Annotated in this window: 88 protein-coding genes, 1 tRNA gene and 1 pseudogene (1 of these 90 running past the window's edge); 48 read left to right on the top strand and 42 right to left on the bottom strand. The window is 62.7% G+C overall.

Going from position 1 to position 115,343, the window contains the following annotated elements:
* Window positions 1-1,223, bottom strand: the 5' portion of a protein-coding gene (locus JSS27_14050; GenBank protein ID MBS0210066.1) for a DUF1553 domain-containing protein. The gene continues 1,114 nt to the left of window position 1, outside the view; only the first 1,223 of its 2,337 coding nucleotides appear in the window; the start codon lies at window positions 1,221-1,223; its stop codon lies off the left edge, out of view.
* Window positions 1,224-1,273: 50 nt separating this feature from the next.
* On the bottom strand, window positions 1,274-2,440 hold the full coding sequence (locus tag JSS27_14045) for a GntR family transcriptional regulator (protein MBS0210065.1): 1,167 nt from the start codon (window positions 2,438-2,440) through the stop codon (window positions 1,274-1,276).
* A 189-nt stretch (window positions 2,441-2,629) separates the two neighbouring features.
* Here JSS27_14045 and JSS27_14040 point away from each other — a divergent pair.
* A pseudogene (locus JSS27_14040) lies at window positions 2,630-2,974 on the top strand (ATP-binding cassette domain-containing protein).
* A 521-nt stretch (window positions 2,975-3,495) separates the two neighbouring features.
* Window positions 3,496-4,911: a DUF1080 domain-containing protein gene (locus tag JSS27_14035; protein ID MBS0210064.1), complete on the top strand. Its 1,416-nt coding sequence runs from the start codon at window positions 3,496-3,498 to the stop codon at window positions 4,909-4,911.
* Between the two features lie 140 nt (window positions 4,912-5,051).
* On the opposite strand, the gene JSS27_14030 is transcribed toward JSS27_14035, so the two are convergent.
* Together JSS27_14030 and JSS27_14025 are read right to left on the bottom strand one after the other, a co-directional pair.
* Window positions 5,052-6,743, bottom strand: coding sequence for a S53 family peptidase (locus JSS27_14030; GenBank protein ID MBS0210063.1), 1,692 nt, complete (start codon window positions 6,741-6,743; stop codon window positions 5,052-5,054).
* Between the two features lie 161 nt (window positions 6,744-6,904).
* Complete coding sequence (locus JSS27_14025; protein MBS0210062.1) at window positions 6,905-8,185, bottom strand: acetylxylan esterase; 1,281 nt, start codon at window positions 8,183-8,185, stop codon at window positions 6,905-6,907.
* 161 nt (window positions 8,186-8,346) lie between these two features.
* Here JSS27_14025 and JSS27_14020 point away from each other — a divergent pair, with 161 nt between their 5' ends.
* The 5 genes from JSS27_14020 to JSS27_14000 all read left to right on the top strand — a co-directional run bounded on the left by JSS27_14020 (window position 8,347) and on the right by JSS27_14000 (window position 15,821).
* Window positions 8,347-9,183: a phytanoyl-CoA dioxygenase family protein gene (locus JSS27_14020; GenBank protein MBS0210061.1), complete on the top strand. Its 837-nt coding sequence runs from the start codon at window positions 8,347-8,349 to the stop codon at window positions 9,181-9,183.
* An 11-nt stretch (window positions 9,184-9,194) separates the two neighbouring features.
* Window positions 9,195-9,683 (top strand): GAF domain-containing protein, encoded by a 489-nt coding sequence (locus tag JSS27_14015; protein MBS0210060.1) that lies wholly within the window; start codon window positions 9,195-9,197, stop codon window positions 9,681-9,683.
* 30 nt (window positions 9,684-9,713) lie between these two features.
* Complete coding sequence (locus tag JSS27_14010; protein MBS0210059.1) at window positions 9,714-12,104, top strand: LamG domain-containing protein; 2,391 nt, start codon at window positions 9,714-9,716, stop codon at window positions 12,102-12,104.
* A gap of 267 nt (window positions 12,105-12,371) precedes the next feature.
* Window positions 12,372-15,272: an amidohydrolase family protein gene (locus JSS27_14005; GenBank protein ID MBS0210058.1), complete on the top strand. Its 2,901-nt coding sequence runs from the start codon at window positions 12,372-12,374 to the stop codon at window positions 15,270-15,272.
* A 45-nt stretch (window positions 15,273-15,317) separates the two neighbouring features.
* Entirely contained in the window at window positions 15,318-15,821 is a 504-nt protein-coding gene (locus JSS27_14000; GenBank protein MBS0210057.1) for a hypothetical protein, read from the top strand.
* 90 nt (window positions 15,822-15,911) lie between these two features.
* Here the strand turns inward: JSS27_14000 and JSS27_13995 are convergent, their stop codons facing one another.
* The 3 genes from JSS27_13995 to JSS27_13985 form a co-directional block, all read right to left on the bottom strand.
* Entirely contained in the window at window positions 15,912-16,862 is a 951-nt protein-coding gene (locus tag JSS27_13995; protein ID MBS0210056.1) for a cyanophycinase, read from the bottom strand.
* A 113-nt stretch (window positions 16,863-16,975) separates the two neighbouring features.
* A complete protein-coding gene (locus tag JSS27_13990) occupies window positions 16,976-18,799 on the bottom strand; it encodes an ABC transporter ATP-binding protein (GenBank protein ID MBS0210055.1) in 1,824 nt (607 codons plus the stop codon).
* A complete protein-coding gene (locus tag JSS27_13985) occupies window positions 18,796-20,613 on the bottom strand; it encodes an ABC transporter ATP-binding protein (protein ID MBS0210054.1) in 1,818 nt (605 codons plus the stop codon). The genes JSS27_13990 and JSS27_13985 overlap by 4 nt, the downstream gene beginning before the upstream one ends.
* Window positions 20,614-20,885: 272 nt before the next feature.
* Between JSS27_13985 and JSS27_13980 the strand changes: the two genes are divergently transcribed.
* The 4 genes from JSS27_13980 (at window position 20,886) to JSS27_13965 (ending at window position 24,627) form a co-directional block, all read left to right on the top strand.
* Window positions 20,886-21,212 (top strand): thioredoxin family protein, encoded by a 327-nt coding sequence (locus JSS27_13980; GenBank protein MBS0210053.1) that lies wholly within the window; start codon window positions 20,886-20,888, stop codon window positions 21,210-21,212.
* 61 nt (window positions 21,213-21,273) lie between these two features.
* On the top strand, window positions 21,274-22,137 hold the full coding sequence (locus JSS27_13975) for a class I SAM-dependent methyltransferase (protein ID MBS0210052.1): 864 nt from the start codon (window positions 21,274-21,276) through the stop codon (window positions 22,135-22,137).
* Between the two features lie 128 nt (window positions 22,138-22,265).
* Window positions 22,266-24,077 (top strand): hypothetical protein, encoded by a 1,812-nt coding sequence (locus tag JSS27_13970; GenBank protein MBS0210051.1) that lies wholly within the window; start codon window positions 22,266-22,268, stop codon window positions 24,075-24,077.
* Between the two features lie 22 nt (window positions 24,078-24,099).
* Entirely contained in the window at window positions 24,100-24,627 is a 528-nt protein-coding gene (locus JSS27_13965; protein MBS0210050.1) for a TlpA family protein disulfide reductase, read from the top strand.
* A 90-nt stretch (window positions 24,628-24,717) separates the two neighbouring features.
* Here JSS27_13965 and JSS27_13960 read toward each other — a convergent pair whose 3' ends face one another.
* Entirely contained in the window at window positions 24,718-25,290 is a 573-nt protein-coding gene (locus JSS27_13960; GenBank protein MBS0210049.1) for a hypothetical protein, read from the bottom strand.
* Between the two features lie 394 nt (window positions 25,291-25,684).
* Entirely contained in the window at window positions 25,685-26,233 is a 549-nt protein-coding gene (locus JSS27_13955) for a HupE/UreJ family protein (GenBank protein ID MBS0210048.1), read from the bottom strand.
* A 358-nt stretch (window positions 26,234-26,591) separates the two neighbouring features.
* On the opposite strand from JSS27_13955, the gene JSS27_13950 reads away from it, so the two are divergent.
* From JSS27_13950 to JSS27_13925, 6 genes are all read left to right on the top strand, one after another.
* On the top strand, window positions 26,592-27,158 hold the full coding sequence (locus tag JSS27_13950; GenBank protein ID MBS0210047.1) for a hypothetical protein: 567 nt from the start codon (window positions 26,592-26,594) through the stop codon (window positions 27,156-27,158).
* Window positions 27,159-27,178: 20 nt separating this feature from the next.
* Window positions 27,179-28,594, top strand: coding sequence for a c-type cytochrome (locus JSS27_13945; GenBank protein MBS0210046.1), 1,416 nt, complete (start codon window positions 27,179-27,181; stop codon window positions 28,592-28,594).
* 167 nt (window positions 28,595-28,761) lie between these two features.
* Window positions 28,762-29,439, top strand: a complete 678-nt coding sequence (locus JSS27_13940; protein MBS0210045.1) for a YceI family protein — start codon at window positions 28,762-28,764, stop codon at window positions 29,437-29,439.
* A 205-nt stretch (window positions 29,440-29,644) separates the two neighbouring features.
* Window positions 29,645-29,944: a hypothetical protein gene (locus tag JSS27_13935; protein MBS0210044.1), complete on the top strand. Its 300-nt coding sequence runs from the start codon at window positions 29,645-29,647 to the stop codon at window positions 29,942-29,944.
* A 296-nt stretch (window positions 29,945-30,240) separates the two neighbouring features.
* Window positions 30,241-32,583 (top strand): hypothetical protein, encoded by a 2,343-nt coding sequence (locus JSS27_13930; protein MBS0210043.1) that lies wholly within the window; start codon window positions 30,241-30,243, stop codon window positions 32,581-32,583.
* Between the two features lie 92 nt (window positions 32,584-32,675).
* Window positions 32,676-33,839, top strand: a complete 1,164-nt coding sequence (locus tag JSS27_13925) for a caspase family protein (GenBank protein ID MBS0210042.1) — start codon at window positions 32,676-32,678, stop codon at window positions 33,837-33,839.
* Window positions 33,840-33,899: 60 nt separating this feature from the next.
* On the opposite strand, the gene JSS27_13920 is transcribed toward JSS27_13925, so the two are convergent.
* Complete coding sequence (locus JSS27_13920; GenBank protein ID MBS0210041.1) at window positions 33,900-34,067, bottom strand: hypothetical protein; 168 nt, start codon at window positions 34,065-34,067, stop codon at window positions 33,900-33,902.
* 542 nt (window positions 34,068-34,609) lie between these two features.
* On the opposite strand from JSS27_13920, the gene JSS27_13915 reads away from it, so the two are divergent.
* The gene (locus JSS27_13915) at window positions 34,610-36,025 is read left to right on the top strand and encodes a DUF1501 domain-containing protein (GenBank protein ID MBS0210040.1); all 1,416 of its coding nucleotides are present in this window, start codon (window positions 34,610-34,612) and stop codon (window positions 36,023-36,025) included.
* A gap of 18 nt (window positions 36,026-36,043) precedes the next feature.
* Here the strand turns inward: JSS27_13915 and JSS27_13910 are convergent, their stop codons facing one another.
* Window positions 36,044-36,334 (bottom strand): hypothetical protein, encoded by a 291-nt coding sequence (locus tag JSS27_13910; protein MBS0210039.1) that lies wholly within the window; start codon window positions 36,332-36,334, stop codon window positions 36,044-36,046.
* A gap of 199 nt (window positions 36,335-36,533) precedes the next feature.
* Window positions 36,534-36,857 carry a hypothetical protein gene (locus tag JSS27_13905; protein ID MBS0210038.1) on the bottom strand — a complete coding sequence of 108 codons (324 nt, stop codon included), beginning with the start codon at window positions 36,855-36,857 and terminating at the stop codon, window positions 36,534-36,536.
* 287 nt (window positions 36,858-37,144) lie between these two features.
* On the opposite strand from JSS27_13905, the gene JSS27_13900 reads away from it, so the two are divergent.
* From JSS27_13900 to tsaE, 4 genes are all read left to right on the top strand, one after another.
* Window positions 37,145-37,606 (top strand): hypothetical protein, encoded by a 462-nt coding sequence (locus tag JSS27_13900; protein MBS0210037.1) that lies wholly within the window; start codon window positions 37,145-37,147, stop codon window positions 37,604-37,606.
* 317 nt (window positions 37,607-37,923) lie between these two features.
* Window positions 37,924-39,282: a trypsin-like peptidase domain-containing protein gene (locus JSS27_13895; GenBank protein MBS0210036.1), complete on the top strand. Its 1,359-nt coding sequence runs from the start codon at window positions 37,924-37,926 to the stop codon at window positions 39,280-39,282.
* 95 nt (window positions 39,283-39,377) lie between these two features.
* The gene (locus tag JSS27_13890; GenBank protein ID MBS0210035.1) at window positions 39,378-40,289 is read left to right on the top strand and encodes a thiamine-monophosphate kinase; all 912 of its coding nucleotides are present in this window, start codon (window positions 39,378-39,380) and stop codon (window positions 40,287-40,289) included.
* Between the two features lie 4 nt (window positions 40,290-40,293).
* Complete coding sequence (tsaE, locus tag JSS27_13885; protein MBS0210034.1) at window positions 40,294-40,773, top strand: tRNA (adenosine(37)-N6)-threonylcarbamoyltransferase complex ATPase subunit type 1 TsaE; 480 nt, start codon at window positions 40,294-40,296, stop codon at window positions 40,771-40,773.
* A gap of 129 nt (window positions 40,774-40,902) precedes the next feature.
* Here tsaE and JSS27_13880 read toward each other — a convergent pair.
* Window positions 40,903-40,976, bottom strand: a tRNA-Arg gene (locus JSS27_13880).
* Between the two features lie 216 nt (window positions 40,977-41,192).
* Between JSS27_13880 and JSS27_13875 the strand changes: the two genes are divergently transcribed.
* Both JSS27_13875 and JSS27_13870 read left to right on the top strand, forming a co-directional pair.
* Entirely contained in the window at window positions 41,193-41,579 is a 387-nt protein-coding gene (locus tag JSS27_13875; protein ID MBS0210033.1) for a hypothetical protein, read from the top strand.
* Between the two features lie 211 nt (window positions 41,580-41,790).
* Entirely contained in the window at window positions 41,791-42,426 is a 636-nt protein-coding gene (locus JSS27_13870) for a tetratricopeptide repeat protein (protein MBS0210032.1), read from the top strand.
* 50 nt (window positions 42,427-42,476) lie between these two features.
* On the opposite strand, the gene JSS27_13865 is transcribed toward JSS27_13870, so the two are convergent.
* The gene (locus tag JSS27_13865; protein MBS0210031.1) at window positions 42,477-43,082 is read right to left on the bottom strand and encodes a hypothetical protein; all 606 of its coding nucleotides are present in this window, start codon (window positions 43,080-43,082) and stop codon (window positions 42,477-42,479) included.
* Between the two features lie 155 nt (window positions 43,083-43,237).
* Here JSS27_13865 and JSS27_13860 point away from each other — a divergent pair, with 155 nt between their 5' ends.
* A complete protein-coding gene (locus tag JSS27_13860) occupies window positions 43,238-44,329 on the top strand; it encodes a hypothetical protein (protein MBS0210030.1) in 1,092 nt (363 codons plus the stop codon).
* 39 nt (window positions 44,330-44,368) lie between these two features.
* Here the strand turns inward: JSS27_13860 and gluQRS are convergent, their stop codons facing one another.
* A complete protein-coding gene (gene gluQRS / locus JSS27_13855) occupies window positions 44,369-45,325 on the bottom strand; it encodes a tRNA glutamyl-Q(34) synthetase GluQRS (GenBank protein MBS0210029.1) in 957 nt (318 codons plus the stop codon).
* Between the two features lie 272 nt (window positions 45,326-45,597).
* Between gluQRS and JSS27_13850 the strand changes: the two genes are divergently transcribed.
* Window positions 45,598-45,798 carry a hypothetical protein gene (locus JSS27_13850; protein MBS0210028.1) on the top strand — a complete coding sequence of 67 codons (201 nt, stop codon included), beginning with the start codon at window positions 45,598-45,600 and terminating at the stop codon, window positions 45,796-45,798.
* On the opposite strand, the gene JSS27_13845 is transcribed toward JSS27_13850, so the two are convergent.
* On the bottom strand, window positions 45,795-47,462 hold the full coding sequence (locus JSS27_13845) for an AarF/ABC1/UbiB kinase family protein (protein MBS0210027.1): 1,668 nt from the start codon (window positions 47,460-47,462) through the stop codon (window positions 45,795-45,797). The genes JSS27_13850 and JSS27_13845 overlap by 4 nt on opposite strands.
* Before the next feature lie 115 nt (window positions 47,463-47,577).
* Here JSS27_13845 and JSS27_13840 point away from each other — a divergent pair, with 115 nt between their 5' ends.
* The 4 genes from JSS27_13840 to JSS27_13825 are packed head-to-tail and all read left to right on the top strand — an operon-like array spanning window position 47,578 to window position 52,438.
* Window positions 47,578-48,801 (top strand): efflux RND transporter periplasmic adaptor subunit, encoded by a 1,224-nt coding sequence (locus tag JSS27_13840; protein MBS0210026.1) that lies wholly within the window; start codon window positions 47,578-47,580, stop codon window positions 48,799-48,801.
* A 22-nt stretch (window positions 48,802-48,823) separates the two neighbouring features.
* A complete protein-coding gene (locus JSS27_13835; GenBank protein MBS0210025.1) occupies window positions 48,824-50,041 on the top strand; it encodes an FtsX-like permease family protein in 1,218 nt (405 codons plus the stop codon).
* Between the two features lie 19 nt (window positions 50,042-50,060).
* Entirely contained in the window at window positions 50,061-51,287 is a 1,227-nt protein-coding gene (locus tag JSS27_13830; GenBank protein ID MBS0210024.1) for an FtsX-like permease family protein, read from the top strand.
* Window positions 51,284-52,438, top strand: a complete 1,155-nt coding sequence (locus JSS27_13825; protein MBS0210023.1) for an ATP-binding cassette domain-containing protein — start codon at window positions 51,284-51,286, stop codon at window positions 52,436-52,438. The genes JSS27_13830 and JSS27_13825 overlap by 4 nt, the downstream gene beginning before the upstream one ends.
* Before the next feature lie 34 nt (window positions 52,439-52,472).
* On the opposite strand, the gene JSS27_13820 is transcribed toward JSS27_13825, so the two are convergent.
* The 7 genes from JSS27_13820 to JSS27_13790 all read right to left on the bottom strand — a co-directional run bounded on the left by JSS27_13820 (window position 52,473) and on the right by JSS27_13790 (window position 62,397).
* The gene (locus tag JSS27_13820) at window positions 52,473-53,951 is read right to left on the bottom strand and encodes a TolC family protein (protein ID MBS0210022.1); all 1,479 of its coding nucleotides are present in this window, start codon (window positions 53,949-53,951) and stop codon (window positions 52,473-52,475) included.
* A 184-nt stretch (window positions 53,952-54,135) separates the two neighbouring features.
* A complete protein-coding gene (locus JSS27_13815; GenBank protein MBS0210021.1) occupies window positions 54,136-55,125 on the bottom strand; it encodes an NAD-dependent epimerase/dehydratase family protein in 990 nt (329 codons plus the stop codon).
* Window positions 55,126-55,214: 89 nt separating this feature from the next.
* Entirely contained in the window at window positions 55,215-56,861 is a 1,647-nt protein-coding gene (locus tag JSS27_13810) for a glycosyltransferase family 39 protein (GenBank protein MBS0210020.1), read from the bottom strand.
* Window positions 56,862-56,868: 7 nt separating this feature from the next.
* On the bottom strand, window positions 56,869-58,035 hold the full coding sequence (locus JSS27_13805; GenBank protein ID MBS0210019.1) for a UDP-N-acetylglucosamine--N-acetylmuramyl-(pentapeptide) pyrophosphoryl-undecaprenol N-acetylglucosamine transferase: 1,167 nt from the start codon (window positions 58,033-58,035) through the stop codon (window positions 56,869-56,871).
* 18 nt (window positions 58,036-58,053) lie between these two features.
* Entirely contained in the window at window positions 58,054-59,106 is a 1,053-nt protein-coding gene (gene mraY, locus JSS27_13800) for a phospho-N-acetylmuramoyl-pentapeptide-transferase (GenBank protein ID MBS0210018.1), read from the bottom strand.
* Window positions 59,107-59,441: 335 nt separating this feature from the next.
* Window positions 59,442-60,860 (bottom strand): UDP-N-acetylmuramoyl-tripeptide--D-alanyl-D-alanine ligase, encoded by a 1,419-nt coding sequence (locus JSS27_13795; GenBank protein MBS0210017.1) that lies wholly within the window; start codon window positions 60,858-60,860, stop codon window positions 59,442-59,444.
* 40 nt (window positions 60,861-60,900) lie between these two features.
* Window positions 60,901-62,397 (bottom strand): UDP-N-acetylmuramoyl-L-alanyl-D-glutamate--2,6-diaminopimelate ligase, encoded by a 1,497-nt coding sequence (locus tag JSS27_13790; protein MBS0210016.1) that lies wholly within the window; start codon window positions 62,395-62,397, stop codon window positions 60,901-60,903.
* A 243-nt stretch (window positions 62,398-62,640) separates the two neighbouring features.
* Between JSS27_13790 and JSS27_13785 the strand changes: the two genes are divergently transcribed.
* Window positions 62,641-63,348 (top strand): PTS sugar transporter subunit IIA, encoded by a 708-nt coding sequence (locus JSS27_13785; GenBank protein MBS0210015.1) that lies wholly within the window; start codon window positions 62,641-62,643, stop codon window positions 63,346-63,348.
* Window positions 63,349-63,379: 31 nt separating this feature from the next.
* Window positions 63,380-64,240, top strand: a complete 861-nt coding sequence (locus JSS27_13780; protein MBS0210014.1) for a response regulator — start codon at window positions 63,380-63,382, stop codon at window positions 64,238-64,240.
* On the opposite strand, the gene JSS27_13775 is transcribed toward JSS27_13780, so the two are convergent.
* Window positions 64,226-65,014, bottom strand: coding sequence for an ImmA/IrrE family metallo-endopeptidase (locus tag JSS27_13775; protein MBS0210013.1), 789 nt, complete (start codon window positions 65,012-65,014; stop codon window positions 64,226-64,228). The genes JSS27_13780 and JSS27_13775 overlap by 15 nt on opposite strands.
* Before the next feature lie 204 nt (window positions 65,015-65,218).
* Here JSS27_13775 and rimO point away from each other — a divergent pair, with 204 nt between their 5' ends.
* The 3 genes from rimO (at window position 65,219) to JSS27_13760 (ending at window position 68,178) form a co-directional block, all read left to right on the top strand.
* A complete protein-coding gene (gene rimO, locus JSS27_13770; GenBank protein ID MBS0210012.1) occupies window positions 65,219-66,631 on the top strand; it encodes a 30S ribosomal protein S12 methylthiotransferase RimO in 1,413 nt (470 codons plus the stop codon).
* 82 nt (window positions 66,632-66,713) lie between these two features.
* Window positions 66,714-67,343 (top strand): CDP-diacylglycerol--glycerol-3-phosphate 3-phosphatidyltransferase, encoded by a 630-nt coding sequence (pgsA, locus tag JSS27_13765; GenBank protein MBS0210011.1) that lies wholly within the window; start codon window positions 66,714-66,716, stop codon window positions 67,341-67,343.
* Window positions 67,336-68,178 carry a CPBP family intramembrane metalloprotease gene (locus JSS27_13760; protein ID MBS0210010.1) on the top strand — a complete coding sequence of 281 codons (843 nt, stop codon included), beginning with the start codon at window positions 67,336-67,338 and terminating at the stop codon, window positions 68,176-68,178. Before pgsA ends, JSS27_13760 begins: the two co-directional genes overlap by 8 nt.
* Window positions 68,179-68,329: 151 nt before the next feature.
* On the opposite strand, the gene JSS27_13755 is transcribed toward JSS27_13760, so the two are convergent.
* Entirely contained in the window at window positions 68,330-69,181 is an 852-nt protein-coding gene (locus JSS27_13755; protein MBS0210009.1) for a hypothetical protein, read from the bottom strand.
* A gap of 370 nt (window positions 69,182-69,551) precedes the next feature.
* A complete protein-coding gene (locus JSS27_13750; GenBank protein MBS0210008.1) occupies window positions 69,552-70,415 on the bottom strand; it encodes a hypothetical protein in 864 nt (287 codons plus the stop codon).
* Between the two features lie 272 nt (window positions 70,416-70,687).
* Here JSS27_13750 and JSS27_13745 point away from each other — a divergent pair, with 272 nt between their 5' ends.
* Window positions 70,688-71,869, top strand: a complete 1,182-nt coding sequence (locus tag JSS27_13745; GenBank protein ID MBS0210007.1) for a HEAT repeat domain-containing protein — start codon at window positions 70,688-70,690, stop codon at window positions 71,867-71,869.
* Window positions 71,870-71,947: 78 nt separating this feature from the next.
* Here the strand turns inward: JSS27_13745 and JSS27_13740 are convergent, their stop codons facing one another.
* Complete coding sequence (locus JSS27_13740) at window positions 71,948-73,207, bottom strand: SH3 domain-containing protein (GenBank protein ID MBS0210006.1); 1,260 nt, start codon at window positions 73,205-73,207, stop codon at window positions 71,948-71,950.
* A gap of 345 nt (window positions 73,208-73,552) precedes the next feature.
* Between JSS27_13740 and JSS27_13735 the strand changes: the two genes are divergently transcribed.
* The 3 genes from JSS27_13735 (at window position 73,553) to JSS27_13725 (ending at window position 78,604) form a co-directional block, all read left to right on the top strand.
* A complete protein-coding gene (locus JSS27_13735; GenBank protein ID MBS0210005.1) occupies window positions 73,553-76,228 on the top strand; it encodes a leucine--tRNA ligase in 2,676 nt (891 codons plus the stop codon).
* Between the two features lie 324 nt (window positions 76,229-76,552).
* Complete coding sequence (locus JSS27_13730) at window positions 76,553-78,112, top strand: trypsin-like peptidase domain-containing protein (protein ID MBS0210004.1); 1,560 nt, start codon at window positions 76,553-76,555, stop codon at window positions 78,110-78,112.
* Window positions 78,113-78,262: 150 nt separating this feature from the next.
* Entirely contained in the window at window positions 78,263-78,604 is a 342-nt protein-coding gene (locus tag JSS27_13725) for an endonuclease domain-containing protein (GenBank protein MBS0210003.1), read from the top strand.
* Between the two features lie 63 nt (window positions 78,605-78,667).
* On the opposite strand, the gene JSS27_13720 is transcribed toward JSS27_13725, so the two are convergent.
* Both JSS27_13720 and truB read right to left on the bottom strand, forming a co-directional pair.
* Entirely contained in the window at window positions 78,668-81,301 is a 2,634-nt protein-coding gene (locus JSS27_13720; protein ID MBS0210002.1) for a DNA translocase FtsK, read from the bottom strand.
* A gap of 386 nt (window positions 81,302-81,687) precedes the next feature.
* Entirely contained in the window at window positions 81,688-82,566 is an 879-nt protein-coding gene (truB, locus tag JSS27_13715) for a tRNA pseudouridine(55) synthase TruB (protein ID MBS0210001.1), read from the bottom strand.
* Window positions 82,567-82,609: 43 nt separating this feature from the next.
* On the opposite strand from truB, the gene JSS27_13710 reads away from it, so the two are divergent.
* Both JSS27_13710 and JSS27_13705 read left to right on the top strand, forming a co-directional pair.
* The gene (locus tag JSS27_13710; protein ID MBS0210000.1) at window positions 82,610-84,256 is read left to right on the top strand and encodes a hypothetical protein; all 1,647 of its coding nucleotides are present in this window, start codon (window positions 82,610-82,612) and stop codon (window positions 84,254-84,256) included.
* A gap of 223 nt (window positions 84,257-84,479) precedes the next feature.
* Complete coding sequence (locus tag JSS27_13705) at window positions 84,480-89,564, top strand: DUF1080 domain-containing protein (protein MBS0209999.1); 5,085 nt, start codon at window positions 84,480-84,482, stop codon at window positions 89,562-89,564.
* A 37-nt stretch (window positions 89,565-89,601) separates the two neighbouring features.
* Here JSS27_13705 and JSS27_13700 read toward each other — a convergent pair whose 3' ends face one another.
* The gene (locus JSS27_13700; protein MBS0209998.1) at window positions 89,602-90,345 is read right to left on the bottom strand and encodes a hypothetical protein; all 744 of its coding nucleotides are present in this window, start codon (window positions 90,343-90,345) and stop codon (window positions 89,602-89,604) included.
* 491 nt (window positions 90,346-90,836) lie between these two features.
* A complete protein-coding gene (speA, locus tag JSS27_13695) occupies window positions 90,837-92,750 on the bottom strand; it encodes a biosynthetic arginine decarboxylase (GenBank protein MBS0209997.1) in 1,914 nt (637 codons plus the stop codon).
* Window positions 92,751-92,937: 187 nt separating this feature from the next.
* Between speA and JSS27_13690 the strand changes: the two genes are divergently transcribed.
* Window positions 92,938-93,831: a hypothetical protein gene (locus JSS27_13690; protein ID MBS0209996.1), complete on the top strand. Its 894-nt coding sequence runs from the start codon at window positions 92,938-92,940 to the stop codon at window positions 93,829-93,831.
* Window positions 93,828-94,556, top strand: coding sequence for a (Fe-S)-binding protein (locus tag JSS27_13685; protein ID MBS0209995.1), 729 nt, complete (start codon window positions 93,828-93,830; stop codon window positions 94,554-94,556). Before JSS27_13690 ends, JSS27_13685 begins: the two co-directional genes overlap by 4 nt.
* 231 nt (window positions 94,557-94,787) lie before the next feature.
* On the opposite strand, the gene JSS27_13680 is transcribed toward JSS27_13685, so the two are convergent.
* The 10 genes from JSS27_13680 to JSS27_13635 all read right to left on the bottom strand — a co-directional run bounded on the left by JSS27_13680 (window position 94,788) and on the right by JSS27_13635 (window position 107,875).
* The gene (locus tag JSS27_13680; GenBank protein MBS0209994.1) at window positions 94,788-95,144 is read right to left on the bottom strand and encodes a hypothetical protein; all 357 of its coding nucleotides are present in this window, start codon (window positions 95,142-95,144) and stop codon (window positions 94,788-94,790) included.
* A gap of 301 nt (window positions 95,145-95,445) precedes the next feature.
* The gene (locus tag JSS27_13675) at window positions 95,446-95,796 is read right to left on the bottom strand and encodes a hypothetical protein (GenBank protein ID MBS0209993.1); all 351 of its coding nucleotides are present in this window, start codon (window positions 95,794-95,796) and stop codon (window positions 95,446-95,448) included.
* Window positions 95,797-96,303: 507 nt separating this feature from the next.
* Window positions 96,304-96,963, bottom strand: coding sequence for a phosphate signaling complex protein PhoU (phoU, locus tag JSS27_13670; GenBank protein MBS0209992.1), 660 nt, complete (start codon window positions 96,961-96,963; stop codon window positions 96,304-96,306).
* Window positions 96,964-97,066: 103 nt separating this feature from the next.
* A complete protein-coding gene (pstB, locus tag JSS27_13665; protein MBS0209991.1) occupies window positions 97,067-97,930 on the bottom strand; it encodes a phosphate ABC transporter ATP-binding protein in 864 nt (287 codons plus the stop codon).
* 159 nt (window positions 97,931-98,089) lie between these two features.
* Complete coding sequence (pstA, locus tag JSS27_13660; GenBank protein MBS0209990.1) at window positions 98,090-99,877, bottom strand: phosphate ABC transporter permease PstA; 1,788 nt, start codon at window positions 99,875-99,877, stop codon at window positions 98,090-98,092.
* On the bottom strand, window positions 99,867-100,691 hold the full coding sequence (locus JSS27_13655) for an ABC transporter permease subunit (GenBank protein MBS0209989.1): 825 nt from the start codon (window positions 100,689-100,691) through the stop codon (window positions 99,867-99,869). The genes pstA and JSS27_13655 overlap by 11 nt, the downstream gene beginning before the upstream one ends.
* A gap of 2,019 nt (window positions 100,692-102,710) precedes the next feature.
* Window positions 102,711-103,691 (bottom strand): PstS family phosphate ABC transporter substrate-binding protein, encoded by a 981-nt coding sequence (locus tag JSS27_13650; protein ID MBS0209988.1) that lies wholly within the window; start codon window positions 103,689-103,691, stop codon window positions 102,711-102,713.
* Window positions 103,692-103,833: 142 nt separating this feature from the next.
* Window positions 103,834-105,621 (bottom strand): HAMP domain-containing protein, encoded by a 1,788-nt coding sequence (locus JSS27_13645; GenBank protein ID MBS0209987.1) that lies wholly within the window; start codon window positions 105,619-105,621, stop codon window positions 103,834-103,836.
* Window positions 105,622-105,624: 3 nt separating this feature from the next.
* A complete protein-coding gene (locus tag JSS27_13640; GenBank protein ID MBS0209986.1) occupies window positions 105,625-106,311 on the bottom strand; it encodes a response regulator in 687 nt (228 codons plus the stop codon).
* A gap of 247 nt (window positions 106,312-106,558) precedes the next feature.
* Window positions 106,559-107,875, bottom strand: a complete 1,317-nt coding sequence (locus tag JSS27_13635) for a 6-phosphofructokinase (protein MBS0209985.1) — start codon at window positions 107,873-107,875, stop codon at window positions 106,559-106,561.
* Window positions 107,876-108,193: 318 nt separating this feature from the next.
* On the opposite strand from JSS27_13635, the gene JSS27_13630 reads away from it, so the two are divergent.
* From JSS27_13630 to aroH, 5 genes are all read left to right on the top strand, one after another.
* Window positions 108,194-108,742, top strand: coding sequence for a hypothetical protein (locus JSS27_13630; GenBank protein ID MBS0209984.1), 549 nt, complete (start codon window positions 108,194-108,196; stop codon window positions 108,740-108,742).
* Between the two features lie 147 nt (window positions 108,743-108,889).
* A complete protein-coding gene (locus JSS27_13625) occupies window positions 108,890-109,108 on the top strand; it encodes a hypothetical protein (GenBank protein MBS0209983.1) in 219 nt (72 codons plus the stop codon).
* Between the two features lie 476 nt (window positions 109,109-109,584).
* Window positions 109,585-111,552 carry a DUF1080 domain-containing protein gene (locus JSS27_13620; protein ID MBS0209982.1) on the top strand — a complete coding sequence of 656 codons (1,968 nt, stop codon included), beginning with the start codon at window positions 109,585-109,587 and terminating at the stop codon, window positions 111,550-111,552.
* A 55-nt stretch (window positions 111,553-111,607) separates the two neighbouring features.
* Entirely contained in the window at window positions 111,608-112,822 is a 1,215-nt protein-coding gene (locus tag JSS27_13615; protein MBS0209981.1) for a VCBS repeat-containing protein, read from the top strand.
* Window positions 112,823-112,913: 91 nt separating this feature from the next.
* Window positions 112,914-113,354, top strand: a complete 441-nt coding sequence (gene aroH / locus JSS27_13610; protein ID MBS0209980.1) for a chorismate mutase — start codon at window positions 112,914-112,916, stop codon at window positions 113,352-113,354.
* 216 nt (window positions 113,355-113,570) lie between these two features.
* Here the strand turns inward: aroH and JSS27_13605 are convergent, their stop codons facing one another.
* Window positions 113,571-115,082: an MmgE/PrpD family protein gene (locus JSS27_13605; GenBank protein ID MBS0209979.1), complete on the bottom strand. Its 1,512-nt coding sequence runs from the start codon at window positions 115,080-115,082 to the stop codon at window positions 113,571-113,573.
* Window positions 115,083-115,343 lie beyond the last annotated feature (261 nt).

The following is a 115,343-nucleotide window of genomic DNA, read 5'->3' as shown; positions in this document are numbered from 1 at the left end:
CGATCGATCTCGGCCTGGGCCGCGTCGAACGCCTTGACAACCTCGGGGGGTGCGAGCGGGTAGTCGAAGCTCTTCGTATTGTTGAACACGCCAGCCAGCGAGTAGTAATCGAGCTGCGGGTAGGGATCGAAGCGGTGATCGTGGCAGCGCGAACAAGCGACCGTGGCGGCCATCAGCGCGCGGCAGACCGTGTCGACCCGATCGTCCAGGGTTTCGGACTTGGCCTGGGCAATCGCGTCGGGGTCGCCACCGTCCGAGATGTACGTCGGGCCCAGAGCCAAGAAGCCCGTCGCCACGGCGTGCTTCTCGGCGTCGATCTGATCGCCGGCCAGTTGCAATCGCACGAACTCGTCGTACGGCATGTCATTGTTCAACGCGTTGACGACCCAATCGCGGTAGCGCCAGGCCTGGGGCGAAGGTTGATTGTCCAAAAAGCCGCCATAGCCGTCGTTGTAGCGCGCCACATCGAGCCAGAATCGTCCCCAGCGTTCACCATATTGCGGCATGGCCAGCAGCCGATCGACCAGATCAGCAATCGCCTTGGTGCGACCTTTCTGGCACGCACTCTCGAAGGCCGCCACTTCGTCGGGCGTGGGTGGCAAGCCGATCAGGTCGAAGTAAATCCGCCGCACCAGCACCCGGGGCGTGGCCGGCGGCGAGGGCTGCAACCCGGCGGCTTCCAACTGCCCCAGAACGAAGAAGTCGATGCCGTTCCGCGTCCAGCCGGTTTGCTTGACGGCAGGTAACTCGGGACGCACGACGGGCCGCCACGCCCAATGGCCCGCGCGCAGCGTCGGCCAGTCGTAACTCTTTTCGGTGATCGTCGCAGCCGGCTCACCATCCCCCGGCCAGGGCGCGCCGAGTTCGACCCATTTCACCAGCGCCGCGACTTCGTCGCCGGTAAGCTTGCCCGACGGGGGCATTTCAAACGTCTGCCAACGGACGGCTTGGATCAGACTGCTGTTGTTGGGATTGCCCGGCACGATTGCTTCGCCCGAGTCGCCCCCCTTCAGCGCGTGGGCCCGGGTATCGAGCCGCAGGTTTCCTTTGAGCGCTTTCGATTGCTCGCTGTGGCACTCGTAGCACTTCTCGACCAAGAGCGGGCGAATCTTCTTCTCGAAGAACTCGGCCTGCTCGGCCGGAATCTCAATGGCCTGCGCCGCGTGCGCACCGAGCAAGGCGGCAACGATCACCAATCCGTAGGCAAGTCGTGAATGTCGCATGGCAGGTAAGGCAGGAGTTCGGGCAGGCAAGGACAATGCAACGCGAGCGACTAACGCTTCGCGCCGCACGACTGGCGGACAATCAACTCGGGCTCGAGCACAATGGCTCGCGGCGGCAAGGTCCGATCGGCAATTCGTTCGCACATCGCCCGCACCGCCACGCGCCCCAAGTCGGCGCAAGGCTGGCGCACCGTCGTCAACGGCACGGCCAACAGTCGGGCGTATTTCACGTCGTCAAAGCCGACGACGGCAATGTCTTGTGGGACGCGGCGGCCCAATTGGAACAGCGATTGCATCAGCGCTGCCGCCGTAATGTCGTTGGCGCAGACAATCGCGTCGGGCTTGCGTCGCTCGAGCACATTGCGCACAAACGGCAGGTCCAACGGATCGCCGTAGCAGACGTCGGCCGGACTGACGCTCAATCCCGATTGCGCCAGCGCTTCGCGGTAGCCTGCGACGCGGCGCTCGGCGGTCGGCGCCGAGTGGGGCCGCAGCATAAAGCAAATCCGCTGGCGCCCTTGCGCAGTCAGGTGACGCGTCAGCATGAAGCCGCCGTGGACGTTGTCGATGGCAATCAGATCGTATTGGCTGCGCTCGGGGAAAGCGACCACGTCGCGATCCAAGAGGACGACCGGAATCTGGGCCGCGTCGAGGTCGCGCAGGATACTGGCGTTGACACCTTGTCCCACGACGGTGTGCTCGACCGGGGCGAAGAAGACACCGGCGACGTGTTGCTGGATGAACGTGCGACAGGCGCGCTCGGCCCGCGCGATCCGTTCTTCGTTGGGCCGCTCGCCATTTGATAACGTCCGCGCGTGGCCTGCGCCGGTGGCGCCGCCGAAGTCGCCCCATACCAGGGCGTGGCCTTGATCTTGCGCCTCGCGCGCGATCTGGCCGCAGATGGGCTCAAAGATTTCCGTTTGCCCTAATTCGGGGATTAACAGGCCGAACAGTTGACGATCGACCGCGGTTGCCGGGCGACGCGCCTTCTGCGCGCTGACAAACGTGCCCGAGCCGGCGCGACGCTCGATCAGTCCGAGCATCTGCAAATCACGTAGTGCGCGAGCCACCGTGGGTCGCGACGCCTGGAACCGCTCGACCAGTTGCGCTTCGCTGGGCAAACGGTCGCCGTCGCGATACTGGCCCGACGCGATCAAGCGCTCGACGTACTCGCGGGTTTCAACGTGCTTCGGTTTGCGATTCGAGATGGTGGCCATGCGCTGAGAGACCTACTCGGAGGTAAGCTGGCTTTACAAGTGAGGCGGGCGGGACAGGCGAGCTGACAAGCGGCCCGCAGGCGGGCCTTTCCAGCGATGTTAGTGGCAATCATCGAAAATCGCAAGTATTCTCGGGCGACTGGCTTGGTTACGCTTAACTACTTGTATTTACAGCTTGGCGACTGGCGGGTTTCCCTGTCGGGTGGCCAGCAGCAACGGTTGTGCATTGCCAGGGCCATCGCCACCGAGCCCGAGGTGCTGCTGATGGACGAGCCTTGCTCGGCGCTCGACCCGATTGCCACTCGCCGCATCGAAGAACTGATGAAGGAGTTGAAGGAACGGTTCACGATCGCCATCGTGAACCACAACCTGCAACAAGCCAAGCGCGTGGCCGACCACACGGCCTTCATGTACGTCGACACGACCAAGGGTGGCCGAACCGGCTACCTGGTCGAACACCGGGCGACGGAAGAACTGTTCGAAGACCCGCGTGAAAAGCACACGCAGGACTATTTGCGCGGCGAGTTCAGCTAAGCAAATCTCGCCTCTCGTCTCTCGCGCGACCACACTCCCAAGCTACGCCCCGCGCGCGATAAACACCCCTCCCTTTCAGGGAGGGGCTGGGGGAGGGTAAACGCGTTCCTTGCCAGGCCAGATTTGCAGTACGACAGTTCACCGATCGCGGTATCGCTTGGCTTGCGACGTCTTTACCCTCACCAGCATCGCTGCGCTCGCGACCTCTCCCTGAAAGGGCGAGGTGTTGCGGCGTTGCCGCAAGCGCGGCTGGATGAGATAGTATCTTCTCACTCCGTCGCCTGTTGCTAAACAACAATCTTCCCCGCCCGGCCAAGGCTGCGCCGGGTAGTAGCGCGGACGTCTGCAAGAAACGACGACGGTTCAGCGTCATGGCAACCCCCGATCCTGATGAAATGTTCGGCGAGCGACCCGAGTTCCCTCGTGACAGGCGGTCATTGTACGATCAGAATGGTGCCACGACGAACAGTTTCGCCCGGCCCCCTGCCCCACACACTCTCGTCCTCTAACGACTAAATCGAATGATGAACCCGCTGCAGTTTCACATCTGCACGCTCGCGCTACTTTTGCTCAGCGCAAGCACCCTCTCGGCCGCCGAACCATTTTCCGGCAAGGCGACCGATTACCACGGCTACCAGCGGTACGATATGACCGTCGGGGGCTGCAAAGCCTGGGTCGTCGCCCCCAAGCAGCCGGCCGGGGGCAACCCCTGGATTTGGCGGGCCGAGTTCTTTGATCACGCGCCGCAGGTCGATCTGGCCCTGCTCGCGCGGGGCTATCACCTGGCGTTCATCACCGTGGGGAACACGTTCGGCTGCCCCGACGCCATGAAGCACTGGGACGCCTTCTACGAGGTGCTGACCACACGGCACGGCCTGGCCGCCGATCCAGTACTCGAAGGGCTCAGCCGCGGCGGGCTGTATGTCTGCAACTGGGCCAGCGCGCATCCTTACTCGGTCGGCTGCATCCTATTGGACAACGCCGTGCTCGACTTCAAAAGCTGGCCCGGCGGCAAAGGGGCCGGCCCTGGCAGCAAGCGCGACTGGGAAAAGCTGCTCGGCGATTATCACTTCCGCGACGAGGCCGAGGCGTTGGCCTACCAGCTGAATCCGATCGACAACCTCGCTCCCCTGGCCGCGGCCCGGGTCCCGATTTACTTCCTGTACGGCGACGCCGACGAGGTCGTCCCCTTTCCCGAGAACGGTCAACTTGGCTTTGCTCGTTACGAAAAACTTGGTGGGCCGGCCAAGCTGCATTTGAAGCCCGGCGGCAAGCACCATCCGCACGGCCTCGACGACCCGACGCCGTCCGTGGCGTACGTCATGGCGGCCACCGGTCAGGACGAAACTGGCTTCGTGCCACTACTGCCCAGCGACGATCTGGCCGGTTGGGTCGAGGACCAGCACGACTTTTACAAGCGCGACCACCCCAATACCAAAACCTGGCGCTTGGCCGACGGAGTTCTCACTTGCGACGGCTCGACGGGCAATTGCGGATTCTTGCGCTATCAGGAGAAGCTCGGCAACTTCACGTTGCGCTGCGAGTACCAACTTTCCGCGGGGGGCAACAGCGGCGTCGGGCTGTTGGCCCCGGTGCCGTACACGACCTTGAATCCGAACACGCTGCCGTCGAACGTGGGGCTGGAATTGCAATTGTTCGACGACCAGGCCAGCACGCCATCGGAACAAGGAAACGGCTCCTTCTACAACAAGCTTGCGCCACGCGAGAAAATCGCCCAGCCCGCCGGCAGGTGGCACGCGCTGGAGATCGAGTTCGCCTGGCCGCGGTTGCGCGCGCGGATCGATCGTCACATCGTCCAGGACGTGAATCTCGAGACCGAAGCGATACTGGCCAGTCGCTCGCGCGAAGGGTATCTGTCCCTGCAGAACCACGGCCACGACATTCAGTTCCGCCGCCTACGGATCAAGCGCGATTAGAGCGGCGATCAAAACTTTATAGCGAGGGTGGCACGTCCCAAGCGCAGCGCAGGGCGTGGGGAAACACCCATCAAATACCGAGGCTGATACATGCTTCCCCACGCCCGAAGGACGGGCGTGCCACCCATATACTGGGAGGGCTAAAGAAGCGACGTCGCTCGCAGCCCGGCGAACCGGCCGCCGTTGGCGCGGCCCAGTTGGGCGAACATGGCGTCAACGTCCGCGAAGGTTTCATTGACGCTCGCCAGGCCAGCGCTCACAAACTCGCCGCGCGACGCTAGCAAGGCCGCCGCAATCGCCGGCGTGAACGACGCGCGAGTGTTCGATGCGTCGTCGCTGGTCGTCAAGAAATGAGGCGTGGCATCGAAACCACCGACCGAGGCACCGACGCCGGCGAAGCTGTCGTCCGGCAGATCGATTGCCCCGTTCGCGGCGTCGCCGGCCGACACCAACTCGACCATCGCGTTGATGCTGCTCGGCTCGTCGAACTTGAGGATGCCCCTCAGGCTGCCGAGCAGCAGGCTCAACAAGCTGAGCAGTGAATTAGTCGGCACGGATCCCTGGGTGAAACTGGTGCTGCCGCCAAACGCGACCAGGTCGCGCACCACGGCATTGGCAATGGGCGAGCCGCGCCCCGTGACCAGATCGTAGCCCGACCCGGCGAAGTAGCCGTTGTAGCCGGTGGTGACGTCGTGGAAATCAGCGCTCGACAAGCTGTAGATTGCGGTCTGGGCGTTGCCCAAGGTGGCTTTTCCCGCCAGCACGCGTCCCTGATCGGCAATCGCCACCAGCGCCGCCCACTGGGGCGCGCCGGCGCTGGTGCCGCCGACACGGAACCAGCCGGCGCCGCCGTAGGTGTCGTACATCGCCACGCCGGTCAACGGGTTGGCGTCGTACGACACGTCGGGCGTACCGCGGTAAAAGCCGCTCTGGCTCTCGCCGTTTTGATAGCTTGGCCTGGTTTCATAGCGACTCGGGCCGCCGCCGCTGCCGGCCCAGGATGTCTCACCAATGTAAGTCCCGGCCGTATTCGCCGACAAGGTCGTGCCACCGACCGACAACACGTTCGGCGACGACGAGGGGTATTGGGCCGGCGCACCGCTGTCGCCCGACGAGACGACGAACGTCACCGGATTGTGACCGGCCGGCGTGACGAAATAGCTGTCGTACGATTTCTCGGTCGAGAACTCGCTGGCCCCCCAGCTCATCGAGACGACGCTCACGCCCGCTGCGCTGCGGGCATAGTTCACCGCCGCCATCAGATTGGTCAGGCTGGCCGAGCTGGCTTCGACCAGCAAGATGTTCGCCGCCGGTGCAATGGCGTGGGCCCATTCGACGTCGAGCGCGATTTCGATGGCCCAGCTACGATTGCCCACGGGAAGCAACGAGCCGCCGTTCTGATTCACCACGCTGAACTTCGGCGGTGCGGCAAGGTTGTACATCTTGTCGAACGCCGCCAGGTCCGCGACGATGTTCGGATTGCTGTAGGCGTCAACGATGGCGATTGTCTGCCCGGCGCCGGTCCCCTTGATGCCACCCGCGAAGGTGATGTTGCCAAAGCCGTAGGCGCTGATGATCTGGGCCGGCGAGTAGCCAGGCGGCAAGGCCGACGAGGCGTTCGACGTGGTGTCAGTCGCGGCGTCGGCGAGGATTTCCAGATTGGGCGTCGCCTGCGGGCCGTCGTCGGCAGCGACGTCGACCGTGTCGCTGGTCGTGGTGTCCGTCGTGGCCGCGCCAAGGAGGAGCAACTCATCGGTCGCGCTCATCAAGCAGCGACCGTCGAGCGATTCGACCATGGCGCGGTAGCTGCGAACGATTGCACGGCGACGCATCGGCTCGGCCCTCAGTGGAACCTGGGCAGCCGCTTGAGCGAGCCGCCGGAAGAGCCGGCGCGATCAGAAGAGTTTACCCAGCCGGCAGATTCCATCTTAGTTAATGGAAAACGGCCTGCAACGGGGCGGGAAGGCGCGATGATCTGCGGTGCGTCAAATTATCAGCCTTTTTTCGGCGTAATCACCACTGGGCTGCTGACGATTGCTTCGCGAGCGTCCTTGATGGTAAAGAACCAAGCGGTTATTTCGGCGGGCAATTCTTCGCATGACAACGTGTTGCAGGACTTCTTGGCCGGCACGGTCTTCCACGTGCGCTTGTTGATCGGCCCGTCGTCGACCGTGTAATGCAGTTCGGCAGAGCGCCCTGAGAGAGCTCCTGCGGCGCTCAAGCTGGCCGAGACGCCGCCGTCGACTAGCTTCGGTCGCTCGATCATCGGCAAAGGCTTCCCGCCGCGCAAATGCTGATCGACGAACAACCCGATCTCCGGTGGCGCCCAACCTGGCTGGTGACCGTGCGGCATGTTCACCGTCACGCGAATCTGCTTGGTTTGAACCCCGTCGCTGCCCCCCGGCACCGCATTATAGCTTTTCATGTAGCTATCCAGCGGGTACGCAAAGTCGTTCGTGCCGTTGACGAAAAAGATCGGCATCGACATCGCCGGCAGATACTTGCTCGGATCCCACAGCGAGACCCAGCGCCCGCGCTGCTCGCTGGTCATGCGATCAAACCGCGCCAGCCAGGCGCTGTTCTCATCCAAAAAGCCACAGCCGTAGACCGGCACGGCGGCTTTGAACCGGCTGTCAACGCCGGCCACGATACAGGTCAGGTAGCCCCCCCAACTGATTCCGGTGACCGCCGTTCGCTCGGCATCGACCTCGGGAAAGCTGCGCACCAGCGAATGGGCGCGGAGCGCGGCCGCCACGGCATGATACGACCATTGCTCGGTCGGCTCCTTGTCGACGCTGCCGAACTTTTCGTCATCCCCTTGGTTCGGGCCGCCGTCGGGTAGCCGCTCGCGATTCTCGGGACGGTGCGCGTTCTTCCCTTCGATCGGCCGCGCGCCGGCGAGATCCATGGCGATGGCCGCGTAGCCGCGCTTGGCCCACAATTCGGTCCACTCGCGGAAGGCCGTTCCTCCGCCGCCATGCAACAGAACCACGGCCGGGAACTTCTCGCCTTCCCGATCACTCTTGGGTACGGCGTAATATGCGAACACGCGCGTCGGCTTCCCCTGATAAGGTTCGCCGGCGTAATACAGCTCGCGCGCCCCGCCACTTGGCTCGCCCCACTCGACCTTCGGCGGCTCGCTGAGAGCTTCCAGGTTCCACGGCGTAGTCGCCGGCAAGTTCGGCGAACGCTTGATCGGCTCGGCGGCCGTAGCCTTGGCCGCGGCCATCAACAACGTCGCCAACAAAACGAAACGGTGCAGCACGGTGCGCATCATCAAACACTCTCCGCGGTATTCGTCGGGGCAGGCATTGTTTTGCGTCTTGAAGCCTGAGCGGGTAAATTTAGATGCTGCCAGCGCGCGACGCAAACGCGCCAACCTCGCAGCTCTCGCACAGCATCGAACACCAACCCACTCGGCGGAGCGAATCGTCCATGTCCCAGGCCATGAACTTCAAGTCGACGCCCGATCAGGCGGAACTCGACCAGATGGAGCGCGACCTGCGCTTTCATCCCAGCACCAATCCCGCGCCCAAAGTGCTTAGCCAGTCACAGCTCGAAGACTTCAACCGGGACGGCTGCCTAAAGGGCTTCGCCATTTTCGACCAGGCCGAAGCCGAGCGCGTGCGGGCTTACTTCGACGACTTGCTGGCCCGCGTGTTGGCGACCGGCGCGAACAGCTATTCGATTTCGAGCGCCCATCTGAAATATGGTCCGGTCTACGATCTGTTGACCAACGCGAAGATCGTGGCCTACGTGAAGGATCTGCTCGGCGAGAATGTCGTCGCCTGGGGCTCGCACTTCTTTTGCAAGCTGCCGCGCGACGGCAAGGCGGTGGCCTGGCATCAGGACGCCAGCTACTGGCCGCTCACCCCGAGCAAGGCCGTCACCGTCTGGCTGGCGATCGATGACGCCGATGCCGAGAACGGCTGCATGAACTTTCTGGCGGGCTCGCACCACTACGGTCATTTGACTTATCGCCCCAGCGACAGCCACGAACACAACGTGCTGAACCAGACGATCGACAACGCCGAACAGTACGGCCGCTTTGTCCAGGACGAACTGAAAGCCGGACAGATTTCCTTGCACAGCGATCTGCTGCTGCATGGCTCGGAGGCGAACGATTCGGACCGCCGCCGCTGCGGGCTGACGCTCCGATATTGCGCCGCCGACGTGCGGGCCGGGCTAAGCTGGAACGCCAAGGGAGTGTGGGTGGCCGGCAGCGATCCCTCGGGCCATTGGGCAAACCAGCCGCGGCCGAGCGCCGAGTAGTGCGTGGCACGATGAAGGGTGCGACTAAGGCCGAACAATACGAGCAACTCGTCAGCGAGTTGCGGGGGCTCGTGGCCGACGAGCGAGACTGGCTGGCCAACCTGGCCAATGCCGCGGCCCTGCTCGGGTTGCGACTGCCCGACTTGAATTGGGCCGGGTTCTATCTGCTCCGCGCCGGGCGCTTGACGGTCGGGCCGTTTCAAGGGAAGCCGGCATGCGTGCATATCGAGCTGAGCCGCGGGGTCTGTGGCGCGTCGGCCTCGCGGCGTGAGACGATCGTCGTGCCCGACGTGCATCAGTTCCCCGGACACATCGCCTGTGATGAGGCCTCGCAATCCGAGATCGTCGTGCCGTTGGTTACCGCGGATGGGCGATTGCTCGGCGTGCTCGATTTGGATAGCCCCAAGCTGGCACGATTCGACGAGGCCGACGCCCGCGGGCTCGAGCAATTCGGTGCCGTCTTGACCGCCGCGACCGATTGGCCCGCCGAGATTCCTTAACCTTCCGCTCACTCCCCGCCAGCCCAAGCCATGAGCAAATCGACGCGTCGCAGCTTTGTGCAACAGACATCGAGCCTGCTGGCCGGCGGCGCGCTGCTCGGCTCGTCGGCGACGGCGGCCAGTCCGACGCACGTGGCATCGCCCTTGCCGCCACATCGCGCAGTTCCGCTCGAAGGCGTACACCTATACACCGATCGAATCAGTGTCGCGGCGGGTGAGCCGTTACAGATTTACACGAGTGCTACCGAGCCGTTCGAGTTGCAATTCGTCAGGCTCGGCCCCGACGTCGATGGCCCCGACAGCGATGCGGTCATCAAGACCTGGCACGTCGATCAGCCGCTGGCGCAACCGATTCATCCCGGCTCGTACATCCACGTCGCCAAGGGCTTGCCGGCCGAAGCCCACGGCTCGATCACGATCGAACTGTGGGTGCGACTGTGGAATGCCGACGAGTCGCAGGCAATCATTTCGCAATTGAACGACAACCAGGGCTGGGCGTTGATCGTCGAGCCCGACGCCACGCTGACGTTCTTCACGGGCGAAACCGAGACGTGGGCCGAGTCGCCACATCGTACCCAGGCCAAGCTGAGCCGGCCGGGCAAGAAGGTCGACTACCACTTTCCACCGGCCGCGTGGCATCACGTCGTGGCGACGTTTGCCGGCGGGCGCAAAGCGATCTGGCTCGATGGGCGACTGGTCGGCAATTGGACCATTTCATCGCCCACCAAGGTTGCCAACGTGCCGCTGCGCATTGGGGCCTTGGGCATCGACGGGCGCGCCGGCCAGTTTCTCGACGCCGACATCGCGCAACCGGCGATCTACGGCCGCGAGTTGAACGCCGATGAGATTCACGATCACTATGTTTTGCGCGCTCGCACTGTTTACAGCGAACCGGGACTGCTGGCCTGTTGGCCCTTGGACGAAGATCGCGGGTGCGCCGTTCACGACAGCGGCCCACACGGCCGCGATGGCCAGATCGTCAACCACGCCACTTGGATGATCGGCGGGCCGGCGTTCTTGCCGGCAGTGGCGCGGTACGATCGCTACGAGCCGGCGCTCGATCCGCGGCGCGGTCACGGCTTGCGCCTGGCGTGCGATGACTTGTACGATTGCGCTTGGCAAGCAACACACCAGGTCGAGGTGCCAGCCAGCGCCAAAAGCGGCCTCTATGCGGTGCGAGCCCGATTCACTAGCGACGGCAAGACGTTCCTGCGCCAGGCGTCCGTCGTGGTCAAGCCGGCGGCGCGGGCCAAGAAAGCCCCGATCGCGTTTCTGTTCGCAACCAACACGTGGAAGGCGTATTCGGCCGGGCCGTTCTGCCCGGCTTGGCCCGTGGGGTCGATGACCGTCAACACCGGCGGGCACGCCAGTCCGCCCAATGACGTTCGCGCGGCCTACTCATTCTATCGCCACCACCGCGGCGGTCAGCCGGCGTATCAAATGGGCTGGCACGTTCCCTGGCCGGTCAGCGATCCGCACCTGCGGTACCTGAAACCTGAGGTTGGCTACAGCCACTTGGCCCGCGCCGATCGGCACACCCAAGTTTGGCTCGAACGCGAAGGCTATCGGTACGACGCTTACGCCGACATCGATTTGCATCGCCAGCCCGAGTTGTTGGCCGATTACCGTGTGCTGTTCATCGTGGGGCACAGCGAGTATTGGACCAGCGAGGCGATGGCCGCGGTACGAGCGTTCTTGGATCGGGGCGGCCACGTCGTTTGTCTGTCGGGCAATACCATGTACTGGCGTGTCAGCTACGACGAGGCCGGCTCGGTGATCGAATGTCGCAAGAGCGACGCTTGGGGCGCGCAGCTTGGCCCCGCTTCGCGCGGCGAGTGCTGGCACGAACACGACCAGCGCCGTGGCGGCGTGCCGCGCGACGACAACCAGCCCGGATGGCGGACGTTGGGCGTGGAATTCGCGACGAACAATCTGCTGGGCGTGCCCGGCGCGGGACCGTTTCGCGTTGTGGCCCCCGATCACTTTCTGTTTCACACGCCGCATGAGCTTGGCCTGAAGACGGGGGAGCAGTTCGGCGCCGATCCAAACGATCCGCTGCGGCAGCCGATCGGCCACGAAGCGGACATTCGGGTATCGACGCTGATGTCGATGAGCCTGCAAGAACCGCCGACCGGCGCGCCGACCGATCTGGTCGACCCGCCGGGAATTACCTTACTGGCCGAGGGGATTGTCACCGCGCCGATGAAGCTGACGGCGCGCGACTATTACCACCGGATCGTGCCGCCCCCCAAGCGCGACGGCGCGCAGATCGCGTGCGAGGTGATCCACTGGCAACGCCCCGGCGGTGGCCAGGTGTTCGCCGCTCCCAGCATCGCGGCCGGTTGGACGCTGGCCGTCGATCGCCGTTGGGCAGGGCTGATGAAGAACGTGCTGCATCACTTCGGCGTCGAGCCCGGGTGACTGTCAGATCGCTGCGCTGCGGTGATTTGGAAAGTGGGGTAGCCCCGGTTGCTCGTCAACCGGGGTTGCGCAGCAACAAGAGGCATCGAGCGCCCTGGCACTGATGAAACATGTCACTCTGGGGCATGTTTCACGCGACGGCAGAGCAAGGCGGGATTGCCGGAGCATACGCCCCGAATCTCGACGCATCAATGGTTGCCGATGGAAATACGGCGTACGATAATCCGGTCGTCTCTCCCGCTCGACCTCACCACCAGGAAGCCGATGATGTTCACCGCGCGCCGCTTACTTGCTCGTTCATCACATCTCTTTCTGGCGGCCATGCTGGCGCTCTCGAGCGCGCTCCTGGGCGCGCATTCCGTCCGGGCCGCGACCGAGCCAGCGGACTTTGTCTTGCTCGATGGCCGCGTTCACACGCTCGATGCCCAAGACACCGTTGTCGAAGCCCTGGCCGTGCGCAACGAACGGCTGGTCTACGTGGGCACCAGCGCCGGCGCTCAGGGTTTCATCGGCCCGTCGACACGCGTCTATCGCGCGGGTGGTCGCACGGTCATCCCAGGCATCAACGAAACACACCTGCATCCGCTCGGGGCCGCGCAGGGCGAAGTGACGCAGGCCTTCGTGCAGCTCAACTCGATCGCCGAGATTCAACAGTGGGTTCGCGAGCAAGTATCCAAGACCGCGGCCGATGTGTGGATTCGCTTGCCACGCGTCGATGTCACGCGGATTGCCGAGCGACGAATGCCGAACCGCGCCGACCTGGACGCCGCGGCCCCCGACCGCCCGGTGGTGTTCATCTGGCAATACGCCAATCGCCAGGTGCAAATCTTGAACAGCGCGGCCCTCCGCGCGGCAGGTATCACCCCCCAGACCGAAGCCCCCAAGGGAGGGCGCATCGTCCTTGACGCCGCGGGCCAGCTGACCGGCGTGCTCGAAGACGCCGGCGCACTGACAGCCAAGTTCATGCCGAGCAAAAAGCCCACGGTTGAGCAGACGCTCGGCAGCCTCGAACGGCTGATCCACGCCTACAACCGAACCGGGATCACCAGCATCACGGATCGAGGCTCAAGCGTGGACGGCATGCGCACTTATCAGAGGTTGCGTGAGCAGAAGCGTCTGACTGCCCGAACGACGGTGACCATTCGCGTACCCGCCCACGATTCGGTCGAAACGGCCAAGAAGACAATTGCCGCCCTGCCGATCAAGCCCCGCGAGGGTGACGACTGGGTCAAGGTCGGGCCGCTGAAGTTCAGCATCGACGGTGGTGTGTTGTACGGCACCGCCTATTTGCGCGAGCCGTACGGCGCCCAGGCGTTCGGGCTGTACGGCTTGAGCGATCCGTCGTATCGCGGGTTGTTGCAGGTCGATGCCGAACGCGTGCGGGCCACGATCCGCGCTGGCAACATGTTGGGCTGGCAAATGAGTACGCACGTCACGGGGGACGCGGGCGTGGACATCGCGCTCGACGCCGTCGAGGCGGCCGCAGCCGATGCGCCGATTAGCGAGCGGCGGTTCACGCTGATTCACGCGTACTTTCCCACGCTTGATGGTGCTGCGCGGGCAGCGAAACTCGGCGTCTGTGTCGATACGCAAACCGCCTGGTTCTATAAAGACGGCGACGCGCTGGCCGACGCTTTGGGCCAATCGCGAATCGAAACCTTCATCGGCGTGAATCGCTGGCGCAAGGCGGGCGTCCACGTGGCCTTGAACTCGGACCACATGCAAGGGTTCGATCCTGATAGCTCGCTGAATCCTTACAACCCGTTTTTGACGATGTACGCGGCCGTGTCGCGCCGCACCGAGGGTGGCAAGGTGATCGGCGCCGACCAGCGCGTCTCGCGCACCGACGCACTAAGGATGATGACCCAGGACGCGGCCTGGCTCCATTTTGACGACGAGAAGAAAGGGACGCTCGAAGTCGGCAAGCTTGGCGATCTGGCGGTGTTGACCGACGATTACTTTGTCTGTGACGAAGCCAAGATTCCCGCGCTGCGGGCGCTGTTGACGGTGGTTGGCGGGCTGGTCGTCTATGACGCCGACGAGAAGTCGAACGACGCGGCGGCCGCCGGGCCCAAAGCCGATCCGAAAGTCGCTTGGGCGCGCGTGCCCGAGCGGATGCAAAAGTTCGTCGACGAGGGGCAGATCGCCGGGGCGGTCATGTTGGTGGCCCAGCGCGGCAAGGTGGTCCATCTTTCCCCCGTGGGCGTAAGCGACCTGGAAACACGCGCGCCGATGAAGACCGACGCCCTGTTTGCCGTGGCGTCGATGACCAAGCCGATCACCGCGACGGCGATCATGATGCTGAGCGAAGAAGGGAAGCTGGCGATCGACGACGCGGCCTCGAAATACATTCCCGAGTTCAAGGACGTCAAGCTGGCCGCCGGCCCGCCGCAGCGCGAGATCACGATTCGCGATTTGCTGACGCACACGTCGGGCCTGTCAGGGGACCAGCAAAACCTGGGGACCTTGGCCGAGACGGCCAGTAAAATGGCCGGGCGGACGTTGGCCTTTGAACCCGGCAACGCGTGGAAGTATGGCCCGGGCCTGACGATCTGTGGACGAATCGTCGAGGTGGTCTCGGGGCAGCCGTACGAGAACTATCTGGCCGACAAGATCTTCAAGCCGCTGGGCATGACCGACACGACGTTCTTCCCGACCAAGGACCAGCAGTCGCGAATCGCCAAGCTATACGAGCGCGACGAAACCAGCGGCAAGTTGCAGCCGACGACGCATTGGCTCACCGATCTTTCACCCGGCCGGACGGCGAACCCGTCGGGGGGCTTGTTCTCGACGGCGACGGACATGGGACGGTTTTACCAGGCGATCCTCAACGGCGGCGCGCTTGACGGCTCGCCGATTGTCTCGCGGTTTGGGATTGCCGAGATGACGTCGATTCAAACCGGCGACCTGAAAGCCGGCTTCGTGCCGGGTTGTGGCTGGGGCCTGGGCTGGTGCGTGGTCCGCGAGCCGCAAGGAGTGGCGCGGATGCTTTCGCCGGGCACCTACGGCCACGGCGGCGCGTTCGGCACCCAGGGTTGGGTTGATCCGCAGCGGCAGATGATCTTTGTCATGCTGCTGCAACGTGCCAAGATGAACAGCGACGGCTCGCCCATGCGCGAAGCGTTCCAAGCCGCCGCGGTCGAAGCTGCGGAGCAACTCGACAAGTAAGGCGAGGCGAAATTCGAAATGAGATTGTTCGTAACATGCTGTGCCTTGGTAGCGACGTTGCTCGGCCTCGCCGGCTGCTCCGCTCGCCCTACGATTGAAACCGTCATTGCAAACGTGCTGGCGACGCCGGCGTTGAAATCGGCCAAGGTCGTCCGCGGTAAGGACGATCACTACAATCCAGAAGTGGCGTTGCCGGGCGGCATCAGCGATGGTCGCCTTGATGCGATGCTGCAGTTATCCGAGGCCGAGCATGTCGCGCTGTTGGCAAACATCGAGCGCGACCTTGCGGCAGTTGAACCCGTCTGGCATAAACTGCCGTTGCCGGCAGATTTTGTTCCGCGCGACCGCGCTTTCCTACTGGAGGGATCGGAAGGCTTCTCGTTCCCACGTGGTCTGAAGCGCGGCTATTATTTCTTTCGGGACTATCAAACACGCGTCGGCGGCCTCGATAAAGGAAAACCTTGGCACGCGCGGCATAGTTTCAATTACGCGATTGCCATATACGACGAAGCGGAACGAACGCTGTACTTTTTGATGCTCGATACGTGAACACGGCGCAATAAAAAAGCACATGGGGTGGAACCCCTGGGATTGTGATGAACATTGCTTGGCGCGACATTGTGTGCCGTGACTCTTTCCCTAGTCCCTCGCCCCGCCGCCTTCTTCCCCCGCCTTGGCGACGATTAGTTCGACGTCCACCGGTGATGGTTCGGCTTGCTGCTTCACGGGCTTGAACCGCGCCTTGGCGCCGCTTTCGAGTTTGCGGGTCCACTCGACCTGTTTCTTTTTGTTGCTGACACAGACGGTCACTTCCCCTTCGCCGACCACGCGGACCTCGTCCCCTTGGACCAGCAGGGCGGTCGATTCGTCGATGCCCAGGCCGATCAGCGGCGAGTGGTCCGAGATGACCTTATTCAGTCGCCCCTGGCGGCGGCGCTGGCTGAAGTGTTGATCGATGACGGCGTTCTTCAACATCGAGAACCCGCGGCCGACGACCACCTCTTGCGAACCCTGGCGGATCATCGTTTGCGAAAGAATGGCCGCGCCGGCCGAGGTGCCGCCGACGACGCCGCCGCGCTCGAGGACCCCTTTCAGGGCTGCTTCGACCTTGGTGCCGGTATACAGATCGGACAAGCGCCCTTGCACGCCGCCGCCGATCCACACGCCGGTCGCCTTTAACAGCGGCTTCACAAACTCGTCGCTGTCGGCCTCTTCGCGAGTGCTAGCGTCGAGAAAATCGAATGTTTCGCAGTCGGCGCCGGACCAGGCGCTGTAATAGCTTTCCATTCCCTCACGACTTGAGAACGGATAGGCGCTCGGTATCAGCACCAGCCGCGAATGGGCCCCGCCGGCGTGCTGGTAGAAGGCGTTGTCGGCTTCCTCGGGCAGGTTGCCACCGCCGACAATCACCAGCAGGCCGCTCTGCGTGGCGGCGCTGGTCGGCATGCCCAGCAGGCTTTCCTGGGCCAAAACCGTCGTGGAATACGCGAAAAGAATCGTCACCCCGGCCAACACCGCGAACCCGACCTGACGGGCGTTGACTCGCACAGCGCCGGCCCCCGAACGCGAACCGAATACGAAACACTTCATCGTGGCTCATCCTCCTTGCCGAGCAAATGCGGCCAACCTTGCCGCTACCGAAATCCATTTTAGGTGAATGGCCCGGATCGGCCAAGTTGCATTTTGCTAGAAGTGACAGCACTTCACGCGGTGCTGGCTTCGGCAAAGCGACGATACAACAGCGCATAGGTTCCCCCTTGCGCGATGAGTTCGTCGTGCGTCCCGCGTTCGACGATCCGCCCCGCGTCTAGCACCAGCACCAGGTTGGCGTGACGAATCGTGCTCAGCCGGTGGGCCACGACAAAGCTGGTTCGTCCCGCTAATAAAACATTCAGCGCGCGCTGCACGCGGCGCTCGGTCAGGGCGTCGACGTTGCTGGTCGCCTCGTCCAGGATCAGCACTCGTGGATCGGCCAGCATGGCCCGGGCAAAGCAAACCAATTGCCGCTGGCCGAGCGAGAGACTGGCGCCGCGCTCGCCGACTTGCGTGTCCAGTCCCGCGGGCAAGGCGTCGAACATGTCTAGACAGTCAAGCCGGTGCAGCACGTCGCGGACCTGTTGGTCGTTGGCCTGGGGACAGCCGAATCGAATGTTGTCGTAGATCGAACCGGTGAACAGAAAGTTCTGCTGCTGCACAATGCCCAATTGAGTGTGCAGCCAATCGGTCGACAGCTCGCGGATTTCGTGGCCATCGACCAGCACCTGTCCCACGGTCGGCAGGTAGAACTTGGCCACCAGGTTGATGATCGACGACTTGCCGCTGCCGGTGTGACCGACCAGGGCGATGGTCTGGCCCGGCTCGGCCACGAAGTTAATCTCGTGCAGCACGGGCCGGCCCGGCTCATAGCCAAACGACAGCTCGCGAAACTCGACGCGGCCGTGCAGCGTCGGCAAAGTCTTTGCCGTGGGTGGATCGACCCACTCGGGCTGCATGTCGAGCAGCTTGAACACGCGCTCGGCCCCGGCCATGGCGGTCAGCGCCTGGTTGTATTGATTGCCAATGTGATTCAACGGGCCAAAGAACATGCCCGCCATCAGGAAGAACCCGACCAAGTCTCCGACCGTGGCCGTGGGCTCGGCCCGCAGCACTTGAAACCCGCCGACGGCCAACAGCAGCGCGACGAAGACCTGGTTGTTCAGGTCCAACAGCGAGAGGAACTTCCCCTGGGTCTTGAGCGCCGCGTAGTTGTAGCTGGAATGGTCGGCCACCAGCTCGCCAAACATCGCACCGTTGGTGTCCTGACGCACGAACGCCTGGGTCACGCGCACGCCGTTCACGCTTTCGGCCAGCGTGGCCGTCACACGGCTGAACGAGTCGCGAATCGCGCGGAAGGCGTCACTAAGCCGGCGATGAAAGTGCCGGTTGATTGCCCACAACGCCGGCGCGAGCCCCAGCACCAGCAAGAACAGCTTCCAGTCGTACCAGAGCATGAACAACGCGGCCACGAGCATTTGCCCCGCGGCCACCAGCGTGACGAACAGCACTTCCTGCACGCCGACGCGGACGTCTTCGACGTCGCTGAGCATGCGGCTGATAATGCGCCCCAGCTTGGTGGTGTGGAAATAGCGCATCGGCATGCGTTGCAACTGGCGGAAGATATCGTTGCGCAGGTCGTGGACCACGGCTTCGCCCAGCTCGAGCGCCAGCTTTTGTCGGAAATACATGGTGAATTGTGTGATCAGGGCCAGGCTCAGGAACAATCCCGCTCCGATCCAGGTGGCCAGCAGATCGCCGTCGGCGATCGGGCCTTTGATCACGGCCGCGGTCACCCAGGTGAGCGACGGCATTTGAATCGAGCGGAGCGCGGCGCTGACCAATAGCGCGCTCCGCTTGCGCGAGTGGGGCTGCGTGTAGCGATACAAGCGGAGGATCAACCGCCAGTCCAGCGGGCGTTGCTTCTCCTCGCCATCTTCACGATGCGACCAGGCCGTGAGCAGCGTCGGTGTGCGGCGCGGGGCGGTGCTCATGCGGCATCCTCCTCGGCCTCATCGACCACGATGCTCAGATTGGCCAGCTCGGCCGCCGCTTGGTGCATGGCCGCCTGATGGTAATAGCCCGGCTCGGTCAGCAGCGAAGCGTGAGTTCCTTGCTGAACAATGCGGCCCGCCTGTAGGACGATCACACGACTCGCGCGGCGCAGGGTGCTGAGCCGATGGGCAATGACGAAGGTGGTGCGGCCGGCCATGGCCGATTCGAGCGCGTCGAGCATGGCCCGCTCGGTTTCGGGATCGACCGCCGTTGTGGCATCGTCGAGGATCAAGATCGCCGGGTCCAACAGCAACGCCCGGGCAATCGCCAATCGCTGGCGCTCGCCGCCCGATAGGTTGCAACCATACTCGCCGATGACGGTCTGATAGCCGTCGGGCAGGCGCATGATGAAATCGTGAGCCGCGGCTAGTCGCGCGGCACGCTCGATTTGCTCGGGCGTGGCGTGCGGACAGCCAAAGGAGATATTCGCCGCCACGGTGTGACTGAATAGAAAGCTTTCCTGAAAGACCAGGCCGATGTTGCGGCGCAGGTCGTCCACATCGAGTTCGCGCGCGTCGCGCCCGTCGATCAGCACCCGCCCAGCCAGCGGGTCATAGAACCGCGGCAACAGGCTCATCAGCGTCGACTTGCCCGCCCCGGTGGGACCGACGATGGCGATGCACTCGCCAGGCTTGGCCTCGAAATCGATGGCGTGCAACACCGGGTGGGCGCGGTCGTAGCCGAAGCTGACGTTTTCAAAGCGCACCTCGCCCCGGGCGCGCTCGACGCGAACCGGTTGCGGAGCGTTTTGCACCTCGATCGGCGCGTCGAGAATCTCGAACACGCGCTGAGCGCCGGTGATGCTCGCTTGAATGGTATTGCCGATGTTGGCCAGTTGGCCGATCTGGGTGGCGAACTGTTGCAACAAATTGGCAAAGACGAACAGCCCTTCCCCCAACAACAACGCCCCCTGCCGCACCAGCCAGCCGCCATAGGCCAACAGCACCACCAAATTGAGTTGCGTCAGCAACCCCGTGCCGGGCTGAAAGATGCTCAGCCGGTGAAAGACGGCGTACTTGCCGTCGAGGATTTGTCGATTGATGTCGGCGAACTTGTCGATTTGCTCGGCTTCGCGATGGAACGCCTTGACGACCTGGATGCCTTGCACATTTTCTGACAGGGCTAGGGTCAATTGGTCGGCCAGCTCGCGATTCTTTTGATACATCGGCCGCGTCGACCGCGCGAACCAGACCGTCGCCCACCAAATCGCCGGCGTCGTGGCCAGACACGCCAGCGTCAACGGCACATGCACGGCGAACATGTACCCCAGATAAACGGCCAGCGTCAGCACCGTGACCAGCGCCTGGATCAGCACGTTGTCGATGAACATCCGCACCGCCTGGACGTCGGCGGTGATGCGGTTGATGATCGAGCCGCTCTGGTGCGCGTCGAAGAAGCGGAAGCTCAGTCGCTGCAGCTTGTCATACACCCGCGTGCGCAGGTCGATGACGATCTGCTGAGTCAGGTGCGCGACGCTGACGGCGGCCCGATAGCGGACCCAACCCTGCAATAGCGCCAGGACCAAAACCGCGCCGGCAATCGCGCCGACCACGGCCAGGGGTGGCCAATCGGACGGCGGCGAAACTCCGGGGGGCCAGCGCGGCTGGGCGCTCGCGGGCTCGACCACCCAGCGAATGTAGTCGATGGCCAAACCGGTCAGACCAAGGATGCCGACGCCCAGGGCCACCAGGGCGGCCTGCTGCAAGACGACCCAGGCGCAGCCAAAGCGCCACTGCCAGGCCAGCGCGAGCATGCGCCGGATCAGGGCCGCCTGGCTAGGTTGGGGCTGGGGGTTCGACACGTATCCTGGTTCCCGGGGATCGGCACGGAAGCGAGTGTCCACTGGCTGTGGCAAGTCTACGGATACACGGGAATCGGACAATCCCAGACAGGTTTGCAGGCTGTTTGGTGTGTCATAAGTCGAGTCACTTGGTTGCGCGCAGTGCTGCGACAGCATAGCCCGGGGCGCGCCGGGCGAATAAACTTAGCAATTGTCGCCACGTCACCCGAGCGAGAACGCCGGCCATGAGCCCTTACGCTTCGCACCCCCAGGAAGAGCCCGCGCGCGAGGCGCTGGACCAGATGACCGGCCCGGTGCTGCTCGAATTCGGCGCCGAGTGGTGTCCCTATTGCCAGGCAATCCAGCCCCACCTGAAGGCCTTGCTCGACGCGCACCCTGACGTCCAGCACATCAAAGTCGAAGATGGTCGCGGCAAGCCGTTGGGGCGTTCGTTCCTGGTGAAAGTCTGGCCGACGCTGGTCTTGCTACGCGATGGCCAGCCGCTCGAGCAGTTGACCCGGCCGAGCACGAACGAGATCAAAGCGGGCTTTGCCAAGCTGACGACAAGCTGAGCGAGGTTATACTCGGGTCGGGCAGCACGCGCGGTTATTCCTGAAACAGAAACGGGTGGCAATGCCCTGGACGAGCAAACTAAAGCAGTGGTTGAACGCCGGACTGGGGCTGGGGCATTTGCAGCTGGGCACCACGCGCGCCGCCGAACGCGAGCGCGACCGGCTGCTGGCCATCGAGCGGCAGGGGCAATTTGCCCGACCGGTGTTGCCGCTGCCCCCTGCGTATCAGCATTTCGAGCTGACCCCGTCGCTGGACGAGATTGCCGCGCACCGGGCGCGGTTCGGCACCTTTCGCTCGGCCGGCGCGAACGGCGTGGGCTATTCGTTCGACAACTCGTATTACACGTCCCCCGACGCCGAAGTCCTTTATACACTGGTCGGCAAGTTCGCGCCGCGACGCATCGTGGAAGTCGGCAGCGGCAACAGCACCCGGCTTTTCCGTCAGGCGATCATCGACTTCAAGCTCGATTGCCGATTGATCTCGATCGATCCCGAGCCACGAGCCGAGATCAACGCCTTGGCCGACGAGTGTCACCGGTCGCGGGTCGAAGACCTGGGGGCGAACGAGCTGTTCACGTCCCTGGCCGCGAACGATTTCCTGTTCATTGATTCGAGCCACGCGCTCACGACGCACGGTGACGTGGGCTATCTGTTCGGCGAAATCCTGCCGGCGCTGGCGGCAGGTGTGATCGTGCATGTTCATGACATCTTTATCCCTTACGAATACCCGCGGCACTGGGTGATCGACGAGCGGTATGGCTGGAACGAGCAGTACCTGGTCCACGCCATCTTGATGCATAGCGATCGCTGGGAGGTGCTCTGGCCGGGCTATTTTCTGCAGCAAACGCTGCCGGGGTTCAATGAGGCATTTCCGCACCAGACGTTTGGTAACGCGCAAAGTCTGTGGCTGCGCCGGCGCAGCTAGCGCAATTGCTGGGCGAAGCCGGGCCGATGGAGTACCATAGACGAGCCCGCCTTGTACGCCCCGCCCTCTTGTTCGCTCCCGCCCGCTGGTTTGAATACATGCCGCGATTCAATGCCAGGTTCAAACTGTTGCCGCGATGCCTTGGCCTATTATTGGCCAGTGCGCTGATCGCATTGGGCGCCGTGCCGGCGTGCGCCGCGACACCGGCCGAGCGTCAAGGGGCAGCCGGTGCGCACGTTGATCGTTCGCCGGTCGATCTGGTGCTGACCGCCGACGAACGATTCTTGATTACGGCGAATCAAACTTCGTCGACGTTGTCGCTGATTGACGTGGCGTCGGGCAAGGTGATCGATGAAGCCCCCTGCGACGAGTACCCCCGAGCGCTGTGCCTGGCGCCCGGCAAAGCACGGGTTCTGGTCTCGTGCGCCTATGCCGGCACGGTCGAGATATTTGATATCATCGAGCGCCGCCTGCAACACGCCGGCCAGATCCAAGTCGGCTATCACCCCTACGGCGTGGCGGTCAGCCCCGATGGCCGGCAAGCGTACGTAGCAATGGAAGCGGCCGCCAAGGTGGCCATTATTGACCTCGTGTCGCGACAAGTCGCGCGGCAAATCGACGTCGGACGTTGGCCGCGGCAGCTCGCGCTCTCGCACGCCGGCACGCGACTGGCCGTCAGCGCCAGTGGCGATCTGGGCATTACGATCATCGACGTGGCGACCGGCCAGCGGGTGATTGACCAGCAAGTCGGCGGCATCAACATCGGGCAACTTCACGTCGCGCGCAACGACCGGGACGTTTACTTCCCGTGGATGATCTACCGACAGTTTTCCATCACGCCCCAGAACATCCGCCAAGGCTGGGTGCTGGCCACGCGAATCGCTCGCGTGCGGCTCGATGAGGAGTCGCGCCGCGAGGCCATTTCGCTCGACGTGCCGGGTATGGCCATGTCCGATCCGCATGGCTTGGCGCTGACGCCCGACGAGCAGTGGATGGTTTGCACGTCGAGCGGCACGCACGAGTTGCTGGCCTACCGGATGGCCGATCAAAAGTTCATGGCCTTCGGCGGGCCGGGAGACTTGGCCGACCCGACGGTGTGGCGCGACCACGAAAAGTTCTTTCGCGTGCCGTTGGGCGGCCGACCGATGAACCTCCGCGCGGCCCGCGACAACCGGCACATCTACGTGGCGAACTATCTATCGAACTCGGTCCAAGTCGTCGATTTGGCCGAACGCGCGGTCGTGCGCGAGATCGCATTGGGCGGCCCGGCGGAGCCATCGCTAGCGCGCCAAGGGGAGGCGATCTTCTTCGACGCGCGGCGTAGCTTGGATCAATGGTACAGTTGCGCCAGTTGCCATTACGAGGGTGGCCTCAACGCGGTGCCAATGGACACTCGCAACGACGGCAGCCAGCGGACCTACAAAACGGTGCTGCCGCTGCAGAATGTCACGCGAACCGCGCCGTGGACCTGGCACGGTTGGCAAACCGATCTGGGCGCGGCCATGCACAAGTCGATTACCGACACGATGCTCGGACCCGAGCCGAGCGCGCGCGATGTGAAGGCGCTATTGGCCTACATGGAAGCTCTGTCTCCCAAGCCGAACCCTTACCAGGCAGCAACCGCCCCGGAAGCTATCGCACGCGGCAAAGCGATTTTTTTCGGTGTGAAGGGAGCCTGTGCCAAGTGCCACTCGGGCGAGCTGTACACCGATGGCCAAGTCCACGATGTCGGGCTCGGCAGCAAAGACGACGCCTACTCGGGCTTCAACACGCCGTCGCTAGTCGGAGTGTACGAACGGGTGCGGCTGTTGCACGACGGGCGCTGTCGGACACTGGAAGAAGTGTTGTCCGGCCCGCATAATCCGGCCCAGGTCACCGGCCAAGGCGAACTGACCGCCGACGAGCAGCGCGACCTGATCGAGTTCTTAAAGACACTTTAGCATCGCTAGCCCTGGAGGGTTCATGTCACGCCTGTTCATGATTTCGTTGTCGCTCGCCGCGTGCGTTCTACTGGGCTGCGCAGACACGCCAGGTGCCACGGCGACCGAGGGGAAAGTCACGCTCGAGCCACGCGATTTCCAGGGCTATCAGGAACTGGTGGCGTCGAAGCGCGGCAAGATCGTGGTGGTCGACGCTTGGAGCACGTTTTGCGAGCCGTGCGTCCGAGAGTTTCCCGGCCTGGTCGCGCTGCACAGGAAATACGGCGCCGAGCGACTGGCGTGCATTTCGCTGTGCGCCAATTACGCCGGCTTGGGCAAGGTGACCGACGAGATGCGCGAGCCCCTAGAGTTTCTGACTCGGCAAGGCGCGACGTTCGACAACGTGATGTCGAGCGAGGCCGACGAAGACCTGTACCGCAAGCTAAAGATTTCGACGGTGCCGGCGATCTTCGTCTATGACCGGGACGGCAAGCTGCTGAAGACATTTGAGGGGGAGCCGAAGTACCGCGATATCGAAGCGTTCATCGCCCCGTTGCTCGCAGTCAAATAAAAACTTCGCCAAATAAAAAACGCCGCGGCGAGTTCACGTGGAACCCGCCGCGGCGCTCATTCATTCGCGGAATCGCGAACCGACGATCGCCTACTCGACGATCGACGAAATCTCGCTCAACACGGTCTGCACGGCCGAGCTGTTGAAGTCGCCGGCGGCAAAGGCGTGGTTCGCCTTGACTTGCCCCTTGCTGACCAACAACACGGTCACTTCGGCCTTGGGATTCAAGCCGTAGTTGTCCGGGCCGTTTTCATTTTCGACTGGCACCACGACCGGGACGTGCGAGACGCCGGTGTCGGTGGCGAACTTCTTGGCCTGCGAATCGAGGGCGGCCTTGTCGGCGCCCAGCAGGTTGACGAACGCGCTCAACTGCTTGTCCGATTGCTTGACGACCGCGCTTTCCAGGGCCTTGGTCAACTCGGCCACCGCGCCATTGGTCTGGCGCGTGAAGATCATCACTTGCGGGCGGTTGCCGTACTTGCAGCGGTAGCACAATTCCTTGCCCACCGCCACGCCGTCATCCGGAGCGCCGCCGCTCTTCACGACGTTGAACGCGCCGACCTTGGCGCCGACTTCGAGTCCGCTCTTCACTTCGGCCGCCACGGCTACCGCCACGGCGCACATCACCGACAAAGCAGCCATTGCCGTCGTCCACTTCTTCATAGCTATTCCTTTCGTGCAAAATGCGAAACGAAACACCTGATTCCGACGCGCTCTTGACCAGCCGCCGGAGAAATCGTTTCTCGGCTTCCCGCCCGCAACTTCCGGTGAGGACCAAATTGCCGAGGATGCAATCGCGGGGAATGTCACAGCGAGGCATACAGGCGGGAACACTTAGCGGCGTTCGCCCCCACGGGGAACGAATTGCCGAGATTATTGGCCAAGCCCCCGCGATAATCAAGCATTACGTGGCACAACGCGGATGGTTCGGGCCGAAGGGCCGGTGCGCTCATCGCGAAGTTTTCGCGAATTGCCGCGGTAAAAGCGATATTGCTGGCATCTGGTGGCGCGACGGCGCTCATCGAACCGTAACACACCGGTTATCGATCGTGGGCCGCTAAAGAACACTGGCCAACAGCCAAACGCCGGCCGCAGCAATAGCGCCCCCCGTCAGGCGTAATGCGCGCACGTCGGCCCATCGCGCCAGTGTCAGGCCCGCCAGCACGCCGCCGGCGTGCAGCAGCACGCTCGCCAGCAGAAAGCCCGCTGTGTAGCGAACCAGTGATTCGCCCGGAGCAATCTCGGCGATGTGCGCGTAGCCATGAAAAATAGCGAACGCGCCGACGAGCACCGCGCCAAATCCAAGTGGCACCAGGTTCGTTCCCGCGATCATCAGCCCCAGCACCAGCACCGACAGGACGATGCCGTATTCCAGCCCGGGCAACGGCACATGCCACGCGGCCAGCGCGCCCCCTAGGGCCAGGCAACTGATGAACGTCACCGGTGCTATCCAGACCGCGCAGCCACCCCAGCGAACGGCCAGCAGCCCGACCGCCACCATCGCCAACAAGTGATCGTAGCCCAGCAACGGATGCAAGAAGCCCGAGGCGAAACCATCGCCGTCGTGACCTGGGTGGGCAAACACCCGGGGGGCGAACAGCAACATGCCGACGATGGCCAACGGCAACGACCAGCGAACCGCGGACTTCATGACCAGTATCCTTTCCGACGAACCAACGATGCTCCGACCAGCTCTCCGGTCGGTCGTCGTGGATTATATCGGCGAGACCGAGTGGCGGCATAGCCCGACTTCCGGCTTTCGCCCTGCAGTTTCAATCAGCATCGACGCGACTTCGAGCATTAGCCCCCGGTCAATGACCGGGGGCCTTTGACGTCGCCGGCTCCACAAAGTTGGCGTCTCGCGACCGCCAAAGCTAGAATCAACATCAGGCCCGTTCGGTGCTTTTTCCCACGGCGATTCCGCAGTGTCTCGCACTTCTCGTATCTCGATTCGAGCTAGAAACATGCAACGTCATTGGAGGATGGCAGTCATCGCGATCATCACGACTGTCGTTGTCGCACCGCGCTCCGCTTGGGCCGAGCCCTTTACCGTCAACGTGCCGAGTCAGGGCTGGCGGATCGAGATGGACGTGCCGCCGCTGGCGCAATTCATGGGCGAGTCGAAAGGGCCGGCATTCATCTTTCGCTCGGCCACCGCGGACGGCCTGAATCTGTCGATCTTTGTCGAGCCGCCCAGCGGCAAGATCCTGACACACGAAGCTTGCTACCAGCGCTATTGGCCCTTGGCCAAGCAGAACCCGATTATCGACCTCGATTCGGTCAAGGTTGCCCAAAACGATCGCTACGTCAAAGTCAGCTACGAGTGCAAGGTGCCGCAGGGAACCAAAACGATCCAGAATCGGCACGTGAACTATTACTTCTTCTACAAGGGACGGTTCTGCGACGTCCACGTGTCGCGCTACTGGCCCGATGCGAACGACGATACCGTGTTCGCCGCGTTTGACCGTGGGTTCAAGTACACCGACGACGCGCCGGCCGCGCAGCCAGCAACCAAGAATGAAGCGAAGTAGCGCCGAGGAGCTCGCTTGCCATGCGCTGGTCAAAGCGCAACACCCTGAACTGGCTGATCGGTGCGCTCGCCGTCTTGGTGGCGATGGTCGAAGCGCGCGAGTCGCAAGCCCAGATCCCCGGCAAGGCCGAGCAAATCAAGCTCGGCCGCGAGTTGTTCACTCGAAACTGGCAGGTGAACGACCCCCACTGCCCCGACGGCGATGGACTGGGCCCGATGCGCAATGCCTCGTCGTGCGCCGCGTGCCATCGCGAAGGGGGCGTCGGCGGCAGCGGCAAGGAGGAAAACAACGTCCGGCTGCTGACCGTGGTGCGCCCCCCTGACCCGACGCGCGAGAAGCGCTCCGGGTATCAAGACGCCTTTCGCGACCGGATCGACGCCATCCATCCCGGCTTTCGCCGCGACCTGGCGGTGCGGGCGACGATTGTCTTTCACCGCCAAAGCGTCAACGACGACTACGAGGCCTGGTGCGACCAGTTCTGGGGCGTGCCCATCAACTTAACCGGCGCGAGTCGCATTGTGGCTCGCCGCGCGGCGCACGACCGCGAAGGTCGGCGCGGGCCGGTGAAGAATCTGCCCGGGCGCGATGGCATCGCGTTTCGCCTCAGCGAGCGGAACCCGCCGGCGCTGTTCGGCGCGGGGCTCATCGATTCGATCAGCACCGACACGGTCGAGGCCATCGCCCGGGCCCAGCCGCGCCAGTATCCGGGCGTGGCCGGGCGCGTGCCGCGAATCAAAATGCAGTTGGCCAAGTTCGGCTGGCGCGGCCAGTCGCTTTCCTTGAGCGATATGGTGCGTGCCTCGTGCGCCGCCGACCTGGGACTCGACGCGCCGGGGCATCACCAGGCCGTGAACCCGCAACAGCCCGAACTGCCGCCGGGTCGCGACCTGACCGCGGCCCAATGCGACGCCATCACCGCGCTGGTAGCCAGTCTGCCGCGCCCGCGCGAGGTGCAGGTGACCGATCCCCAGATGAACGTGCTGGTCAACAACGGCAAGGCGCTGTTCCAGACGATCGGCTGTGTGGCTTGTCACCAGGAGAACGTCGGCAACGTCAAAGGGCTGTACAGCGATCTGCTGTTGCACGACATGGGCCCCGGACTGGCCGATCCCGTGCCGGCCACGCCGGGCAAGGCGTTCGTCGGCTCGTTCGTCGACGGCGGACCTTACGATGGCACGTCGTACGACGTGTTCGCCGACGTGGCGACCAATACGTACCAGGAATGGCGCACGCCGCCGTTGTGGGGCGTGGCCGACTCGGGGCCATACCTGCACGACGGCCGCGCCGACACGATCGACGAAGCGATCGAACTGCACGGCGGCGAGGCGCACAACTCGGCGGCGCGGTATCAATCGATGACGTCGCTGGAACGAGAGCGGATTTTGCTGTTCCTAAGCACGCTCCGCGCACCGCTGCCCGAATCGCCAGGGCAGTGAATAGGAGGTCGCATTGATGAAGCTGCCAGCACGACTGACCTCGCTATTCAATCGACTGTGCTTCTCGATTTTGCCTGAATTTGCTAGGGTGACGCCAAGAGGACTACGCTTCGGGCCGCTCGATGGCTCGATCGAGACGACGCGAGACAGATAGGGAGATCTGCGCGATGCGCAACCGACTCTTGATAGCCGCGACTGGCGCTACGTTGGCCTTGCTGGCCTGGGGTGTGGCCCGCACGCCGGCCCAGGCGCCGTCGGCCGTTGATCATGTGCTGCCTGGCACCGTCGACGTCGAGCGGAGCCGCGTGTTTATCAAGGTTCCGGCCCGCAAATTCGGGCACGAGCACGGCATTGAAGGGCGCTTGCAGGCGGGGCTGATCTCGCTGGGCGCACCGCAGCAAGCCGGCGAACTGGTCTTTGATCTGACCAGTTTTCAGGCCGACACCAACTTGGCACGGACCTATCTGGCCATTCCCAAGGACATGCCCCCCGACGACCAGAAGAAGGTCACCGACACCATGCATGGCGACGAAGTGTTGGACGTGGCCAAATACCGGGTGGCGAATTTCCGGCTGCGATCGGCCTCGGAAAGCCCAAACCGCCGGGCCAGCGACCCGCCGATGTACACCTTGGACGGGGATCTGACCCTGCACGGTAAGACCCAGCGAGTGACGTTGACCGTGATCGGCGAGCAGGTCAAGGACCAGATGCGGCTACGCGGCACGTTTAACCTGAAGCAAAGCGATTACGGCATCACGCCTTACACCAAATTGCTGGGGGCAATCGGCGTGCAAGACGAGCTGAAGGTTCATGGGGAGATTTGGGTGAAAGCGGTTGAGAAGTAACGGTTCGCCGCGATCCCAGCGGCTGCGGCCGTAAACATCGGCCTGGGCTGTTGATCGGCTAATATTTTGACCGCCCAAAAATGTTAAAACTTATCCAGGTTGATTGAAATACCGATGCATCGCCAGTGGGTGACACGTTAAAAAGGAAGTCGCAATCCGCCTGTCCCCGCCGGAACGGAAACCCCTCTGCTAACGAGGCCCACCCATGCGTAAGTATTGGCTCCCGTGCATCTGCTTTATGGCGCTGGCCATTGCCCTACCCGCCTCGGCTCAAGGTCGCGGCCGTCAGAGCAACTTTGTGATGACGCCCAATGGCCCGGTGCCGAAATCGTTGATGTATCCGAACAACATGACGCCACAGCAGTTCCAGCAGCAGCGACAGAAAGAAATTGCCGAATACGAGCAGATGCTGCGACGCGGCAACCCCGAGACCTACAAGCGGTATCTCGAGTGGAAGAAGACGCAGACCGCGGGCAACAATAAGAACGCAACTGGGAAGAAGTAGTCACGTACCGTTGGACGGGATGAATCACTGGGAAGGGCCGAGTCGCAAGACTCGGCCCTTTCTTTTTGTACGATGGTGGTATCAGGATTTGCCACGGAGACACGGAGCTACAGTCAGGGTGGGGAGCCTAAGCCCCAATGTCCAAACCTCAATGACCAAAAGAATAAGGAACGCTCGCCCTCGCACTATTGGTCATTGGTGCTTGGACATTGGTCATTCAAAGTTCCCCTCCGTGCTTATCTCCGCTTCTCCGTGCTTTGCTCGTTCCATGATTCGACATTCCGGAAGCGGCCGCAATGCAGCGCGTGCAGTTCTCGATCGCCCATAGCGTCCTCGTGACGCTAGCTTGCCTGGCCATCCTCGTGCCGCGCGCGTTTGCCTTTGCCGAGGAAGAGTTCCTTGGCCCCTTTGACAACTGGCGCGACGTGCAGCGTGACTTTGGCGCGGTCGGCGATGGCCAGGCGGACGACACCGCGGCCTTCCAACGCGCGATCGATGAATTGGCCAAGCACCGCTGGTCGACCGTCTTGTACGTGCCACGTGGGACGTATCGACTGACCAAGACGCTGAAAGCCGCGCGAGCCGAGCACCACGATCTGACCGGCGTGACACTGGTGGGCGAATCGCCCGACAACACTACCTTGGTCTGGGACGGCGTCGAACATGGCGACATGCTGCAGTGGGAAGCCTGGTACTCAACCCTGTCGCGATTGGGCTTTGATGGTCGCAATCGCGCCGGCGCCGCGATTCGCGTGGGACCAAAGTTTTCGACCCACAACGAGACGAGCGACCTGTTGATTCGCGACGTCGGCAATGGCATTCTGCTCGGCGAACCCGACAAGCAGGGGCAAGCCGAGCACGAAGTGCTTCGCTGTCGGTTCATCAACTGCGGCGAAGGAGTGGTGACGCAGAACTTCAACTCGATGGATATCTGGATCTGGTATTGTCACTTCGTCGATTGCGGCCGGGCCATTCACAACTATCAAGGCAATTGGCACGCCTGGCAATGCCGCTTTGAACGCTCGAAGACCAGCGACCTGAGCCTGCAAAACCTGATGGTGTTTTCCATCGTCAATAACGTCAGCATTGGCTCGAAATGCTTTGTGGATTTCAGCGCCGGTTTTGTCTGGGGCGCGCCGACTAGCATCACGGGTAACCGTGCGCTCGAACCGACGGGGCCGACTGTCATCAAGCTCAACAACACGGGGCCTTACCTCGTGGCGGACAACACCCTGGAGCTTTCCGGCGATACGCGAGGAATTGAACTGACTCCCGTCGGCGACCAGGTGCTGGTGGGCAATCGCTACTCGGGCGAGAATGCCGTCAAAGAACAGGGCCGCTTCCATCGCGTTGCCGACCGGCAAATCGCGGCCAGCGAAATCTCGCGAGAGATTCCCGAGTTGCCCAAGACTCCGCCGCGGCGCGAACGACAGGTATTCGACATTCGCGCCGGCGCGGTCGGCGCCGTGGTGCAAGATCGGATCAACAAGGCGGCTCAATTGGCCGGCCAGCGCCCGGTGGTCCATTTGCCGATGGGCGCTTTTCACTTCACCGAGACGCTCATCATTCCGGCCGGTTGCGACGTGCAAATTGTTGGCGATGGCGACGGACCAACGGCCACTCGGCTGGTTTGGAACGGGCCGCCCAACGGCACATTGATCCGCTTCCAGGGCCCCAGCCGCGCCTCGCTGCGCAACGTCAATCTGCAAGCCGGTCGCGCCCGGGCGATTGTCGTCGAGAACGCCGACCAGCCAGGAGGCCGCATCTTGGCCGATCAGTTGCTGGCTTCGGGCCCCGATCGGCCCCAAGCCGAGCCAACCGCCGCCGTGAAGATCGTGAGGGTTGAACAGACCGACATCTTGCTGCGGGCGTTGCAGGGCTCGGGGGGCGCGGGCGATTGGGTCAATGTGGCGGGAGGTCCACGGGGCACTGCCGCCAAGAATCAAATCAGCATTTTCTGCGGCGCGTCGACCACGGCCCAAAGCCAATACTCCATCGAACAAGGAGGCCGGCTGACGGTGCGCGGCGTGTATCACGAGCGTACTGGCGACGCGTCGACTGCCGTGCGAATGAACGGCGATGGAAATCTGTCCATCGACGCCACACGATTTTCCTACGCGACATCCAAGGATGCCCCCACGGTGTTGCTCGACAGCTTGAACGGGCGATTCACGGCCGCGACGACGATGTTTCTGGCCCTGACGCCCGAGATTTGCCGCATCGAAACTCGCGGCAATGGCACACAGGCCAGCGCCTTGGCACTGGCCAACCAGTTCTGGCTTTCCGGGCCGGCCGTGGGGAGCGAGACCATCTGGCAGAACCTCGCGCGGCCCCCGGCGGCGGGCGGCCTAATCGCCTCGAATATGAACACCAGCACCGACGCCCTGCCAGGCGGTTATAAGTTGCTCGCTGAAGTGGGGCGTCAAGCCACCGTCGATAAGCCCAGGCCGCGCGAAACGCAAACGAGCGACACGCCAGCGGTCGACGACGCCACGATCGAAATGCACCTGGAACAATTGCGCGGGGCCCGCGTCTGGCATCCCGGCGAAGTGCCGGCCGGCGCGACCGATTTGTATTTGCACCGGGTCTGGGCCTCGAGTGGCCTGCACACCACGGTCGAGATTCGTGGCGGTAAATGAATTCGTAGCGCGGGCGTTTTGCTGGGGCGGAATCGAAAAGTAGAATTGAGGGTATCTGCTTGCGACATTCCCCTTCGGTCGAGGAAATGGCTATGCCCGTCCGTAATCGTTCATTTCCAGTGTGGCTCTCGTCGGCGCTCTTGACCGCGGGGCTGTGGAGCGGCCTGGCGGTCGAAGCCCGGGCAGCGCTCGATTGGGATCCAGCACATACCTGGGTCTTTGCCGTCGGCGTGCTCGAATGGCAACACCCGGACATTTGGCCCGGCTTCCCGGCCGCGATGAAGAACCGCCGCGACGCGCAGTTGGTCGAGCACTTCCGCGGTTGCGGCGTGCCCGACGAGCAAATCGTCTTTCTCAAGGACAGCCAGGCCAAAAAGGCGCAGATTCAAAAACGCTTCGCCGAACTGCTCGATGAGACCGACGAAGGCGATCTGCTGGTTTTCTACTACGCGGGGCACGGCTTTCGCGAGGTTAAAACCGGCAGCACCTGGTTCGCCAACTATGACGCCGGCAACAAGAACAACAGCGCCTGGAGCGTGGCCAGCATCTTCAAGATGGTCGACGACCACTTCAGCGGCAACCGTGTGTTGATGCTGGCCGACTGTTGTCACTCGGGTGCCTTGTATGACGAAATCTTGCGGCGTCCCCAGGGGGACGTGATGTTCGCCGCCATCACGTCGGTCTACTCGCACAATCTCTCGACGGGCAATTGGACGTTCACCGATTCGCTGCTCAAGGGACTGCGCGGCAGCGCTCTGGTCGACCTGGACGGCGACCGGATGATCGGCCTGAATGAGATCGCCCGTTACACCGAGTTGGAAATGGCCTTTGTCGAAGGGCAAAAGTCGATGTTCATGGCCGCCGAGCAATTCCCGCGCGAAGCGCACATGGCCCCCGTGAAAAGCACGATCAAGGCCGGTGTTGGCCAACGCGTCGAGGTCGAGTGGAAAGGCAAATGGTACAAGTCGGTGGTCACCGACGTCGCGGGCGGCCAGTCCCATATTCACTACCAAGGCTATGACAGTTCCACCGACGAATGGGTCACGCCGAATCGGATTCGCCCCTACCAGCCGCGTGAATACCCGGTCGGCACGGCGGTCGAGGTGAAGTGGGACAGCGACGGACGCTGGTATCCGGCCAAGGTAACGCGGACTTGGTACGGCCTGCACATGATCCACTACGACAGCTTCACCGACATCTGGGACGAATGGGTCGGGCCGACGTCGATCCGCTTGCCAAAAGGTTCGGCCGAATAGCCCGAACGCCGCGTGAAGGGCAAAATGCTTGCGACCGACAGGGTTTCTGACGACGCCACGTTAAGTAACCACGCGAGCCCAGAACCGGCGCTGGCAGCACACACAGCGGAACGGCTGCAAGAAAAGTATCATCAGCGGCAACTCGAACCAGCGCGGCCGCGAGCGGCGCACTTCGCTGTAGCTGCACGTCGGGCAACAGATGTCTTCGCGAATGCGTCCCCACATCATGCGGGAGATCCTTATGCCCCTTTAGAAGTCGGCAACTCCTCGCGCAACAGGCCCCCTAGAACTGCATGGCGTGAACTACCCCCAGCAGGGCAGTGGCAATCAAGGCCAACACAACCCCAATCAGAAGGCGAGCGCTGGCGTGATGCTCGCCCTGGACAGGGTCGTTGGCGTGTTTGCGGTGCTGCATAGTCGTGATTTTAGTCAGCCCCTCAACTGACGCGAGCAATTTAGGATGATTATTTGAAAAACAACATATTCGCGTTAGCCCCTACCTGGGGGATGTCGAGGCACGATTGAGCAGGCAATCGCGGCGAACACCCTCAGTCCTACCATTACAGAGGGGGAGACGTGCGTGACACGCGGGACACGTTGTGCGAGGAGTCCAGCGCGCGGTTTACATTGCATCAATCGCCGTCCATCGGATACGCTAACATGCGTTGAACCCCCGCCGGGCCGGCAACCCAGACGCCGGCCGCCCTTTCCGCCAGTGCCTACCCTACCGAATCGCTCGCTAAACAGTGTCGCACCCCAGGAGCGGATCGATGTTGCGCATTCTTGGTCAACGCTCCACAACCTGTGACGGGGTCTCGCGTCGCGACATTCTGCAAGCCGGCGCCCTGTCGCTGTTCTCGGGGCTGACGCTCCCCCAATTGCTAGCGGCGCGCGAGGCCAGCCCCCTGCGCGGCAAGCCCCGGGCCAACTCGGTGATCCTGTTCAATCTGTTCGGCGGGCCCAGCCACATCGACATGTTCGACCTGAAGCCCGACGCGCCGGTCGAAGTGCGCGGCGAGTTCAAGCCGATCGCCAGCTCGGTGCCAGGGTTGCAAGTCTGCGAGCATTTGCCGCGCCTGGCCCAGCGCATGGACCGCGCCACGCTGATCCGCACCGTGTCGCACGGCTACAACAGCCACAACCCGTACGCGCTGATGACCGGCTTCACCTTGGGGGCTGATCGCGAAAACTACTTTGCCAAGCCGACCGATCACCCGAGCATGGGCTCGATCTGCCAATACGCGGGGCTGGGTCGCAAGGATGTGCCAACTTATGTCTGTATGCCGGCTCATCCGGGCTATAGCCAAGCGCTGCGCCGCGCGGGGCCTTATGGCGGCTACCTGGGAGGCAGCTACGACCCGTTGATGACCTTTTGCGAGCCGAAGCTCGCCCGCGAGCCCAAGGATTTTTACGATCCGGTTCCGCCGCAAGGCGAACCGTCCTTGCCGCTGTTCGACCCGCAACCAGGCGTGACGATCGACCGCCTGGCCCAGCGGCAGTCGTTGCTGGACACGGTCGAGCAGCAGTTCGATGCCGCGCAAAAGTCGCCAACCATCGACCTGATGAGCGAACATCAACGCCGGGCGTTCACTCTGCTGACCACCGATCGCACGCGGCGGGCGTTCGACCTGGGGCAAGAGTCGGCCGCCACGCGGGCCACCTATGGCGACAGCCTGTACGGCTCGTGCGCCTTGCTAGCGCGACGTCTGGTCGAGGCCGGCGTCACCTTCGTGACCGTGACCACCGAGAGCAAAGGCGCCGGGCACTGGGACTCGCACCAGAACAACTTCGGCATGCTACGCGACTTCAACTTGCCGAATTTGGACCAGATCCTGTCGGCATTGCTCGACGATCTCGAGGCACGCGGACTGCTCGACACGACGCTGGTGGTGGCCATGGGCGACATGGGACGCGCGCCGCGCGTGAATCGCTTCGCCGGGCGCGACCATTGGCCGCAGTGTGGCTTCTGCTTACTGGCGGGCGGCGGGACGAAGCGCGGCTATGTCCACGGCTCGACTGATCGAACGGCGTCGTACCCAACGACCAAACCTGTTTCACCGGGCGATATCGTGGCCACGATCTACCAGATACTGGGGATCGATCCGCACCTGATCGTACACGATCTGAGCGATCGACCGATCCACGTCACCCACGGCGGCCAGCCGATCAACGAAGTGCTGGCCTGATGCGCGCGAATCGCGCCGCTACTTATGGGCGCCGCCCGGTGCGTTCAGCGCCAGGCTGTGCAGAATGAGGACCGCGCCGACCGACATCAGCGCATAACCCAGCCACGTCGGCAGCGTAATCATCCGCAACCCGTTCGCGCCCGTGGTGCCGAATTGCGAGACCTTGACCGAGCCAGCGCCGGCGGTCTGGGCGGCGACAAATTGGGATGCCTTCTCGTTCAAGACAAAGGTATCGACCAGTCGCCACTGCAAGCCGAGCAGCAGCAGCACGATGCCAATGATGAAGTAGTGGTTGCGATTCAGTTCCACGGTCGCTCTCCGGCCCAATACGAACAGCGCTCGTCTGTAGTTATCGAGTGCTGCTCAACGGTCGCTTCAATCTGCCGTAGCCATCGACTGTTAGCGCGGCTGTAATGAGAGCGCCGATCGTGGAAAATCGACCGATCGCCGGCGCGCGAACCAATTGCGACGCGCGCCAATCCGTCACGAACCCTACGGCCGCTACGGTTTAACGTCCAGGCCAGGGCGTGGGCCAGGCCTCGGCCGTGTGGCCGGCTTGCTGCACGGGCTCGGCGCCGGGGATCGCCGAAAGTCCCATCGCCGTGAACAGATGAGTCTTCTTGGCGGCGACGATCGCCTGGGTCGTCGCTTTGTGTCGCGCCCAGTCATTGGCCGTGAAATGGCGGACGTCGAGGTAGGCCTCGGCGAACATCGGCGTCGTCTTGGGTACAAACTCGATGCCGGTGTCAGTTCGCAGGATGTGATAGGACAGCGCTCCGTAAACCAAGCCGCCGCCAATGACAGCCCCGGCCACGAACGAATTGAAGCTCATCTCGGCCTCCTTGCCGCTTGATGTTGCCGCTCGCCGTGACTTAACCGCTGGGTAACGATTGAAAGTCCGGCTGGTCCATGACCATCTGAGCGCGGCGACGGAGTGTACGCCGAACGCCGCCCTGCGATCAAGGCGGCTTTGCTGGCGCGACGACATGCTGTCATTGCGCCGGCGCGAATTGCGCGATTATGCGTAGCCTTTGCCGATCGCGCTCAATTTGCCGCCGGCGCTCGTCCGATCAAATCATTAGGAGACCACCGTCACTTCAACCTGCGCTCGAACCATTCATGCTAGCAACCCATCGAGTGACGCTGCTCATACTGCTGCTGTCCAGCTCATTGCTCAGCGCCTGCGCATCACCCATGTGCCGGCAGTGCGGCCATGTTCACGGCCGGCATTGCGGCCGGGGCTGCGGCGAGTATGTGCCGGCGGCCGACGCCGAGCAGGCCTCTGCCGAATCGCCAACCATGCCGACGCCATCGCCGGAGCAGCAGACGAGTGCCGCAGCGCAGCCCGATAGCGTCGTCATGGCCGCCCACGAAGCGTGCCCGCCACACATTGAACGCTGCGGGCATGGCAGCCGGTTTTCATATTGGTGGCACTATGGTCATCAAATGGCGCCAGCGGTCAACGAGCCGCTGATCGAAGCGGCCGGGACTCACGATCTGCACCCGGTCCCCACGCGGCCGGTGTTCGCGCCAGCGCTCCAGCCGATGCTGGTTCCAGCGCCGGTGGCCTTCGGCAAGTGATGAATGCTGATTGCTGAGTGATGAATGGCAGCAGTAGCAGCCAAATGTCACCGCTAGCAGTCCTTTCCTTTCATTCATCACTCATCATTCGGCGCTCATCACAGGCACTTGAATCGGTTCGCGCCGTTTGCGTGCCGATGGCCAGAACCGGGTGTCAAATTGGGCATGTTATTCCACCTGCTCCGCGTGCAATCAAGCGCGGTTACGGCTGGGTCGATGAAGTGGAGTAGTTCGAATCGATCGTGGGTAGCACCGGCGGCGTATCGCTCCGTCTTCGCGCCCTAGTTCGCACATCTTCGAGCCGCCGCGAGTCGACTATGCTTGTTCGTTCACCCCTGCGTCCTGGGCCCCGCTGGGTTCTTTTCGCGGTCCTGCTAGCGGCGCAGAGTTCGCTGCCGATTCATCCGGCCCAAGCCGAGATTTCCGAAGCTCGGCGGACTCCGATTGTCAACGCCGTCGAGGCGGCGCGCACCGCGGTCGTGAACATTCACGGCGAGAAGCTGGTCGATTCGACCGACGCTCGCTCGGGCGACGGCAAGCGCCGCGTCAACGGCATGGGGACCGGCGTCATCATTGACGAACGCGGTTACATCATCACCAATCATCACGTCGTCGACGGGGTGAAGAAGATCATGGTCACCACCGCCTCGCGCCAGACGCACGTCGCGAAGCTGATCTCGCACGATCCCAAGACCGACCTGGCCGTGATTAAGATCGACGCCGACCAGCCATTCGACGTGCTCGACATCGGCACCTCGAGCGACCTGATGTGCGGCGAGACGGTGATCGCCATCGGCAACGCCTATGGCTATGAACACACGGTCACCGTCGGCCTCCTGAGCGCCTTGCATCGCAGCGTGCAGGTCAGCGAAACGCAACATTATGACGACCTGATCCAGACCGACGCCGCCATCAATCCCGGCAACAGCGGTGGTCCGCTGTTGAACATCGAGGGACGGATGATCGGCCTGAACGTCGCGGTGCGAGCCGGCGCGCAAGGGATCGGCTTCGCCATCCCGGTTGACAAGGTGTTGAACGTGGCGTCCGATCTGCTAACGACGCGGCGCGTCGACAAGACCTGGCACGGCGTCCACGTCCACAGCCCCAAGGCGGGCCAAGTGGCCGTACAAAGCATCGAAGCCGACAGCCCCGCCGCCAATATCGGCTTGAAAGTTGGCGATGTCATCGCCAGCGTCGACAACCGCATGGTCAGCCTGCCCCTGGATGTCGAGCGGGCGATCCTGGGGCACCAGGCCGGCGACGCGGTCGCGTTCACTGTCGAGCGGAATAAGAAGCCCGTGCAGCTCGAGCTGGTGCTGGCTGGCCTGCCCCAGTCGGGCAAGCTGGCCCAAGACCCCGTGTGGGATGAACTAGGGCTGCGGCTTGAACCAGTGCCAGCCCGGCAGTTCCAACAATACAAGACGCACTATCGAGGCGGTCTGCTGATCACCGACGTCCGCAACGACAGCCCCGCCAGCCGCCAAGGCATCCGCCGCGGCGACGTGCTGGTCGGTATGCACGTCTGGGAAACGGTGGCGGTCGACAACGTGAGCTACGTTCTCACCCGGCCGGACTTTGCCGAGACCTCGCCGCTGAAGTTCTACATCCTCCGCGGCAGCGAAACGCTCTACGGCCACCTCACCGTCTCGCACAAAACGGGAAACGATAAACGATAAACGCGAATCGATAAAAGTCCGCCCTTCGGCGGTTTTCATTGATCGTTCATCGTTTCCACTTTATCGTTTCCGTCGCCTCGGCCATACTCCCAGGTATGGAAGCTGAATTCCTCGCCTGGCTGGCTGAACGTGTTCCTCCGCATCGTCGCGTGCCGCTGGGCATTGGCGACGACGCGGCGCTATTGGCCACACCCGACGCCACCACCGTCGTCACGGTCGACATGCTGACCGAAGGAGTGGACTTTCGCCTCGCCGAAGTCGATCCACGCCGCGTCGGCCGCAAGGCGCTGGCAGTGAATCTCAGCGATCTGGCCGCCATGGCCGCTCGCCCCACCGCGGTGGTCATCGCGGCGGCTTTGCCGCGCCACGGGGCGCTCGAACTGGCCAAAGCGCTCTACGAGGGGATGCTTCCCTTGTGCGACGAGTTCGACGTCGCGCTGGCCGGCGGCGACACCAACACCTGGGACGGCGGACTGGTGATCAGTGTCACCGCGTTTGGATCGCTGACGCCACGCGGCCCCCTCAGGCGCGATGGGGCCAAGCCGGGGGACGTCATCCTGGTCACCGGCGCGCTGGGTGGCAGCATTCTCGGCCACCACTTCGACTTCCAACCGCGGATTGCCGAGGCGCTCGCGCTGCATGAGCGCTACACGTTGCATGCGGGCATGGACATCAGCGACGGGCTGGCGCTCGACCTGTCGCGACTGGCCAAAGCTAGCGGCTGTGGCGCTTGCCTGGACCTGCAGGCGATTCCCAGCGCGCCAGCGGCCCATCAATTGGCGGCCGAGCAGCCCGGTAAAACTGCGCTCGATCACGCCCTGGGGGACGGCGAAGACTTCGAGTTGCTGCTGGCCGTCCCGGCGGACGAAGCGGCCCGCATTGTGCGAGAACAGTCGCTCACTGTTCCGATCACCGCGATCGGGCGTTTTGTCGAACAACCTGGCCTGTGGCAATCGACGCCGGATGGCAAACCTGTTCCCTTGGCCACCACCGGTTGGCAGCATTGACGCCATGCAACACTGGACCTTCACCGCACCTGACGAACAAGCGACCGTGCGCCTGGCCAGCGCACTGGCCGCCGCGTTGCCACGCCGCGCGATGCTGGCCCTCGACGGCCCGCTGGGGGCTGGCAAGACGCGCCTGGTCCGGGCGTTGGCCGCGGCAGCCGGCGCCGACGAGCGCGCCGTCAGCAGTCCGACCTTCGTGCTGGTCCACGAGTACCCTGGCCCGCAGCCGATGTTTCATTTCGACGCCTATCGGCTGAAACGCCCGGAAGACTTGCTCGATCTGACGGTCGACGAATACCTGGCCAGCGACGGCTGGACCGTGATCGAATGGGCCGAGCGCGTGGCCGATTACTTGCCCAGCGAACGCCTGGCCGTGCGTATCGCGTCACTCGACGCCACCACGCGGCAGTTCGACTTCACGGCACGCGGCAGCGAATACGAAGCGACACTCGACAAACTGGCATCGGAACTCCGCGCGCATTGATCAGTTCATGCCGCCAGCGCACGGCCCGCGTTTTCAGAATCTTGTCGATCGCCGAAAAGCTGCCGACCTTGTAAGGTTCGGCATACATCGACGTGATCGAGTTGCGGCGGTAGCCGCACCACCCCAAAGCGTCCCCGGCAAGATTCGAACTTGCGACCTGCGCTTTAGGAAAGCGCTGCTCTATCCAACTGAGCTACGGGGACCTGCCGCATCAAAGAATCGGCATCCGCAAACCACCTCCGGCAGCTTGCGATTGAAGTATACCGCCCGTGCCAGTGCCTGGACGAGGCCGCCTATTGGCTACGAAAAGGCTGGAATTCCCCGGCAGATCATCAATCGCTGCTTATGTTGCGTGGAATTAAGATGAAATAATCTTGTGCAATTCGCGGCGGCCGATAATATCTATTGAGTCGGACAAATTGTCGTATTTCGGCTGTTTTTCCATGCATCTCCTGGCACATATTCGCGCCCTGATTTGGCTGGCTGCGTTTGGCACCGCCATTAATTGCCACGCGCGCGATGTGTCGAGCCGGGCGGACGACTTGGCCGGCGTTCCCCAGCAAACCCAGACCATCGGCCAGGGCCTGCCGGGCGAAGCGGTGATCGCGGTCAGTCGCATCGAAAATTCGCAGCGCCGCACATCCGACGATGAACAAGGCTCGTGGAAGTCGCCGCTCCTGGCCCACGTCTCGCCCGATTCGGAACTGGCCGATCGCTTCGGTCATCAAGGTTATTGCCTCGTCCGAGGTAACGTCGTTTCGTCCGACCTCTCAGCGCCCTTCCTGTGCGCTCAGTTGCAGATTTGACGCAACTCTCTCGCAAGTCGCCTGCGCACGATTGCTCGGTTGATTGCCGCGCATTTCCTTCCCAGAGCAACACGTGCGCTCCTGATTGTCGTTCGCGCTTCGATTTGGCGCCCTTCGCGCCCCAGTTCTAGCGAAGCACTGATCGCCACAACCTTCCGACTACCACGCCGCGACGCCCCGCGGTCACCCAATATTCACAGGACGAGACTTAATGAAACGCGTTATTGTTGCTTTGTGCCTGCTTTCCATTGGCTCGGCCGCCCTGGCCTTTGAGCGTGGGCAGTCGGTCGTCGCGCTGCGGCGCAGCGAAGTCAAAATCGAAAAGGAAGTCGTCGACGTCGTGCCAGCCGGCGCTCAGTTGCGCATCGAGTCGGTCGAAGGCCAATGGCTGTTGGTCAACAACGGCAAGTCAGGCTGGGTCAAGCGCGATCACGTGCTGCCGGCCAGCGAAGCCTTGGACTACTTCAACCGCCAACTGCGCGTCCAGCCGCAAAACGCCGAACTGTTGTTCGCGCGTGGCAACGTCTACCGCAGTCTGGGTGAGTTTGAGGCAGCGATCGACGACTATGACGCCGCGATCCGACTGCACCCGCAAGCCGCCGCCTACAACGGCCGCGCCCGCGCCCACTTCGAGGCGGGGCACATGGACAAGGCGATCGCCGATTTCTCGACCGCGATCCGTCTGATGCCGAACTCGGCGCTGCTCTACAACAACCGGGCTGCCGCCTGGGAAAAGCAGGGGGACATCACGCGGGCGCTGGCGGACTTGGAGCAGGCTCGCCGTCTTGATCCCGAGCATGAGTTTGTGCTGAACAACCACGCTCGGTTGCAGACCGCCGGCGAGTAAATCGCGAGCGACCTGCGTCATCGGTTGCGGATCGGCGCAGGCCGCGCCTTTTATGCCGCGATGTTTGTACGTTGCAGTTCCAGCACCCAAGCGGGCGTCTGAGCAACGTACGCGCGGATGATCGACGCGCGTGTGAAGTAATACAGGGCGTTCAATCCTTGGAACACCAAGGTCGCAGCCGCCACGCCCCCATACAGCAGCGTGGTGATCAGCCGGTACAGCCCTTCGACCGAGCCGAACGTGCTGGCAAACTCAGGCGCGCTGCGCAGTTGTTGCAGCTCGGCGGGTAGATCGGCCTTGGTGTAATGGGCCAGGTACCAGCTCCAGCCGCAATAGCCGAACAGCAAAAACATCAGCCCGACCTGATTCCAGCCCAGCATCCGCGCCGTCGCGGCGTCGAACAGTCGAAGTTGCTTGCGGCCGCGGAATTCGTTGTAGACCACCACGGCCAGCCCCAGGAGCAACGTCATCGCCGGCCAGCTTCCCAGCGCAAACGGCACTGACAAGCCGGCAATGATGCCAATGCTCCAGCCGTTGAACGACGCCACCTTGGCCGCGGCATAAATCTTGCGTGCCTGGCGATTGGCCTCGAGCAACTGCTGGTGCTGCTCGGCGGACAACGGACTCGGGTTGGGCGTGGGCGTAGCGGTCGTCATGCTACAAATATAGGTCACTAAGGCGACGCTGCCGAGACGCACTGAAAGGCCCGAATTCCTGCACAAGGCGCCCTTCCCTGGTAAGCTAAGGCGCGTTCAATTGCTCTCTGCGATTAATGCTTCGCCCCCTGGACCGGAAGCCAAGGAACGATTCCGTGACGCATCGCACGACTCCAAAGTATTCCGGGCTACGACAGCTATTACGAGGCGTAGCCGCGCTGCTTGTCCTGGCCTTCCACATGACGATTCCCGTTGACGCCCAGGCCCAGCCCGCCGGCGGAACTCCGCAACCGAAGGTCAACTTCCGCGAGCCACCACGCCAGTACAAGCAATTCCAGCAAGGTGGTTGGACGATTCACGTTGAACAAGAGTTGATCGACGGCGATCAGGCGACGGCCCAGCGGGCGATGCAGCGGCTGACCCAACGGCTGGCTGACGTGTTGCAGATTCTGCCGCGCGACAGCCACGCCGACCTGCGCAAGCTGCCGATCTTTTTGCTATACGGTTCCAAGGCACGCGGCGGCGGGCTGGACAGCGGCGCCAATTACCACCAGAAGAACGCGCCCGACTTTCATCCCAACCTCGATTCACGCTGGCGAAGCTGTCTGGTGATTCATTCCGCCGCCAATTACGTGGAACTTTCTGATTTCTGGTCGGTCAAGGTGCTGGTCCACGAGCTGAGCCACGCCCATCAGCTTGAACACTGGCCCGAGAAGCAGTCCGACATCCTCGCGGCCTGGGAGCACGCGATGCAGCAGAACCTGTATCACAATGTTCCGAACGACAAAGGGGCCGTGCTACCGGCGGCGTACGCGGCCACGAATCAGCTCGAATACTTTGCCGAGATTTCGTGTATGTACTTCGTGGGCTGCAATTACCAGCCCTTCACGCGCGCCGAGTTGAAGACTTATGACCCTCAGGGGTACGCGCTGGTCGAAAAGATGTGGAACCTTCCCACCGCGAATTCGCCCACCACGTCGAGCAACAAACCAGTCGCAAAGACGCCCGCCGGCGCGAAGCCCCCTCAAGCGGCAGCTAGCCAACCGACCAAAGAGCCGCCGGCGGCGAAAGAACGTGAGCTGCGAGCCTGGACGAACGCAGTGGGTATCGCACTTGGCACAGCGGAGTTCGTCGGCGCAACGGGGGGCGAAGTGCGCTTGCGCAAAGTCGACGGCTCGACCATCAAGATCACGCTCGGAAATCTAAGCGAAACGGATCAGCGCTGGATTCGCACCCGCCGGCGCTAACGCCGCGCCCACTCAATGCCGACTGCGACGCCGGTTATTCTACGTGAGCAGGCTTTGCCAGAGGTCCGCGGTTAGTACCCAAGGCGTGCGCGGCAACTGGGCCAGATCAAAGTTGTCGAGAAGGTCCGCGGGCTGGCACGGTCGCGGCTCGTCGATCAAGCCGGCCGACCAGGCCAGCAGACCGATCAAACGCTCGGGCGACTTGCCGGCCTCGCGCAGTTGCGCCAGCCGCGTGTCGCCATGCCGCTTGGCCAGCCGCCGGCCATCGGGACCGACTACCAGCGGGACGTGGGCAAACTCGGGGGGCTGCCAGCCGAAGAAGTCGTACAGATCGAGCTGTCGCCAGGTACTCGGCACCAGATCGTCGCCGCGCAATACTTCGCTCACCCCCATTACATGGTCGTCCACCACCACAGCCAATTGATACGCCGGCGCGCCGTCCCCTCGCGCGATGATAAAGTCGCCCAGTTCTCGCGCAACATTTGCAGCCTTGGTTCCAATGACTCGATCGTGCCACGCGCGCTCGACGTTCGAGGCCCGGAATCGCCACACGAACGGCTGCTCGCCAAGCCGCGCGGCATCGGCCACCGAGCGGCCGGCGCACGTGCCAGGATAGTTCGGCCCTTCGTGCTCGGCATGAGGGGCGCTGGCCGCGGCCGCCACGTCGCGGCGCGTGCAGGTGCAAGGATAAACCCGCTCGGCTTGCTTTAATTGCCGCAGCGCATCGTCGTAGAGCGCACGACGCTGCGATTGAATGTACGGCGCGTGCGGGCCGCCGATGTCCGGCCCTTCGGTCCAGTCGAGGCCCAGCCAGGCGACGTCTTCGAGCGCCTGGTCAACGGCCCACGATTTGAGCCGCGGCGAGTCGAGATCCTCGATGCGCAGGATCAACCGCCCCTCGCGCGACCGCACCGACAGCCAGGCGAGCAAATAGGTCCGTGCGTTGCCAACATGCTGCGCTCCGGTGGGGGCCGGCGCGATGCGCCCGACGGGCATGGCAACTTGCTCGCTGGTCGATTGATTCATCGTGTGCTATTCCGCGGAATGTGGCGCGACTTTGAGGGGCCAAGACGTGCTATCAGCACCATCAATTCCTCGTAAAACCCCCTTACGAGCGTTAAAGTCCAACCAACTTATCGCCCCGGGCAACTTAAACCTTTTAACCGGTTTAAGCCTGCTGGTGTGCGACGGTCGATGGCAATCATTGTCGGCCTAGTCGACACCTTTTCTAGCACCTCATCGCCTTTGGGGCGAGCAATCGAGCGTTCATGACCACGCCTGAAGTCGAATACGATCTGTTGCGCGATCTGGAACAACGCCAAGACGACGTGTTGGCGCAGCTTGACGATTTGAACGCGCGGATCGAACGGCTGTTGGCCACCTGGGCGCCGGCCGCGCTCAAGCCGCTGGCCACGGTCGCCGCTCAAAAGGCCGACAGCGATTCGCTGCCGCGCCGCCTGGCCGCCTAGCCCAGGCGTCCCGATTTGCCGATCGCGCGCAGCAGTCGCAACCCCAGGAAGATGCTCGTCGCGCACCCCAGCGCGCCCAACAGCGAGAATTCCTCGAACCAGGGCAGCGTGATCACCGGCGGCAGCTTACGGCTCAGCAACAGCGTCGAGCCCAGGAACAACGCGCTGGTCAACATTCCGTAAACCAGGCGGTTGACGCTCGGCTCCAGGCTGCGATGTTCGAGGTGGACTTCGAACTTTCCCGCGCGCAGTTGCGTGAACATGTCGGTCAGCCCGCGCGGCAACATCTCGAACAATCGCTCGACATCGCCGGCAAAGCGGCGCATCTTTTTCAGCCGCCGCGTCGGCGACATCCGCCGCAACATCAGCTTGCGCTGGTAGGGCTCGATGACGTCGATCAGCCGGAAGTTCGGGTCCAGCAGGTGGGACGTCCCTTCGAGCATGATGAACACTTTGATCAGCATTGACACGCGAGCTGGCATCACGATGTGATAGCGACGGATCATTTCGAGAATCTCGCGTAGCGCGGCCGAGACGTCGATCTTTTCGAACGGCATGTTGGCGTATTGTTGCACGAACTCGCCCACGTCAAGTTGCAGCGACGCTTCGTCCAGGCCGGCCGGCACGCTGCCCATGCGCATGATGATGCTCGTCAGCCGCGCCGCGTCTTGCTGGCCAATGGCGATCAGCATGTCCTCCAGATCTTCGCGCAACTGATCATCGACGCGGCCGATCATGCCATAGTCGAGCAGCCCCAGCCGATGATCCTCGAGAATCATCAAGTTCCCAGGGTGCGGGTCGGCATGATAAGACCCCAACAGGAAGATCATCCTCAAGTACAGGTTCGCCCCCACCCGGGCGATCTCGGACAAATCGACGTTCGCCTGGCGCAGCCCTGCGGTGTCGGTGAGAGGAATCCCTTCCAGGAATTGCATCGTCAACACGCGCGACGTCGTCTGCTCGGGATAGACGCGCGGAATGCACACCTCGGTCATGTCGGCCAGTTCGTCGGCGAACTGTTGCATGGCTTGCGCCTCGCGCTCGAAGTCGAGCTCGCGCAGCAGCGTCCGCTGAAACTCGGCCACGGTGGCCGTGGGGCGATAGAGTTTGAACTCGGGGATCTCCTCGGCCCAGGCAGCCACGCCGCTGAGAATTTCCAGATCGACCGATATCTTGTGTTCGATCTGCGCGTGGCGGACTTTGACCACCACCTCGTCTCCGTCGAGCAGTTGCCCCCGGTGGACTTGGCCGATCGAGGCGCTGGCCAGCGGCGCTTCTTCAAACCGCAAGAACAGTTCTTCGATCGGCGCGCCGAGTTCTCGCTCGATCGTGGCCCGCGCCATCGCCGGCGGGTCAGCCATCGTTTGATTCTGCAACTGTTGCAACTCTTCGGCGAGTCGGACGCCCACCAGGTCGGGACGCGTGCTCAGTACCTGGCCCAGCTTGATGAACGTCGGCCCCAACTCGTTGAGCGCCAGCCGAATGCGCATCTCGGCGCTGTGTCGGGCGATCGGATCCCCCAACCGATCTTTCAGGAATTCCTTGGCAAATTCCAAGTCCCAGCGGCTGATCCAGTCGGCCAGGCCGTACTTGCTAAGCACGGCCAGAATCTCGCGCCAACGGGCCAAATGCCGGTAAATCTGCGGAATGGCGCTGATCTTCATGGGCCGGCCCAGGCGGGACAAATGGCGGCCAAACGCGCTGGCCGTTGGATGACTCTCGATGGTCCTCAAGCTAGACTAGCTGTAGTCGAGTGTTAAGGGAAGCGTGGCGATTGTTATGACTCGCAACCTCATCGTTTTGCTCTGCAGCGTCGTCCTTTCCATCGTATCGGGCGGGGCCACCGCCTGGTGGATGACGCGCGATCTGGTCAAACCGGCGCCCGAGATTTCCGAAGCGCCCAAGAACGCGCCGCTGATTTCCACGGCAACCCAGGTCGTGGCGCTCGGCACCATCGAACCAGCCGGTGGCGTGATTCAGCTTGGCGCGCCCCCGGGCGACCGAATTCATGTCCTCTCGATCCGCGAAGGCTCGACGGTCAGCGCCCAGCAAGTTGTCGCCGAGCTTGACAGCTTAAAACTGCGCGAGGCCGAGCGCGACGTGGCGGCGGCGACTTTGGCGGCCGCGAAAGCTCAAGAGCCATCGGCCATGGCGCTGGGAAACGCGCAACTCACCCAGGCGGAAGCCGGCTTGTTGATGTCCGATTCGCATAGCGTTGACGTCGACGCCCAGCGAAAGCGTCTGGAACAATTGCGTCTGACGGCTGACGCGGCCCAGTCCGAATACCAGCGCGTCGCCAGCCTGGACGACGCGATCATCTCGGCTCAATCGCGAGAGAAGATGCGTCTGGCCGCTGGGCAGGCGGCGCTCGAAGTCAAGGTCGCCCAGCAGTCGCTCGACCGAGCCGACAAGACCCTCCCCCAGGAACATCTGGTGGCCGAGGCCAAGGTCAAAGCCGCCGAAGCCGACAAACAGCGTCAAATGGCCCTGCTGCAAATCACGACGCTCGAAAAGCAATTGGCGCTGGCCGAGGCGCGGCTGGATGCCTCGCGGGTTTTCACGCCGGAGGATGGCGTGATTCTGAAAGTGCTGATGCGCGCCGGCGAGCCGACCGGCGCTTCGGCCATCGCCTGGATGGCCAACCTGGACGCGATGGTGGTGTTGGCCGAGGTTTACGAAAACGATATTCGCCAAGTCCAGCGCGGCCAGAAGGTCACGATCGCGGCCGACGCCTGGCTCGATCCGAATACCAAGAAGTCACGCGAGATCAAGGGGACCGTCGACTACGTTGGGCAAATCGTTGCGCGCAATCAGGTACAGAGCGTCAATCCCGTCGATCGCGGCGACGCGCGCGTCGTGCCGGTGCGAATCAACATTTGTCGCGAGGATCGGGCCGTGGCGGCCAAATGGATCCGGCTACAGGTGCGGGTGACCATCGACACCGGAAGCAAGCCCACGGAGTCCGCCGACCCTTGCGCGCCCGAGCCGGCCCCGCATCGCTAACCGCTCGGGGCGACCGATGGCGATGACCGACACTTCACAACCGGCTTCTTTGACGTTGGACGTCGCCAAGCCTCTCGGCCAACGCCAAGCCGGACGCCCGCCGCGCACGCCGCTGGCGCTGCGCAATCTGCTGCACGAAAAGCTGCGCACCGGCGTGGCCATGATCGGCGTGGCCTTTGCCGTCGTGCTGATCTTGATGCAACTCGGCTTCTTCTTCTCGGTGGTCACAACCGCGACACTGACATACAAGCAACTCGATTTCCAGATCGCGCTGGTCTCGGTCGACTATCTGCACTTGGGCAAGCCTGGCGATCTGCCGCGGCAACGACTGGAACAGGCGGCCAACGTGCCAGGCGTCGCCGCCGCGCGGCCATTCTATATTGGTTTCCAGATGTGGCTGCACCCCGACCGGTCGTTGGGCAAGCGGCGGAGCATGATGTTGCTAGGCTTCGATCCTGACGACAAGACCTTCACATCCGAGGAGATCGATCGCCAACGCGAGGCGCTGCGCCTTCCCGGGCGCGTGCTGATCGATCGGCGCTCGCGCGATGAATTCGGCAATCCCCAGCCAGGCATGCAGACCGAACTGGGTGGCACGGCCGTCGAGGTCGTGGGCACGTATTCGATGGGCACCGGCTTCAGCGCCAACGGCGGCGCCACCATGAGCGAGAACACGTTCCGCCAGATTCTCAGCTTCTGGTCTCCGGATCGGATGAGCATGGGGCTGCTGCGCGTTGATCCGAAGTTCGATGTCAATCAAGTTGCCAAGCAACTGACCGCCGCGCTTCCGGCCGACACTTGGGTGCTGACGCACGATCAACTGGACTATGAAGAGCAATATCACTGGGTGGTAAAAACCCAGGTGGGGATTATCTTTGGTTTGGGCGTGCTGGTCGCGCTGCTGGTCGGCATGGGGGTGGTTTATCAAGTGCTGTCGAGCGACATCGCCCGGCGGATCGCCGAGTACGCCACCTTGGCGGCCATGGGATACACGCCGCGTTATCTGGCGCGCACGGTGGTCATGCAAGCGGTGATTCTGGCCGTGGCCGGTTTCCTGCCGGGGTTGATCACCGCGAGTTTCTTGTTTCGCATGGCCGCGGCCGAGGCGAACTTGCCCATGGAAATGACCTGGCAGCTAGCGTCGAGCGTCTTTTTGATTTGCGTGGGAATGTGCCTGGCGTCTGGGCAGTTGGCAATTCGCAAGCTGCGCAGTGTCGACCCGGCCGATTTGTTCAACTGACTTGCTGGTAAAGCATCGCATGGCGTCCGCGCTTCCGATCGATGTCGCCCAAACGCCCGCCTCCACCACGGCGCGGCGCTCGGGCCGGCGCGTGCGCACGCCGTTGGCCTGGAAAAACCTGACCTACGATCGTCGCCGACTGGCGTTGGCGTTGGCCGGGGTTGGTTTTGCGGTGCTATTGATGTTCATGCAATTTGGGTTCCGCTCCGCGCTGATCGAAAGCACCGTCGCCCTGCCCAACAAGCTGAACGCCGACATCATCCTGGTCAAGAAAAGTCGGCTCACGCTGCTGATGCACGAACGCTTTGATCGGTCGGTGTTGTTCCAGGCGCAAGGAGTGTCGGGCGTCGCTCGCGTGGTCCCCCTGTATGTCGAGACGCAGCGCTCGACGTGGCGGGCCAACCAACCCGGCTCGCGCGCCTTGCCGGTGCGCACCGTGGCCTTTGACCCAGCGCAGCCAGCGTTCAAAGACGACACCATCACGCGACTAGCGCCGCGGCTTGCCGAACCAAACGCAGTCCTGTTCGATGAATTGTCAAAGGGTGATTATGGCCGCCCCAAGGCGGGCGAGACGGCCACCCACACCGGCCATAAGGTTCCCATCGTGGGGCTGTTTCGCGTGGGGACTGATTTCGCCACCGACGCCACCGTGGTCGTCAGCGACCGAACATTCCGCGACTGGTTCGCGATTCCGCTGCTGGGCAATCCATTGGACCAGATCGACCTGGGACTGGTGCAACTGACCGACAAGGCAAACACTCGTCAGGTGCAAGCCGACATCCGCGCTCGCTTGCCGCAGCACGTGGCCGTGAAAACCAAGGGCGAATATATTGCCAGCGAGCAAGAATTCTGGCAAAGCAACACACCGGTCGGTTACGTGTTCACGTTCGGCACGATCCTGGGCTTCATTGTCGGGGCGATCATCTGTTACCAGGTTCTGTACGCCGACGTCAGCGACCATCTGCCCGAGTACGCCACGCTGATGGCCATGGGCTATCGGCCGCGGTACTTCCTGGCCGTAGTCATTTCCCAGGCAATTCTCCTGTCGGCGATGGCTTTTGTCCCCGCGGGCATCGCGTCGTGGTTATTGTATCAGGTGTTGTCGATGGTCACGGGGCTGCCGTTGACCATGACCTTGGGCAAGGCCGCCGGTGTGTTCACGCTGACCGCGGTAATGTGCGTGGTGTCGTCACTGTTTGCCCTGCGACGCTTGATGTCAGCCGACCCCGCCGAGTTGTTCAAATGAGCATCACCGACAGCCACAGTCATTCGGCCGTGTCACAGCTCTCCGCCATGATTGGCGCGGACGAGCCACAGGCCGTTTCGGTCCACGGCCTGTGTCACTTCTATGGCCAGGGCGAATTAGCCAAGCAGGTGCTGTTCGATAATCACCTCGAGATTCGCCGGGGCGAGTTGGTGATCATGACCGGCCCATCGGGGAGCGGTAAGACCACGCTGCTGACGCTGATCGGCGGCTTGCGCAGCACGCAGCGCGGCAGCTTGCGCGTGCTCGACGAGGAAATGCACGGCATGTCGCGCGAGGAACTGATCGTCATGCGCCGGCAGATCGGCTTTATCTTCCAGGCGCACAACCTGTTCCCCTCGTTGACCGCGGTCGAGAATGTGCGAATGGCACTCGAGCTGCACCGCGGCACGCGCGCCGAGATGAACGCGCTGGCCGAGGAGATGCTTGGCGCCCTGGGGCTTTCGCACCGGCTGAACTACAAGCCCCAGAATCTCTCGGGGGGCCAGCGGCAGCGCGTGGCCATTGCCCGCGCGCTGGTGGCCCGGCCGCGGATCATCCTGGCCGATGAACCGACGGCGGCTCTCGACAAGCAGTCAGGACGCGACGTGGTTGAGCTGCTGCGACGATTTGCCATGGAACAAGGGACGACCATCCTGATGGTCACGCACGACAGCCGCGTGATCGACGTGGCCGATCGGATTGTGAATATGGTTGACGGGCATATCGTCTCGGATATCCACGTGCGTGCGGCGGCGCAAATCTGTGACTTCCTCCGCAATTGTCCGCTGTTCAAAACCTTGACCCCCTCCACGCTCGTCTCGGTGGCCGAGAAGATCACCACCGAAAAACAACCCGCCGGCGCCGACATCGTCCGCCAGGGAGACCCCGGCGACAAGTTCTACGTCATTCACACCGGCCAGGCCGAGGTGATTGTCGAGCGCGATGGCGTGCGACGCCAGGTGGCCGTCCTGGGGCCGCGCGATTTCTTTGGCGAGGCGGCGCTATTGAAGAACGAGCCCCGCAACGCCACGGTTCGCACGCTGGAAGAGTCGGAGTTTTACGTGCTGGGCAAGGAAGATTTCCGCGCCGTGATCGACCAGAGCAAAACATTTCAGGACGAATTGCGGAACACGCTCTTTCAACGCTCGTAGAGGCGTCGCCGCGCGGTCGAAGGGCGCACAGCCCCTAGCGCATCATCCGATCGCTAAAGAAGACCCGCCGCGTCATCAACTCGGCCGGCTTGTCGTCAGTGGCGGCCTGGGCATCGGCCGCTGGTTGCGATTTCGATTCTTGGTCGCTCGTCGAAGTGGCCGTTTCGTGCTCGGTGGTTGGCGGAGGCGGCAGGGGCCAATCCTGGACGTTCATCGAAACGTCCGGGAGCGGCGCTTCGGCGCTCGGCTGCCCCTGGCCGGCTTCGACCGATTCGGCCGCGGGGAACAACACCTCACAGCCCAGCACGCCGGTCGATTGCTTGACTTGCACCAGCGCCTTGATGGCGCCAGCCACCGCTTCGACGACTTTGGCACGCGATTCCAAGTGCTTGAGCCGCGCCTGGTCCACATCGCCGAATGTCGCGCGATCGATCTTTTGTTGCTCGTCGGCAATGCTGGCGTGCCGGGCCGCTTGTTGCTCGGCTTGAACGGCGAAGACCACTTGCGACTGAGCGCCTTGATACAGTTCGACCGCGCCGCGGATTTCTTCGCTGATTTGCATTTGACGGCGACCCAACGATTCGCGCAGCTGCTGGGCGGCCAGGTCCAGGTCGCGATGCAAGACTGGACAGATTAGCAGCTTCAACAGCAAGTGGTGCGACTTCGCCCCCTCCCCACGCGACATGGGATGCAGCGCCCCCAAGTAGTCGCGAGCCACCGACAACGTGTGCGCGTCGAGATGGCTAATCAGATAGCACATGCCGGCCAGTTCGGCGCGGCTTCCCAAGCCGATGGCCACCTCGGCGTCGGTGTCGAAGACTTCCCGTGGCTGTTCCAGCGCCGTGATCGGCCAATAACGGGAGTCGGCGTCGTGGCACGACGCGCCGAGCTTCACCCGGAGCTGGCGATTCAGCGTCGCGATCTTCGTGTCGAGCGCCGCGCGTTGCGCTTGGGCGGCGATCAACTGCGGTTCAAATTCATTCAACGCGGCCGGCACGTCGGCGCCGCGTTGTCGCAACTGGGCGACTTGGTCGATGGCATGTTGCAGTTGCGTTACGCTTTCGTTGGCCAGGTCGAACTTGGCTTCGGCCTCGGCCAAGTCGAAATACAGCGTCAAGGCTTCACCGGCCGCGCGATTCTGCGATTCCAAGACAGCGTACTTGAGCGCCTCGGCCCGCGCTCTGGCGGCATGATGGAGCTTCGCTCCCAGCGACTGGCGCAGCGCCGCACGCTCGGTCATCAGGCTATAGCCCAGCGGTGCGTGCATGATCGCCAACCGCTGACACTCGGCGGCGCTCAACTCGACGTAGGCGGCCGCCCGCCCCACTGGCGCGGCCTCTTCGGCGTGAGTGACGACCTGGACCTTGCCGCGCTCGGCAACCGCCGCCGGCGCTTCGGCGGTCATCGCGCCCGTGCTGTTGCCGCGACGACCGTGATGCCGGTGTAGACTCGTAGCACAGCCGGTCGTGAGTACCAGCAGCACCATCGTCACGACAGCGGGTCGCGATAGCATTGCACGGTCGCCTGATCGCCTAAAATGTCGACTCATCAGACGATATATCGAGGGGAACCGCCGTTAAACTACAGCGATTCTTCGCATTCTCCGCGATCGTTACGACCGGACGTGAAGCTGCGCAGAATGGTGCAGACTGGCGATCAGCAATCGGCTGCTAGCAATTAGAGGGAGCGGCCGAGAACTAACTCCGCTTCGGTGCGTAGCCGTGCTCCTGGAACCACTGCCACGCCGCTTTGGCCGCTTGGCGCGCGGGGCGCGGCCGATATCCCAACTCGGCCGCTGCCTTGGCATACGTGTAATGATGCGGCCAGGTTGCCATCAGCGTCGCCGCCGAGTTCACGTCGAGTTCCCGTCCCTTCAGCTTGCCGATCAGATCGCCAACGCGCCCGATCGACTTCAAGACAAAGGGACGCACCGCGCGAATTGGCCGCCTCACGCCGACAACGTCGGCAAACATCGACCAGGCTTCAAAGTACGACATCGCCTCGCCACCCAGGATGTAACGCTCGCCACGCCGGCCGCGCTCGCTAGCCGTCAGAATGCCCGCGGCCACGTCGCGCACGTCGCAAAAATCGTTGCCGCCGCGCGGAGTGAACAGCGGCCGCTGCTGGGCCACGGCCAGCAACATGCGTCCGCTCGACGGCTTCCAATCCCAGGGGCCGAGCATGAACACCGGATTGACGATCACCGCGTCGAGCCCGTGATCAACCTCTTCGAGCACGACAGCTTCCGCTTCACGCTTAGTCAGGGCATAGGGGACTTGATTGCGCGGATCGGGAGGGGTGCTCTCGTCGGCCGGGTGCTCGCGGCTGCGCAGGCCCAACGCGTCAACGCTCGAAACGTGGACCATCCGCACTCCGGCGGCACGAGCCGCGCTGGCGACGTTCCTAGTTCCCTCAACATTGATCGCGCGATGCAGGCCAAGATTGGTCCAGCCGACGTGAACATAACCTGCTGCATGGACGACCCCGTTCACGCCGGCCATCGCCCGCTCGACCGAAGCCGCGTCGGTGATGTCGCCAGGGACCGATTCGACCGGCAACCCGGCCAACGGCTTGGTCGGGCTGTTGGCGCGCTGCAGCACGCGCACCTGGTCGCCGCGCTCGGCCAGCAGCCGCACCACGTTGTTGCCCACCAAACCAGTGGCGCCGGTAACGAGAATCAAGGGCATAGAGCAAGATGGACCGCCACCGAGGACAGTCTCAATCGCGGAAACAACAAAGAAAACCGACGCGCATGGCCACGCGGCCAGCTAGTCCACTACCTTAATCGCCCCAACTCGGCGGCGGTAGCACCCAGGCCAGATTGCGCAGCGCGCGTCGTGGAATCGGCTGATGGCGATTCGAGTTCGCCGGGCGCGTTGCGTAGTGAAAGAATGTAATACTCGCACGGCCGGCCCCCTTTGCCCCAGGGGCCTTGCGCGTGTTCGATCAGCGGCAAGTTGGCAATCAGCGGCGCGTATTCCGCCCGCTGCGCCGCCGTGTGCTTGTGATCAAAATAGATGGCCATCACTTCGGCCCCGCGCTGGCGATAATGGTCGAGTTCCCATTGCCAATCGGCGCCGAACGACTCGTGCCAAGTCCAACCTTGGCGATGGGCGTAATGGACGATCGGTTGCGGCGTCGTCGGGCCGGCCAACACCCTGCCCTGGGGCGAACAAAGCTGTTCGAGCTTGCCGCCGACAATCACGAAGCCCGCCTCTTGCTCCCAGCGCTTGTCCGAAACCAGCGGCGACTGCACCGCGGCCAGCACGACCAGCGCCACCGCGCCGTGCCAAGCTCTCGGCCGTAGCGCGCGAGGCCAACGCTCAGCCAACGTGCTAGTCCACGACCAGGCTAGTCCTTCACTCCAGACAAATCGCCAGCCAACCGCAGCCCACAGGGCAGCGCCGGGCAGCAACATCAGTTCGTAGTACTCGTGGTTCCACGATTTCGGCCCGAGCGCGATGTAATAGGCCAGCCCTGTTATGCCCCAGGCCAGCGCCGCGCGCGGCACAGCGCGACGGGCCACGGCGCTCATCACGCCGACAAGAATCAGTACTGTGTTGACCGGCCCACAGCTTTTCCAAAGGAACCGCTCGAACAGCCGGCTCCAAAAAATCCGCCGCACCAGCAGCGACGGCTCTTGAAAGATGAAGTACAAGCCGCCGCGAGCCGGGTTGTCCCGATCAATGAATGCCAGTGCCAGCCAGACCACGATCGGCAAGGTCATCCCCACCGCAGGCAGCCAGAACCGTGGCCGGAACAGCCCGCGCCAGCCATCGAAGCGCACGATCATCTCGGCCATCGGCAACAGGACGATCAAGCCATAGTATTTGAAGCTCGCGCTCAACAACCCCAGGCCGGTTGCCAGCCACAGCCAGCGCGCGCAACTATCGTCGAAGTATCGTCGATAGGCCGCGGCAGCCGCCAGCGCGCACGCCATCATCCACACGTCGGGCAGCACTGAGCGTCCATAGAACAGGAACATCGGCGACCAGCCGAGCGCCACGGTTGCCAACCACGCAAAGTTGCGTCCCATTTCGCGCCGCACCAGGGCGAAGAACGCCACCAGCGCCACCACCGAGCCTAATGAACTGAGCCCGCGGGCAAACCAATCCTGCCGATCGCCGAACCAGCGGTAACCAACGGCGGTCAGCACGTGATACAGCGGCACCTCTTCAGCCAGAGGCCGGCTTTCCCCTTCGTAGGATAGGAAGTCGAAGCCTCCTTCGAGCCACTGAAACGGCGGACCGGCCATCACGCGCGACTTGTTGGCCACCGCGATCTGCTTGTCCCAAAAGCCATCGACCACCGGCGCATCGTAGTGGTAGGCGCGCCACGCAACCGATAGCAACACCAGCGCGACGCAAATGCGCCGCAGCCAGGGCAAGAGGAACTCGGTGTTGTTCGAGCTGTCTGCGTTCACTTTGGTCCTATGCCGCTTGCCGCATCAATGTTGAGTATCCAATCATTTCGCTGACGATCATCGCCACTCGCTCCGCCGCGTCAGGCACTGCCAGGCGTCGCATCGCCTGCCCCAGTGCCTCGCGCGCCACGCGATCGACCAACAGCGGCGCCAGCGTTTTGGCCAGCGTCGCGCCAGGCTCACCAGTGCGGAAGTCGACCAAGTGACATCCGCCGGCCTCGGCATAGACTTGGGCATTGTGCCATTGATGCTGATCGACCGCCCGCGGGTAAGGACACGCCACGGTCGGCACGCCCAACGCCGCCAATTCGGCCAGGCTCGTCGCGCCGGCCCGCGTGACGACAAGATCGGCTTCGGCCAGCACTTCGGCCGGATGATCGATGAACGGCGTCACGTGTGCATCGCACCCCATCAAGGCGTAGCGTCGCGCGACAGCCTCGGCCTCGGTCGTGCCCGTCTGATGTACCATTCGCCAGCCGAGCGCCACGCCACGCAGTTGCGTCAGCGCGTCGAGGAAGGCGGTGTTCAGCTCGACCGCGCCGCCGCTGCCCCCCAGGACGACGCAGGTTTTCTGCACGCGATCGGCATCGGCCCGGCGTGACGTGACACGAAACGGACGGCGCAGCGGATTGCCGGTGACCACCGCCTTGTTGCCTGCGCTTCCCAGCCAAGACTGCGATTGCGACAGTGCTAGACAGACAACGCTCGCTCGCCCGGCCAACCAGCGCGTGGCCCGACCCGGCACGGCATTCTGTTCGAGCAACAACGTCGGCAAGTTCATGCGCTGCGCGGCGGCCACGGCCGGCACGCTGGCATAGCCCCCCAGGCCGACGACCAGCGACGCCTGCTCGCGTTCGAGCCAGCGCCGCGCCGTTAGGCTGGCGGCGATATGTGATGAAGCAAAACGGGGCCAGTGCCACATTTTGCGCGGCCCCGGCGCGGCCGCGATGGCCATGTAGTCAAAGCCTGCCGCCGGCACCTCGCCTCGTTCGAGCGAACGTCCGCTGCCGACGAAGGTGATGCGCAGCTCCGGCTGCGCTTGTCGCAAAGCTTCGGCGACCGCCAGCCCTGGGAACAAATGCCCGCCGGTTCCTCCGCCCGCGAAGACAACGTGCGTTCCGCGCGAACCGCGATGTCCGTGAACCGTGCCGGCGATTGGGTGGTGTGCTTTCATCACGGATTCCTGATTTGATTAGCGCAGTTCGGTGGCGACTTTGGTTTTGGCGATCTCGAAATCGTTCGAGCGTGGCATGGTATTGGCCAACAGCAACCCGATCAGCGCGCAGCAGCCTGCCACAACCCAAAAACGAAACACGATTCTCCGCTCTGGCCAGCCGAGAAACTGAAAGTGATGATGCAACGGCGCACAGCGAAGCACCCGGCGTCCAGTGGCTCGAAACCAGCCCACCTGCAACAGGACGCTGATCGCTTCGATGACAAATACACCGGCGACAACCAGCCAAATCCACTCGACATGAGCCGATACGGCCAGCCAACCGAGCACGCCTCCCAAGGCCAGTGCGCCGGTGTCTCCCATGAACACCTGGGCCGGATGACGATTGAACTTCAAAAACCCCGCCACGGCTCCGACGAGCGCGGCCGTGAAGACGAGCATTTCGTTCGCGCCGCTGCCGGCGAGCGCGACCGCGCCGATCATGGCAACCGCGGCCAGTGTCCACGTTCCCGCCGCCAGGCCATCGAGCCCGTCGGCCAGATTCACGGCGTTCGACGAGGCAATGACCACGAACCCAGCCCAGGCCAACTGCCAGCCGACGAGCGCACTTGTCGAATCAGCAAACGCGGCCTGCCACGCCAACGCCCCGGCCGTAACAGCAACCTGACCAAGCAATTTTGCCGCACTCGACAACCCGCGGCGCGTGAGCCGACGTTTCAGGTAATCGTCGGCAAAGCCCACGGCCGCCATGCCGGCGATCAGAATGCCGCCGGTTTGTACCTGCACGTCTTCCCAATCGGCGGCAAAGAACAGCGCGCAAGCACTGGCGACTAGAAAGATCAGCCCGCCCATTGTCGGCGTGCCAGCCTTGCTTTGATGCAAGGCGTGCAACAGCGGAGAGTCCCGACGGATCGTTTCGCCGCCGAAGCGACGGAGCCATTGAATCGCTCGGCCGCCAAACAGCAGCACCAGCGTGGCCGATACGATCCCGGCAACGGCCGCACGCAAAGGCCACGGCGCGCCGAAGCTCGACCATTCGCTGAGCAAGGCTACGGCTGCTGAAATACTCATCGATGCCGATCGGGGGTTCGAGCGTTCCGCCTGACGACCGCAGCGCCCCAACCAGCGTAGGCGCGATTCACCGGTCGAGCGTCGATCAGACCGGGCGACCTTGGTTCCCTGATCCCCGAGGCGACGGTTGGGCCGTCGCCCCGGGGCTCAGTATCAAGCCCCTTCGAGAAGCTCTTGCCGATCCGACTGACCCAGTAGTCGAATCGACAAGTGGTATGCTTCGACCCAGGAGGGAGGCTGACGCCGCGCTGTCCCGCAACAGTTTGGCGTCATCGAAGGAGCTTGCAAAAAAATCGGGGAGATTCTCCTGCGTGTTTTATTTCGTCGCGAGGCGATCAAGCCGCCACGCGCTGCAACTCGTCTGCTTCGGCCCGCCAAATCTTCAAGCAAGTTTCCATGCCCATGACGCGTGAACCTTTGAGCAATACGACCGAGCCGGGCCGAGCGCGCTCGCGCACCACTTCAGCCACACCAGCCGGCGAGTCACAGGCGATCGCGCGTTGCTCGGACATGCCAGCCTGCTGGGCCGCATTGACCACGTGATCGGCGTTGGGCCCACAGGCCACCAGCAAATCGGCGCCGCAGCGCGTGACCACTTCCTGGCCAAACCGGCGGTGCAAAGCGGGGGCTTCGTCACCCAACTCGCACATATCGCCACAGGCCACGATCCGCAGCCCCGGCGAGTCGTCATGCCGCAACAACTCCAGCCCCGCCCGCATCGACAACGGGCTGGCGTTGTACGAATCGTCGATCACGCGCAGTTGGCCGATCGAAAGAGCCGCGCCGCGCTGAGCCGGCGGCACGAACAAGGCCAAGCCAGCTCGAATCTCATCCCAGCTCAAGCCGAACTCGCGCCCCACCGCCACAGCGGCCAGCACCGAAGTCAGATGATGCCGACCCCAAACGGGCGCGACGAGGCGTTCGCCCTGAACCGTGAACGACAAGCGACCGTGGGCGTAGCGCACTTGGGTGGCCATCAGATCGGCTCGCGCTGAGCGACCAACCCAAACGATGCGAGCCTTGGTCGATCGCTCGAAATCACGCTGCGCCGGGTCGTCGGCATTGAGCACCGCCAGCCCTTCCGCCGGCAGCGCCGCGATCAACTCGGCCTTGGTCGTGGCAATCGCGCCGCGGCTGCCAAATGTTTCGAGATGCGATTCCCCCAGTTGCGTGACCACGCCGATGTGCGGTCGGCAAAGCTGGCACAGCTCGGCGATCTCGCCCGAGCGGCGGGCCGCCAACTCGACCACGGCATATTCGTTGGCTGGGGCCCACTGACTCATGCTCAAGGGCACGCCGAGCTGGTTATTGTAGTTTTCAGGGCTGCACGAGCCGGCCAGGCGCACGCCTAAAACCGCGTCGATCAACAGTCGAGCCGTCGTCTTGCCCACGCTGCCAGTGACCGCGGCCACACGACCGGCAAAGCGACCGCGCTGCCAGCGAGCGAAATCAGCCAGGGCCGCTTGACCATCGGCAACGACGATCGCCCAGCGCCCGACGGGCACCGACTTGGGCGCCACGTGCGTAACGACGCCAGCCGCGCCGCGATTAAACGCATCGGCCACGAACTCGGCTCCGTCCCGATCGACGCCACGAACCGCCCAGAACACTTCGCCGGCATTCAACTTGCGCGAGTCGATTGCCACGCGCGGCAATACCTGCTGTGCGTCAACGACTTCGTTCGCGGGGCCGATCAATTTGCCGCCGACCGCTCGGACCAGATCGGCCAACGTGATTTGTTCACTTGCTTGCATTCGCCTGACACTCCCTAACAATGCGTGACCGGGCTGCCGCCTAGGCGGCTCGCGACGACTGGCTGTTCCACTGGGCATAAAGCCAATCGCGCGCAACCTGCCGGTCGTCAAAATCGATCTGGCCATCGGCCAGCTCCTGATATTCTTCGTGCCCCTTGCCAGCAATCAGCACCACGTCTCCTTCGCGGGCTTGTTGCAGGGCATAGCAAATTGCCGCGGCACGATCGTCGATAACATGCACCGCCTCGGGCATGGCAAAGCCGCGCATGATGTCGGCCACAATGCGCCGCTGTGACTCGTCGCGCGGGTTGTCGCTGGTAACGATTGCCAGATCAGCACGCAACTCGACGGCGCGGGCCATCAGTGGCCGCTTCGACCGATCACGTCGCCCGCCAGCGCCAAACACGCACAACACGCGGCCCGAAGTCATTTCGCGTAGCGCGTCGAGTACGCCGGCCAAGGCGTCGGGCGTGTGGGCATAGTCGACATACACACCGAACGACTGACCACAGACGATCGGCTCGAGCCGACCCGCCAGCCGATCGACGCTTTCGAGCCCGCGCACGACGTCGGGCGTCGAGACGCCATAGGCCAACCCAACCGCGGCGGCGACCAGACAGTTTTCGATGTTATGCCGGCCGATAAGGCGCGTGCGAACCGGAACCGACTCGCTACCGATTTGCAGCAGGAACGTCTGCTCGCTCAAGCAGCTTTCGACCGCCACGGCGTTCAATTCGGCCGCCCGGTCGAGCGCCACGGTCAAGGCCGGGCCATCGACGCGGGGCAGATACATTTCTCGACAAACGTCGTCCTCGACGTTCAACACCACCACGCCCGACGGCCCCAACTGCTCGAACAGCCGAGCCTTGGCGGCACGATAGGCGGACAGCGTCTGGTGATAGTCCAGATGATCGTGCCGGACGTTCGTGACCGCGACCACATCGAACTCGACGCCGGCCACTCGCGATTGCTCGAGCGCGTGACTCGAAACCTCCATCACCACGTGCGTGCAACCGGCCGCTTCGGCGCGGGCCATCCAGGCCGCCAACACCGGCGCGGGGGGCGTGGTCCAGCGGGCCGCCTCGAACTCGACGCCGTCGCTATAGCCGAGCGTGCCAAGCACCGCGGGATATTGCCCCGCCGCTCGCAGCACGCCGGCAATCAAATGCGTGGTGGTCGTCTTGCCATTGGTGCCAGTGACGCCAATCACCTTGAGACGCTGACTGGGATTGCCGACCAGGGCCTGGCACAAGTGGCCATACGCCCGGCGCGCATCGGCGACACAGGCCACCGGAACGTCGACCTGAATCGGCCGCTCGGCCAGCACGGCCGCGGCGCCGCGAGCAACCGCGTCGGCGACAAAATCGTGACCGTCGCGCTCGACACCCGACAGCGCGACAAACAGATCGCCAGGACGAACCTGGCGCGAATCGGCGCAACAACTGCTCACACGGATCTCGTCGGCGCCGAATAACTCGGCTTCCGGCAAGACCTGGCGCAGCGCGATCCCGTGATTTGACGCCGATCCTAGCGTCATACGCAACAAGGCCTCCTTGCCTTGACGACTCGTGGGCGGGCCTTCCTGGCCGCCCGTTGCCACGCTTCGCCTGGGGTGCGCTGCGTGGCCGAGTTCGTTGGAGCGGATTCTCCGAAATCTGCCGCAGGTGTCAAGGTCGAAATCAGGGCGGATCGCGCTAGACAAACCAGGCCGCACTCGAACAATGAGGCAAATCAGTCGCACCGCCCCGCTATCACTCGCTCATTGGCGCCACGGCCTGCTATGTCGCACGACGATTTAGACCTGAACGGGGTCGCCGAGTACTTGCACCTGTCGCCGGCGCAAGTTCAACGGCTCGTCGAGCGAGGCAATTTGCCAGCGCGACGCGTGGCGGGGCAGTGGCGGTTCTCGCGCGCCGAATTGCGCGAATGGTTGGAACATCAAATTGGCTTGTCGAACGAAGCAGAGTTGCAGCGCATGGACGAGGCGTTCGACCGCGACCTGGCGGCTGCCGATAGCGAGCCGCGCTCGGTCGCCGAAATGCTGCCGCTGGCGGCGATTGCCATTCCGCTGGCGGCGCGAACGCGGGCCTCGGTGATTGCTGGCATGATCGAGCTGGCGGCCGGGACAGGCTGGCTGTGGGATACAGCCGCCATGACCGAAGCCGTGCAACAGCGCGAAGACCTTTGCCCGACGGCGCTCGACAACGGCGTGGCCATGTTGCACGCGCGGCGGCCGTTGCCCGCGGTCTTGGAGCAACCGTTCATCTGCCTGGGGCGAACCGAAACCGGCATACCATTCGGCAACGCCCGGATGACCGACATTTTCTTCCTGATCTGCTCGACGAGCGATCGGGGGCACCTGCACACGCTGGCGCGACTGAGCCGGGTGGTGAACGACGACTCGTTCCTGCAAGCGCTACGCGAAGCGCCCGACGCGGCCTTGGCGCGCGAGCTGATCGTGGTCCGCGAGCAGTCGTTGCTGGCTTAATCGGGTTACTGATCTCTTGTGAGTGGTGTGGATGGCGATTGTCAATTCCAACCCGATTCCTCGCATCGAGCACGCCTGGCTATTTGTGGGCGATCTCGGCAGCGACGAGTTCGCGGCCTTGCGCGCCGACTTGTCGCGGTTGCCGACGCAGCGCGCGGTTGCCAATCTGGCCTCGGGGGTCGCTGATATCGACGATGGGTTTTCGCCGACGTGGATCGTGCTGGTCGAAGCGTTGCCGCGCGCCTTGCGGCGTGATGAGCTGGCCCGATTGACCGAGCGCTGGCCGCTGGCGCGCGTGCTGCGTGTGGCGGGTTCCTGGTGTGAATCGGAGCGGCGGCATGGCTGGGACTGGCCTGGGGCTTGGCGCATCTTGTGGCATCAGTGGCCCAGTTGGCTGGCGCAGACGCAGTCGCAAGCCGAGCGCGGCGAGATGCCAGCCCGCCAGGCGACCACCTCGGACGAGGAAAGCTGGCTCGTTGATGCGCCGCCTGCAACCAATCGCGCCGCGAGCGGCACAAACCCACGACCGCGAGCACTCGTCGTCGGCGATGATGCCGAGCAGGCTGCGTGGCTCGTCAAGGCGTGCGTCCGGCTGGGATTCGATGTTCAGCACCGTCGTAGCACTGAGGCCGCCGAAGAGTCGAATTGCGCGGCCGTGGTCTACGACGTGGCTTTTCCACAGTCAACGAGCATGGAACAGATTGCCGTCTGCCGACAGTCGCATCCCGCCGGGGCGTTCGTCGTCCTGTGCGGCTTTCCCCGCACCGACGATGTGGCCCGCTGGCAAGCCGCCGGCGCGACGGCTGTTTTGGCCAAGCCAGTCCGCTTGGCGGACCTGGACTGCGCGCTCATGCAAAAGTTAGCGCAACAGAGCGTTCTACCAGGCGTCTGATTCGTCACCACCCCACTCGTCCTGCTCCGGCAAATCGGTGCGGATGATTTCGCGCTTCCACTCTGGTTCGTGGACCGGCCAGACGCGCATCCGGGCCCCCTGGTGATGTGACTCGCCGGGTTGACCCGACTCGTTCGAGCGCAGCCAAGTCGACCGTTCCCAGTCGGCCAGTTGCGGTGGCCGGCCGGCCAGGTTGCTGCGCCGCCAACTGATGGCTCGCTGGTCGACTACGGTCACGATGGCCGGCGCGTCGAAATCGAGCATCCGTCGGGCCAACAACTCGTGGCTGGCGGTGTGAAACTGCTGCTTCAGCGCCGGCAGGTCCCAATCGCAAGCCCGGCCCAGATCGCCAAACCATTCGGCCGGCAACAGCAGTCGCGATGCCAGTCGATTGGCCAGTTGCTCGCGGGCGGTCGGCGGCGCTTCGGCCGGGTCGACACCGAGCGAGGCGAACAACTCGACCGAGAGATGCTCGCCGATTTCGTGGGCGACGGCCCACTGTTCGCGTTCAGGGCGGGGGTCGCGACGGATAAAGATCGACGCCTCGCGTAGCATGTCGTCGCGGCCAGAGCGCTCACCCGGCGAATTGAAACCCGAGCGGACATAGCGCGCCCGCTCGGCCTGCCGATCGTTGCGCAAGACCGTCAGCCCGAGCGCTTGGGCAACGCGAAAGGCGTCGACCGCCGGCTGAAACACACCGGCCCGGCGTAGCAGCCGGCCGACCTGGGCATCGATCGCCCGGTACACCTGTTCCCAAGGAATCTCCGCCAGCATCATTCGTGACCTCTGGCTGCCGAATCGTCGTTTTTATGAATAATGAACATTTGTACACATTCTACTGCCCAATGCAAGCAAATTCGCTCGATTTTCTGGCCCCGAAGTCGCCCCCTCCGGCCCCTCGTCACTTTTGGCCTGCCCGGGTAGGATGAATCGATTACCAACCGGCCGCCTGTTTTCCACCGCTAGTTCCATCGCCGCATGACTTTTACGCCGATCATCGACGCCCAGCCCCTGCCCCACCCCAACCGGTCGGAAGCCCCGGCCTCGAAGGGCTCGTACTGCTTCATCAGCCTGGGCTGTCCCAAGAACCTGGTCGACAGCGAGCGGATGCTGGGACTGCTGCAGTTGGATGGCTATCGAATGGTCGGCGATCCCGAGGGGACCGACTTTGTCATCGTGAACACCTGCGGGTTCATCGAAGCGGCCCGGGCCGAGTCATTCGCCACGATTCGCGAGATGCTCGAGTTGAAGCGCGCCGGCGGCACCAAGGGCGTCATCGTCTCGGGCTGTCTGGCCGAGCGCGAGAAGGCCCAGTTGCTCGAGACCCTGCCCGAGATCGACCATCTGGTCGGCGTGTTCGGGCGCGAGCAAGTGACCAAGGTGGCCGACCGGCTGGTCGGTCGCCTGAACGAACAGCGCACCGTGTTTCAGCCGGCGCCGAGCGTGGCGCTGTCCGATCGGAACCGGCTGCGGATCACCCCCAAGCATTTCGCCTATTTGAAGATTTCGGAAGGGTGCGACCGGCTGTGTACGTTCTGCGCCATTCCGAAAATGCGCGGCAAGCACGCCAGCAAGCCCATGGAAGAGATCGTGGCCGAAGCCCGCGAGTTGGTGGCCGACGGCGTCCGCGAGCTGATCATCGTGGCCCAGGACACGACGTACTACGGCATCGACCTGTACGGCCGGCCGCGGTTGGCCGAGTTGCTGGCCCAGTTGGACCAGATCGAAGGTCTGGACTGGATTCGGTTGATGTACCTGTACCCGATGTACTTCGGCGACGATCTGATCGACGTGATCGCCGGCGCCAAGCGGATCGTGCCGTACTTGGACATGCCGCTGCAACACGCCGATGACACCATGTTGAAACGGATGCAACGCCGCGTGAACAAGGCCGAGACGGTCGCGCTGCTCGACAAGCTACGGGCTCGGATTCCGAACCTGGTGCTGCGGACGACGATGATCACCGGCTTTCCCGGCGAGACCGACGAGCAATTCGCCGAGATGGTCGACTTTGTGCGGCAGTACCGCTTCGAGCGGCTGGGCGTGTTCACGTACTCGTTCGAGCCCGATACGCCGGCGGCCCGCTTGCCCGACCATCTGCCCGAGGAAGTGAAGAACGCGCGGCGCGACGAATTGATGGGCGTGCAGCAGGAAATCGCCTTCGAATGGGCCGCCGCTCGGGTGGGCCAGCAGCTCGATGTGCTGCTCGATGCGCCATTGCCGGGCGAGCGCGATGTCTGGATCGGCCGCACCGCGGCCGACGCGCCCGATGTCGATGCGGTGGTGTACGTGACCGGCAAGAAGTTGCGCGCGGGGCAGATCGTCCCGTGCGAGGTCGTGGCCACCAAGGAATACGATCTGATTGCCGCCCCGATTGGTCGCGCACGCTAGGGACGTTCTGCATATAATGGCGGCGGGGCCGACCGAATTGTTCACGCCACGCCCCCCCGGCCCTCGACACTTTGCATCGCCTATGGTCAGCCCCGACACCGCATCCCGATCGGCCTCGGCCAAACAGGGCGTGATGACCGTGCCCAACCAGTTGACGGTGGCGCGGCTGGTGCTGTCGGTGGCCCTGTTCGTGGCGATGAGCTTCGAGTATTTCGGCACGTCGCTGGTGCTGTTCATCGTGGCGGCTAGCACCGATTGGCTGGACGGGTACCTGGCGCGGCGCTATGGCTGGGTTTCGACCTTGGGGCGCATTCTCGACCCGTTCGCCGACAAGATCATCATCTGTGGCACGTTCATCTTCTTGCTCGACGTCCCCAGCCGCGAGCTGCACGCTTTGGGCCTGCGAGCGTGGATCGTGGCCCTGATCGTGGGGCGCGAGCTGCTGATCACGGCGCTACGGAGCTTTCTGGAACAGCAAGGGCGCGACTTCTCGGCCTCGATGTCGGGCAAGTTGAAGATGGTGGCGCAGTGTATTGCGGCCGGGCTGTGCTTGGGCCTGTTGGGGTGGGGCACCTTGTTCGGCGCGTGGATCGTGATGCCGTCGTGGTACGGCGCGTTGTTGACGGCGTCGCTGTGGGTCGCGGCCTTCTTGACCGCCTATTCGGGCGTGGCCTACATCGTGGCCGCCGTGCGCATGATCCGCGATGAATGACGACGACCAAAGCGCCGCACGTCGCCCGCCGGCTGATTCGCCAACGCGTGTGCCCTGGACCGTTATTGATGTGCTGGTTTGCCTCCTCATCGTCACGGTGATCTACGGCATCACTTCTCTTTTCATGCCGCGCGCGCACGGCGCGGATATTAACGAGATAACACCTCGCGAAGGTGCTGACCTATTCGCCAAATCGGCGATTGCCAGCCTCGTTTCGACGGGGCTCGCCATTGCCTGGCTCGTCAAATGCAGCCGAGCGTCCGCCAAGGACCTGGGATTCAGCGTATCCAGGCTGGTGTGGGACGTGGCCTTGGGTGCCTTCGGCTTCTTGGCAATGGTGATTCCATTGCTGCTGATTAAAGCCGCGATCAAGGCAAGCGGAGTATTCGAAGGTGAGCATCCGATCGAGACGCTGCTCAGGCAATACCCCGACTTCGACCTTTGGTTATGGGCGACTGTGGCAGCTGTGATTGTAGCACCGCTGTCGGAAGAGTTCTTTTTCCGAGTGCTGCTGCAAGGGTGGCTCGAACGGATTTGGCCGTCGCAGCCGCGGACTGTGGCGGGTGGGTCGGCAGGCGAATCGGGCGCAGAATCGAGTCCACCGCCGCCACCGCGTTGGAAGACTTGGCTCCCTGTGCTAATTAGTTCGCTGATCTTCGCGGCAGTGCATTATAACCACGGGCCGGACCCGATCCCGCTGTTCTTTTTGGCGCTGCTGCTGGGGACGCTTTATCGCTGGACGCACCGCATTTGGCCGAGCATGACGGTCCACGTCCTGCTGAACGGCACGAGCATGGCCCTGCTAATCGCCCAGAGCTATTTGAAGCAGCAATGACGAAGAGCATTCGACCACAACGACACGACGGTCACGATGTCGGAAATGCGGCAAACGAGTGAACCGCAGAGGCGGGGCAGCTAAGGGGACATCTTCCTCAGGGACCAAAATGTAGCATTTCCGCTTCACCTCCACGCCTCGCTGGAACACGCTAAAAGGGATTCACGTAGACGCTCCCTTCGCCATGCGTTTTCCACCAAGGCAACCTGTCAGTCCACGGATATAGGATGTAGACGACGATGCAAAACACCGCTACTCCGGCAATGCCCCATCGACTGAATAAGATTGGGCGCGGCCTCAGCCAAATCAGTAGCGCGATAATGGGATTCACCAACCCAAACAATAGCGGCCAGACGATCAAAGGAGGCGCTACGGCTCCTGGAACTAGAAAGACATGTCTCGGTGCATTTGCGAGAGCATAGAACGCCACTGCTGACGTAATAATGAAGAGTCTTAGCCAAATATTCTCGTAGATGATTGAGTTTGTTCGCCTGCGGCTCGCGAGCAAAACAATTGACGCAAGAGAAATGTGAACGACAACGAGAATCGTAAACCACGAGGCATGGAGTGCCGAAAGAACTTGCCACCACGGCCGTATGCGCATGCCCTCGACGTCGATGAACGGCGGGAACAGAATGGAATAGACCGCGTACGCGATTGGCCAGCACGCAAATGAATGCCACCACCGCAACCTAAATGGCGACGGTCGAAGCCAGAGCGACACAAGGAATGCAGGAAGCGCCGGAAATAACACCAGCGACCAGATCAGCCAATCCAAGTCGGCCCAAGGACCGCCAACGCCGGGCGTCAGTACCGACCATTCGGGTGCCTCGGCTAGCGCGAGCAAACCCCAGGACCCAAGCACAAGTGCGAACGCGTACCAGGCCTTCGGATACCAAGAGAGGTTGCGCAAACGATAAAGAGCGATCCAGACTATTGATGTCGTGATGATCGTTCCTATGGTGGCCAAAAGAGCGCTTTGCGCTGCGAGTTGACTTTCCATTTTGGCACTGCCTATTGCGTCGTAATTACGACTTGGCGAGTTCGGAACATACCATTGGGACTGCGAACGCCAGAATTAAGCATCTTAGGGCCAACGGCCCGACCCATACCAGCCTGGGGCAACGCCCCAGGAATCTGGCAACGCAGCTTATTGAGGGCTGAAGGCCCGCCCCATTTCCGCGCTGACATCTCGGAAGAATGGGACGGGCTTTCAGCCCTTAGAACCCATTAGATGCCCATATACCTGGGGCGTTGCCCCAGGCTGGTATGGGGCGCACCTTTGGTGCTTAAGAAGAACTTGATCGCTTAGAAGAGCATGATCGCGACGACGTGCGATCGACTGCACGAAAGAATACGCTACCGGTATTGCCTTACCGTCGCTGTGTCGGTTGGCGGGTGGGTAGCTCTGCTGAGCGGTCGCCGGGGATGGCTGGCTGTTGCTTTTCGGCCAGCGCGGCCTGAGCGCCGATTTCGTCAGCGATCTGGTTGAAGCCGCTTGCCACTTTCTCGTCGACTCCTTCCAATTGGTCGACCAACTGCATCAACCCCTCGGGATTGACCTGGGCCGCTTTGTGAATGCGGTTCAGAAAGACCGCCGTCTCGCGATAGTTGTGATCGGCCACGTGCCCGACCAGCGGCTGGAACGTCTTGGCCAATACCTCGACCGTGACCGCTTCCATGCGGACAAACGAGTCGAGTCGGGCCTGGACCATCGGCTTTCCCTGCCGATCGAGATAGGTCGAAGTGCGGAGCAGGAACACGGCCTGGCCGCGGACCGGCTTGGGGAGCAGCATCCCTTCGTACTTCCCTTCGCCGTAAATCACATGGACGTGTGGCGAACGGACGAGGTAGCGCAGCTTGCCGCGTGTGCCGGCGTGATCGTCGGCGTCGAACGACACTTCATCGAGCCGCTTCACATGAATGTCGGTGATGTTCATCACCCGCCACATGTTGATCACGACCTCCGGATGCTCGATCAGGAACTGAAAGAGCCGGGCGTCGCATTCGATGGTCTGCGTGGGCAGATGGCGATAGAGCGTGACGTTCTCGAGCACGGCCGTAACCCGCGCGCGGTCTTCGCTGTCGAGCTGCGCCAGCGGCATGGCCTTGATGGCGTCGTCGCGATACTGGCGGTTGGTGCTGCCCGCGTTGGGCGTGGCGGCCGACGACGCGCCGGCCAAGACCAGCAGCGCGAGCGCGATTGCTCGGCAAGCTATGGAACCGCGCACCTGCATTCGTCCCCCCCACCTTCGTAACGTGTGCGGCCGCGACCTTGACGCGCTGGCAGACTTTTCCGACCGCTAACGATATTTCGGCAACCGATCGGGACGGGCCGCACACAATTTTCGAGCCATCTTGTCGCGCGCCGCTATCAGCTAGCGATGCCGCGGCGAGCTAGGCGAACGGGCGAATGCTCTTGTCAGTTCGGAGCCAGCTAGCAACAATGCCGGCGCGCAAAACTTGGGCGCGGAGCGCCCCTTTTTCAGACTCACGCGAGGGAGCGATCATGTCGAGTGCGCGCCGGGCCCGCTGGCCCTGGTTTGTCGTCAGCCTGTTGTTGGCCGCCGCGATTGCTGTCGGCTATTGGCGCTGGTTGCCCAATCAGGGGGACACCACGGCCTATTGGCAGCGACACCTGGCCACGATGAGCGACGCCGAAGCCGTCGCCATGCTCGACCAGTTGAGCACGCGCGGCGACGAAGGAATCGCCATCCTGGCCGCCAGCATGGCTTCGCAGCGCCGGCCCCTCGCTCAGCAGTCGGCCACGCTGCTGCGATCCAAGCTCGACGAGTGGGAGCTGCTGTCACCGCGCGCGGCAACGCCGCGGCTGATGGTGCTGGCCGACGCCTTGTCGAACCATGTGCAGCAATACGACGCCGACGCGCGGAATAGCGCCGCTGAGTTCATTACCCGTATCTTGTTGTGGCCGATCGATGCCGAGCGCGTCGACCGCCCGCGGTTGAACGTGGCCTGTCAGCGCGTGCTGCAGGCGATTGCCTCGGGCGAAGCCGCGGCCGCGAAGCCGGCGGGCTCGTCCGACCAGGTGACGGCCAACCTGACGCTACCGCAAATGAGTCGCGCCGATCGTGGCGGCGTGCAGAGCGACTTGCCCCCCGGCCCGCCGCAGATGGCGATGAACTCGGGCGCGCCGCGCGTCGAGCCGCGCCGACTGCCGCCGGCCGCAACTACGCAGGCTCGCAACATCGACGCCGGCGATACGGCGGCCAGCAACATGCCAGCTCGCGTGCCGGAGAACGACCCATCGGCGCCGACCTTGCCGACCATCGCGGCCGTGAACTACAGCAACCTGAACGTCGTGCAACTGTGCTCGTACTTGAACGACGCGGAAGCCAGCCTGGCCACGGCCGCCAAGCAGGAATTGGCCGCTCGCGGCATCTCGGCGCGACAGATGGAAGTCGGCGCCGGCGTCACCAATCCCGACCCAAGCGTGCGGCGGCGCTTTGCCGAGATGTTGCCCGGGATGACGGGCATCGACGCCAAGCCCTGGCTCATGCACCTGAGCAACGACGAGGACGCCAGCGTGCGGCTGACGGCGATGACGCTGATGGCCACGTCACGCGACCCGGCGATGCTGGCCCGAGTGACCGAGATGGCCCGCACCGACAATGATGAGCGGGTGCGGTATCAGGCGAGCCGGATCATGGAATCGATGAACGATAAACGATGAGGAGAAGAAACGATAAATGATGAACGATAAACGATAAAGTAAGACTGCATTCGTTTATCGTTTACACTTTATCGTTTCCTAGCGCAGCGTTCCGCCGTCGATCACCGTCACGCGCTTCGCGGTGACGTGGCTGGCCTTCTCTTCGGACAGATAGCCCAGCGAGCCCGAGACACCGATCTCGCGTCCCACATAGTTTCGCAGGTTCACGCCCGGCGAGGCCGAAACGTACGAGCGAATGGCGCCGTTGCGATCGAGCAACGCGAACTGCGGGCCGCCGGCGCGGCGCGAGACCACCTGGGCCAGCTTGCCGGTCCCGTCGTAGCGTGGATCGGGGGCGGCCGGCGCCGTCGGGTCCGAGGGACGCGGCGCTCGGGCTGCCAACTCCTGGCGGCGCAGCTCGGTCTGGCCGGCCGACGCCATGCTCGACGTGTAACGGTTCCGAATGTCTTCAAAGCGGTCGATCTTGGCCAGCAACAGCCGCGCCTGCCCCCGTTCGACCGGTGTTTCGCTCTTGGCCAGCATCCGCTCGGCCTCGTCGCGCAGCTTGGCAAAATTCCAATCGGTTGGCGCTTGGGCCACCTCGGTCGACAGCTCCAGGTCCAGCGTATCGAGCCGATCGAGCACGCCAATCGTCGGCTTGCCGGCCGACGCGCTTTGCCGCGCCCGTTGGCGCGCGATGGCTTCCTGGTCGTCGCGGGTGATGCTGCTTGGCGCGTATTCAGTCGCCGAACGGTCGTCGCGTTGACGTCCGCCGGCTTCGCGCTCGTCGCGGGCCAGCTTGGCGATGATCAGGTTGTTCTTGGCGTTGCCGGCGCGCTCTTCGATGGTCGGCAAATCCTGGCTGACGTACTTGCCCGAGATCCAACGAAACTCGCCGGCGGGCGGGGCGATCTTGTACCAGGTTTGCAGACCGTTCTCGGTTTCGAGCTTGCGGGCTTCGAGAATCTCGACGTGTTCCCCTTGGTCCAAGCGAACCTGGATCACGTCGCGGACGTCACTAAATGAGCTACCGACGCGCGCCATCACGTGCTGGCCCGAGACTTGCCCGCGGCCGTGACCGGTGGGGGTGATGAACTCGGCGGCGACCCAACTGTACGAACCCTCGGGAGGCCGTACCGCGTACCAACCGCCCGGATCGTGACGATAGACTTCGACCACGTCGCCGCGGCCGACCTTCATGACCGGGTAATAGTTCTCGCCGGGGCCGCTGCGCACATAGACGTCGTCGGTGCGGACCCAGGCGCGATACGGAAACGACTCTTCGGCCCGTGCCGCAGGCGCAAAGCCAACCAGCCAAGCGAGGCCGAGCAGGGCAAATGAAACACGACGCAGCAACATGGGCGGCGTCTCCTCGATATGCGGGAGAGGTACGGAGAAAAGCGTTTCTAGGAGGGGCCGGACTTGTACCTAAAGCGACCGGTGACCACAAGATCAGGTGGACGCTAGCGGGTGCTATAAAGGGCAACGGACCTCGACCAAGCCCCAATGTCCAAATCCCAATGACCAATCGGAGAAACCCTACGTTTGATCCTATTGGTCATTGGTGCTTGGTCATTGAGACTTTACATTCCGTTGTGCCTCCGTGGCTTGCCCCCTGTCTTTGCCGTCGTGCGACGGGGTTCAACGATTGCTGCCAGCACGGTAGAATCTGCGGTTTTCGTTCGTTGGCCCCCTGCTGCTATCATGCCTCGCTACAATCCCGCCGCCATCGAGCCCAAGTGGCAACGCTATTGGGAAGAACACCAGACGTTCGCGGCTCCGCGACTGCCCACCGGCCCCAAGCTCTATGTCTTGGACATGTTCCCGTATCCCAGCGGCGACGGTCTGCACGTGGGGCATCCCGAGGGGCAAACGGCCACCGACATCACGTGTCGCTTCGAGCGGATGCGCGGCAAGTGCGTGCTGCACCCGATGGGCTGGGACGCCTTTGGGCTGCCGGCCGAGCAGCATGCCATTCGCACCGGCACGCCGCCGCGCGTGACGACTGAAAAAAACATCAACAACTTCCGCCGCCAGGAAAAGATGCTCGGCTTCAGCTACGACTGGAGCCGCGAGCTGTCGACCACCGACGTCGATTACTTCCGCTGGACCCAGTGGATCTTCCTGCAACTGTTCGACTCCTGGTTCGATGAGGCCCAGCAGCGCGGCCGCCCGATTGCCGAGTTGCCGATTCCCGACGATGTGAAGGCGGCGGGGGCTGATGCCGTTCGTCGCTACCAGGACGACCATCGACTGGCCTACCAGTTAGAAGCGCCGGTCAACTGGTGCCCTGCCCTGGGGACCGTGCTGGCCAACGAGGAAGTGATCGGCGGCGTCAGCGAGCGCGGCGGGCACCCGGTGGTGCGCATCCCCCTCAAGCAATGGATGCTGCGAATCACGGCCTATGCCGACCGCCTGGAAAAGGATCTCGACAGCGTCAACTGGCCCGAGAGCATCAAGGCGCTGCAGCGCAATTGGATCGGCCGCAGCGTCGGCGCCGAGGTCGACTTCTTCATCGGCCAGGACAGCGAGCGCACTGCCGGCAAGCCCGCGCCTATGGCATTCAAGGCCTGGCGAACAGCGCGCACCCAGAGCGGTTTTCCACGCAAGCCGGGCGCGGAAGTCCTGCGAGTGTTCACCACGCGTCCCGACACGCTGTTCGGCGCGACGTACATGGTGATCGCGCCGGAGCATTCGCACATCGAGCGCCTGACCACGCTCGAGCAAGCGGCCGAGGTCAAAGCCTATTGCGCCCAAGCGGCCAGCAAGAGCGACCTGGACCGGACCGAGTTGAACAAGGAAAAGACCGGCGTCTTTACCGGCAGCTTTGCCGCCAATCCGGTGAACAACCGCCCGGTGCCGATCTATGTGGCTGACTACGTGCTGGCCAGCTACGGCACCGGCGCGATCATGGCCGTGCCGGCGCACGACACGCGCGACTTTGAGTTCGCGGTGAAATACAACGTGCCGATCGTCCCGGTCGTCGACCCGGGCGACGCCAAGGACGTGGTTCGCGACGACGTTCTGGCCGGTCGCGCGGTCTACCCGGGCCTGGGCGTGGCGATCAATTCGAGCATGTTCAACGGCACGCCGACCGAAGAGTTCAAAGTCAAAATCTCCGACGACCTGGCCACCAAAGGGGCCGGGCGCATGGCGGTGAACTACAAGTTGCGCGACTGGCTGTTTAGCCGTCAACACTTCTGGGGCGAGCCGTTCCCGATCTTGCACGAGTTGGACGACAAGGGGGAACCGACGGGGATGATTCGCGCGGTCGACGTACAGGACTTGCCGGTCGATCTGCCCGAGATGTCCCACTTCAAGCCGCACGGCCGCCCCGAGCCGCCGCTCGAAGAAGCGCCGCAGGAATGGCTCTACCCGACGATTGACGGCAAGAAGTACAAGCGCGAGACGAACAGCATGCCGCAATGGGCCGGCTCGTGCTGGTACTACTTGCGCTTTTTGGACAACAAGAACAAAGACCGGTTCATCGACCCGGAAATCGAAAAGGCCTGGATGCCGGTCGATCTGTACATTGGCGGCGCCGAGCACGCGGTGCTGCACCTGCTCTACTCGCGATTCTGGCACAAGGTGCTGTTCGACCGCGGCCACGTCAGCATGCCCGAGCCGTTCAGCAAGCTGGTGAACCAGGGAATGATCCTGGGCGAAGACGGCGGCAAGATGTCCAAAAGTCGTGGCAACGTCGTGAACCCCGACAAAGTGGTCGAGGACTTCGGCGCGGACTCGCTGCGGCTGTACGAAATGTTCATGGGGCCGCTCGAGGCGTCCAAGCCGTGGAGCATGGAAGGGGTCAGCGGCGTGCGCGGGTTCCTGGATCGCGCCTGGCGCTTGATCATCAACGACCGTGTCGACCACGTCGAGCTGAACGCCGCGGTCGGCGACCACGAGATGACCGCCGAGCAGGCCCGCGTGCTGTACCGGACGATTCGCGACGTGGGTGGCGACATCCAAAAGCTGTCGTTCAACACGGCCATCGCCAAAATGATGGAGTTCGTCAACTTCTTTACCAAGGAAGATCGGCGGCCGCGCGAAGCGATGGACAAGTTCGTGCTGGTCCTGTCACCGTTCGCGCCCCACCTGGCCGAAGAACTGTGGGAAGCGCTCGGGCACACGAAGACACTGGCCTATGAGCCCTGGCCCGCGCACGACGAAGCCAAGATCAAGGAAGACACCAAAGAAATCCCGGTGCAGATCAACGGCAAGGTGAAGGCCAAGCTGATTATCTCGACCGACGCCACGCCCGCCGAAGCCGAAGCGGCCGCCATGGCCGACGAGAAGGTGAAAGAACTTCTCGCCGGCAAGGCGGTCGTCAAGGTGATCGTCCCGCCCGGGGCCAAGCTGGTGAACTTTGTCGTCAAGTGAGGCGGACGCGAGTTATTTGACAGGCGCGAGGGCTTTGTCCTAATCCTTCTCCCCCGGGGAGAAGGTGGTGAGCGCAGCGAACCGGATGAGGGTCGCGCGTCGGTCTGGCGCCGCACTGCTGGAAAGGGGATCCTCATCCGGCCTATCGGCCACCTTCTCCCGGAGGGAGAAGGGTTGATAGTTGCCGTCCCGACAGTTCATCCGTGCTTTACGTCTGCACACTCGCGCGCTTGACCGGTGCTGGCCACGCCCTGATACTGACGGCCACTTGCCGGCTTCGATGGACGACTGCCGGCGAGTTCTCACCTGCCGAGGGCATTTGAAATGACGCGCTGTCGCACGGTCGCGCTGGTGTTGGTTTCGACAATCATTCTCGGCACGGCTGCGCCATTGCGCGCCGGCGACGACTCTTCAAAGAATGCTGACGCCAAGCCCGATCCGCGCCAGTCGATCGTCCACATCACGACCACCAAGCGCGGCCCCATGCCGACGCAGCCCTGGACCAAGAGTACGCCCCAGGACAGCACGGGGACCGGCTTTGTCGTCGAGGGGAATCGCATTCTCACCAACGCCCACGTCGTCGGGAACGGCAGCCAGATTTACGTCCAGCCCTACCAGTCGGCCGACAAGCTGCGCGCCGAGATCGTCTTGCTCGCCCCCGAGATGGACATGGCCCTGTTGTCCGTCGAGAACGAAGCCGACTTCTTCGCCACGCGTCCGCCCCTGCCGCGCGCGGCCAAGTTGCCGGCGTTGAAAAGCTCGGTGGCGTTGTACGGCTTTCCGGTCGGCGGCGAGCAGTTGTCGGTGACCCAGGGGGTCGTCTCGCGGATCGAGTTCGTCACCTATTACCAGTCCGGTCTCGGGCTGCGGATTCAAATCGACGCGGCCATGAACCCCGGCAACAGCGGCGGCCCGGCGCTGCTCGACGGTGTCGTCGCGGGTATGGCCTTCGCCGCCGTCACCAGCGCCGAGAACATCGGCTACCTGATCCCCGCGGAGGAAATCGAGACGTTCCTTGCCGACGCCAAGGACGGCGTTTATGACGGCAAGCCGCGCTTGTTTGAAAGCTGGCAGACAGTCGAGAATGACGCCTTGCGGGCGCGGCTCAAGCTCCCCAAGTCGGTGGCGGGCGTGATGGTGACGCGGCACTTCGAGGGGGCTGTTGACACGGGCCTGCGCGCGGGCGATTGCATCACGCACATTGGCGACCACGCGCTTGACAGCTCGGGACGGATCAAAGTAACCGACGAGTTGCGACTGCCGTTCTTTTACATGGTCCCCCAATTGGCCAAGAACGGCAAAGTGCCGCTGACCGTATGGCGCGACGGCCAGGAGTTGAAGGCCGACGCGCCGGTCTCGGCCCAGGCGAAGTTGCTGGCGCCCTATCTGAAGTATCGCTACCCGCGGTATTTCATCTATGGACCGTTGGTTTTTTCGCAAGTCTACGCCGACTACGCGCTGGCGCTCGAGGAGCGCTGGCTCAAGTATTTGCGCGATCGTAACAGCCCGATCCTGACGCGAGTCTTTGAACCGCCGGCGTTCGAGGGAGAAGAACTGGTGGCGATCATGTCGCCGCAGTTCTCCCACCCGATCACCAAGGGTTACTCACAGCAATACATGTGCGTGGTCAGCAAGATCAACGGCACCAAGGTGAAGAATCTGCAGCACGCGGTCGAGTTGCTGCGCGACGCGACCGGCGAGTACACCGAGGTGGAGTTCGCCGATCGGAGCGCCGAGAAGTTCGTCTTCCGCCGTCGCGACATGGACGCCGCGACCGACGAGATCCTGGCCGACAATAGCATCCGCAAGCAATGCTCCGACGACCTGGTCGAAGTCTGGAATGGCGGCAAACCGCTGGGGAAGAAGAAAGCCGCGGACGAGTGACGTTTACTACCTCGGGAACGGCCAGCCAGCGACCCTTCTCCCCTCGGGAGAAGGTGGCCGAAGTCCGGATGAGGGTTCCCGCAGCGCAAGGAACCAGCGATGGCCCGTCACCAGCCCTTCACCGACGAGTAGCGCTCGCGTGCGCGTCGTCTGCGTCGTGAAGCGACAACACCCGAGCGATTGCTTTGGAGCCGTCTGCGGTATGGCCAACTCGGCGACATTAAATTCCGTCGTCAGGTGGCCATCGGGAGATACTTCGTCGACTTCTATTGTCACGAAGCGAGGCTGGCCATCGAACTAGATGGCGACAGCCACATCGGCAAGGCCGCGTACGACCAGCAGCGCACTGCGGCACTTGAGGCACAAGGAATCCAAGTGCTGAGAGTCGCGAACGACGACGTGCTGCGAACGCTGGATACCGTCGTTGAGGGCATTCTTCTCGCCTGTGGTCGCCATGTGGATGGGCCACGGGGATCCTCATCCGGCGGCTAGCGCCGCCACCTTCTCCCGGGGGGAGAATGGTTTCCTCCTTCCCCGCTGGCTTGATCTGGGCACCTAAGCGCTCTCGGCCAGTTCGTCGTCATCCGACGCTTCGTCGTCGGTGTCTTCACTGGCGTCGAGTTCGTCCGACACTTCTTCGACGTCATCGCTCGATTCAGCGTCCTCGTCAAACGCGTCGGCGTCGTCCGTCTCGGCATCGACGTCGGACTCGTCACCTTCGCCGAACTCGTCGTGCTCCGGCTTGATGCGGTTCGAGCGTTTGGCCGCGCTCGGCGGCGGTTCGGCCGCGGCGGCCCCTTGGCCGCTCATTTCGGCCCATTGTTCCAGGGTGATGAGCACCTCGCGGGCCTGCGAGCCGTTGTAGTCGCCGACAATCCCATCCTCGGCCATGAAGTCGACTAACCGCGCCGCGCGGCCATAGCCCACGCCCAAGGCGCGTTGCAGCAGCGAGACGCTGCCGCGCCCTTCGCGCACGACGACGTCGATGGCCGCCTCGTACAGCTCGTCGCGCTGCTTGAAGCGCTCGGGGCCCGAGCCGGCGGCGTCCTTCGACTTCAACTGGACCAGTTCCTTCACGAACTCGGGCTCGGTCGTGCCGACGAACTCGATCACCTTGTTGATCTCGTCGTCGCTGAGGTAGGTTCCCTGGCCGCGGATCAGCGTGCTGGTGCCCGGCCACAGGAACAGCATGTCGCCGTTGCCCAGCAGCTTGTCGGCCCCCATTTCGTCGAGGACCACGCGGCTGTCGGTGCGGCTGGCCACCTGAAAGCAGATGCGCGCGGGCAAGTTCGACTTGATCAAACCGGTGATCACGTCCACGGTCGGTTTCTGCGTGGCCAGGACCAGGTGAATACCGACCGCACGGCTCTTTTGCGCCAAACGGATAATGTGCGTTTCAACTTCTTTGGCCGAGGTCATCATCAGGTCGGCCATTTCGTCGGCCACGATGACAATGTACGGCAAATGCGTCGGAATCGCCTTTTGCTCTTCATCGGTCTCGGGCTGCAGGCGCTCGAACAGCTCTTCTTCGCCCAGTTGGTTGTAAGCCGAAATGTGTCGCACGCCGGCGCGCGCCAACAGCGCGTATCGCTCTTCCATTTTCTCGACGGCCCAAGCCAGCAGGGCCTCGGCCTTTTTCATGTCGGTCACGACCGGGTGCATCAAGTGCGGCAGCGTTTTATACGAGCTGAGTTCGACCATCTTGGGGTCGATCAACAGCATCCGCAACTCGTCGGGCCGACGCGTCATCAGCATCGACATGATCAACGTGTTCAAGCAAACGCTCTTGCCGGTCCCCGTGCGGCCAGCGATTAGCAAGTGAGGCAGGCTGGCCAGGTCGGCGACCATCGGGTTGCCCGCCACGTCCTTGCCCAGGTAGATCGGAATCTTCATCTTGCCGGCTTTGCCCTGCGCTTCTTCGATCACTTCGCGCATGCGGACAAGCTGGCGATCTTCGTTCGGCACTTCGACGCCGACCGTGTTCTTGCCAGGAATCGGCGCCACGATGCGCACGCTGGGCACGCGCAGCGCAATGGCCAAGTCGTCGGCCAGACCCGTGATCTTCGCCAGCCGCAGCCCCGATTCGAGTTCCACCTCGAACTGGGCAATCACCGGCCCGGTCTCGATCTCGACCACTTTGACGTTGAAACCGAAGCTGGCGAAGGTCTTCTCCAGGATCTTCGCCTTGCGGCGGACTTCTTTCTCTTGCTCTTCGTACGAGAAACTCTCGTTCGGCAACAGCAGGTCGATCGGCGGCAACTGATAATCGGCCGGCTCGTCGTCGGCGTTCGCCGCTTGATCCAGTGCGTTCATCACTTCTTGCCGCTCGTCCTTGACCGACTTGCCACGCTTCTTGATCGGCACCGGTGGGGCCTGCGCGGCCACTGCGGCGGCGGGCTGTTCGATTTCGGCCGGTTGCTCGGCGTCGGCTTCGTCATCGACTGCCTCATTCTCATCCGTCGCGTCGGCGTCAACTTCCTCGACCTCGTCAACCTCCGCGACGGTCGCCGGCTTCAGTTCCAGCTCTTCGTCAATCGTGATGGCATCGAGCACCTTGCCGCCGATGCGAATGGACGGGCCGACGGCCGGGCGGGCGTGGGCATGGTCGGCGCGACGTTTCGCCAAGCGCTCAAGCGCCTGGCTCGTGAAGCCGACGGTCTTGTGGCTGGTCCAGGCCAGCACGTGCAACATCAGGTAATCAGTACACAACAGCCAGCCGCCGATCACCAGGCTGATGGCCAGCAAATATGCGCCGGCCGAAGCGACGTGCGCGCGGAGCATCGACGCAACCATCGCCCCCAGGTAACCTCCCGAGCCGATTGCCGGTCCCGGTGACCAACTGGGAACGGCCATCGCCAACAGCGCGGTCAGCCCGACCAGCGACAGCACCCAACCGGCGGCGCGCATCGCCCGATCGCTGATTCCCTGTCCGCGGAACATCACATAGGCCAACGCGGCCAGCGACGCCGCCAGGTAAAACGCCCCCAGGCCCAGCGCTTCGAGCAACGCGAACGCAGTCCACGCGCCCGCGCGGCCGCAGATGTTTTGCACTTCGCTGGCCGTCGGGTAGACCAGATGCGACGGGGCGTCGGCCGCGCTATAGCCCACCAAGGCGAGCGCGATAAACATCGTGACGGCGGCCGTCACCAGCGCGACAAGATCGTGAGTGCGATTCCGTTCCGCAAACATAGCTCGGAGACCCTCTGACCGAGAAGCCTGTCAGGCCTCGCTGCCTGACCTTGCATCCCAAGTCTACCACTCGGCTTGCGCGCTGCTGGGCGTGGCCACGGAAACCGGCGGGAGAGATTGCCGGTCGGCGCGAATAGGAGGCTGCGGAGGGTAACGCCTAGGCAAACCCTGCGGGGGCACGGCGTGGGGGATTAGCCACGGAAGCACGGAGGCGCGGAGGACTGCACGGAGAATGGAATGAATGTTTATGAATGACCAACGACCAAATCCCAATGACCAAGAAGATAGTGATCGTTTCCTTGGTCATTGGACATTGGTCATTGGTGCTTCTCAATCTCCGTGCTTAGCTCCGTGTCTCCGCGCCTCTGTGGCTAGTCTTACTCGGATCAGCCCAGGTTCTTCGCTGGTTTCCACCAGCCGGGTTCGCGTTGGGTCAGGATCGAAATCAGCCGGCCCGAGGCATCGAACGCCGCCAGTTCCGCTTCATTTGCCGGTGCTTCGAGCGCGATGGTTTGCCCCAGTCGGGCGCGGCGGATTTGTTCTTCGTCGAGCGTCACGCGCGGCAACGCCTCGACCGCTCGTTCGATCGGCAGCAGCCATCGGCCGATCGGGTCGCGCTCGACCTCCGCCCAAGGACAAGCATCGGTCAGTCGAAACGCCCCGATCGCGGTTCGCTCCAACTGCGACATCACGGCGGCCGAGCCCACGGCCCGGGCCAGGTCACGACCGATCGCGCGAATGTACGTGCCGCTGCCGCAACGGACATCGAGTTCGAGTTCAGGATACTCGTAGCGCACGATGTCGATGCTGTGAATGTCGACCGGGCGCGCGGCCAACTGGACCTCTGCTCCCTGTCGAGCCAAGGCATAGGCCCGCTGGCCGTCAACCTTCAAGGCCGAGAAGGCCGGCGGCACTTGCTCGATGCGTCCAACCTGCGCCGCGGCGGCCGCTTGAATCGCAGCCAGAGTCGGCGTCAAGGCGTCGGGTAACAGCGTCACCTCGCCATCGGTGTCGTCGGTCGGGCTTGTACGGCCAAGTAAGAATGTCCCGCGATAGCGCTTTTCAAGCCGCTGGACATATTCGACCAGCCGCGTGGCCGCGCCGACCGCCACGACGAGCACTCCCGTGGCCAGCGGATCCAACGTGCCGGCATGCCCAACGCGGCGAGTGCCGAGCGCGCGGCCCACCCGATCGACCACCGCGCGTGACGTCACCCCCGCCGGCTTGGCGACGTTGAGAATCCCGATTTGTTCCGAAGCGTTCATGACTACAATGGTAACGAATCTGGCACGATTGTCGTGCTTGATGATGCGATTGTTCTTCGAGAGTTTTGACCTGCAGATGAGTGAACCGGCAGTACGACGCCCTGGAGCAATCCGCTCGATCGAGCTGGCCTGCGCCACCTTTCTGGTTGTGTACACCGCCGGAGCGCTGCTCGCCGCTCCGGCAATGTACTCAGATAGCGCCTGGGGATTCGCCGTGTGGCAATCGATGGAACAGGGAGCAGCGTTCAATTTCGGAGTTGAACCGGACCCGCAAAACATCGCCACAGACATTGGCCGGTTTCAGACCTGGTGGACGCCGGGGCAGTATCTGATTCCGGGTCTGTTGACTCATCTGGGAATATCTCTTGGGCATGCGATTGTCGTCACGACGGCGCTATTCACTGCGTTGGGGCTGATTGGTTGGAGGCTGGTCTATCGCGCGCTCGAGTTTTCGGAACTGGTCAATGTATTGAGCGTTGCCATCATTGCCGGCGAGCGCTTTTGCACGCTTCCCTTCGGCATGTACAACGGTGGCGAAGTTCTGCTGTTCGGCGCCAGTCCTTATCTGATTCTCATTAGTCTGTGGGCGATGCGGGACGCTGCCTGGCGAGCGGCGTTGCTGGCGCCGGCGTTTTTGCTGGGCTTCTTTCTAAAGAGTTCCGCACTGGTGCTGTGTCTGGCCATGGCCGCGGCGAGTGTGCTTGCGAGCTGGCGGCCACCCGCAAAGCCGTCGCGCCGGCTGGCGTGGCTGCGCTGGCCAGCGTCATGCTTGATCACCGGACTGCTGGCCTACGCACTATTCTTATCGCGCGGCCGCTCGCCCATGCAGCCGACGTTTCGGATCGCAGATCATGCCGTCGGCAACACGTTGTTCGCGACTGTCTCGCCAATGCTCGGGGCCCTGTCGCTCGACGACGCGCTCTCATGGATTCTGGCCAAACCACCGCAACCCGCGTGGCCCCAGTGGCAGGTTTCGCTCCCCGTCATCGGCCCCCTCGCTTTGTTGGCGCTGGCGATTTATGTTTCGGTCTATCGGTCGGCCGGCAGCAGCGTTTATCGCCGTGTCTTGTTGAGCATGATCGTGGTTTATGTCGCACTCTTCGTCGTGGCCCTTTTTGTCGGAGCGTCGATTTCATGCGAGGCGCGCCACGTGCGGCCAGCTTCGCTGGTGCTGTTGCCTGGCCTGGTGGCGATGGTTGCGAACACAAAGTCATCGACCTTGCGCTGGCTTGGCGTGGCGCTGGCGGTCGTTGTGGTCGGTTATGGACTTGCGAGCTATGTCAATCGCTGGCAATACCTGCGCCGACATGATCTCGTTGGAAAACGCGGCGTCACGCAATTGTTGCTCGATCGCCCAGCACTGGACTGGTTGCATGAAACGGACCAACGCTATCCGTCGCGGGCGGTGCTGTTTTATTTGCCGGCGCCTGGATTTGCCCTGGAAGTCGAGCGAGGAAGGGCGATCGTCACACTCGCCGACTTTGACTCACGCGAGACGTTGGCCGGTCGCGAATACCACGGACGAGTCGAGCACTTATTCGTCCTGCTTCCGGAACATTTTGATTCGAACGGAAAGTCCGCAGCGATACTAAAATCGTTCATCGACTATCGCGACTGGACGGCCACTCAAGTAGGCGCGTTCCAGGTGTATCAGCCCGCAGCCGAAACTCGCCGAGACGAATCGCGTTAGGCGGCAAGCAACGCCGCCTGCGACGATTTGACTCCCCTTATCGGGCCGACTATCTTCAATGGCTTACCTGCCCTAGGCCCGTTGCCCAGACCCTTGCCCGATAAGCGGTTGCGCCAATCCTGCTCACTTGTACAAAGTGATCAGCATGTCCTCGATAGCCCTGAGCGCATGTGTCTAATGGCTCACTCTTAAGCGCCTTGCAAATTCCAACGGAGATTGACGTATGAGGAGTTTCGCACGTTTGATCCTGGCCCTGATTTTCTTGGCCACCAACGTCGTGGTAGCGCACGCTGCTCCCCCCGAGCCCGGCTTTACCGCGCTGTTCGACGGCAAGTCCCTCGACGGCTGGGACGGGAACCCCGAGTTCTGGCGCGTCGAAGACGGCGTCATCACCGGCCAAACCACCCATGAAAAGCCGACCAAGGGGAACACGTTCCTGATCTGGCGCAAGGGGAAGGTCGCGGACTTCGAGTTGCGCGTCGAGTTCCGCATTGTCGGAGGCAACTCGGGCATTCAATACCGGAGCGAAGAAGTCGACAAGTGGGTCATCAAGGGCTACCAGGGTGACTTCGACGCCGCCGGCCAATGGACCGGCTCGCTCTACGAGGAAAAAGGACGCGGCGTCCTGGCCAAGCGCGGCAACAAGGTGACCGTCCGCGGCAAGAAGGATATCGAAAACCAAGGCGTCACCACGCCCGAGGCTGACTTGCTGGGCTCGATCAAGGCGGGAGGCTGGAACGAATACACGATCATCGCCCAAGGCAACCGGATCATCCACAAGCTGAACGGCTTGCTGTCGGTTGACGTGACCGATGACGACGAGGCCGGCCGCAAGTCCGACGGGTTGCTGGCGCTGCAATTGCACGCCGGCCCGCCGATGTTGGTCCAGTTCCGCAACATTCGCATCCGCACCCCCGACACCACCAGCGCCGCGCGCCCCCGCGGGCAATTCAACCTGGCCGATGGCAAGCGCGTGGTCTTCATCGCGGGCAAGAAGAGCCACGGCTATGCCCAGCACGAGCACAACGCGGGCTGCGATCTGCTGGCCCGCGAGCTGCGCCGGGCCGAGCCGAACTGGAATGTCTCGGTTCATCACAATGGCTGGCCCACCGAGGCCAACGCGTTGGACGGGGCCGACGCCATTGTCATGTACTGTGACGGTGGCAAGAACCACATGGTGACCCCCAACCTGGACCAGGTCGACGCGCTGGCCAAGAAAGGGGTCGGCATCGGCTGCATCCACTACGCCGTCGAGATTCCCGCCGGACGCGAAGGGAACGCCCTGCTCGATTGGATTGGCGGCTACTTCGAGGCCAATTGGTCGGTCAACCCGCACTGGACCGCGAAGTTCGAGAAGTTTCCCGACCACCCGGTCGCGCGCGGCGTGCAACCGTTCGCCATCAACGACGAATGGTACTACCACATGCGCTTCCGCCCCGAGATGCAGGGGGTGACGCCGATTTTGACCGCCCTGCCTGGCCCCGACACGTTGACTCGTCCCGATGGCCCGCACAGCGGCAACCCCACGGTCCGCGAAGAGGTGGCCAAGGGCATTCCGCAACACGTGATGTGGGTCGCCACGCGCGATAACGACGGGCGCGGCTTCGGTTTCACCGGCGGCCACAATCACTGGAACTGGGGTGACCCGAACTTCCGGAAGGTGGTGCTCAACGCCATCGTTTGGATCGCGCACGGACAGGTTCCCGCCAATGGCGTCGAACTGAAGTCGGTCACGCTCGAAGACCTGGAAGCGAACCAGGACGAGAAGCCGCTGCCCAAGAACTTTGACCGGGAAGCGATTCGCAAGCAGCTGAATCTGCCCGCTGCGAGCGATGCGCCGGCCAAGCAATCGAACACCGCGCCAGCCAAGGTGCTGCACCGGAGCGAGATTGTTTCGACCCGCACGCCCGGCCTGTCCGTCCAAATCGACGCGCCGTTGGCCGGCGCGCGCGAGCTGTACCTGGTTGTCACCGATGGGGGGAACAGCTTCTCGTGCGACTGGGCCGACTGGGGCGAGCCGCGGCTGGTGGGCCCGCGCGGCGAGTTGAAGCTGACCGAGCTGCAGTGGAAGAAAGCCAACTGCCAGTGGGGGAGCGTGAACAAGAATCTGAACTGCAACGGCGGGCCGCTGATGATTAACAATCAGCTTGTCCCCTATGGCATCGGCACCCACGCCACCTCGGTCATCGCCTTTGATCTGCCGGAAGGCTATGACCGATTTGTCGCGCGGGCCGGACTCGATAACGGCGGCAGCAATCAAGGCGCCGCCGCCCAGGTGCAATTCGTCGTGTTCGACGGCCCGCCGCCAGCCGACCTCCTGAAGACGTATGCCGACACGGCCAGCCACGACCCGGGCGACGCCATCGCCGGCATCGACATCGCCGCCGGCGTCGAAGCGACCTTGTTCGCGGCCGAGCCGATGGTTCGCAATCTGACCAACATGGACATCGACGCCCGCGGGCGCGTGTGGGTTTGCGAGGTGATGAACTACCGCAAGCACAATGGCGAGCGTCCTGAAGGGGACCGAGTGCTGATCCTGGATGACACCGATCACGACGGCCGGGCCGACAAGTCGACCGTCTTCTACCAGGGAACCGACATCAACTCGGCGATGGGCATTTGCGTACTGGGCAAGAAGGTGATTGTCACCTGCTCGCCCAACGTGTGGGTCTTTACCGATGAGAATGGCGACGATGTGCCCGACCGCAAGGAAGCCTTGTTCACCAATGTGGGCCAGCCCCAGCACGATCACTCGGGGCACACGTTCCTGTTCGGCCCCGACGGGCGCTACTATTGGAACTTTGGCAACACGGGCCAAAAAGTCTGCGACGCACAGGGAAACATCGTCAAGGACATTTTTGGCAACGAGGTCGTCGACAACGGCGAGCCGTACTGGGGTGGCATGGCGTTCCGCTGCAACCCTGACGGAAGCCGCTTCGAGGTTTTGGGGCACAACTTCCGCAACAACTACGAGTTGACGGTCGATTCGTTTGGCACCGTGTGGCAATCGGACAACGACGACGACGGCAACCGGGGCGTGCGAATCAACTATGTGATGGAGTACGGCAACTACGGCTACCGGGACCAGGTGACCGGTGCCGGCTGGAAAGTCCCGCGCGAGAACATGGAAGCCGAGATTCCGCAACAGCACTGGCACCTGAACGATCCCGGCGTGGTGCCGAATCTGCTGATCACCGGCGGCGGCTCGCCGACGGGCATTTGCGTCTATGAAGGCCGGCTGCTGCCGCAGGTGTTCTGGGACCAACTCATCCACTGCGACGCCGGCCCGAATGTGGTGCGGGCCTATCCGGCCAAGCCGGACGGCGCAGGCTACCAGGCCGAGATCGTCGATCTGATGGTTGGCACGCGCGACCGCTGGTTCCGGCCGGCCGACGTGTGTGTGGCGCCGGACGGCTCGGTGTTTGTCACCGACTGGTACGATCCCGGCGTCGGCGGCCACGGCCAGGCCGACACCGACCGCGGGCGCGTCTTCCGTCTGGCCCCGCCCAAGCATAAATACGAAGCGCCCAAGGTCGATGTCAGCACGGCCGAGGGGTCGATCGAAGCGCTGAAGAGCCCTGCTCTGTCGGTGCGTTACCTAGGCTTCACGGCACTCGAAAAGCTCGGTGCCAAGGCCGAGCCGGCGCTCGACAAGATGTTTCGCGAAGAGCAGAACCCGCGGCTACGCGCGCGGGCGTTGTGGGTCTCGGCGGCGATTGCTGGTTCGGAGAAGCGATTGGCCGATCTGGCCGGCATGGCGGCCGATGACGGCAACATTGATTTGCGAATCACGGGGATTCGCTTGCTCAGACAGCGGATGAAAGACGCCTCGGGGCTGGCGACGTTCGTGATGCGCAAGGATGCCAGTCCGGCGGTGCGGCGCGAGCTGGCGCTTGCTCTGCATGGTTCGACCGACGAGCTGGCGTTGAAGCTATGGGCCGATCTGGCCAAGCAGCACGACGGCAAGGACCGTTGGTATCTCGAAGCGCTTGGCATCGGCGCAGACGGCAATTGGGACGTCTGTCTCGATGCCTGGCTCAAGGCCGTTGATAACCAGTGGAACACGCCGGCCGGGCGCGACATTGTCTGGCGGAGCCGCGCCAAGCAAACGCCGGCGCTGCTGACGGCGATCTTGAAGGACGCCTCGACCAGCGAAGCCGACCAGCCGCGCTACTTCCGGGCGCTCGACATGTTGAGCGGACCCGAAAAGGACAAGGCCCTGCACGAGTTGCTGATCGTTGACGGGACGGCCGCCAATGCCGCCTCACCGGCGACCGACGCCCGGGTGGTGCGAGCGCTGTTGCGAGTGGGCGACGTCGATCTGTCGGAGCGGTCCGACCTGAAACAAGTTGTCAGTCGTTACTTGGCCCAGAAGCCCGATGTCGAGGTGGCGCTCAAGCTGATCGAGCGCTGCAACGTCCGCGAAGCGCGCGATAGCGTGGCCGAGATTCTGACCGGCCAAACTGACGACACGCTGCGTGTCCGAGCCGCTCAGCTGTTGCTGCGCTGGAACGAGTCGGGGTTGCTGACCGGTTTGATGGGAGACAAGGACGAGACCAAGGCTGCCGGGGTGATTCGGGCCGTGGGGTTGGCCGGCAGCGGCAAGACGAACGTCTTGTTCGAGCCTCTGCTGGCCGATCCGCCGCGCGGAGCGTCGGTGCGGACGGCGGCGGTCGAAGCGCTCGGCCGCAACAAGCCTGGTCAGCAATGGCTGTTGACCTGGATCACCAAGACGCCGCCGGCCAACGAGTTGAAGTTCGCGCTGGCCAACGCATTGTTGGGCTCGAAGGACGATACGATTCGCACCGAGGCGGCCAAGCATTTGCAGTTGCCCCCTTCGGCCGACAAAGAGCCGTTGCCGCCGGTCTCGACCCTGGTCCGTCGCACCGGGAACAGCGGCGCCGGCAAGGTGGTGTTCATGGCTGTGGGAACCTGTGCCAAGTGCCACAAGGTGCTAGGCGAAGGGAAGGAAGTCGGACCCGACCTGTCGGAAATTGGCAGCAAGTTGTCGCGTGAAGCGATGTACGTGTCGATCTTGGACCCAAGCGCGGCCATCAGCCACAACTTCGAGCAGTTCAGCCTGATCCTCGAGAACGGGACCGTGGCGAATGGCATTCTGGTGAGCGAGACGCCGAACGAAGTGGTGATCAAAACGGCCGAAGCGATCGTCCAGACGATTCCGCGCAAGGAAATCGCCGAGATGGAAAAGTCGAAGCTGTCATTGATGCCGTCGGACCTGCAAAAGAATCTGACGCAACAGAATCTGGTCGACCTGGTCGAGTACCTGATGTCGCTGAAGAAGAAATAGGCTGCCGCAAAGCCTAGACAATTCCCTTCGCGTCGTCTTAGAAGTTGTCCTTGACCCACAAATAAAGCAGATGGTCGTCCGCGTTCCAGACGGCAATCGCATGCCAGCCATCCGGCCCGCGCTTTTCGATGGGAAAACCGGTGGTGGCGAGAACCTTTGTCTCGGGCGTGATTCGCGGCTTCCACCAATAAGGTGGCATTTGACGAAACGTCGGGGCCGCCAGGTCTCCTTCGATCGGCTTGAGTTGCAGCGTCTCTACCAACTGGTTGAACTCAGCAGCCGGCAATCGCGCCTGCCAGAGCCATTCTGAATCGATGAAGCGCCCGAGGCAGTAATATCGTGATTCGTCCAGCGTTAGTTTCGCTCCTGTTAAGCGATACTCGATGGAACTGGGAACTCCGGCTCGCAGCGACGGAAAATCGATGTAGCGCGCGTATACGACGGCAACACTCAACACGCCCAATACCGACGCGAATACTCCAACACGACGCCAGCCGATCGACTTAAGTCGACGCTGGATCCACCCCAGCTTTCCCGTTCGGTAAAGCGAGCCGTAGACAAGCACAGTCACTGCGGTCGTTGCAAACGGCGCCAAGAAGGCGCCGAGCCACAAGAAGAAAAGGATAAACCAGGGCTGCAGCAGGATACCGATTGACGCCCACACAACCGGGACTGCCGAAAGGATGGGATCATCCAAGAAAACAAAGGAAAATAAGGCAGATACCGCTAAGAGCGTTACGACCACATTGATGCCAAGCACCGCGAGAATCGCCTTGCTCATCGCTGCCTCCTGACGCATTCTGGTAGGTCAGGTGCCCTGCACCTGACAAATGTGGTTCGCATCGGGCGAGGTTTGCGTTGTCTGTTGGCGAATGAAATAGCGAGTTGCCCCACAGCCATTGGTGATGAACTTCGGCTCCGATTCCGTCATTCCCGCGCAGGCGGGAATCTAGACGCAGACCGCAACCACTAGATTCCCGCCTGCGCGGGAATGACGGCGTGTGACTTGCTTCACCCGCGTCTGACTTCAATCTCTTTTGGCTGGCGGCGCGTTTACCCTCCCCCCTGCCCCTCCCTGGAAGGGAGGGGTGTTTGTCTGTGCCGCTGGGGGGTGATCTATACCGCTGCCTGACGAGCACCGCCATCATTGCTTTGGCACTCATTCAACATTCTGCGGTTCACTCTTTTGCCGCATTTCTTTCGTCGTGACCGTCGTGCCGTCGTGGTCGAATGCTCTTCGTCATTCGGACTTCAAAACACGCGAAGCAGCGCCTAGCGGGCGTCTTCCAGGTAGGTATACCCCTGCAGGCCTTCTTCGTAGAACCGCAGTAACCGGCCGGCTTCGCCGAAGTCGATGCGGCCTTCGCGGACGGCCAATTCGACGTCGGTTCGCAACTGTTTGACCAGGGCGTTGCAGTCGAACTCGACGTATTCGAGCGCCTCGCGAACGGTGTCGCCTTTGACAACCGTTTCCAGGACCACGCTGCCGCGCTCGTCCAGGCTGACGTGCACCGCGTTCGTATCGCCGAACAGATTGTGCATGTCGCCGAGGATTTCCTGGTAGGCCCCCAGCAGGAACGCCCCTAAGTAATAGGGCTCGCCATTGAAGTGGTGCAGCGGCAGCGTCCGCTTGACATCGCGGCGATCGATGAACTGGTCGACCTTGCCGTCGCTGTCACAGGTGACATCGCCGAGCACCGCGTTTTGCGTTGGCTGTTCCCCCAGTCGGTGAATCGGCATGATCGGGAACAGTTGCTTGATGGCCCAACTGTCGGGCATCGACTGGAACAGCGAAAAGTTGCAAAAGTAGGTGTCGCTCAACAGCGCGTCGAGCCCCTGTAAATCCTCGGGCACATAGTCCATCTGCCGGACCAGCTTCTGAATCTTGCGGCAGATGGCCCAGAACAGGTTTTCGGCCAGGCTCCGCTGATCGAGCGGCAAATAGCCGCCGCTGAACAGGCTCATGGCCATTTCGAGCGCCTGCTGGGCGTCGTGGTAGGCCTCGAGCAAACTCCGCGAGGTCAGGCTGCCCAGCACGTCGTACAAATCGAGAATCGGCTGCTCGACGTCGCGCGGCGGCTCGGAGGGCACTTCGGCTTCGCCCAGGCCCGAGACCCCCAGCACGTTGAAGACCAGCGCGCTGTGATAGGCGACGACGGCCCGGCCGCTTTCCGAGATAATCGTCGGGTGCTTCACATTAGCGTCGTCACAGACACTTTGGATGTGATAGACGACGTCGTTGGCGTACTCTTGCAGGGTGTAATTCGCCGACGATTCAAAGTTGGTCTGCGAGCCGTCATAGTCGACGGCCAGCCCGCCACCGACGTCCAGGTATTCGAGCCCTGCGCCGCGCCCGACCAGTTCGGCGTAGATGCGGGCCGCTTCGTTCAGGGCCGCCTTGATGTGGCGGATGTTCGTCATCTGGCTTCCCAGATGGAAGTGGAGCAGCTTGAAGCAGTCTTGCATGCCCTGCCGCTTCAGCTCTTCGAGCATCCTGAGGATTTCCGTAACTGACAGCCCGAACTTCGAGCGAAAGCCACCGGAACCTTGCCAGCGCCCCGCGCTCTTGGCGGCCAGCTTGACGCGCACGCCAATCTGGGGGTGCACGCCGATCTTGGCCGCGGCGTCGAGAATCAGTTGCAGCTCGGTGTACTTTTCGACCACGGGGATGATCCGCCGGCCGATCTTGTGGGCCAGCATCGCCGCTTCGATGAACTCGGCGTCCTTGAAGCCGTTGCAGATGATCGGCGAATCGTTGTTCGCCAGGGCCAGCACGGCCAATAGCTCGGGCTTGCTACCCGCTTCGAGTCCGAACCGGTACGGCTTGCCGAACTCGAGCACCTCTTCGACGACTTGCCGCTGCTGGTTGACCTTGATCGGATAGATGCAGCAGTAGCCTCCCTTGAACTGGTGCTCGCGCATCGCGTTCTGGAACGCGCCGTGAATCTCGCCGAGCCGCTGCTTCAGCACCTCGCCAAAGCGGACCAAGATCGGCAGATTGATGCCCCGCAACTGCAAGTCGTCGACCAGTTGCTTGAGGTCGATGAACCTGAGCGGGTTCTTCGTCGGATGGACGAGTACGTTGCCATTGCGCCCGATCGAGAAATATCCCGCCCCCCAGCGGCCGACGTCGTATAAATCTTCGGCGTCGGCCACCGACCAAGTCTTAACCTGCTGATCGAGCATTAAACGCGGGCTCCGAGTGTACGAAGTCAAAGCCGATACAGTATCTTAGACCAATCGGGCGGCCGGTGTCGATGTAGATTCGCCCCCGCCCGGGCGGCCAATGGGACCGGAACCGCGGCGGGTTACTGCCGGCACAACTCTCTCCATTTGTTAACCATTTACAATACATACTTCGGCACAGGTGGCGATGAGCTGTGAACTTCAATGGACGGTCAATCGCAGTTGCAGTTGCTTTCACGCCGCGGCCGCCCTCATGGCCGGGCGCGAGTTGACGTCGCCGGCTGTTGACGCGGCGGTGGGCGAGACGTCCGAGCAGTTACAGGCGTTGCTGGACGCTCACCGTGTGCCGCGCGAACGGTTTTTTAGGTTTTTGTTGCCATTGCCGACGCTGACCCAGTCGGCTCGGGCCCAGGCCTTGCGCGCGCTCGACCGGACTGTCGGTCCAGGCCGGGCACCAGGCCTGGACGAAAAGGTGGTCGAATTGCTCGGCCAGATGACCGCCGCTTATGGGGAAGCGCTGCCGAGCGTAGTGGACGACGTGACGCTGCGCGGCGGGCCGCTGCGCGAGCTATGGGAGGCTCGCGGGCCAGGTTTGCTCAGCACGGTTGGACGGCTGACCGAGCCGGTTCTGGTGCCAGAACGGGCCAACGTGCTGTTGGTTGACCCCGTTTTAGGGGGTGCCGGCGCGGCACACCCGGCCAACAACGCGGTCAGCATCGAAGCGGTCCTGGCCAACCCACTGGCCGAGTTGCCCGAGACGGTTCGGCTAGGCTGGCTGTTGGCCCAACTGGAAGGGGAAGTGCCGCGACACTTCGAGCCACTGGAACCGGGCCGGGGGGCCGACCTGACGGCGCTGGCCATGATTCCAGCCACGCTCGCGGCCGCGGAGACCGTCGAATGGGTGGGCGACTCGCGCCGGGCGCTGCCCGTCGCGATCGAGGCATGGCTGCCGACTCGGCTAGCCGGTACGATAGCGGCCGATCGACTGGCCGCCTGGTGGGAAACTTACTCGGCCGGCCGACCCGCCTGGAACGTGGCCCTGATGGCCCTCGACCAAATGGCCGACCCGAGCAACGCATGAAACTGTCGCTGATGATTACCTGCCTGGGGGACGTGCTGCGTCCCGAGGTGGGGCAGGCCTCGGTTCGGCTGCTGAGGCGACTGGGGCACGAGGTCGACTTCCCTCGCAATCAAACCTGCTGCGGCCAGCCGTTCTATAACAGCGGCTTTTCGGATCTGGCTCGCGAGCAGGCCCGGCATACGATCGCCGTTTTCGAGCAGGCCGAGGCGGTGATCACTCCGTCGGGCTCGTGCGCCGCGATGATCAAGGTCGAGTATCCGCACTTGTTCGAGAGCGACCCCGCGTGGCACGCCCGGGCCGTGGCGCTGGCCGAGCGGACGTACGAGCTGAGCGACTTGCTGGTCAATCGGTTGCAAGTGGTCGACGTTGGCGCCCGATTCGACGGGCGCGTGGTCTATCACTTTGCCTGCCACCTGCGGGGGTTGTGCCTGTCGGACGAGGCCGAGCGGCTGATTAATAACGTGCGGGGTGCGACGCTGATTCCCTTGCGCCATCAAGACCAGTGCTGTGGCTTTGGCGGCAGCTTTTCGGTTCGCTATCCGCAAATCTCGACGGCGATGGTTGATGACAAAACCAAGTCGATCGCCGCGGCTGACGCCGATCTGGTCGTGTCGACCGACACGGGCTGCCTAATGAACATCGGCGGACGATTGCGCCGGCAGGGTCACCGCGCGCGGCCGGTCCATCTGGCTGAGCTGCTGCAGATGGGCGTGAAAAGCGAATAGGCCCAAGGCTGTTACGCCCTGGGCCTGGTTCGTGTCGTTTGCGTTGTCGCGTGCGCAAAAAAACACGGAGCCGAAGGATAGGAGAGAGTTATCCCGCGGCTCCGTGAATTGGATTGAGCGTTGCCGCCCAATGGTCGGTTCGAGGTGGTGATCTCGATCCGACTACCGTTCTATTCTAGGTCGGCTGACAGGTTTTGTCGCCGCCCCATTCAACCGGCATAGTCGTTACGACTAGTTCGAGCCGGTGCCGTCTTGGCCAGCGGCGACGATGTTCACGGCGACGTTCACGCACTTGCTGAACTGCACGTTGCAGCTGGTGGTGTCACCCGACTGGTCGCAGAAGTCCGGCAGGTCGACGAACTGCGAGCCGTTCGTAAAGGCGTGGTGGCCCACGACGCCCGAGTACGAGTAGCTTTGATCCAGGTTGGCGATGGCCTGGGCAACGTCAGCCAGTTCGCTGACCACCGAGTCACGGACGCTCTTCAAGCCGACGATCACGCCGATGACCAGGATGGTCATGACCAGGACGATTTCGGCTGAGACGATGGCGCCGACTTCTTCATTCCACAGACGTGCGGCAATCTTCATTTTCACTACCCTTTTGCGAGAAATGACCGTTACGAGATAGAAAGAACACCAAGCTTCTCCCTGCGACGGACGAAGCCCGACGTTGCTTTCCGATTGCTGCCGAGGTGGCGTGTTTTAGAACTGCCCCTATCCAGGCAACCAGAGAGCGTGCTAACTGACCGACACGGACAAAAAAGGGGGAGGCGGAGCCGAAGAATAGGAGAGAGTTATCCCGCGGACTCCGCTTGTCCCCTTGTTCAGATCAACTGTGCTGCCAGCGTGGTGTCCGGCAAGCTGTCGATCCGAGCGTTGTCAACACAGACTAGTTCGAGCCGGTGCCGTCTTGGCCAGCAGCCACGACCGCCACGGCGACATTCACGCACTTGCTCATCTGAACAGCGGTGGTGTCAGTCGACTGGTCGCAGAAGTCCGGCAGGTCGACGAACTGAGCGCCGTTCGTAAAGGCGTGGTGGCCGACGACGGCCGAGTACGAGTAGCTCTGGTCCAGATTGGCAATGGCCTGGGCAACGTCCGCCAGTTCGCTGACCACCGAGTCACGGACGCTCTTCAAACCGACGATCACGCCGATGACCAGGATGGTCATGACCAGGACGATTTCGGCCGAGACAATGGCGCCGACTTCTTCCTTCCACAAACGAGCACACAACTTCATAGCGATTCCCTTTCGAATAACCGAGGTACCAACGGAACACCCAGCCCACCCCCAACACGAGGGGGGCATGATTCTGGCGTAGTCGAGTGACCGGATTGGCCGAAGATGGGGGAGGATGGGGATCCCATCGGCGTATACCAGTCGCAACGACTTTTCCGATATTACCTATATTATCTATTTTAGTCAATATCTTTATTTTTACTATTTTATCTATTTTTACATTCTATCCGTCTTTGAGTTTCCGCGTGGCTAAGACAAATTGTCGTAAGACCTTTTTAAAAAAAGACTTCGGCGATGAAATGGATGTCATCTGATGGGGGTTGAGAACGTGAGGCGGAGAGGGAAAGAAGCTTAAAAAGCCGCCTGGAAGCCTTTCGCCGGGAAGTGCATCCCTGCGGAAACGGGCCAGAAAAGCCCCGCAAACGCCGTGATTGAGGGCGTTATGAAAGAGGACAACGCCGAGCGAGAATCAGCGCGTCGAGCGATCCATGAGCCAAGGCGGTGGTCTTACTCTTCCGAGCGATGGCGGACGATGTCCCCTTCGACCATGTAGATCACGTCCTCGGCGACGTGCGTGGCCATGTCGGCAATACGCTCGAGGTGCTTGCCGACCGAACTCCATTTGAGCCACATTTCGATTTGCTCGGGAGACTCGCGCAGATTGCGCCTCGCCGTGGCCTGGAACTGCTTGTTCAGCGCGTCGACTTCGTCGTCGGCCACGCGCACGGCGCGCGCCAGCGCGGCGTCTTGCTCGACCAGCGCGTCGAGGCTGTGCTTGACCATCGCTTGGACCTTGTCGGCCATCACGCGGATTTCGGCGCTGAACTCGTGGACGCTCGCTTGCGAAAGAAATAACGCGCGCTTGGCGACGTTCTTGGCCAGGTCTCCCATCCGTTCCAGGTCGTTGTTGATCTTGAGAATCGACACGACCAGGCGCAGGTCGGCGGCCACCGGCTGGTACAGAGCCAGCGTCTTCATGCACTCTTCCTCGACTTCAACCTCGAGCCGATCGATGACATCGTCCTCGTCGATGACCGTGGCGGCCAGCGTGGCGTCCCGATTGATGAGGGCCGCGACCGCCTTGCGAATGGCGGCTTCGACACAGGCCCCGACGTGCAGAATCTTTTCTCGCAGCACGGCAATTTGACGAGACTGATGATGCGACATGGCCCGTTGCTTCCGTTGTCTGAGGGCGTCCGAGACTCTTCTCTCGGCTAAAGTGTTCAAACCCTCGGTCATTGACCGGGGCGAAAGGGCTATTCGTTATCCCTTAACCAAACCGGCCCGTGACGTAATCCTCGGTTTCCTTCAAGTGCGGATTCGTGAAAATCGCCGTCGTTGGCCCATATTCAATCAGCCGCCCCAGGTACATAAAGGCCGTGAAATTGCTGGCGCGGGCCGCTTGTTGCATGTTATGGGTAACCATCAAAATCGAGTAGTCCCCCTTCAATTCCTGGATCAGGTCTTCGATCTTGCCGGTGGCAATCGGGTCGAGCGCCGAGCAAGGCTCGTCGAGCAGCAATACCTCGGGCTCGGCGGCAATGGCCCTGGCAATGCACAATCGTTGTTGCTGGCCACCCGACAACCCCAGCGCGCTTTCGTGGAGCCGGTCCTTCACCTCGTCCCACAGGGCCGCCCCGCGCAGGCTCCGCTCGCAGACTTCGTCCAAAATCGACTTGTTCCGCTGACCGTCGATACGGAGCGAGTAGATGACGTTTTCATAGATGCTCATCGGGAAGGGGTTGGGCTTCTGAAAGACCATCCCCATCCGCTTGCGCAGCTCAATGACGTCGACCGACGTCTGGTAGATCGAATCGTGGTTCAAGGCCATGTCGCCCGTGATTCGCACGCCAGCCACCAGGTCGTTCAATCGGTTCACCGAGCGCAGCAGGGTCGACTTGCCACAGCCCGACGGGCCGACCAGCGCCGTGACCTTGCCACGGGGAATCGACATCGTGATGTCGAACAACGCCTGCTTGGCCGTGTACCACAGGCAAAAGTCGCGGACTTCGAGAACCGCGTCCTCGTCACGCAACGATTGGTGCGTCGTCGTGGGCACCGCCTCGCCACGAGCGATCGCCGCCAGTCGGTTGCCGGTGGCCGGTTGGCGCGCGCTGGTCTCGGTGGCGGTCATGGCGTTGGTTTTGATTTCGTTAATGGCCGACACGTGCGTGGCCCTGATTCTTGATAGTGGGTAGGTCTATGTTACCGATTGGCAATTCCCGTGCCCAGCAGTGCGATACCGCCCGCGTTTTCCCGCCAAATGGCGCAATCTGCTCCAGACACATCCGGGTTAGAAGTGGCTCGAAACATACTGTCGCCGCAACCGGGCTCGCAACCAGATCGCCGTCAGATTCAGCGTCGCCACGATCGTAATCAGCAGCAGCGTCGTCGTGTAAACCATCGGCCGGGCCGCCTCGCTGTTGGCGCTTTGGAAGCCGACGTCGTAAATATGAAAACCGAGGTGCATGAAGGCGCGCTGGGCGTGGACGTAGGGGAACACCCCGTCCACCAGCAGACTAGGCGCGATCTTGACCGCGCCGACCAGCATCAGCGGCGCCACTTCGCCAGCGCCGCGCGCCATGGCCAGGATCGTCCCGGTCATCATGCCCGGTAGCGCCCGCGGCAGCACGATGTGCCAGATGGTTTGCCACTTGCTCGCGCCACAAGCGTAGGAGCCTTCGCGCATCGACCGCGGGACCGCCGCCAAGGCTTCCTCGGTAGCGACAATTACCACGGGCAACGTCAGCAGTGCCAACGTCAACGACGCCCACAGCACGCCACCGGTGCCGAAGGTCGGTTTGTTCCCTTCGGCCAGGCTGGGATAAAAGAACATCTGATCAATAGTCCCGCCGACCAGCAAACAGAAAAAGCCGTAACCGAACACGCCGAACACAATGCTTGGCACGCCCGCCAGGTTGTTGACCGCGATGCGAACGATTGAAATCACCAGCCCGGCCTTGGCATATTCGCGCAGGTACAACGCCGCCAGCACGCCGAACGGCACCACCGCCACGGTCATCAGCAGGGTCATCACCACCGTGCCGAAGATGGCCGGGAAAACGCCCCCTTCCGTGTTGGCTTCGCGCGGTTCGTCGGTCAGGAACTCCCACCACCGTGAACCATAAACCGCCAGCTTGCCTAGCAGGCTTAACTGGTTCGCCGGGTAAGCGCGGACGATATCGGCCAGTGCCAAGCGCTGTTCGCGCCCGTCGGCCGCGCGGACCAGTAGTTGGTAACGATTGTTCTCGCTGCGCAGCTTTTCGATCTTGGCGGCAATGCGCGTGTTCTCAGCCGTGGCCCAGCTTTGCAGGCGATCGTATTCCGCCTGGGCGGCGGCATGTTCGGGCGACGATTTGCCGTGGTCGATTCCCTGTCTGACGACTTCCAGCTTGGCATTCTGCATCGTCTGGCTGACGTGGCCCGAGTCGACCCGTTCGAGCCGAGTCTGCTCGTGCCAGCGCGCGCGAACCTGGTCGTGATACTTTTCGTAAGCATGCCAGGCGGCCTCGGTCCCTTCCCCCTCGGCCTTGCCATCGACCCGCAGGGCGACCGGTGTGCCGTAGAATCGCCCCCAATTGACGCGTTCGAACAACACGTCCCACGGCCGCTGGTCTTGCGACTTGATCAAAAAGTCGTCGACCCAATGGAAGTGGGTCTGAGTCAACTCAAAATTGCCCGTGCGCAACAGCGTCCGCACGGCCGTGCCGCTGCGGGCGTCGAGAAACTTCTTCACGTCGGCCGCATTGGCCGGCGGCAGCGCGGCCAGCGTCTTGGCGTCGGGCACGTAGTTCTCGCGGCGCGAGACCTCGCCCAGGTAGACCGTCCCATCGGCCAGCGTGAAATGTTCGAGCGGCAGGGGCCAAAACGTGCTGACTCCCTGGCAGAAGATCAAGGCCAACAGCCCGACGATCATCAGCAAGCAAAATGACATCGCGCCGCCGGTCAGCCAGACCATCGGCTCGCCATGCGCCGAAATGTGCGTGGGCGCCTTGCTGCGGCGTCCCCAGCCGCGTTTGCGCGCGGGAGGATCGACGGGAGGCAACACCGCGGTCGTCGAGCTGCTGGCTCTAGAGCTCATACGCCCTCTTGCGGAATCGCTGACGAATCGTCTCGGCCACGCTGTTCAACAGGAACGTGATGGCAAACAGAATCAGCGCTTGCAAGTACAGCAAGCGAAAGTGCGTGCTGCCCGGCACCGCCTCGGGCAGCTCGACGGCAATGTTGGCCGACAAGGTGCGGAAGCCCTGGAACACGTTCCAACTCAGCGTCGGCGTGTTGCCCGAGCCCATCAGCACGATCATCGTTTCGCCCACGGCGCGCCCCAGGCCGATCATCACCGCCGAGAACAAGCCGCTCATGGCTGTCGGCACGACCACGTGAACGACGGTTTGCCACTGGGTCGCGCCGGCTCCCAGCGAGGCCGAGCGGAGCGACTCGGGCACGGCAGTCAGGGCGTCGTCGGCGATGGTGAAGATGATTGGGATGATGGCAAATCCCATCACGAAACCGACCACCAGCGAATTGCGTTGATCGTACGTGCCGACAAACGTCCCGCGCGGATCGAACCCCATTTCGGTCAGCATCAGGCTGGTCGTCCAGGCGGCCGCCATGACCAGCGCCGCCCCGGCGATGAACTTGCCCAGGTCGAGCACCGCCAACCGCTCGTGACGCCAATCGGCCGTGCGCATCCGCAGATAGTTGTTCACGTCGCGGCTGAAATAGAACGCGGCAAAGGCATAGGCCGGCGCCAGCAAGAACATCCAGGCCCCCTGCCCGGTGCCAATCTGCCCGTCGAGCCAACGATTAAGATCGTCGGCAAACAGCCACGACTCGACCGTCGGCGCGATCAGCAAGGCCCCTTCCAGCCCCACCGGCACCGCGACCAGCAACATCAACAGCAGCCGCCAGCGCGCGTAGTGTAGGGCGACCTTGCGCGGCAGCATCTGCCACAGATGGGCCCCCATCAACAATGCCCAGGGGACCGTGACCAGCGAGCACAACACCGCCGTAACGCGATCCTCGATCCAGGGGGCGATCACCATCGCCGCGATGAAGCCGAGCACCACGCTGGGCAGGCTGGCCATCAACTCGATCGTCGGCTTCACTCGGGCCCGCACGCCGGACGACAGGTAAGCGTTGCTGAACACCGCCGCCAGCAAGGCCAACGGCACTCCGATAATCATCGAATAGAACGTGGCCTTGAGGGTGCCAAACACCAGCGGCATGAAACCAAACTTTGGCTCGACGTCATCGCTGCCGGCGGTCGATTGCCAGATGTTCTTGGGCGAGGAATAACCCTCGTACCAGACGGGCAGGAAGAGCGTGCTGAACGAGACGTCAAAGTGCTTTAGATCGACGATCCAGCGTCGCGCGCCGGACGGCGTGATGGCGAACATGCCATCGGCCTTGGGCGCGAGCGCCAGGGCCGAGACCGGTTCCGACTTGGAACCAGCGCTGACGTTGAGCAGGCGCTGGCCGCTGGTGACGAAGTAGACCTCGATCGAACCGTCCAGCGCCCCAGCAGCCACGACGCGGTTGCGCGCCGAGTTCGCCAACGTGGTGATCGGAGCGCCTTGGGACCGTAACACCCGCGCTTCGACCAGCTTGGCCACGGCGCCGGTGGCGTGGGACTCGACCGGATCAATCGCGCGGAACCAGGCCGACAGCCGCCCGGTCGAATCGCCGACCAGCAACGTGCCGCGCCCCAGGACGAAATGCAGCGCCGTCAACTTGGCATTGTTCTGAGGCGTCAAATCGAGTTCGGCAACGACCTCGGGCTTGGCCAAATTGCGCGTGTCGTATTGCACGCTCCGGCCATCGTCCCAGGCTAGATAAACCGCATCGCCGCGGCCGGCCAGCTTGATGAACTTGGGCGCGTCGCCGCTGCCCGGAGGGGCCGGCAGCTCGCCGGTCGAAACCACATACGTGTTCTTGCCGGTCATCAAGTTCTGGCGCACCGTGGTCGACAGCAGCCGCGTCTTGCCGTCGGCCGAGAACGTGCAGAACTTTGGACTGCTCCCTTGAACCAGATGGTCGATCAGGACGATCGGCGACGGGGCGGCCGCCTTGATCGCTGGCTCCAACTGGATGTCGGGCGTCACCAGCCGGAAGTGTTCATGGTCGAGTCGTTGCAGCAGCCCGCCCCGAAATGGCACCAGTTGGTCGCCCTGTTGGTCTTTGACCGCCGCGGCCACGGCTTCGGCAGCCAGGAACTCGGACTTGAAGCCGAGCCGGCCAAAGCGAATCGTCCCGTCGGCCATGCCAAAGGCGACACTGTAATCCCCGTCGGGCGAAACCGAGATAGCCGTCGGTTGCTCGTCCCCCAACAGCTTGAGAGTGTCGATCGTCTGGCCCGTGTCGGCGCGGAACACGTGCAACGTGCCGTTATGTTCGAGTGTCCAGCCGAGCAGTTGATTCTCGTCGAGCGCCACGCGCCACGGTTGACCAGCGCGGGCGATCGGGTCGACCTCGCTGGGCGTGTCCAGCGAGGGGCTCGACGCCAGCGGAAGCGCCACGGTCAGCAACTCGAAGCAGACCAGCAGCACGGCCACGATCGTCCCGATGCCGCCGATGGTGATCAACAGCCGTGCGGCGGTATCGGCGATCTTGACCTTGGGGCTGGTCGTTCGCTTGCGCGTGATGCCGGTGAACGACTTCTGAGGACTGTCCATGCGCGCTGGGTTTGCCAAACCAAGTGTTTTTCAGCGAGAGGGTTTCAATTGGACCACACCGCCCCCCGGTTTGTCGACCGCCCAAATGACGATTTCTGGGACGTGCAACATCGCCGTGCTAACAGGGTTAAAACAATTCGGGCCAGCCGCGGCGCAACCTGTTTCGGCACTTGGTCGAACCCAGGCAAGGCGGCGACTGGCCCGACGTTTATTCCTGGCCCGTGCCGACGCACTCGTTGCTTATTGGGCCGACGTTATGCCCAATGCGTCAAACGTCTTGCGGACCATAAAGCCCGTGGCCGGCAAGTAGCCGTCCCTCAAGACGTCCTGCTGACCTTGCTGGCTGAAGATGTAGCGGATGAACTCGCGCTTGACCGGCGGCAGGGCGCTACCGGGCTTGTGATTGACGTAGATCAACAAGATGCGGGTCATCGGATACTCGCCGCTGTAGGCGAACTCAGGCTCGGCCGGGACCGGAGTGCTGTTCAAGTCCTGGGCCAGCGGGACGGCTCGCACGTCGGCCGTCTTGTAGCCGATGCCGCTGTAGCCGATGGCGTACTTGTCGCTGGCCACGCCCTGCACGACCGACGAGCTGCCCGGCTGTTCCTTGACGGTGTTCTTGTAATCACCCTTGCCGAGCGCGTGTTCCTTGAAAAAGGCGTAGGTGCCCGACGCCGAGTTGCGGCCGTACATGCTGATGGGCTGGTTGGCCCATTCGCCGGTCAGGCCTAACTGGCCCCAAGTGCGAATCTCGCCGCCGTGGCCCAGCTTGCGAGTCTGGGAAAAGATGGCGTCTACTTGGGGGAGCGCCAGCTTGGCGATCGGATTGTCCCGATGCACGTACACGGCCAGCACGTCAATCGACGTGAGCAGGGGCAGCGGCTTGTAACCGTACTTCTTCTCGAACTCGTCGATTTCGCCGCTCTTCATTTCGCGGCTCATCGGGCCAAAATCAGCCGTGCCCGCGATCAGCGCCGGGGGCGCCGTGGCCGAGCCCTTGCCTTCGACTTCGATGGTCACGTTTGGGTAAATTCGGCGGAAGCCTTCGGCCCACAGTGCCATCAAGTTGTTCATCGAGTCCGAGCCGATGCTCTTCAACGAGCCCGAGATGCCTTCGACCGGCGTATAGGCGGGAATCTCGGCGTCGAGCTTCACCTCGGCAGCTTGTACCGACCAAGGCCACAGCAGGCCCGCCAAGGCCAGTAACCAGAACTTCTTCATGAGACGCTCCCTCCGAGTGAACTTGAATGGTGCTTTTCCGTATACGATTAGTGTAGAGGGACTATTTTAGCTGGCTACAAGACGATGGTTAGAAATGAGTGAGCGACGCTCGCGCGCCAATTCGCCGCCGCCCGGTTACAACTCACTTAACCGCCGCCATTTGCGAAACGGGCAATCGAATCGTGAACGTGCTACCCCGGCCAAAGACGCTCTCGACCGTCACCCGCCCCTGGTGGACGTTCACAATGTGCTTGACGATCGACAGCCCCAGCCCGGTTCCCCCCAGCTTGCGGCTGCGGGCTTTATCAACGCGATAAAACCGCTCGAAGATGCGCGGCAGTTCCTCGGCCGGGATGCCGCAGCCCGCGTCGCGGACGTTGATGCATACCTCATCTCCTTGCGCCTCGGCCGAGATGTGAACCGTGCCGCCGGGCTCGCTGTACTTGATGGCATTGTCGAGCAGATTGACGACCGCCTGGCTCAACAGCGCGCCGTTGACCTGGGCCATCAACTCGGGTGAGCAGGCCACCTTGAGTTCGATCCGTCGCTCGGCCGCTTGCGGCTGACAGGCCTGCGTTGCCGACTCCAGCACCTCGGCCACCGGCGTATCGATCAACTCGATGTCTTCAGCTTCTTCGCTCTGCTCGATCTTCGAGAGCTGCAACAAGTCTTCGATGATGGCGTGCATCCGTTCGGCTTGCTTGGCGATGATTCGTAGGAAGCGTTCGGCATCGGCCGGCGACTGTAAAGCACCGTCAAGCAATGTTTCGACGAAGCCCTTGATCGAGGTGATCGGCGTCTTCAATTCGTGCGAGACGTTGGCCACGAAGTCGCGACGGATGTTTTCCAACCGACGAAAATTGGTCACGTCGTTCAGCACGACAACGGCGCCGACGTTGTGGCCGCGTCCATCGCGCAGCGACGTGCCGTGCGCTCGCAGCACGCGCTCGGGCTGAACGTGGATGACAATATCCCCTTCGACGGGCTCGCTGGCTTCCAAGGCCCTCGTCACGACGTGGCGCAATTCGACGTTGCGAATCACTTCTTGCAGGGTGCGCCCCAGCATGTCGGCCTGATCAGCTTCCAGGAACTCAGCCGCCGCCTGGTTGACGCTGATGATCCGCTGCTCCATGTCGACGGCCAACACCCCTTCGACCATGCTGGCCAGCACGGCTTCCTGCTCGTTGCGCTGGCGGACGATGGTGCGAATGCGTTCTTCGAGCTGACGCGACATGCTGTTGAGCGATTCGGCCAACTCGGCCATTTCGGTCGAGTCGGGCACTAGCATCTGGTAGCTCAAATCGCCGCGAGCCAGGCGCTCGGCCGCCAGGCGCATCTGCTCGACTGGCTGGCTGATGCGGCGTGAAACCATCCAGCCCAGCACCGCGACGATGGCCGCGACAATCAGCCCACCCAGCCAGAATTGCGAGCGCAACTCTTGTTTTTGCGTGTTGACGGCCCCCTGCCCCAGCGAACAGCGCATCGCGCCGACGATCTTGCCGTCGCGGCGCATGGGCAGCGCTTCGTAGATCATCCATTCTTGCAGCGTGTTGCTATAGCGAACCGAGTGCCCTATTTCGCCGTGCAAGGCCGCGGCCACCTCGGGCCGATTGCCATGATTGTCCAACGGCAATCCGGCTTCGGTGTCGCAATAGACCTCACCATCGGACAAGACGATGGTGATGCGGACGTCGGTAGCGCGGGTGGCCGACTGACAGATGCCGGTCACCCGGGCTTGATTGACGCTGTCGAGCGGCGTCTCGATCAGGCTGTCAAGCCAACGGGCGTCGCGCGCCAGCGCGTCGCGCACCAACTCGCCATAGAACCGATCGAGCGAATGCGACGCGAACCACCCCACGGCAACCAGCGCGACCAGCGTGATGCCCAGGTACGAGGTGTAAAGCTGCCAAAGCAGCCGCCGCTTTTTCATGGACTATTTCTTGAACCGATACCCGACGCCGCGCACGGTCTCGATGTACTGGCCATACTCGCCCAGCTTCTTGCGCAGCCCGGTCACTTGCACGTCCACAGCCCGTTCCGTGACCGGATAGTCCTCGCCACGAACGGCGTCAACGATCTGGCTGCGGGTGTAGGCCCAGCCTGGCTTCAAGGCCAGGAAGTGCAACAGGCGGAATTCGGTATAGGTCAGTTGCAGCGGCTCGCCCTGCAGCGTCACCTCGTGCCGGCCCGGATCGATGACCAGCTCGTGAGCGCGGATCGGCTGCTGCGAATCGGGCACCGTGCCCGCCTTGCGGCGGAGCACCGACTTAATCCGGGCCAGCAGCACGCGCGGGCTGAACGGCTTGGTGATGTAATCGTCGGCGCCCAGTTCCAAGCCCGTCACTACGTCGGCCTCTTCGCTCTTGGCCGTGACCATGATGACCGGAATGTGCTTGGTCTTGGGGTCGCTCTTCAGCGCGCGACAGATTTCCAACCCGTCGACGCGCGGCAGCAGCACGTCCAACAAGATCAGCTCCGGCAGCGTGTCTTGCGCTTCGCGCAAGGCTCGCTCGCCCGAGGCGACGCAGTTCACCCGGTAGCCTTCTTTGGCCAGGTTGTAGCGGACCAACTCGAGCAAGTCTTCTTCGTCATCCACGACGAGAATACGCTCTCGCGTCATAAGTCGGTTTCTTTCAAGAAGTGCGGCGTTCGATCGGTTTTCAACTAACACGGGTGGCGTCTCCCAGCCAGAACGTGTCGAAAATGCCCGATGCATTACATACCACTTCTTGATTAGCCAAATATTAGCGCGGCGTATGAACAGCGCTCGACGGTAGCTTTATTCTAACCGTCGACAGAAAATCCGGGAAGCATTGCCCAACAAGAGCTTGCGCCGGCCCTCACAGGTGGGGTTTTCGCCCCCCAGTTTACTCGTTGACGTAAGTCTCGAGGAACCGGGCCAAGCGGTGGAAATCGCTCTCCCGTTCCACGTATCGAACCACCGTTACCAGGGTTTCCTGGTCGACCAGTTGAGTGAACGGCACATAATGCAGCTCCAACTGCCCGGTGATCGAGACCATGACACCGCTTAGTCCCTTTTCGACCAACGCCCGATAGGCCCCCACGCCAAGCTGGCTGCCCAACATCACGTCAAAGGCGTGCGGTCGGGCACAGCGGACCTCGTAGCCCAATTGCAAGCCGGTCACCTTGCGCGAGCGTCCGGTTTGCTTCTTGTATTCGTCCATCACCAGCTTGGCGAAGGTGCGTCCCAAGTTGACCTGGGAGATCGAGATGTGGCCATGCTCGTCGCGGGGAATCCCTTCCAGGTGCGACTGAGGCAGAAACTCGGCAATGCCCTCGGCCATCACGATCACGCCGAACTCTTTCCCTTCCTGCTGTTCGCGAACCGTCATGGTTTGCACGATCCGCTTCACGACTTCATCGACCTTCATCACGGGGCGCGTCTTGGTCTTGCCCGTGGCCGGGTCGGTGATGGTTTCCTCGTCACGATACTTGCCGTGGATGTCTTCGACGCTGATCACCAGGCTGGCCTCGCCGGCAATCGCCGCCCCATACGCCAGCCAACCGGCGCTGCGCCCCATCGTTTCAGTCAGAAAGTAAGTCCGGCCGGCTTCGGCGTCGGCCAACAGATTGCGAATCTCGCCCGCCAGGGTGTCGACCGCCGTGAAATAGCCGAACGTGAAGTCGATGCCCATGTAGTCGTTGTCGATCGTCTTGGGCAAGTGTACGACCGGGATCCGCTTCACGTCGGCCGGCAAATGTTCCTGGAACATCAGGAACTTGTTGGCCGTCTTCAACGTGTCGTCGCCGCCGATCGACACCAGGGCGTCGACCCCCAGCGAAACCAGTGCGTCGTGCACTGTCTTCAACGGCTTGATGCGCTCGGGGTCCTTCAGGTGGTCCGGGTGCGAGACGTGCTTGCCTGGGTTGGCCCGCGCCGTGCCGATCATGATTCCCTGACTGTTGCGTGTGCGGCGGAGCATCTTGTGATCGATCATCACATAGTCGCGCCCCTCGGCCAGCGGCTTTCCTGCCGAGTATTGCACCAGGTTCGAATAGCCGTGCATGACGCCGACCACTTCGATGCCATTGCGCAAGAACGAGACCGCGGCCGTCGAGATGACCGCGTTGGCGGCCGGGGCCGGACCACCGGCAAACAAGATGGCCACGCGACGAAGCTTGCTGTCAACCTTGGGGGGGCGTCCGAGAGTGTTGCTGCTCATGATTCCGTTTCACGATAAAGGGTCAAAACACGCCGCCTGCCGCGCCTGGCGGGGCCAGTGCCCGCGGGCGACGATTTCTGGGCGGCGCGCTTTTCGGGCAGCCCAGACGTGCGAAGATGTCAGTCGAATGAAGCCGGCAATGATACCAAGTCAGGCGGGTTTGCTGAACCCGGGGGAGGCGTTTGGGCATGGCACCGTTGTTTCTCCAACGAAAACGGTGCGTTCGTAGACTTGACCAATAATTGGCTTGCAACGCCCACCACCCAATCCAGTAGAATTGAGGAACCAGCCACTAACACCATCAACGGAGTGATCCCAATGGGCAGTTTTCTTGAACAACTTAAAGACCAGGCCATCCAAATTAACCAGCAGGCGAAGGCGAAACAGATCGCCGAACAACAGCGACGAACGGCCGATCGAGCCCAAGCACAGGCCACTGAGGAACAGCGAGCACGAGCCGACGCCGCTACTCACCGTATCACTAACAACGTCGTCGAACGAATACTTGGCGACGTGCAAAAGATCAGCCACGGTCACGGTGACTACGGCGTGGCGCAGCCATACCACAACACGCTTACTTCTGACTACAACTCCGCGGGCCAAGCACAAATCGACGTCGCGGTGACCCCCACTAGCGACGGCAAAGTCAGCATGCAATGTTGGGTACGGACCGCCAGCAATCCACTGCACGAGGTAAGCGGTGAAGTGAGATGGCAGAGCGTCGTCTACACAGTTGACCCCGCCGCCATTGACGAACAAGTCATCGGCGACTGGTTGGAAATCCAAATCCAGCAGTGCTTCAACCTCTACCACGAGATCGCGAGCAACTCTCCCCGCGTGCTTTATAACGGCCAGCCGGTGGACTAGGGCCATTGACCGGGGCTGGGGGTTATCCCCTTTTTGGTCCCCGCTGCTACGACCACTTGTCCGAACGACTCCAAGCCGGTGGAATGCTCTGAAGTGCGTTTATTCGCCCTGTTCATTTATCTTTCCCCGCCCCCAAGGAGAGAAAGCATGTATTACGAGGTGCATGAAGCTCAGGCCAGCGTGCTTAACCAGGTTGTAACTTTAGGTGGATCAGGTTCGCTGTTTAACTGGTACGTCTATTCAAGCAACGGGATCTTGCTTGAACAAGGAACCGAGGACACCGAAGACGAGGCAGAACAAGCTGCCCAAGACTACATCAACGACCACGAAGGGGACGAGGACGAAGGGGATTCTGACGACGAATAAAAGGGGTGCGGAAAAGAGGATCAGCACCATTTCTAAGCATCGCGCGACGATGCGCTCTTGCGCGGACGCCCGCGAGGATTCATCGTGTATTGCAGGCCCAGCCGTTTGGCCGTCCGCTGACGCCACAAATCGCGCCGAACGGTTGGCTGCGTATTACCTCCATGCGAAGCGCCGTGAGTTCGCGGTCGGTCTGGGGTACCGAACGACGAAATGAATTTCCAAGAATCAAAGGGACAAATCAGCTTCCTTCCCCCCTGCTACCCTCGCCCTTGCTCCCTGCGCATTTCCGTCGTGACGTCGTGTCGTCGTGGTTAAATCCGACTGATTCTCGAACCAGTTCGTGTTCGTCGCCCGCCCAGCTTGACCGGCGGTAACTGGTCGATGACATTAGAGTTCTGCCGCTCGCCTGCCCGTTGATCCCCGCCCAAGATTCGAGCGGCCCGACGACCCGCCCCCGCCCCGGGAGTTTGCCTGCCATGCTTGCGCGTTGCGTTCGTTCGTCCCCTGCCACATTTCGCCTGGGGCCAGTCTGCTTTCTTTTGCTCGCGCTCGTCGCGACCGCCCGGGCCGAGAATTGGCCCGAGTGGCGCGGGCCGCACGAGAACGGTATTTCGAGCGAGAAGAACACGCCGGTTCGATGGTCGAAGTCCGAGAATGTCGCCTGGCGGCTCCCCATGCCTGGCCCGGCCGGCTCGACGCCGGTCATCTGGGGCAACCAGATTTTTCTCACCTCGGCCAAGGAGCAAGACCTGCTGCTGATGTGCATCAGCACCCAGGGAAAGCTGCTATGGGAGCGCACCGTCGGCACGGGTGACGAAGCGGTCCGTGGCGACGAGGGGAACATGGCTTCGCCGTCGCCGGCGACCGACGGCAAGTTCGTGTGGACGCTGATGGGGCAAGGAGACCTGGCCTGCTTTACCACGGCCGGCAAGCCCGTCTGGCGTTTCAACGTCGGCCAGCGCTGGTCGCCGCTGAAGATCGCCTTTGGTCTGACCAGCACGCCGGTCCTGGACGGGGACCGCTTGTACGTGCAATTGCTGCACACCGACGGGGCGATCGTCGTCGCGCTCGATAAAAAGACCGGCCGCAACATCTGGGTCCATCAACGCAAGACCGACGCCACGGCCGAGTGTCTGCACTCGTACGCGTCGCCGATGATCTATCGAGACAAAGAGCGCGCCTACTTGCTGGTGCATGGCAGCGATTACATCACCGCCCACGATCTGAAAGACGGCCGCGAGCTGTGGCGCTGCGGCGGGCTGCAATCGAAGGTCAAGTACAACCCCACGCTCCGGTTCGTGGCCTCGCCGGCCGCGGTGCCGGGGCTGATCGTCGTGCCGTCGGCTAAGAACGGCCCGGTCCTGGGACTGGCCCCCGACGGCAAGGGAGACATCACCAACACGACGGCCGAGCATCGCTGGACCCGCGAGAAAGAAACGCCCGACGTTCCGTCGCCGTTAATTGTCGACGACTATGTCTACCTGTGCCGCGAAAACGGCGTGCTGATCTGTATGGACGCCAAGACCGGCGAAGAGAAGTACATGAAGCGGTGCTTCTCGGATCGGTATCGCGCCTCGCCCGTTTACGCCGACGGCAAGATTTACCTGGCCTCGCGCAAGGGAGTGATCACCGTCGTTAAGACGGGGCCCGAGTTCGAGGAGTTGGCCGTTAACGACATGGAAGAAGCGATCTCCTCGTCGCTGGCTCTGGCCAACGGCCGACTGTACATCCGCACGTTCGACGCATTGTACGCCGTGGCCGACAAGTCGGTGGCGGTCCAACGAGTGTATTCCGAGGACATTGGCGAAGACGAGTTGGCCCTGGCCGATGTTGCGACTTCGGCGGGGGACGCCTGGCGGCCGATCTTCAACGGCAAGGATCTGTCCGACTGGGTCGTCGAAGGAACCAAGGACTACGAAGCCGACGACAAGAAGCTGCCCATTTGGACGGTGCAAGACGGGAACATCGCCTGCGCCGGCGTGGGCTATGGCTTCTTGCGCTACGATCACGAGCTGAAGGATTTTGCCTTTCGCTGCGAGTACCAGATGGCCGTCGCCAAGAAAAAGTGCAACAGCGGCATCGGCATCCGCGGCACCAAGTTCACCGGACGTGTGGAAACACGGCCGTCATTCTTTGGCTATGAAATCCAATTGCTCGACGACGCGGGCGTAAAGCCGGACGATCACTCGACCGGTTCGCTGTACCGTTACGTGGCCGCGACGGCCAACCCCGTGAAGCCGGCCCCCGAATGGAACCGGTTCGAGGTCGAATGCCGCGGGCCACGAATCAAGATCACGATCAACGGTCAGACGATTCAAGACACCGACCAATCGACCGTCGAGGCGATCCGCGACAAGCCCCTGCAGGGGTTCCTGTCCTTACAGAATCACGGCGGCAAGATTGTGTTTCGCGGCGTGGAATTACGTGAATTTCTGGCGAAATAGGCCGGCGACCGCCCGACATCCTTCAAGCATCACTCATCCAGAGAAGCAACCTGCCATGTTCAAATCATCGCTCGTTTCGACGTTCACCCTCGTCGTGTTGTTAGCCGCTGTGCAAACGGCCAGCGCCGAGCCGATTGCCCTGCGCTCGCAAGAAATCGCCAAGGATCTGACGGTCGGGTACGCGGTGAGTCTGTGCGATGTGAACGGCGACAAGAAGACGGACATCGTCGTCGTCGATAGCGATCGGGTGCTGTGGTACGAGAACCCGACCTGGCAGCCCCAGATCATCATCAAGGGCCAGACCAAGCGCGATAACGTCTGCATCGCGCCGTATGACATTGATGGCGATGGGCAGCTTGATTTCGCCTTGGGGGCCGATTGGCGTCCGGCCGACACCAAGACCGGCGGCACGATTCAATGGCTCCGACGTTCGAGCGCCGGCAGTCAGTGGGAAGTTCGGCAAATTGCCGAGGAGCCGACCACGCACCGTATGCGCTGGGTCGACGTCGACGGGGACGGTCGCAGCGAGCTGGTCGTGCTCCCCCTGTTCGGTCGCGACACGACCAAGCCGAACTTTGCCGAGCAAGGGGTCCGCGTGCTGGCGTTTCGCATTCCGGCCGACCCGGTGGCCGACCGCTGGCCGATGGTCTCGCTGAATGACGAGATGCACGTGACGCACAACTTCTGGCCGACCGATTTGGACGGCGACCAGAAGATCGACCTGTTGGTCACCAGCTTTGAAGGGGTGAACCTGCTGCGCGGCACCAAGTTCGGCCCCTGGCGACGTACGCGGATTGGCGAAGGCAACCAGACTTCAACTCCCAACCGGGGCGCCAGCGAAATCAAGCGCGGGCGGCTCAAGAACGGCGCCGATTACATTGCCACCATCGAACCCTGGCACGGCTTTGAAGTGCTCGTTTACACGCGGCCCGAGTCGGGTCAGGCCGACGGGATGTGGCGTCGTCAGGTGCTCGACGATCAGTTGCAATGGGGGCACGCCGTCTGGTGCGCTGACATGGACGGCGACGGGGACGAAGAGCTGCTGATCGGCGTGCGAGACAACAAGAACGAGCAGATTCGCAGCGGCCTGCGCATCTACGATCCCCAGGATACGACTGGCCAGAAGTGGGAACGCCACTTGTACGAGCCTGGGGAAATCGCCATCGAAGACCTGGCGGCCGCGGACCTGAACGGGGACGGGCGCCCCGACATCGTGGCCTCGGGGCGACAGACGAAGAACGTGCGGATATACTGGAACGAAATCAAGTAACACCGCTTGGTTCTCTTCCTCAGTTTTCGACATTCGTCATCAGGTCATTCGTCATTCGGTTCCCGGTTGCAAGCGGGAGGGGGTTTCAGACGTGCGCTGTCGAGGGGTACGCGGTGCCACCACCGCCGAGAACAACACGCGCGAAGACATCCTGGCGGCGACGCGGCAGTTGCTGGCCCTGATGATTCGTCAGAACAGCATCGACCCCGCCGATCTGGCCAGCGCGTTCTTTTCGCTGACGGTGGACCTGAACGCCGAGTTCCCAGCTCTGGCGGCGCGGCAGTTGGGCTGGGGCGAGGTGCCGCTGCTGTGTACCCATGAACTCGACGTGCCCGGCTCGCTACGGAAGTGCATCCGGGTGATGCTCCACTGGAATACTGAAAAGCAGCCGAGCGAGATCGTCCACGTCTATATCAAGGGTGCCCAAAAGCTCAGGCCCGACCTGTCGAAGCTGCCGCCCGTCGATTGGGACGAGTTGGAGGCCTGGATCCAACACGAGCTCACGCAGCAGGCGTCGTCCAAGCGCTCTTGAAAGGCTCGCCACGGAGGCACTGAGACACGGGGGGGTTTCACGGAGTGGGAACAAGAGGTTTATTGGAAAAATATAAGCACCAATGTCCAAATCTCAATGACCAATAAATTGCCGTCGCAGTCATTACCTGATCTTGGTCATTAAGACTTAATTCCCCCTTCCCCTCTCATCTTCTCCGTGCAACCCTCCGCGTCTCCGTGCCTCCGTGGCAAGTCTTCACTCAAGACCGCGGATTCTGAAATCGTAAAGCCGCGCGATGTCGGCGGCCGACTTTTCCCGCAGATTCGTGAATCGCTGGCGTAGCGCCACCGGATCGTCCACGCCCAGCGCGGCCAGCCGGTTGAACTTCGCCGTCAGCAGCTCGTCGAGTCGCCCGCTCCGATTCCGCGCGTGCCCCTCGGGGTACATCACCAGGCCGCTCGACAACTTGCCCAGCGTGGCGTGCTCGATTTCGAGCAATGTCGGAATGCCGTCCGGGTACTTAGCGTCGAACTCCGGCCCGCCGTGCGCAAAATCAATCCGCTCGATCAGGCTCCGCGTCAGCGGATGGTCGAGCGCCGCGTCGTCGTAATCGGCTGGCATCAACATCAGTTCGCGCCAATCGGTGTGCTTCTGTTCGAACGCCTTACGCAGTAGGGTGGCAATGATATAGACCATCGAGTGATCCGCGCTTTGCCGAGTTCGCGGATCGCGCTTGGCCGGATCGCCGATGATGCTGAACGCCGGCTCGTAGATGCTGATCCGCACTCGTTGCAGCTTCGCCGGGTCGTCGAGCAACTGCGGGTGCTTGGTCAACAGATCGATCACTCCCTGAATCGCGCCGGCCGACTGGTGCTCGTATAAACCGATTTTGAAGTGCATGCCCATCACGGCAAAATCGTCGCCGGCCGTGGCCAGGGTCAGCTCGAACGGACTCTCTCCCTTGTGTGCCGGCTTTTGGAACAGACAGAAGATCGCCTCGGGATTGCGGAAGATGTCGGCCGGCCCGACAAAGCCGCGTATCGCTCGGCGCATGCTGGTGACCGCAACTTCGGCGCTGATGGCGGCCGACGCCCCCTTCGAATCGCTCAGTTGCTTGCCGTGTCGAATGGCCCGAAATGGAATGTAGTGGGCGACGACCAGACCGATGGCCGATTCAATCTGATCGACCGTCGCCCCCAGCAGCGCGCCATAGGTCACCGCCGACGCGATCGCTCCATGGACCACGTGATCGATCTTGTACGTCTTCAGCGAAAAGACTTCGGCCAGCCGGCCGCGAATCTCGTCCAATAACACCATGCCGCGCAGCGTTTGATGCCCGTCGAGCCCGCGCAACTGGGCCGCCGCCACGACGACCGGGTAAAAATCGTTGTGCCCGAACTCGCCGGCGGTGTGTCCGCGCTGGGCGTCGTAGCCGAAGTTCGTCCCGTTCGAGTCCCACTCGCGGACGGCCGACGAATTGGCCAGCACAGCCTTCTCGGGCATGACCAGGCGCGTCGAGCCGAACACCGGCACACCCTGCGGAGTCTGATACTCCAGCGCCTCGTCGCGCAGGATCGTTGGCGCTGACGCCCCAAGCTCCAGGGCCGACACGCCACAGGCGACGCTATCCAGGTGAAATCGCTCGACCATGTGGAAGACCGTCGGCGCCAGATCGCCCCCCATGGCCGCCACAAAATCGAGGGCATACTGAGCCAAACCGCGCGCTTGGTTGCTTTCGCGGTGCAAAGTCATCATGTGCTCGGTCATCAGGGGATCCTCTCAGTATTTCTCGCACGCCAGCGCGGCTCGAAAACCGCTGCTCAGCGAGGTATATTGTTACTATGTATGAGTTAAGTCGAGCCGCTTGCTCGACAAACACCTCTCCCTTTCAGGGAGGGGCTGGGGGAGGGTAAACGCGCGGCACAACGAGCGGCGCCGTGGACCCTCATCCGGCCTTCGGCCACCTTCTCCCGGCGGGAGAAGGGTCGAAGTTGTCCTTGTCCTTAGTCAGCAACCACCGGCAGAGCC

It is taken from the genome of Planctomycetota bacterium, assembly GCA_018242585.1.
Taxonomy (GTDB): Bacteria; Planctomycetota; Planctomycetia; order Pirellulales; family PNKZ01; genus JAFEBQ01.
The sequence above is the reverse complement of the archived record's forward strand: the minus strand, read 5'-3'. Positions and strand labels throughout refer to the sequence as shown.

Excerpts from the sequence above, each read along its gene's own strand:
- JSS27_14045 (MBS0210065.1), bottom strand. The coding sequence starts at position 2,440 with ATGGCCACCATCTCGAATCGCAAACCGAAGCACGTTGAAACCCGCGAG.
- JSS27_14035 (MBS0210064.1), top strand. The coding sequence starts at position 3,496 with ATGATGAACCCGCTGCAGTTTCACATCTGCACGCTCGCGCTACTTTTG.
- JSS27_14030 (MBS0210063.1), bottom strand. The coding sequence starts at position 6,743 with ATGCGTCGCCGTGCAATCGTTCGCAGCTACCGCGCCATGGTCGAATCG.
- JSS27_14025 (MBS0210062.1), bottom strand. The coding sequence starts at position 8,185 with ATGCGCACCGTGCTGCACCGTTTCGTTTTGTTGGCGACGTTGTTGATG.
- JSS27_14020 (MBS0210061.1), top strand. The coding sequence starts at position 8,347 with ATGTCCCAGGCCATGAACTTCAAGTCGACGCCCGATCAGGCGGAACTC.
- JSS27_14015 (MBS0210060.1), top strand. The coding sequence starts at position 9,195 with ATGAAGGGTGCGACTAAGGCCGAACAATACGAGCAACTCGTCAGCGAG.
- JSS27_14010 (MBS0210059.1), top strand. The coding sequence starts at position 9,714 with ATGAGCAAATCGACGCGTCGCAGCTTTGTGCAACAGACATCGAGCCTG.
- JSS27_14005 (MBS0210058.1), top strand. The coding sequence starts at position 12,372 with ATGTTCACCGCGCGCCGCTTACTTGCTCGTTCATCACATCTCTTTCTG.
- JSS27_13995 (MBS0210056.1), bottom strand. The coding sequence starts at position 16,862 with ATGAAGTGTTTCGTATTCGGTTCGCGTTCGGGGGCCGGCGCTGTGCGA.
- JSS27_13990 (MBS0210055.1), bottom strand. The coding sequence starts at position 18,799 with ATGAGCACCGCCCCGCGCCGCACACCGACGCTGCTCACGGCCTGGTCG.
- JSS27_13985 (MBS0210054.1), bottom strand. The coding sequence starts at position 20,613 with ATGCTCGCGCTGGCCTGGCAGTGGCGCTTTGGCTGCGCCTGGGTCGTC.
- JSS27_13980 (MBS0210053.1), top strand. The coding sequence starts at position 20,886 with ATGAGCCCTTACGCTTCGCACCCCCAGGAAGAGCCCGCGCGCGAGGCG.
- JSS27_13975 (MBS0210052.1), top strand. The coding sequence starts at position 21,274 with ATGCCCTGGACGAGCAAACTAAAGCAGTGGTTGAACGCCGGACTGGGG.
- JSS27_13965 (MBS0210050.1), top strand. The coding sequence starts at position 24,100 with ATGTCACGCCTGTTCATGATTTCGTTGTCGCTCGCCGCGTGCGTTCTA.
- JSS27_13960 (MBS0210049.1), bottom strand. The coding sequence starts at position 25,290 with ATGAAGAAGTGGACGACGGCAATGGCTGCTTTGTCGGTGATGTGCGCC.
- JSS27_13955 (MBS0210048.1), bottom strand. The coding sequence starts at position 26,233 with ATGTTGCTGTTCGCCCCCCGGGTGTTTGCCCACCCAGGTCACGACGGC.
- JSS27_13950 (MBS0210047.1), top strand. The coding sequence starts at position 26,592 with ATGCAACGTCATTGGAGGATGGCAGTCATCGCGATCATCACGACTGTC.
- JSS27_13945 (MBS0210046.1), top strand. The coding sequence starts at position 27,179 with ATGCGCTGGTCAAAGCGCAACACCCTGAACTGGCTGATCGGTGCGCTC.
- JSS27_13940 (MBS0210045.1), top strand. The coding sequence starts at position 28,762 with ATGCGCAACCGACTCTTGATAGCCGCGACTGGCGCTACGTTGGCCTTG.
- JSS27_13935 (MBS0210044.1), top strand. The coding sequence starts at position 29,645 with ATGCGTAAGTATTGGCTCCCGTGCATCTGCTTTATGGCGCTGGCCATT.
- JSS27_13930 (MBS0210043.1), top strand. The coding sequence starts at position 30,241 with ATGCAGCGCGTGCAGTTCTCGATCGCCCATAGCGTCCTCGTGACGCTA.
- JSS27_13925 (MBS0210042.1), top strand. The coding sequence starts at position 32,676 with ATGCCCGTCCGTAATCGTTCATTTCCAGTGTGGCTCTCGTCGGCGCTC.
- JSS27_13920 (MBS0210041.1), bottom strand. The coding sequence starts at position 34,067 with ATGATGTGGGGACGCATTCGCGAAGACATCTGTTGCCCGACGTGCAGC.
- JSS27_13915 (MBS0210040.1), top strand. The coding sequence starts at position 34,610 with ATGTTGCGCATTCTTGGTCAACGCTCCACAACCTGTGACGGGGTCTCG.
- JSS27_13905 (MBS0210038.1), bottom strand. The coding sequence starts at position 36,857 with ATGAGCTTCAATTCGTTCGTGGCCGGGGCTGTCATTGGCGGCGGCTTG.
- JSS27_13900 (MBS0210037.1), top strand. The coding sequence starts at position 37,145 with ATGCTAGCAACCCATCGAGTGACGCTGCTCATACTGCTGCTGTCCAGC.
- JSS27_13895 (MBS0210036.1), top strand. The coding sequence starts at position 37,924 with ATGCTTGTTCGTTCACCCCTGCGTCCTGGGCCCCGCTGGGTTCTTTTC.
- JSS27_13890 (MBS0210035.1), top strand. The coding sequence starts at position 39,378 with ATGGAAGCTGAATTCCTCGCCTGGCTGGCTGAACGTGTTCCTCCGCAT.
- tsaE (MBS0210034.1), top strand. The coding sequence starts at position 40,294 with ATGCAACACTGGACCTTCACCGCACCTGACGAACAAGCGACCGTGCGC.
- JSS27_13870 (MBS0210032.1), top strand. The coding sequence starts at position 41,791 with ATGAAACGCGTTATTGTTGCTTTGTGCCTGCTTTCCATTGGCTCGGCC.
- JSS27_13865 (MBS0210031.1), bottom strand. The coding sequence starts at position 43,082 with ATGACGACCGCTACGCCCACGCCCAACCCGAGTCCGTTGTCCGCCGAG.
- gluQRS (MBS0210029.1), bottom strand. The coding sequence starts at position 45,325 with ATGCCCGTCGGGCGCATCGCGCCGGCCCCCACCGGAGCGCAGCATGTT.
- JSS27_13850 (MBS0210028.1), top strand. The coding sequence starts at position 45,598 with ATGACCACGCCTGAAGTCGAATACGATCTGTTGCGCGATCTGGAACAA.
- JSS27_13845 (MBS0210027.1), bottom strand. The coding sequence starts at position 47,462 with ATGAAGATCAGCGCCATTCCGCAGATTTACCGGCATTTGGCCCGTTGG.
- JSS27_13840 (MBS0210026.1), top strand. The coding sequence starts at position 47,578 with ATGACTCGCAACCTCATCGTTTTGCTCTGCAGCGTCGTCCTTTCCATC.
- JSS27_13835 (MBS0210025.1), top strand. The coding sequence starts at position 48,824 with ATGACCGACACTTCACAACCGGCTTCTTTGACGTTGGACGTCGCCAAG.
- JSS27_13830 (MBS0210024.1), top strand. The coding sequence starts at position 50,061 with ATGGCGTCCGCGCTTCCGATCGATGTCGCCCAAACGCCCGCCTCCACC.
- JSS27_13825 (MBS0210023.1), top strand. The coding sequence starts at position 51,284 with ATGAGCATCACCGACAGCCACAGTCATTCGGCCGTGTCACAGCTCTCC.
- JSS27_13820 (MBS0210022.1), bottom strand. The coding sequence starts at position 53,951 with ATGCTATCGCGACCCGCTGTCGTGACGATGGTGCTGCTGGTACTCACG.
- JSS27_13815 (MBS0210021.1), bottom strand. The coding sequence starts at position 55,125 with ATGCCCTTGATTCTCGTTACCGGCGCCACTGGTTTGGTGGGCAACAAC.
- JSS27_13805 (MBS0210019.1), bottom strand. The coding sequence starts at position 58,035 with ATGAAAGCACACCACCCAATCGCCGGCACGGTTCACGGACATCGCGGT.
- mraY (MBS0210018.1), bottom strand. The coding sequence starts at position 59,106 with ATGAGTATTTCAGCAGCCGTAGCCTTGCTCAGCGAATGGTCGAGCTTC.
- JSS27_13795 (MBS0210017.1), bottom strand. The coding sequence starts at position 60,860 with ATGCAAGCAAGTGAACAAATCACGTTGGCCGATCTGGTCCGAGCGGTC.
- JSS27_13790 (MBS0210016.1), bottom strand. The coding sequence starts at position 62,397 with ATGACGCTAGGATCGGCGTCAAATCACGGGATCGCGCTGCGCCAGGTC.
- JSS27_13785 (MBS0210015.1), top strand. The coding sequence starts at position 62,641 with ATGTCGCACGACGATTTAGACCTGAACGGGGTCGCCGAGTACTTGCAC.
- JSS27_13780 (MBS0210014.1), top strand. The coding sequence starts at position 63,380 with ATGGCGATTGTCAATTCCAACCCGATTCCTCGCATCGAGCACGCCTGG.
- JSS27_13775 (MBS0210013.1), bottom strand. The coding sequence starts at position 65,014 with ATGCTGGCGGAGATTCCTTGGGAACAGGTGTACCGGGCGATCGATGCC.
- rimO (MBS0210012.1), top strand. The coding sequence starts at position 65,219 with ATGACTTTTACGCCGATCATCGACGCCCAGCCCCTGCCCCACCCCAAC.
- pgsA (MBS0210011.1), top strand. The coding sequence starts at position 66,714 with ATGGTCAGCCCCGACACCGCATCCCGATCGGCCTCGGCCAAACAGGGC.
- JSS27_13760 (MBS0210010.1), top strand. The coding sequence starts at position 67,336 with ATGAATGACGACGACCAAAGCGCCGCACGTCGCCCGCCGGCTGATTCG.
- JSS27_13755 (MBS0210009.1), bottom strand. The coding sequence starts at position 69,181 with ATGGAAAGTCAACTCGCAGCGCAAAGCGCTCTTTTGGCCACCATAGGA.
- JSS27_13750 (MBS0210008.1), bottom strand. The coding sequence starts at position 70,415 with ATGCAGGTGCGCGGTTCCATAGCTTGCCGAGCAATCGCGCTCGCGCTG.
- JSS27_13745 (MBS0210007.1), top strand. The coding sequence starts at position 70,688 with ATGTCGAGTGCGCGCCGGGCCCGCTGGCCCTGGTTTGTCGTCAGCCTG.
- JSS27_13740 (MBS0210006.1), bottom strand. The coding sequence starts at position 73,207 with ATGTTGCTGCGTCGTGTTTCATTTGCCCTGCTCGGCCTCGCTTGGCTG.
- JSS27_13735 (MBS0210005.1), top strand. The coding sequence starts at position 73,553 with ATGCCTCGCTACAATCCCGCCGCCATCGAGCCCAAGTGGCAACGCTAT.
- JSS27_13730 (MBS0210004.1), top strand. The coding sequence starts at position 76,553 with ATGACGCGCTGTCGCACGGTCGCGCTGGTGTTGGTTTCGACAATCATT.
- JSS27_13720 (MBS0210002.1), bottom strand. The coding sequence starts at position 81,301 with ATGTTTGCGGAACGGAATCGCACTCACGATCTTGTCGCGCTGGTGACG.
- truB (MBS0210001.1), bottom strand. The coding sequence starts at position 82,566 with ATGAACGCTTCGGAACAAATCGGGATTCTCAACGTCGCCAAGCCGGCG.
- JSS27_13710 (MBS0210000.1), top strand. The coding sequence starts at position 82,610 with ATGCGATTGTTCTTCGAGAGTTTTGACCTGCAGATGAGTGAACCGGCA.
- JSS27_13705 (MBS0209999.1), top strand. The coding sequence starts at position 84,480 with ATGAGGAGTTTCGCACGTTTGATCCTGGCCCTGATTTTCTTGGCCACC.
- JSS27_13700 (MBS0209998.1), bottom strand. The coding sequence starts at position 90,345 with ATGAGCAAGGCGATTCTCGCGGTGCTTGGCATCAATGTGGTCGTAACG.
- speA (MBS0209997.1), bottom strand. The coding sequence starts at position 92,750 with ATGCTCGATCAGCAGGTTAAGACTTGGTCGGTGGCCGACGCCGAAGAT.
- JSS27_13690 (MBS0209996.1), top strand. The coding sequence starts at position 92,938 with ATGAGCTGTGAACTTCAATGGACGGTCAATCGCAGTTGCAGTTGCTTT.
- JSS27_13685 (MBS0209995.1), top strand. The coding sequence starts at position 93,828 with ATGAAACTGTCGCTGATGATTACCTGCCTGGGGGACGTGCTGCGTCCC.
- JSS27_13680 (MBS0209994.1), bottom strand. The coding sequence starts at position 95,144 with ATGAAGATTGCCGCACGTCTGTGGAATGAAGAAGTCGGCGCCATCGTC.
- JSS27_13675 (MBS0209993.1), bottom strand. The coding sequence starts at position 95,796 with ATGAAGTTGTGTGCTCGTTTGTGGAAGGAAGAAGTCGGCGCCATTGTC.
- phoU (MBS0209992.1), bottom strand. The coding sequence starts at position 96,963 with ATGTCGCATCATCAGTCTCGTCAAATTGCCGTGCTGCGAGAAAAGATT.
- pstB (MBS0209991.1), bottom strand. The coding sequence starts at position 97,930 with ATGACCGCCACCGAGACCAGCGCGCGCCAACCGGCCACCGGCAACCGA.
- pstA (MBS0209990.1), bottom strand. The coding sequence starts at position 99,877 with ATGAGCTCTAGAGCCAGCAGCTCGACGACCGCGGTGTTGCCTCCCGTC.
- JSS27_13655 (MBS0209989.1), bottom strand. The coding sequence starts at position 100,691 with ATGTTGCTGGTCGCGGTGCCGGTGGGGCTGGAAGGGGCCTTGCTGATC.
- JSS27_13650 (MBS0209988.1), bottom strand. The coding sequence starts at position 103,691 with ATGAAGAAGTTCTGGTTACTGGCCTTGGCGGGCCTGCTGTGGCCTTGG.
- JSS27_13645 (MBS0209987.1), bottom strand. The coding sequence starts at position 105,621 with ATGAAAAAGCGGCGGCTGCTTTGGCAGCTTTACACCTCGTACCTGGGC.
- JSS27_13640 (MBS0209986.1), bottom strand. The coding sequence starts at position 106,311 with ATGACGCGAGAGCGTATTCTCGTCGTGGATGACGAAGAAGACTTGCTC.
- JSS27_13635 (MBS0209985.1), bottom strand. The coding sequence starts at position 107,875 with ATGAGCAGCAACACTCTCGGACGCCCCCCCAAGGTTGACAGCAAGCTT.
- JSS27_13630 (MBS0209984.1), top strand. The coding sequence starts at position 108,194 with ATGGGCAGTTTTCTTGAACAACTTAAAGACCAGGCCATCCAAATTAAC.
- JSS27_13625 (MBS0209983.1), top strand. The coding sequence starts at position 108,890 with ATGTATTACGAGGTGCATGAAGCTCAGGCCAGCGTGCTTAACCAGGTT.
- JSS27_13620 (MBS0209982.1), top strand. The coding sequence starts at position 109,585 with ATGCTTGCGCGTTGCGTTCGTTCGTCCCCTGCCACATTTCGCCTGGGG.
- JSS27_13615 (MBS0209981.1), top strand. The coding sequence starts at position 111,608 with ATGTTCAAATCATCGCTCGTTTCGACGTTCACCCTCGTCGTGTTGTTA.
- JSS27_13605 (MBS0209979.1), bottom strand. The coding sequence starts at position 115,082 with ATGACCGAGCACATGATGACTTTGCACCGCGAAAGCAACCAAGCGCGC.